Below are 115,343 nucleotides of genomic sequence, written 5' to 3'. Positions count from 1 at the left end.
AAACCAGACAATATACCGCCAATAAGAATCTGATTGACCATTTTAGCCAACTGTCCATTACCAACCGGTCCTAATAAAGACGTGGATTTTGCGTAGCAATCTAAAATAGATTGAGCCATCTCTAAATGAGATTGCTCGCCGCCCATCATCACGGTAAGTACCCCATTCACAGCACCAGCTTGCCCACCAGAAACGGGACCATCCATAAATAAAAAGCCTTTTTCTTGAGCGGCAGCACTCAGCTCTTTAGCCACTTCAGCAGACGCTGTCGTGTGGTCAATAAACAAAGTTCCCGGCTTTGCCATTTGAAAGGCACCATCTGTGCCTAAATACACAGCACGTAAATCATCATCGTTACCGACACAAGTAAGCACAATGTCTGCTTCTTTAGCCGCGAGCGCCGGTGTCGTTGCAAAACCGCCAGAATATTCTTCACACCAAGCTTGTGCTTTTGTCGTAGTACGATTGTAGACTGTGACATTATGACCTGCTTTGCTTACGTGTCCCGCCATTGGATAACCCATGGTTCCCAGACCGATAAAAGTAACCTTCATTTTTCTGCCTCCGTATTAGTTGTTATTTCAATACCTTTGATCATACCTTTTCATTGAAAAATTTCGAGGTACACAATTTTGATAAAACTAGCATACAGAGCAAAATACGCTGAATCGGAACGAATTTGACAAATATTGATGTATCTATAACCCAAAACGCCTTGTGGATAACTCTGTGAAAGGTTTTAAAAAGAACCCTTTATTTTTGCCTTCCGCTATTGACATAGATTCTCTGGGTTGATTTTTAAACGAATTTTTCAATTCGCCTAGAATTGCTCAAATAGCGCGATTACTGTCAAGTCTATTATCGCTCAATCTCACTACAATTTTTTCTTTAAAATCGACTTTATACTTTGAAAAAGGATCACATCAGAAAAATCGCTTATACTTTCATGTAATTATCCATATAAAACAATATCTTGGAAAAAACAAAATTCTACTTTTATACCATTATCCAATCACTCTGCGATTAATGAGTCTGTGCAAATCTGCAAAACTCTTTTTATATAAGCAAAGCGTCATCGCGCATTAAAAATGTTGGAATTTTCTTATCGCTGCATTAAAAAGGATGATGAGCTAATTTTTTTAGCTTGTTATCTGAACCCTGTCGCTACTGAGTCAATTGGGGATAAAATAATTTACAAGGTCTTTTTATCGTCATTCATGAAAAAAATAACGGTATGGATGCTAGGCCTATAAATGGGTTACAAGTGACGCCTTAAACAAGTATTACATTAGCCGACACAGGGAAAATATATTATTTAGAGGGTTGGAACGATTCGGAGAGGGGAATAGCATCATCGCTGGCTTGCGAAACGCGAATGAACACGCGGCAAGCCAGGCAGTACTTTATAACATTTAAACCACTGGAATTTCGCGATGAACGACCGGATGTATCGCAGCTCTTTCCCAATCGCCATATTCAATCACGTCGACGTCATGAAAAGGTTGGTTATAAACATAAATCCAACCCTTGCCGTAAGGAGATTGAACCTTCTTTCTGATAAACAAAGAACTATCTGGTGCATTTGGATCATACTCTTCAAGGCGATCCATTGCCTCTAATGTACTGTCCGTCACTTTGTACCATTCAACACGAACTCGCTGATTATCTTCATGGGTAAAAATAACGCCGGGGAAATTGCCAAAATTCCCCATTCGATAGCCCGTCAACCAGCCTTTTCCAATAGGTTGGCTATTAAGCAAGAGTTCGTGGTTATCAAAACCGGATCTGAGACTGCCGTAAACGGCTACTATATTTAAAGACATATTTCCTTTCATCCTGTCATACTTTTGCAGAGGATCCCCTTCCTTACTCCACATTTCAAGAGTCACACTTAACTCATAACGATAAATTAAACTTTCATGACAGATACCAAAGACAACCTTTAACTTTCTGATAATACAGTTACTTAAAGAAACAAAACTTTCGCCTTTAACACCCAATGCTCAGTGTGTTTTATATTTGTTTCTTCGCAAATAAACGTATCTTTTCTCATCACTTTGGCCCTAGAATCACGCCCTGTTTGGCCATTGATTATTCTTGAATGAACATCATCTCTTTTGACGCTCTCCGCACTTTACACCTACCGAATGTTCGCTACATAAAACCAGAATCCATGTACGAACACTTAGAAGAAATTAAACAAGCTGACTGGCTTCTTTTCCCACAATATTGGCAGCTAACGGCACTGATTCATGGATTAAAAAAGCGTATTTTTCCAAGCTTAGCGTCTTATATGATTGGTCATGACAAGATAGAAATGACTAGAACCTTTCGTACTATCGTACCTAACCAACACCCTTACACGATAATTACCGCCAATACCCCTTACGAAGCGGAGAATATTTGGGACACCATGTCATCACCTTTTGTGGCTAAAATCCCAAAAAGTAGCATGGGTAATGGTGTTTTTTTGATAGAGACAATTGGCCAATGGCGTGAATACTTAGCAAAAACGGATGTGCTATATGTACAAGAATATTTGCCTATAGATAGAGACATTCGGATCATTTGGGTGGGTAATAAGATCGTCAGTGGATACTGGCGCCTACAATCTGATAATGGCTTCCACAATAATGTCAGCCAAGGTGGCCAAGTAGAAGTTGCCTTGATCCCGAAAGAGGCACAAGAGCTGGTAACGTATATCGCTCAATCTTTAGATATAAACCACGCGGGGTTTGATATTGCTATGCTGGGAGCCGTGCCTTACGTTATTGAGATTAATCGTATCTTTGGTAATCAGGGCATTACCAGTATTCAATCAGATGTAAACACAGAATTATTAAACTACTTGAATGAGCAACATCTATTATCTACCGCTCATCAAATGGATCAACTTAGCGGTTTTTAACATAATAGTGACGGTAACTTTGTTGTCATAATTCTCTTTTATGCTTTGACCCACTCAGTGGTAGATGGCTAATCTGACAAATAAAGTCCGTCCAAAAACACATTATTTTTCTACTAACGTACCAAGAATTCAAAACTCGAGAGATGATGATTAACCCGTCATTTTTCTAGAACAAGAGTAAGCAACAAAAGCCAATCATCATTTTTGAGCGCTTGATGATTGGCTTTTCCTTATTAGCTAGCCTGATAATTGCCATCTCCTCCTCGCGAGCAGATGACTAGGGATAATTAATAATCTTCAAAATAGGAAGCTAAGCTGGCTACAACCAGCCTCGATGTTTGAAATACCAATAAGGTGCAAACGCCGACGCAACCATCAAACCCAAAGCACCTGGATAACCAAGGCTCCAATTCAATTCCGGCATGATATGAAAGTTCATCCCATAAATACTCGCAACGAGTGTTGGCGGCAAAAATACCACCGACGCGATTGAGAAAATCTTAATGATCTTATTCTGTTCAATATTGATAAAGCCCTGAGTGGAATCCATCAAGAAGTTAATTTTATCAAATAGGAAGGTCGTATGTGACATTAAGGTGTCCACATCGCGCATAATCTCACGTAAGGTTTCAGAATGATCATGCTTGCTGCTGAGATGCCGTAGTAAAAAAGAAATATCACGTTGGGTATCCATCAAACACAAGCGGATTTTCCCGTTACTGTCCTCTAAGCGCGCCAACTTCTCAATGACGGTGTCCAGTTCTGTTTCATTTACTTCCAATACCAGATGACTGACTTCTTCAAGCTGTCGATGAAAATCTTCCAAGCTATCTGCATGGTTTTCGACCTTATGCTCAAGCATGGTAACCAATAACTGAGCAGGTGAATCTGCCGCAATTTGACCGCCTCTTGCACGCATTCTTAATAAACGAAAGTCTGCTATTTCACCGTCTCGAACGGTCACTAGTCGATCTTTTTGTAAAATGCACGCCACAGTGGACGTTTTGTGCCTGCCTTCGCTCTGAGTTAAAAACAAAGAATGAACATGAATACCAACTTGGTCCACAAAACAGCGGGCAGATGCCTCAATTTCTTCTACATCATCAGACTCAGGCAAATCAGTGCGCAGTAATATACGTAACTGCTTACGTTCTTCTTCATCTGGCTCAATAACGTCAATCCAGTCGGCGTCTTTATGCATACTGGAAATAGAGCCATCGTCTTTGGGGATCTCTTTGATCAACCCATTATTAATTTTAAAAAATCTTAACATTCACGTACCTCTGTAAACCGATACCTAATGGGTCTCAATGCTATGAAAAAAAGCGATTACCCTGTTTCAGCGTACTATCTACTTATGACAAAACGTACTGTTTGCTTAAGACAAAACGTACTGTTTGCTTAAGACAAAACGTACTATTTTATGATGACAAAACGTACGATCTATCTACTTCAATTTTCTTGATAACAGCCCAAATCAAAGGCGTAAGTTAAATAAAGGGATCGATAATTGCTATCATAAATTTTAAGAATAATAAAAGCGAAGAATAAACTCGATTTGAACAACTTAGATGCATGCCGATCAGAAACGCTAAATAAAGTGTTAGCAGCACCCTCTTCTCAAAATAATTTGGCACACTTGGAAGAAGAAAAGCATCAGATTCCTATATCAGAAAGTAAGATTGTAACTGACTTATCATGACTCTAGTGTTAAAAAGAGGCCTATTTAAATAACAACGAAGAGGTTCTCATGCCCCAGTCTTCACAAAGCGGCATATTCTATGCTCTGACAGCGTTTACCTTATGGGCTATAGCGCCTGTGTATTTCAAATTTATGTCATTTATTCCGACAACAGAAATACTCGCCCATCGTGTTATTTGGTCCTGTCTGATCGTACTGATATTGATCTTAGCCATGCGAAAAGCAGACAAGCTAAAACAAGTATTCACCTCTAAAAAAACGCTGCTAGCCATGCTACTTTCAACCGTTTTAATTGGTATTAACTGGGGAACCTTTATCTGGGCGATTGGCAGCAACCAGCTGCTAAGTGCCAGTCTTGGCTACTACATTAATCCGTTAATTAGCATTCTGCTTGGCATGATTTTCTTTAAAGAGAAATTAGATCCAGTGCGTAAAGCCGCGGTGGTATTATGCTTTGCCGCCGTTGCCTTTGAAGTCATTAAGTTTGGTTCTTTACCTTGGGTTGCACTTGTCTTAGCGATTACCTTCGGTTTTTATGGCTTAGTACGCAAAAAAGTGGCAATCGACAGTTTTACTGGAATGGCCGTCGAGACATTATTAATGTTGCCCGTTGCGCTGGTTTACATGTTCACTGTTCATACTTCAACTTCCAACATGTTAGAGAATCCAAGCCTCACCAATTGGCTACTCTTCGCGGCAGGCCCCATCACAATGATACCTCTCATGTGCTTTGCGGCAGCGGCTAATCGGGTGAGTTTAGTAACGCTTGGCTTCTTCCAATACATCGGACCAAGTGGCATGTTTATTCTTGCTGTCTTTTTATACGATGAGCCTCTAAGCCCTGAAAAACTCACTACGTTCGCCTTAATTTGGAGCGCTCTTGCGTTGCTGATTTTTGACTCTATTCGTCAACTTCGCAATGCGAAAAGAAAACGCTCTGTAGAAGGTATTACGAAAACAGAAACAATTTAAACGCCGCCATACAAGATAGAATTCGGATCAACCATTTGAATTGAGCCGGATTCACTTTTTTCAGAAAGTGGTAGCCAATAAATGATCCAATTAATAACCCAGGCAACGCCATCATACTTATTTTTACGCTTGTAGCCGTCATTAAACCTAAGCCAATATAAAGTGGAAGTTTAAGTAAATTGATAATAAAAAACGCCCAAGCCCGAGTGCTTACGTATGACGCTTTATCGAGTTTTTGCTCTAATAAAAATAAGCTAAATAATGGACCTGCTGCATTGGCAGTCATACTTACTACCCCTCCTAAAAAGCCCATTGTATAAGCCGCCAACGGCTTTCTCATAAACGTAGTAGGTCGTAAATCTAGATATAAACCCAATAAAATCATTGCGACGACAATGACGCCTAAAAAATTAACGAATTGCCCAGCATCAATGCCAGACAGAAAATGGCCACCTATAAAAATACCAAGAAAAGCCAATGGTAAAAGACGCAGTAAGACAGACCAATTAATATGGTTCCTGTAGCTAAAAACCGCCATCAAATCCGTAATAATATACAATGGCATTAAAATACCTAAGGCTTCCGGCCCAGGGAATGCAACCATTACAATCGGCAAAATTAACAACCCCATTCCACCAACAGAAAATTTTGAGAATCCGGTAATCAAACCCGCAATTAACAAGATAACAAACGATGTGTCCAACGTTTTCTCCTTCAATAAAACATGACTTCATTTAATGTCTGCTATGATACGATTAAAAATGAAAGAAAAATAATATCGTTTTACTATTAAAATGATCAGGTATTTTTATCATGAAGTTAGATCAAATCAGAGCCTTTATCGCCGTTGTTGAAACTGGTAGTTTTCGCTCGGCGGCTGACGCCATACACAAAGCCCAACCGAGCATCAGTGCTGCGGTTAAAACATTAGAAGCTCAATATGACATTCAGCTGTTTGATCGCGACAGCTATCGACCGACACTCACAACCGAAGGAAAAGCTTTTTTCCTACAAAGTAAAAAGCTCATGTCTCAGGTGCAACAATTGGAGAATTTAGGCCATGACTTGGCACAGGGAATCGAAGCGCCATTACGACTCTGTTTAAGCCAATCCTGCTTCTCTGATCCGTTTATGGCTCGCATCAAAGCATTTCAAGCAAGCTACCCAGAGCTCTCTATGGACATCACCACAGATCACCTCTATGGCGTTCATGAGAATCTACTGAAAGACAAATCTGAAATAGCCATAGGACCACGATATGGCTTGGATGATAGGCATGCTTTTACTGAGTTATTACAACTTGAAATTATCACCGTAATAGCACCTGAACTGCTAGCAACACTAACCCATAAAGACAATCGTTTAAAACCATCCCAGCTTTACCCTATCGCTCAAGTTCTGGTAAATAATTCTGCATTGAATCAAAGCGAAAGTGGCCATCGTTATGTATTACCAACGGGGAAACGTTGGTATGTGAATGATTATTTTTCCAAGAAGTCGCTATTGATCCATGGTTTGGGCTGGGCAAGAATCCCTCGTTATATGGTAAAGGCCGAATTAGAATCAGGTTCATTGGTTATTATTGATGTTGAGAATTTCACTTCGCACAGCCAACTGCCTATTTTTATGATTAGGCTAAGGCATCAGACATTGAGCTATCAAGCGAATTTATTTTGGGAAGCTATGAATCGTTACTCATAGCAAATGCTCTCTTGGCGCGCCTGTGCTTAGGATTCCTGTTCTTAAAAAAGTTTTAGGATAAATGAGGGACCTTAGAAAGGTAGATTATTTATGTTCAACAGAGATGTATATTTTCGTTAAGCCTGGCGCAATATAATGCTCATAATCGGTTGTATAGGCTCGTTTATACACACAGTTTTGCTCATTAAAATAACGTCGAACTTGCTGCCACGCTCGTAACGTTGCTTGAGGAAGAGTACCCACAGCAGAAAACATTAAATAGTTGCCTTCTTTAAGCGCGACTTCATTGATCTCGTTGCTTACGTGAACGTCATTTTTTTCGAAGTCTTCGCTACTAATTCCAGCAATCATGTCGAAATGATCGTATTGCTCTGGATCATTATTAAAAAAGACGCCATAGAATTGATCTTCCTCTTGTAGTTGAGGAACAATAACTTGATGAAAGGATTGCCATAAGGAGTGAATTTTCCCCGTATTAGTCGCTTCAGTTTCACTTTTAGTGCGGACCTTAAACCCTTTTATGCTAAGAGATGGTCTTCGTTGGGGGGTCATAACTCTCTCCGTGCGCTTATCTTAAATAAACTGTATTTTATCTATATAGACGGCTTATACCTATACTGAGTCTAGTCATAATTAAGGAAATTTATTCTAGATATTCGTACACCTATTTTGTGAAATAACTCACGGTTATAGAGTGCCATTAATTAGATAATTTCTATTAAATAAATGGCACTTTATTCTTACATTATTGACAGTAAAAACCTCGTAATAGCAGAGATCTTCTAGCCTCGACGCCAAGAGTGGTACTTTTCCAACCAGTTTAATATACGTTTTGGAGCATGTGCTCGCTTCCATTCACCTGCCGCATATTTATTTGATTCAGCCCATGTTGGATAGGTGTGTATCGTGCCTAAAATCTTATTCAAACCAAGGCCGTGTTTCATGGCTAAAACAAACTCAGCCAACAACTCGCCAGAGTGTTCACCAACAATAGTGACACCCAAGATTTTATCTTTGCCTGGTACCGTTAATACTTTAACAAAGCCTTTGGTTGCACTCTCTGCAATCGCACGGTCTAGGTCATCAAGACCATAACGAACCATTTCATAAGCAATGCCCTGATCTTTCGCATCTTGCTCGCTTAAGCCAACACGAGCGACTTCAGGGTCCACAAATGTCGCCCATGGAATCACTCGATAATCTGCACGAAACTTCTTAAAGGTACCAAATAAGGCATTTACCGCCGCGAACCAAGCTTGGTGTGCTGCGACGTGAGTAAACTGATAAGGACCAGCAACATCACCTACCGCAAAGATATTCGGAAATAATGTTTCAAGGTAATCATTGGTTACGATAGTGCGGTTTGTTTCAACCCCTAAATTCTCTAAACCGTAGCCTTCAAGACGCGCCTGACGACCTACTGCACAAAGTAGCGCATCAAATTCAATCACGGTTTCGATGCCGTCTTTTTCGACGATTAAACGCTTAACATCACCTTCTTTTTCACAACGAATCGCATTGTGTGATGTCAGGATAGTGACGCCATCAGATCGCATACTCTCTTGCACAAGTGCAGACACTTCTTCATCTTCTCTCGCCATAATACGAGTCGCACGTTCAACCTGCGTCACGTTAGAACCTAGGCGCGCAAAACTTTGAGCCAATTCAGATCCGATCGGACCACCACCTAATACAACAAGACGTTTTGGTGGCTCATCAAACTTAGCAAACTCTTCCCACAAGTTATCGCTTGTGTAGTAGCCCACATCGTTCAAACCAGGTAAATCAGGAACAAATGGGCGAGCGCCCGTCGCTAATACAATACTGCGAGCTGTCAAACGCTGAGTGCCACCATCGTTTAGCTTAATTTCTACGGTCCAAGGATCAATTAGCTGAGCGTACCCTTGTACAACATCGACACCTAACTCTGTATAGCGCTCAACGCTGTCATGCGGCTCTATTTTACTAATAACATCATGAACTCGCGCCATGACCTTTTTGAATGAGAATGTTGGTTCGCTGCTGTCTAAACCGTAATGTTCCGCATGGCGCATTTGCTGCGCGACCTTTGCACTCTTGATCAAAGCTTTACTTGGAATACAGCCATAGTTAAGGCAATCGCCGCCCATTTTATTCGCTTCGATTAACGTAACTTTAGCTTTCACTGTCGCGGCAATGTAAGCACTTACTAAGCCACCAGCACCGCCACCAATAACAATCAGGTTGCGATCAAACGTTTTAGGTTTAGTGAACTTAGCGTAGACACGACGAGCTTTTACTACATTTACTATCTTTTTAGCGATCAAAGGAAACACCCCTAACAAAACAAACGACAACAGCAAAGACGGTGACAATATGCCTGATAAACTTTCTAACTGACCAAGTTGCGTGCCAGCGTTCACATATACCACGGTGCCGACCAACATACCGACTTGGCTTACCCAGTAAAAAGTCAGTGCTCGAAGCCCTGTTAAACCCATTAATAAGTTAATTAAGAAGAAGGGGAATACAGGTACAAGTCGAAGAGTGAATAGATAGAAAGCGCCTTCTTTTTCGACACCTTCGTTAAACGCTTTTAAACGACTGCCGAATTTCGTTTGTACCCAATCTCGTAATAAATAACGCGAGACTAAAAAGGCTAACGTTGCACCGATAGAACTAGCAAAGGAAACAATGACGGTTCCCCAAAACAAACCAAACAAGGTGCCAGCGGCCAATGTCATAATGACAGCGCCAGGTAAAGATAAGGCGGTAACAACGACATAAAGTAATAGAAAAGCACTGCCAACAAGCAGCGGGCTTTCTTCTCGCCATGTTTCAAATTGCGTTAAGCCAGACTTCAGCCCATCGAGCGTTAATAAGCGATCAAGGTCGTAATGGAAAAACCCCACCACCAATAATACGATAATGACCACTAACCCGATTTTTTTCATTGCCGAACTCCAATTTACGTTAAGTTGGTTTGCTTACTATTAAGCATTAATCTTTATGATTTTTACCTTCTCTACGCCATGAATAAATCAGCATAAAAGTAAGGTTACCCACGTTAGACGCGACAACCTCAATAACTATTACAACGAATGTGAGTTATTTTTAAAACGTTTCGCAATTAAACTTAAACTGCCACCGCAAAGACAAAACACCAAGACCAAAATAACCAGTCCTTGTGCTCCTAATAGGCTAATCATAGCGGCAAAACTAGGCGGCCCTATCGTCGAGCCTAAATTACCAAACTGCGCAACCAAACCATACGTTTGCGCTTGCTCATTAGGGTTTCGTGCCAGTGCTGGAATCATTGACATAGCGGACCCTGTAACCATACCGGCAGACAACACCATCACACCTGCAACAATGCAAAAAAGCACAGGCGTCACCAATAAGAAATTCAGAGCAATCGCGCTAATCGCTATCAGCGAATAAGCCATAATAGCTACGTTTTGAGGACGCATAGTGTATTGAGACAAAGTACCTGCAAGAAAAGTTCCTATAATACTCATCAGAGGTAAACACGTTCGGACAATCGATTTTAAATGGTCATCTTCAATCAAGCGTGGAACGTAAGTCAGCAAGGATACGAACATGCAGGTATAAAATAAAAATACGGCCGCTGGTAGCAAGCACCTTGGGTTACGATACACGAGAGACATCTGCTCCAAGATTTTCGTTTGCACACTGCCTTTTTCATTTTCATAAAGAGGGTTATTTCTCTCAAGACGAAAGAAGAGTACGCCCGCCACACCGCCGATTAATAGTCCATGAGAAAAGAACAAGCTCCCCGGCCCATAATGACGAAGGATCATGTCGCCGAACAAACCGCTAATAGCAAAAGCCACCCCAAAGAAAGTACCCCATAACCCCATCGTGATTGAACGATGTTGTGGCGCACTTAATCGAGCAATCATGGTTGGTGCGGCAACGACAACACCCAATTGAGAAAAGCCCTCAACGACTCGGCACACCATCATGAGCTCGAAACTTGGCATCAAGGATTCCAAAAAAGACATCACCGCCCCTAACGCCAGCGCGCCAATTAACGAACGACGATAGCCAACACGCCCAACGATTACCCCAGCTGAAACACCAAAAATAAGCCCCACGACACCGACGACAGAAATGGCAGCACCCGTTAATGTTGCGCCTTCTTGGTAATACGCCAATAACACATCATAAGAAATAGAAAACTTAGCAAATTGCATAGCCGCAGAAATCCCAGCGACCCAAAGTAGTATTACTTCTAGCCAAGCTGTTTTTGTTTCGTACGGAGAGGTGTGCCCTGTCATGTAACTTCCTTATCAATAAACATATCAATCGAGTCGGACCAAACATAAATACTGATTTTTTGGTCAAGTTGGACCGCTATTCTAAGGCAAAAACAAAGCGCATGATGCCCTATCAGTAAAAAAGCACTACTTTGATTTCGGGCTTGGTGGTCTTGTACCTGCCAAGGTCGGCATAACATCACGAATCAAGTTGAGAAATTTTCTTAATCGGGCCGGATAATAACTAGCGTAGGGGTATACGAGGTAAACAGGTAAAGGATCGGCATGCCATTCAGGCAATAAATGCACTAATTTACCGGAAGCAATATCGTCGTTAATCACCCACGATGACGTTACCCCTATCCCAATTCCAGATAAAATAGTATTTCTGAGGGCATATAAGCTGTCCGTAATGAATTTCGGTGCAAACTCTAGCTCATAGCTAGAGCTGCCTTTCTGATCTGTGCTTTTTAATACAATTTTATTTCGATAAAAAGTACTCAAGGAAACCCAAGGTAAGGTATTCAAATCTTCTACTTTTTTGATAGGTGAATGCTTACTTAATACACTAGGAGATGACACGACAATTCGCGGCACTTCGGCAATTAGAATGGCCACCATTGCTGAGTCTGTGATTTCCCCCACATGAACCGCACAGTCAATTCCATCATTGATAAAATCAGGCGAATGGTCATTTAACATCCATTCGACCGTAATTTGTGAATGATCGGTAAGATATTGCACTAATGGTACGATCAACTGGTCTTGACCAAAAGCGTGAGGCACTCGAACCTTTAACATACCTACCGGTTCATCATTGGCGTTTTTGAGATCTTCTTCTAGTGCATTCCAATTCTCTATTAGTTTTTTCGCATGCTGATAACAGCGTTCACCATCGTCTGTCAGCTTCATCGCATGGGTGGTACGCATGATTAATTTTGTCCCCAATCTCGTCTCTAAAGACTGTAATCGACGACTAATCGTAGGCTGCGTGGTTCCCAGTTGAGTGGCGGCGGCTGACAAGCTTCCACTCTCGACGATACGCACTAAAGTCTGCATCATTTCTATACGGTCGATGCCACCATTTTTTATATTGCTCATACGGCATACGTATATCAGTTTTACCTAGTATGTGGCTACCAAACTTTTTTTCAAAAGATAAGATATCGCCATTCTCAACATCCTTTATACGCCCAATCAACACGAGACTTTATGATGCCCACGCAAGAAGCTTTTGCCTCCTCAACGCCCAAAATGGCAACAGAACCATCCAGCAAACTTATCTTCAGCCTTTCCGCAGGGGCAGGATTAAGTGTGGCCGCCATCTACTATAACCAGCCGATGATCGACAACATTGGGCAAGACTTTCAATCCAGTGTCAGCGCCACCGGACTTATTCCGACACTGACTCAAATAGGCTACGCCTTAGGTATCTTGTTTCTGATTCCGCTTGGCGATCGATTTAATCGTCGCCATGTGATTTTAACAAAAGGTTTACTGCTCGCTCTCGCTTTAGTGATGTGCTCTTTTATGCCCACATTGAATGGCATGTTAGTCGCCAGTTTAGTCATTGGCGTTATGGCAACCATGGCTCAAGACATTGTGCCAACTGCCGCCATCTTAGCCCCTGATTCTCAGCGAGGTAAGGTCGTCGGTACGGTAATGACAGGGCTGTTGATAGGGATTTTATTATCTCGGGTGATTAGTGGTGTGGTGACGGAGTTTGTAGGATGGCGAGTCATGTACCAAGCCGCTGCCGTCAGTATTCTCGCCATTTCTATGATTATTTGGCGTATTTTACCGAATATGGACACCCACACTGATGTTGGTTACCTCTCGTTAATGCGCTCCCTGTTAACGCTATGGAAACGCCATCCAACCTTGCGTCGTGCAGCCACATCTCAGGGCTTATTATCGCTAGGGTTTAGCGCTTTTTGGTCTACCTTAGCTGTCATGCTGCATCAACAATATGGACTCGGTAGCGCCACCGCCGGTGCCTTTGGATTAGCGGGCGCCGCTGGTGCGTTAGCCGCACCCTTAGCAGGAAGAATTGCCGATAAACAAGGGCCTGCTCGAGTCACACAAATTGGATCAGCGTTAGTCGCTTTTTCTTTTGCCTTGATGTTTTTAATGCCCTATTTATCCGTCAATAACCAAATCCTGCTGATTATCATTTCCGCTATTGGCTTTGATTTTGGCGTACAAGCTGTGCTGGTTTCTCATCAAACATTAGTTTACGGCATAGATCCTACTGCTCGCGGGCGCCTCAATGCGATCTTCTTTACTGGCATGTTTATCGGTATGGCATCAGGCGCAGCTCTTGGTAGCCAAGCTCTGATGATTCTAGGATGGAGCGGTGTTGTTGCATTGGCAACAATCGCTGGAATCTTAAGTTTGATCGTACGGATGACGGATCGCTCTTCTTAACCATCGATGCTAAAAAAGAACCAGACTAACCTAACTTCTTTTTTGCACATTGGAAGTAATATTTTACAAACAACAGAGAGAGTGATAAAAAAGTTGGCTTGCTATATGCATACAACTCATTCAAATGCATGAATGACGCTGTGCTTTTCTTTGAACAAGCCAACTCAAGAAGTGTATTTATGAAACTATCAGCGACTTTTTTACTGATCACCTCCGCACTAACTTTCAGTGCGTTTGCCCAAGCAGATCGCCTTGAAGATATCCAAAAACAAGGTTATATCACTGTTGGAACGACGGGGGATTACACACCATTTTCTCACTACGATGGTAAAACATTTACCGGTTATGATATTGACGTTGCAAAATACTTTGCCAAAGAAATGGGCGTAAAAGTAAAGTTCGTTCAAACCACATGGAAAAACTTAATCCCTGGACTACAAAGCGATAAATACGACATTGCCATGGGCGGTATTACTCGTCGCACATCACGCCAAATGGCCGCCGATATTTCTCAAGGCTATATGACGTTTGGCAAATGCTTCTTAGTGGCAACGGGGAAAACCGCGGCGTTTGACACCTTGGCTGAAGTAAACCGTCCAGACGTTAAAGTCGGCGTCAATATTGGTGGAACCAATGAAAAATTTGCCGAGCAATACCTTCCTAACGCCACCTTAGTTCGCTTCGAAAATAACCTTGATGTACCAAAAGCCGTCGCTAGCGGCAAAGTTGATGTCATGATAACTGAGACGCCAGAAGCACTTTATTACCAAGTCACTGATAAAAAACTGGAAGCTTCTCGAGCCGAAAATCCATTCACGAAAAGTCAGTTCGGCTATTTGATTCCAGCGGGCGAGCAGCGTCTTCTAAATACAGTCAATTTCATGATGGATGAAATGAAGTTAAAAGGCATTGATACTCAAATAATGCACGAAAATCACCTCCAATAAGTGTTCTTTTCCATGATACTGTCTGATTTATAGTGACTATATATCAGACAGTATCACTCTTCGCTTCACATAAAAGTACTTTTATTAGTAGTATCCTTGCTCGGCTTTTCTTATTTGCATTCATCGATGTAAGGATACTATTTTGGACTACAGTCTTTTCACCGTTTCTCTCTTGATTGGTACCGGATTTATTGCGGGTATTATCAACACGCTCGCTGGTGGTGGGTCTAATTTAACCTTACCTGCCCTCATGGTCATGGGCATGCCTGCAGACATTGCCAACGCGACGAACCGAGTCGGCGTATTTTTACAAAACCTCACTGCCGTTGCTGGCTTTAGAAAAGCCAAAAAACTCGATAACGCAGACATCATGCCGGTCATGATTCCGTCTTTACTCGGCGGTGTAGTCGGCGCGTTTGCAGCCAGCTACGCTCCTGAAACTTGGCTAAAACCTCTGTTATTAAGCGCGATGATTGGTATGACTCTGATCATGATTGTGCGCCCTGCTTTAATCGCGCCTCCAGAAGGTACCGTGCCTTTTAAAGTCTCAGAAAAACCCAGCGCTTGGATCGCGTTATTCATTGCTGGCGTTTACGGTGGCTTTGTACAAGCTGGTGTTGGCTTTATTCTGATTGCCGCTTTAGCTGGCACTCTGCGCTATGACTTAGTCCGCACTAATGCCTTAAAGATGGTGTGTACCATTGGCTTTACTGCCTTAGCATTAGGGGTCTTTATTTGGAACGATCAAATCCTTTGGGTTCCTGGTTTAATACTCGCTTCTGGTACCATGTTAGGCTCGCATCTTGCCGTGAAATTTGCCATTAAAGCCAATCCAAAACATCTGAAATGGTTCCTTTTCGTAATGACGGTCTGCGGCAGCGCCGCCGCATTATTGACCGATTAGCAATCGGTCAGCCTAATAACACATCAAAAAATACCCACTTCAAAAGTGGGTATTTTTTTATCTCAGAAAGTTGATATCAGAACACTGGAGAGTAAAAGCAAACGACCTCATTCATGGCGTTATACGCCCAACATCCAAGAAAGCAGGAACATGGCGATCGCTACCACAGCCGACATAAGTATGCCGTATAACAAATTCGATCGAGCAAGCTGGAAATTATCGATGCCATACTTTCCTGCTACCGATAAATTAATCCCTGATAATGGACTAATCGCGGTTCCCACTCCCCAAGAGCAAAGACAAACAAAGGCCAACAAGGTGTTATCAACGCCATGGGCAGGCACCACCGAACTCATCAATGAAATGCCCACAATCGGGTGTAAGCCCAACAAAGCAATGACACAAATCCCTATAAAACAGGCGAACGCTTCAACAAAACCAAACGAATCGAACAAAGACCAATTTGCCCCTAACGCACCCGCTAACGCCAAGCTCACGGCTTTTGTTAACAAACCAGCCGATAAAAACAAAGACACTTCATTCGCCATATTTGGCAAACGAATATGAGCATGATCGGTCAACCGTTGTTTGGTATATCGAGCGCCACTTTTCATAACCAAGAGCAAGATAACAGACACTGGGCTCAGCAAGGTCACGATCGACAGTATGGGTAATTGGGGCATGATAAAATAATGGAAAACTAAAACAGATATCGCCAAGCTAATTGGAAAAATTAACGATTGGAAAGCCAAGGGGAAACCTGAAAACGACGCCAGTGTGCCTTTTCTATTAAATTCCCACAGAGAAATTAGGCACGAAAATATAGCGATAGGGACGCCTATCATCGCCAACCGATGAAACTCCGCATTCGGTGCAATCGACAAGGCCACCGCCATGGAGGCAAAAAAAGGCGACCAAAGCCCAGCACTGGTCAGCGCTCGAACTAAGATTGAATATTGAGACTCAGACAAAGAGCCGGTGTTTCTCTGCAGCTTGTCACCCACTAGAAACACCGATGACATATTAATAACGGCACCTAAGAGATGAACGCTCGACCAAGTGCTAACTACGCCTTTCGTACCAATAATCGGCGCCTTTTGCTTTACCCCATCAGGCAATAAACCCAACAAAGACACCGCCGACAACATGGCTACAATGCCTAAATTACCTTCTATTAAGGCAAAAAAGTTCAGCTTTACACCATTAACATAGGCAACCAGTAACGCCACAATAGCAACTCCAAGCAGCAGCCGGATTTGTTTTTTGTTGCGCGGGTTTAAACGCGGCCACGCCATGATAAAAACAGACCAATAACAAAGCGCAGAAAGCGCATAAGCCCAGTTTGCACCAGGAATAATGGACAATAGAAACAAGCCACAGCCGATCGCCACACCATAACCAGAAAGCCTGTGCAGTGAAAACGCGGAACCATCCTGGTCACGAAACATAAAATGCCTTAATGAAAACGAGTAGGGGAAAATGATGTTAGATTGATTAAAATACCACTCTTTTGACGATCAATATAATATAACTTATATGCCTATTTAAAATTCATCGTAAACAAACTCTTCGAAAATACTGAACCTTTTTTCATAATCTATATAAGGCCATAGTTAAGATCTTGCATGATTCACTAATACAGTACTTCAACACCCTGACTGTGTAATTTGCTAAGGAGCCACTGTGAGGGTTTGATGTCGGTAATTAAGCAGTGGTAATCGCACACTCGACGCCAAACACAACGTGATTCAAGATCAAATTTGGTGCTGTCTAATACCAGAATACGATACTGTGAATTGTCGACAAGCGCTTCTAATGCCATGATATCGTCGTCTGTAAAATCAAAAAGTTCACCATTTTTATTCATAGCAGCGACAGAAAATATACCAATATCAGCACGATAGCGTTGAAAGAAGCGTACAGCATCACCACCCACCACATCCTGATCTCGTTTACGTACTTGTCCGCCCGCAATGGTTAATTCGCAATCTGGATGTTCACAAAGATTTCGCGCGGCATGCAAATTAGTCGTCATCACTTGTAGACCTTTTAAGCTATCTAAATTAGCGGCCACTTCAGATACACTGGACCCGGTACCAAGAAACAGAGACTGATAATTAGTAATTTTACTCATGCAAAGATCGGCGATGCGCAACTTCCCTTCTAAATTTCGAATTTTGCGTTGATCAAAGCTTATATTTTCCCTATGAGGAAAAGGTATCGCCTCCCCATGATTGCGCAAAATCAGTCCCTTATCTGCCAACAAACGTATGTCTGACCGTACCGTTTGAACAGAAACAGAAAACGCATCAGCGACATCATTGAGTGACCTGCGCCCATTTTTGTTCACCCACTGAACAATTTCATATTGTCGTTTATTCATTCAATGCACCAAAAAAATAGTATTCCATAGGTTTTTCGATAAAACGAAAGCGTTTATTTATTAAACGAAAGTTTGGTGTCATTTTAATGTCAAAGAGTCGCGCTATTGTTTGTTCTCACCCAAACAACAGAGCGTTCCACAATGAATCTTAAAAAAAGTCTACTTGCTTTTGCCTCAGTTTCACTTGCCGTACCTCTAAGTGTACAAGCTGCTGAAACACTCACTTTGTATACCAGCCAACCCAATAAAGATGCTCAACTCACCGTAGATGCTTTTGAAGCACAGAATCCTGATATCGAAGTGAAATGGGTTCGTGATGGCACTACAAAATTAATGACCAAGCTGCGAGCAGAGTTAAGCAGTGGCGTGGTAAAACCTGATGTTTTGTTGATTGCTGATAGCGTGACCATGGAATCTATGGTGGCGAACAACTACTTATACGCCTACAAAAGCCCTTATCAAAAAGACTATAAGCCCGCTCTTTATAATAAAGACGGCTATTACTACGGCACTAAATTAATCACCACAGGCATCGTTCGAAATACTCGAGCGCTAGAGACCCCTACCGACTGGGAAGACTTAGCCAAGCCTAGTTATAAGAATCAAGTTGCTATGCCGAGCCCTCTATATTCTGGCGCCGCTCTGATTCATTTAGCCACTCTGACAGAAGATGCTCATCTTGGCTGGAACTATTACCAACAGTTACACGCAAATAAAGTAATGGCACAAGGCGGAAATGGTGGCGTACTCAAGGCGGTCGCTTCTGGCTCTAAGTCGTATGGCGTTATTGTTGATTTCCTCGTGATCAGAGAGTCCCGTAAAGGCTCTCCAATTGAGTTTATCTTTCCAAAAACGGGCGTCAGTATGGTGACTGAACCCGTTGCGATTATGAAAGAGTCTAAACACAAAGAAGCGGCAAAGCGTTTTGTGGATTTCCTTTTATCTAAGCAAGGACAACAACTGGTACTCGAACAAGGTTACTTGCCAGCACGCAGTGACATAGGTGTCCCAGCCGGTTTTCCAAGTCGTGAAAGCATCAAGCTAATGCCGTTTGATGCAGCAAAGACATTGCGTAATAACGCGGCCAATAAAGCCCGTTTTAGCGATATTTTTGAAGGATAACTGTGATGATAATTCGCGCTATGGATAGTCAGTTACGCTGGCTATCATTTCTCTTATTCTTGCTGATTGCCTTACTTAGCTTATTACCTAGTTTGCGTTTGTTAACCGAGGCTTTCGTGAATATGAGCTTCACTACATCATCCCCTTTATCTGAGGTGTTACGGAGTGAAAGAACATGGCGCGCGTTGCAACACAGCTTTTATACCTCAGGACTTGCGACGTTAATTGCCGTTGTTTTAGGGTCTGGATTCGCATTCGTAGTATCACTCACTAACATTCGCCGTCGCGCTTTATGGGTGTTCTGCTTTATGTTGCCCATGATGATTCCGCCACAGGTCACGGCGTTAAGTTGGTTGCAGCTATTTGGCCCTGCTAGTCCATTATTAAATACATTCGGATTGGCACCCGCGCTAGGCAGTTCAAACCCAATGTATTCGCCAGAAGGTATCGCTCTTTTGCTTGGTATTCAAAGTGCGCCTTTAGTGTTTCTTGCTTTGCGTACACAGCTCATTAATCTACCTCAAGATATGATCGAAGCCGCTCGCATGGCTCGCGCTTCTCATCTTCGTATCTGGATAGACATCATTGTACCTTTATGTCGTAGCGCGATGGTGGCGGGGGCTGCTCTTGCTTTTGTGTCCTCTTTAGGCAATTTTGGCATTCCAGCCATGCTCGGAATTCCAATTAATTACCTTGTTTTACCAACGCTCATTTACCAACAAATGGCAGGGTTTGGTGATGATGTTCTAAGTGAAATCGCGGGGCTTTCCATGATCATTGCCCTTCTTGTACTCGCCGGTATGCTGCTACAACAATGGCTACAACAACGCAGCCAATACGCATTGATCGGTCACACCACACAATCCATATCGTTTAATCTAAAAAAAGCCCGTGCGCCAGTAGAAATCGTATTGGGGGGCATTCTTTGCTTCATCTTAGTCATCCCATTATTAAGTTTAATTATTAGTTCTTTTGTACCTGCGCTAGGGATGCCTTTGAATGGTGAGACCTTTACCCTGAATGCCTACATTGAGATGTTAAGCAAGCAAGGCTCTACCGCTCGAGCATTTAGTAATAGTGTATTTTTGGCTTTGGCAGCCTCTCTGACACTCATGCTCGTTTGTTTACCTCTCGGTTATTTATTGATGCGCCTACCGATGCGACTAAGATCGGTTATTGCCAGTCTAATAGAAGTACCTTATGCCATTCCCGGCATCGTCTTAGCCATCGCGTTTATCTTACTGTTCGCTCGACCTTTGCCTTTTATTGAAGTGAGCTTATACGGCACCTTAACGATTATCTTTCTAGCGTATTTATCCTGCTTTTTAAGTGTGTGTTTAAAGCCAATCATGTCGGCTATGTCGCAGCTTGACTCCTCCCTTGAGGAAGCCGCACAACTGGCTGGCGCAAAACCACTACAACGCCTTTTTCATATTGTTCTACCGCTAACAGCGCCTGCGTTTTTTGCCGGCGGCTTGCTGGTGTTTTTAATATCTATCAATGAGTTAACCGTATCGGCTTTGCTATGGAGTGCAGGCAACGAAACACTTGGCGTACTTATTTTTAATTTGGATGAAGGCGGAGACAGTGTTTTAGCCTCCGCCATCTCCGTGTTGGTTGTCTTGCTCGTCGCGTCCTTGATGGCATTGCTTAGTTTACTAGCACCACGTTTACCTAAAGGAATTATCCCATGGCACGATTAACTCTAGACAATATTTGTAAGCAGTTTGATGGGCAGACCGTCATTGATCATTTAAGCATGAACATTGAACCCGGTGCTTTTGTCGCGTTACTAGGTCCGAGCGGCTGTGGCAAGTCGACTATTTTAAGAATGCTGGCAGGCTTCGAACCCGTCAGTGCAGGAGAAATTCGTCACGGTGAACGCCTTCTATCCAGTAAGAAACAGCATACACCGACTGAAGAACGTAACTTTGGCATGGTGTTCCAATCTTATGCTCTGTGGCCACATATGACCGTGGCCGATAATGTCGGCTACCCATTACGTATCCAAAAAATCATCGGGGAGGAAAAAACCAGACGAATTAAAGACGCCTTAGCCGTCGTGGAGCTTGAGGAGTACGCCGACCGATTGCCAGCACAACTCAGCGGTGGTCAACGCCAACGAGTTGCATTGGCCCGAAGCCTAGTCACCGAGCCAGATGTCGTGTTATTTGATGAGCCTCTCGCGAACTTAGACCGTCACCTAAGAGCGACGATGGAAGAAACCTTTCGCGCGTTTCATAAACGCACTAAGGCGACCATTGTATATGTCACTCACGATCAAGCAGAAGCCATGTCTCTCGCGGATCATATCGCCGTTTTGAACAAAGGTGAATTAGTCCAATGGGGAACACCACAAGACCTTTATGCCACCCCTAAGAATACGTGGCTGGCTAATTTCATTGGTCGTGGCTCAGTGCTTAATCTCGTGGCAACCGAGCCACAGCAATATATAAGAGGTCATCAATTACAAGAATTACTCCGCCAATCTTTACTCAAAGGCCAGTCTGAACAAACCCCATTATCACAGAAGACAACAAGTCCGGTGCTTGTTCGTCCACAAGACATTCACTTTATTAATAATCCTTTAGAAGAAGGGTTTTCCGTCAAAGTTCGCAACTGCATATTTCGTGGCGAGCGTTATGACATTGAGCTGATATTAGCCGATGGCCAACGCCTACAGGCCTACAGCGACGTACCAATGGACCAGGATAGCCAACATACAATTCACCTTGAGCAAGCTTGGTCTTTGGAGACAGACGCATGAAAATCAGTATCGATATATTAAGTGGTGCAGGACGAAAAACCTCAGCTGCAATCTTAGTGACGTATCAGTCCGATTTATTTTCTAAACCGATTCGCTTTCTACTGGATGCAGGGGGCGCATTAGAAGCGAATGAAGATAAAGGCTGGATACAACCGAAAGATCTAGACGCCATATTCATTTCTCATGACCATCAAGATCATATGGGCGGCCTGATAGACATAGACAGTGACGTACCTGTTTTCGCTACGTTAGCAGTGCAGAAACAACTTCCGACACACCTCAATCTGAAAACATTACCCGTCAGCGGAACAACCTCTGTATGCGGTATTAATATAACGACAGGCTCGGCGGGGCACTCTTTTGGAGGTGTATGGCTCCATCTCGACATCGGGGATGGCGTATTTTACAGCGGTGATTTTAGCCTTGAGTCAACACTGTACCCTTTTACCTTTCCACCAATGGCAAGTATTGCCTTACTAGACGCCTCCTATGGATTGTATGACGAGTCGCTCGATCAATGTAAAAACGAACTAGCCACATATTTGAACGATGACAAACACTTGCTTATGCCTGTTCCCCAGACCGGCCGCGCTCTAGAAATTGCCTGTTGGTTAACGTCATTAGGGTTTGAGGATTGGACTCTAGGTGATGATTGTATTTCACCTAAAGACGCATTATCTGGTCCAAAAGAAGGCATCTTCACCAATATGCGATCTGTCTTAGAAAGAATCAAAAAACAACCATTCAACCTCTCAGCCAAAGCCATATTATGTGGTGATCCAGACGGTATGGGAGGCGAAGCCAAAGCCTTATTAAAACAACCAGAACGTTACCTCCCTATTTATACTGGTCACTTACCAGAACACGCTCGACAAGCGGTCAGCAAAGGAGATGCGCATTTTATTCGCTGGAATGTACACCCTCGTAGGCGAGATTTAAAGCGCCTAATCGATCACTTAGAGTGCCACACCTGCGCGCCACTTTTTAATGATATTAAAGACCTAAAAGAATGGCAGCAGGCTCTGGGGCCAAGCATCACATCAAATTCTTATATTGAGCAAAATAATGACATTAATAAAAAAACCTTTTGTGTTCGCACGTCACGCGCAGAGCACGTATAACGCCGCCCACTTGATTGGTGGGTCTACCGACAGTCCATTAAGTAATGTAGGAATACAGCAAGCCCAAAATGCGGCCGAGAGGCTGGGATTAATAATATGGAGCGCCGTTTTTACCAGCACCCTTAAACGCACTCAACAAACAGCATTTTACGCAGTGCCAAAGCAAGAAGTCATCCCCCATGCACAATTAACAGAGCGTCATTGGGGAGATCTTGAAGGCTGCTCTATCGATCTGCAAACACCTTATGAGATAACTCCTCCTAATGGTGAATCTTGGCAGGTTTTTGAAGATCGGATAATTGGAGCCCTTAATGACATATTAGGTCAGTATGAAAAACCGTTAATCATCGCTCATTCTGGAGTATACCGTGTTTTAAACAAGGTCATTAATGGCACACCTTATTGCCCAAGAGTAGATAACCTAACACCTATTTTTTTCGAACCCAGTCAAAATGATAATGGCTGGAGTATCACACCAATAAAAGGAAAGTTTTTATGATGCCAAACGCTGTGATTGTTGATCTCGATGGCACCCTTGCAGAATTTGACCACACTCAAGTTGCCCACTGGGTATTAGGGGAAGTCAAACACTGGACCCCATTTTTTGACTACATGAAGGACGCACCAGTAGTCGAAAATATTTTACGCTTAGTGAATATACTAAAGCAGCAAGGTCAACATATTTTGATCTGCAGCGGTCGTCCAGAATCCCATAAGCAACACTCTATTGAATGGATGGAAAAACACAAGATTCCCTTTGATGGTGTGTATTTACGCCCAGATGATGCCGATTCAATGCCCGATGAGGACGTAAAAAAAGCGTTATTGGAGAAAATTCGTGAAGATGGATTCGAACCTTGGCTAGTACTAGATGACCGCGATGCCGTGGTTAAAGGCTGGCGTGACCTCGGACTAACCTGCTTACAATGCGCGCCGGGGGATTTCTAGCAAGAAAGCAAATGCGCATATACTCAATAATCTGTATTCAATCGCCTTGTCACAAAAATTGATGACAAGGCGACGTTACCTGAAGGCTATAAGTGTGCTGGAATGACTTTAAAAGCGAACAGTTGAGTGACTTCAGTTGCGTTGAAATTATTGTCCGAGATAAGGACAAGAGTCTGTTGGCCATCTGCTAATTTAGGGCCAAAGGTGATGCCTTCTAAGTTATCAAGTCGAGGTAAATTAGCCTGATTCAAGTTCAGCAATAAGCGTTTATGCATCGGTTTAAACTGACCGGCGACCAGTTTATTGCGCCCTTTCACATTCGTCGCGCCCTTCATGTCCGTTTGATAGATACGAATGTAATCATGATAATGACCCTTCTTATCCTGAATACCTGCGCGTTCTAATACCAATAAATGCTGATTATCCACCGCTAAAATTTCTGATACGCCATTATCTGCGTGTTTACCGGCACCTGGCGCGGCGGGCAATGAGTCGACCGGATAAACATACTCACCCAGTACGGTATTATTTTTGCCGTAACGAAGAACTCGTGAAAAAGCCCCCTTATTAAGTGAAGGTACTGGACCATCTTGTATTAAAGGCGCTTCCATCGCGACAAAATACGCCTTCTTATCTGGGGTATAACTGCTGCCTTCAAACGCTAAATTATCATAAAAGCCACGAGCTTTATTTTTAGGGTCGAACTTAAACGCCGCCGGTACTGGCAGTTCGTCTAAGTAATGACCATCCATATCTGCATCTCGAATAAAAGGACTAAAACCTAAAGAACGATCACCTTCGCTGGTATAACGGATTCCCTTAGTATCAGGATTAAAGCGTATGGACTCGAAATCTGGCACAACACCTTTATGATCACTAAGATAAGCGACCTTACTTGGGTAAAGGCTACCGTTCGGCTGTAAGAGCGGAATCATTTTTGTTAGCGTCATAGCGCCGACGTTATTGGCCGTGATGGTCATTTTTCCAAGATAAGCACGATCGGGACCTTTATCAGACCTGTCATCACTGATCATTAGCCATTGTTTATTTTTTGCATCGTAATCAATGCCAGATAATCCCCCAACAGTCACACCATCGACAGTGGCATCATTAGGAATGATGTACTCACCGATATAATCTAGCTTACTAATGGGATAATGCTCTTCCTTAGCGGCAGCAGAAGCTTCTATAGATACAACCAAACACCCAATAGCGAGCATTGAAAAATAAGATCTTCTCATTTTATTTCCTTCAAAATTTCAGATTATCAAGATGACTTGAAAAATAGGATAGGACTCGTCGAGGGTCAAGAATATTTACAAAGTCAACTAGTTAGGCTTGGCCTAATGAGTCGAGAAGCACTAAAAATACCTAACGTAATAGTGAATAGAGTTAGGCATTAAAAATACAAAAAAAAACCAAAAGACACCCAGTTTTTTATGAATTCATAATAGAATTTATCGCTCATGTTAATTGTGATAAATCTAATATTATGGAGAGTGCATATGAATTCTATGGCCTATTCTGAAGCTCAAGAAAACCTAGCTGAAGTAATGGAGAAAGTATGCGAAAGCCATACTCCAATAAATATTATTCGAGAGGATAAAAAGTCCACCGTTTTAATCTCTCTTGAAGACTATACCGCTCTGTATGAAATGGCTCGTTTGTTTGATAACTTTTCTAATTCGAAAGACATTCTTAGTGATATTGGAAAAAAATAAGCATAAACAACAAAGCCATTTAACTAATCAATCAGATTATGTTCTATCGCGTATTTCACTAGACCTGCTGACGAGTGAATATTCAGCTTACGTTTGATATTTTGGCGATGGGTTTCAACGGTGCGTACACTGATCTTCAAACGCTGCGCTATTTCTTTATTCGACCAGCCGCTGGCAACTTCTATCAATACCGAACTTTCTCTTGGCGAAAGCATTTCTTCTGCTGCGGTAGTCACCGCTAACTGTCCAAATAAAGCATCTGATGCCTTGGAGCTGAAGTAGGTACCACCTTGGTGAACAATGGTGATGGCTTGTACTAATTCCTCAGAAGGTACGTCTTTGAGAACATAGCCATTGGCACCAGATTGAATCAGCGACAAGATATATTCTTTGTCATTATGCATGCTTAGCATCAAAATCTTGATGTTTGCTTGCTCACTACGAAAGCGCTTGGTGGCATCAAGCCCATTAAGAACAGGCATAGAAACGTCCATCACTACCAAATCTGGCTGTAATAACTTCGCTTTTTCTAATGCTTCGAGACCATTGGCAGCGGTTCCAATAACATCAATATTAGCTTCCATTTCTAAACGCGCTTGTAGGCCATCCAGTACCAACATGTGATCATCAACCAGCAGTACTCTTATTCTTGATGGCTCAGTTGTCATCCCACTCTCTCTTATTGTTAGGTGCTAATCCATTATAGGCGGCTCTATTGATAAAATAGCACTGACTTTTGTGCCTTTTTCCTTTTGCGACTGAAAAACAAAATCACCTCCAATAAGCTCAATTCGCTCACGCATATTAATCAAGCCAATACCTGGTGACAAAGTTGATTGGTGAGAGCAACCTCGACCATCATCCAAACACTCGAAAATCACCCGTTGGTGAGATTGCCATACCTGTAGTATGACATTGCTTGCTTCAGAGTGCTTTTCAATATTAGTTAAGGCTTCTTGTGCAAAACGATAAAGTGCAATTTCAATCTCGTCGGGTAATTCAGCCATGACTTTAAAGCTATATCTTACCTTAATGGCGGTTCTTTCTTGAAATTGATCAATCAAACTTTTAAGCGCGGTATTTAAGCCTAGGTCATCAAGCACCGTCGGACGTAGATCATGAGACACTTGGCGAATATCATTGATCGTCTGGTTAATTAAGTCTTCCGCTTTAATCAGCTCAGCTTTGATAACCGCCTCATCATCACCTCGCTGTAGTTTATTACCAGCCAGCTCAATGCGAAATTTACAGGACACCAGCATTTGATTAATGCCATCATGCAACTCACGGGACAAACGACGCTTTTCAAGCACCTGTAGCCGCATGAAACGCTGCACCAAGGCTTTCAACTTTGAATCTGCCAATTTATGTTCGTGTAGATTAATTGCCAGCCCTAGTAGTATGACGAAGACTAGAGTGATACTCGCAACGACACTGACTAGAAAAAAGCTGCGTCGGATATTGGCGTTCATGGTGGCTTTGGCTTTGGCTAATTCTTGATAAACATCGTCTAAATACAGCCCTGTTCCTAACATCCAATGCCAACGATCGATCATCACGGCGTAACCGATTTTTTCTTCCTGATCCATTAATGGCGGTTTTTCCCAGATATAACGATGAAAACCTCCTCCCGTTTTCGCTTTTGCCATTAAGTGTTGGATCAAGTAATTGCCCAAGGTGTCTTTAAATAACCAAAGGTTTTGCCCAACCAATTCCGGCTGTGTGGGATGCACCAGACTGACGCCATTGCTGTCATAAATGAAGAAGTAGCCATCATCGCCATAACGCAAACCATTAATAATGGCTTTCACCTTTTTCTGAGCAGTAGCATTGTCCATTGTCGTGTCTTCTAAAATAGGACGAATCGCACTCATAGCAATCGCGATATGGCTTTTTAACGCCTCTTTTTTTGCATGGATTAGATTGAATTCATAGATGGAGAGTTCATCAGAAGCCAAATCTCGTGCTGACTGCTGATTCAAATAGATAATAATAACGGTCGATATAACCAGAGGAACAACCGCTAGCAGAATGATTTTACTTTTTAATCCCACACTAAGGCCTGTTTTATTATTCAATGTTTAGACGACCCCATCAATAAAAAAGCGGAGGCTCCATCTTCTGAAGGCCCCCGCTTTTTAGTGATTCAATCCTGTTGGCTTATTCCATTCCGTACCATTCAGGGAAGATCATAAGGCTTGCCAAAACTAAGACTTGGATCAGAATAAAAGGTATGACCCCTTTATAAATATCCGTTGTTTTGATCGAGCTTGGGGCGACCCCTTTTAAGTAGAATAAACTAAAACCAAAGGGAGGTGTTAAGAAAGATGTTTGCAAGTTCATCGCAATCAGAATCGCAAACCACACCATATTGATACCTAATGCTTCAGCAACTGGCGCTAGGATAGGCACAATAATAAAGGCAATCTCAACAAAATCGATAAAGAAGCCAAGGATCATAATGGCCACCATCGCCAAGATAATGAAGCCCCATTTCTCACCTGGTAGATTCAGCAATACCTCTTCGACGATCTGATCGCCACCGGTGTAGCTAAAGGCCATCGAGAACGCGGTAGCGCCCATCAAGATAGCAAACACCATAGCGGTTACTTTAACCGTTTCCATGCTGCTCGAATAAAGCATTTTCCAATTAAACTTACGGTATAACAAAGCCAAAACAATGGCACCAACACCGCCTAACGCAGAAGACTCCGTTGGCGTCGCAACACCCGTAAAGATAGAACCCAGTACGACTAATACCAAAGCAAGAGGTGGAATAATGGCTTTTAGTGCACTGATAATTTGCTGAGAACGTGTTTCGTCATCCAAATTCTCAGGCAACGCAGGCGCCATCTCAGGTTTTAAGTACGTAAGAATCAGGATATAAACAATATAACACCCAATCAATACCATGCCTGGCATGATCGCCGAATGGAATAAATCACCAACCGGAATACCGAGCACATCACCCAGAATGATCAAGATGATTGATGGCGGTATAATTTGCCCTAGCGTACCAGAGGCGCAAATCGTGCCACAGGCCAGTGACTTGCTATAATTGTATTTAAGCATTACTGGCAAGGAGATAAGACCCATTGCCACAACACTGGCGCCAACCACGCCTGTAGAAGCCGCTAATAAAGCCCCTACCAAGATAGTCGAAATGGCCAATCCACCACGCACTCGACCAAACAGCTTTGCCATAGCTTCTAATAACTGCTCTGCAAGCTGAGTTTTTTGTAACACAATCCCCATGAAAACAAACAAAGGCACCGCCATCATGGTGGTGTTTTCCATGTAGCTTTGAATCCTGAAAGGCATAAAAGCAAACATGTCAAAACCTTCAGCAAATACGCCGAAGATCAGTGCGATACCGCCAAAAGTAAAGGCGACAGGGAACCCTAGCATCAACATAGCTAAGGCAACGAAAAACATAATAATTCCAATCATAAGTAACCTATCTGTAATGAGCTGGAAGTGCGCTTAGTGTTGAATAGGAGGGTTCTTGAACCCATCTTCGCTAATACCACGAATGGCATTTATAGAGCGAATCATCATGCCCACACCACTGATGGCCATGGAGAAAAAAGCAAAAGGAATTACGGCTTTAATAATCCAACGATACGGTAAACCACCTGGGTCACCACTGCCTTCGCCTAAAGCAAACGCTTCTTGTGCATGGCCAATACCGTAATAACCGACCAGCAACGTGAACGGCAACATTAAAAAAGTACAACCGAACAAATCGATCCAAGCACGCTTTTTGATTGAAAGGTTTTCATAAATCAAATCAACGCGAACATGACCACCTTGTTGAATACCGTAGGGAATGCCTAATAAGAAAATCGCAGAGTACAAGTGCCATTCAAGCTCTTGCATACCAATAGAGACATCATTAAAAGCGTAGCGCAGCAAAACGTCATAAAAGACATTACACAATAACGCAATAAGCAAGACCGTTGAGATGCCGCCAAGCAAGTTAGAGAAACGGGCAATTCCTCTCTCTAGGTTGGTTAAAAACATGTAAAACTCCTAGAAAAGACGCACGATGGGGGAATCCATCGTGCGTCATCAGACGGGTTATTCAGAAATACTATCTAAACTTTCAAGGTAAGCTCGATCAGAAATATTCGTCCATACTCGTGCAGTTTTCATGTACGCTTTTTGTGAATCAAGAATTTCTTTAGTAAGAGGATCTTTCGCAGCCGCTTCAGCTAACAATTCTTCGTTGGCTTTGTTCATTGCTTTTAGTACTGGCGTTGGGAAAGTTTTCACTTGGATATTTGGGAAATCCGTTTTCATGGTTGCCCAGTTCACACCACTTTCATGGTAAGACTGAATGTACATGTCGTAAGCAGACAGTTTCATAGAAACACGAAGAATCTCACGAAGATCATCTGGTAAACGTTTCCAAGTACGCTCGTTTACTAAGTACTGCAACTCAGTTGCTGGCTCATGCCAACCCGTGTAGTAGTAAGGAGCAATTTTGTGGAAACCCATACGTAAATCAAGAGAAGGTCCAACCCACTCTAATGCGTCGATGGTATTACGCTCTAGCGCTGTGTAAAGCTCACCAGGTGGAATGTTCGTTGGTTTCGCACCCAATTTTGCCAGTACTTCACCCGCAAAACCTGGAATACGCATTTTCAGACCTTTAAGGTCATCCACTGTGTTGATTTCTTTTTTGAACCAACCACCCATTTGCATTCCAGTGTTACCGCCAGGGAAAGACAATAGGCCGAATGGCTTATACACCTTTTCCATTAGCTTCATACCATCACCTTCGTAAAACCAACCGTATTGCTCAGGCGCAGTCATACCGAATGGCATAGTAGTGAAATACAATGTGTTTGCCACTTTACCCTTCCAATAATAAGAAGCAGAGTGACCAATATCATATTGACCAGAACGAACCATATCAAAGATACCAAAAGGTGCTTTGTGCTTATTCGCAGAGTCGATGGTGATTTTTAGACGGCCGTTAGACATTTCGTCAGCCATACGGGCCATATTACGTGGCGCATCGCCGAAAATAGGGAAGTTTGTCGTCCACGTTTCTGCCATTTTAAGTTTATATACTTTATCAGCAGCAACGGAAGACATAGAGAAAGTCGTCATAGTTACTGCAGCCGCAGCAACCAGAGAGGTTATTTTTAAAGAGTTCATCTTTATATCCTGTTGTTTATTATTTTTAATACGGGATCACACAGACAGGATAATCACTCAGTACAGGTTTGTAAGCTATTCGTATGAATACGCAAAAAAATGTATTACTACGTAGATCCCGTACGTATTAATACTTAAATCATTCTTTTGCTTATCGATAGAAATCAAAAAAGCCGCGAATAAATCGCGGCTTTTGCATTCAGGTAACGCAATAATTTATCGTTGTTTGGCGCGACATGCCGCCGCGGTAAACAGCACATCGGTCGAGCTATTCAAGGCTGTTTCAGCAGAATCTTGCAATACGCCAATAATAAAACCAACAGCAACCACTTGCATAGCGACATCATTAGGGATGTTAAACAAGCTACATGCCAATGGGATAAGCAACAAGGAACCGCCTGCCACACCAGAGCTACCACAAGCCGACACGGCCGCGATAAAACTCAGAAGAATCGCCGTGGCAAAATCAACAGGAATGCCCAATGTATTCACAGCGGCAAGAGTTAATACGGTAATGGTAATTGCTGCGCCAGCCATATTAATCGTTGCGCCCAATGGAATAGACACGGAGTAAGTGTCTTCGTCTAATTCAAGGCGCTTACAAAGGTCCATGTTAACGGGAATATTGGCCGCTGAGCTACGCGTAAAAAAGGCCGTCACACCACTTTCTTTTAAACATTGAAAAACAAGAGGATAAGGATTTTGACGCGTACTTATGAAGACTAAAATTGGGTTAGTGACCAAAGCGATAAACAACATGGCTCCGATCAGTACTAACAATAAATGTGAATAGCCTAACAGAGCACTAAAACCGGTCGTTGCAATCGTATGAGCCACTAACCCAAAAATACCAAACGGTGCTAAACGAATCACAAAACCCACTACCATGGTGACGCTATCAGCAATATTTTGTAATAACTCTTTCGTGGCGACTGATGCATGACGCAAGCCAATACCAAAACAAACAGACCACGTTAAAATGCCTATGTAGTTCCCCTGTACAAGAGCATTAATCGGGTTATCGACCATATTGAAGAATAAAGTATGCAGCACCTCGCCAATGCCTTGAGGAGCAGATTGGGTAAAATCAACGGTGACTAAATCTAGTTGTGTAGGAAAAACGTAACTAAAAATAACCGCGGTAAAAGCCGCAATAAGCGTTCCGACGCCATACAACACTAAAACAGGGCGAATAAACGTTTGTTGATTTTGTTTGTGATTGGCTATCGACGCCATCACTAAAATAAACACTAAGACTGGCGCAATGGCTTTGAGTGCTTTTACAAAAAAACCACCAAGCAAACCTGCTGATTCTGCAGCACTCGGTAACGCATAAGCCAGAGCAATACCACATAACACACCAATAATAATTTGCAGCACTAAACTGCCACTCATATACCTCTGAAACAAGGACGGGGTCACCTTTGAAGCCATGGGAAGAAAGTCCATATAATTTTAAAGTGGAGCACCATAAATCATCAAGCCGAATAAATGAACCATTTGGGTGCGCTTTATTTTTAATTCTGCAATTCCCCCTAGATCCCGACAACAAACCCTGCCTCTTTCCGATTAAATCAAGCCTCTCGCTCTAATCTTGATCTAGATACAGGATATCCCCACTTGTTACACATCCGGCTCTTGCCAGAACAAACAAAAAAAAGCATATTGTTCTCAAACCATATATCGAAGGATTTCGAAATGTCGAACTTGTTAGAACAATTGAAATGGCGTTATGCCACAAAAAAAATGGACAACACAAAAGCTGTTCCTCAAGAAAAAGTAGAGCGTATTCTTGAGGCAATTCGCCTTACCGCGACTTCTAGTGGATTACAGCCTTACGAAGTTTTTGTTGTTACCAACGATGATATTCGTCAAAAAATCATGCCGCACGCTTGGAATCAAGCGCAAATCATCGATGGCTCTCATTTATTGGTATTCGCTGCATGGGATAACTATACGGTAGAACGCATTAACCACATGTTTGACCTAGTAAATGACGAACGTGGTTTTGTAAACCAAGGGTGGGAAGATTATCGTAAGATGATTCTTGATCTTTATCCACCACGTGATGCAGAAGTAAACTACCAGCATGCTGCTCGCCAAGCTTACATCGGCTTAGGAACCGCTTTGATTGCGGCTGCTGAAGAAAAAGTTGATAGCACACCAATGGAAGGCTTTGATCCAGAAAAAGTTGATGAAATTCTAGGCTTAAAAGAACGCGGACTGCGCTCTGTTATCCTCCTACCACTAGGTTACCGGGCTGAAGATGGTGATTGGTTGGTGGATTTGAAGAAAATCCGTCGTCCAAAAGAAGACTTCATCATTGAAGTAAAATAGTAACATCACGTCATTTGTCTTATCGGCGATTACGTTATAAAAAAAGCGCGTTACCCCTCTTGAAACTAAGAGAGAGGCAATGCGCTTTTTTTGTTTTTATTTATTTACTAAAAAACTAACAAACTTCTATCGCAAGGCTATCTAGCTCTAACCTAAGCGCTCGCCATATTTTTTTGTTCATTCAAAATCCGTTGCGTTAAACCTCGATAAACCACCGCGCCAAGCAAAGCCCCTAATAACCAAGCGTAACCAGACAACACGGACAACGCTTCGACCCAAACCGTTGAAACGGAAAAAACAGCGCCTACAACAAAAGCAATTAAAGCGGTATTGTTCCAACCCTTTTTATAAAAATAAGCACTTTTTTCGCTCTCATCGTACAAATCATTGAGGCTCAACTTCTGCTTACGCACAAAGTAATAATCCACCACCATAATGCCGTACAAAGGAGCTAGCGTTGCGCCTAAAGTATTCACAAATGCACCAATGCCCACTTGACTAATAAAACTCGTCCAGCAAGCGCCAATCACTAAAGCGAAAGCTGACGTAATAAAGCCCGCCTTTTTAAACGTCATGGTTTTTGGAGATAAATTAGCAATGCCATTCACTGCAGGAATAAAATTGGCTACCAAATTAATGCCGACCGTTGCGGCAAAAAAAGTAATCGCTGCGACTACGCTTAACAATGTACTGTCAGCACGCTCAACAATAGCCGTTGGATTTGTTAATTGATCTCCATACACAACAGCCGCTCCAGCGGTAATCAATAACGCTAAAGCTGAGAAAACCACCATATTCAATGGTAAGCCGACAAGATTACCAAGCTTCATTGACTTGTTGTCTTTAGCGTATCGCGAGAAATCGCTAAAGTTAATCATAACGGCGGCAAAGTACGAGACCATAGTCCCTACAATCGCAATAAAACCGTGTAGCTCTGAGCCAAATGTGGCCCCATCATGGCGAAAAATACCGTTCGCAGCACTCAATAATTTTCCATCGGATTTTTGCCACAATACAATGAGTAAACCGATCATCACGGCGTATACAAATGGACCCGCTAAATTCAAGAATTTGCCAACCCAACCCATACCGCGAGAAAAAATAATCATCTGTAGAAGCCAAACGACCAAGAAAGATAACCAACCAATACCCGTCATTCCAAAGTAGCTTTCACCGCCCGAGGCACCAGTTAATGTAACGATTAAAAGAGTCAACGCTGTCGAGGCAAAGTACGTTTGCACGCCAAACCAAAAGACCGCAACAATGGCTCGCAGCATGGCAGGTAACTTCCCACCTTGTGTTCCCATGCTAGCCCTTGCTAGTACAGGATAAGGAATTCCATAATCAACACCGGCCTTACCTGAAATATTCACCAAAAACATAACCAGCAAGCCAGCCACAATCAAACCAGCAAACGCCGTCCAGCCCGTGACTCCATAGGCAATAAACAAAGAAGCGACTAGGGTATAACCAAATAAGCTCTGGATGTCATTGGCCCAAATATTAAAAATCTCAAACCACTTCCATGTTTTCTCATGCGCTCCAACAGGGGCAAGAGAGTCATATTCTAACTCTGGTGGCTTATTCATTATTACTTCCCTCGACAAATTGAAATTATTGTTTCGAATTATGTCTTTATGAAAAGCATTTATCGTGCCATTTACTTATCTTCTCTATAAGCTGCGAAAATCGCTAACTATTATGATTTTTCGATAGCAAACGTTGCGGTCATTCACCTTAAGTTGATGGCAAATGCACTAATAGTTGGCAAAAAACGTGAGAGCGCATTATTTCGGACAAATAGAAGGAAAAAAAAGCGGACTCGTTATTCACGAGTCCGCTTTTTAAAACGTTGGCTGCAAGAAGATAATTAGTGCTTCGTCATACCTGGATTAGGAATAAAGTTAATCACTACTTCTTCGGCTTCTGGCGCGCTGCTGTGAGGCGTATTCACGCGCGTTGGAATTTCGGTTGGTTGCGCCTGAACTACCGTAGATTGCTCATCCGTGTAACCACACGAAATACACTCACGGTATTGCTTTTCAGCGTCATCATCACGCCATGCGCGTATCTTATCCATTTCACTACAGCGAGGGCAAACAGCCCCTGCGATAAAGCGTTTTACTGTCATAATATTGCCTATTGCCTCTTATAGAAAAGCAGCGAATCGCCACTTTTCTATTTCGTTATTCGCTGCGCTATGTGTGCCGTTATCGACAGCTAAGCGACGATGCCACTGTGTCTTAATAAAGCATCGGTACTTGGTTCACGACCACGAAATTCAGCAAATAATTCTGCTGCGGGACGCGAGCCACCATTGGCCAATATGGTATCACGGAAGCGTGCACCCGTGTCTTTATTGAAAATGCCATCTTCTTCAAATTTCGAGAAGGCATCCGCGGATAACACTTCTGCCCATTTGTAGCTGTAATAGCCGGCCGCATAGCCACCCGCAAAAATATGCGAGAAGCCATTCTGGAAACGGTTAAATTCTGGTGGCGTCGTGACAGCAACATCGCGACGAACCTCATCAATCACAGATTGAACAGAAAGGCCTTTTTTGTATTCCATGTGCAAACGGAAATCGAACAAAGAGAACTCCAACTGACGCATCATTTGCATACCAGATTGGAAGTTTTTCGCGGCCAACATTTTTTCTAGCAAAGCGTCAGGCAATGGCTCACCCGTTTCATAGTGACCCGCAATGTGCGCTAAAGCTTCCGGCTCGTAACACCAGTTTTCCATAAATTGACTTGGCAGCTCGACCGCATCCCACGCCACGCCATTAATACCAGACACAGAAGACACATCGACTTGCGTCAACATATGGTGCAAACCGTGACCAAATTCATGGAACAAGGTCGTCACTTCGTCGTGAGTTAATAGCGCAGGCTTGTCTCCAATCGGTGGCGTGAAATTACACACTAGATAGGCAATAGGAAGCTGTAAACGATTGTCGCTCAAACGGCGACGTGTTCGACATGAATCCATCCAAGCACCACCGCGCTTTGCTTCACGAGCATAAGGGTCTAAATAGAAGCGAGAAATGTCTGCCCCGTCTTTACTGATGGTGAATAGCTGTAAGTCTTTGTTGTAGCTATCGAATTCTTTTTCTTCACGAATATCCACACCAAACAACGTTTGTGCCACGTGAAACAATCCAGACAGCACCTTGTTCATTGGGAAATAAGGGCGAAGCTCTTCTTGGGAAATACTGTACTTATGCTGGCGTAATTTCTCTGCATAATACCCCATATCCCAAGCGTTCAATTCAGCCACGCCGTTTTCATCTTTAGCGAACGCGGTTAATTGAGCAAGATCTTGTTCTGCAGAACTTTTCGACTGCTTCGCAAGGGTTTGTAAAAAGTCGATTACTTGCTGACCGTTGTCTGCCATCTTGGTCGCTACCGACAACTCTGCGTAGTTTTCAAAGCCAAGAATGTGAGCCATTTCGTGGCGTAGCGCTAGAATTTCATCGATCAGAGGCGCGTTATTAAACTTGATATCACCACCTTGATCGGACGCTCGAGTCGCAAAGGCGCGATACATCTCTTCACGCAAAGCCGCGTTATCCGCGTAGCTCATTACTGGCATATAGGAAGGGAAATCCAGAGTAAACAACCAACCTTCTTTGTCTTTCGCTGCTGCCATTTGCTTAGCTTGTGCTAGCGCAGAGTCTGGTAAGCCGGCTAATTCACTTTCATCGGTAATTAGCTTGCTCCACGCTTGAGTTGCATCCAGTACATTCTCTCCGAATTGGCTGCCTAGTTCAGACAAACGCTGGCTAATCTCGCCATAGCGTTTTTTGGCGTCGCCTTCTAAACCAACGCCTGATAATTCAAAGTCACGAATAGTTTGTACCAAGGCTTCAGTTTGTGCGGCAGACAATGCGTTTGCGGCGTCACTTTCAGCCAAGGTTTTATAAGCTTGATAAAGCACCTTATTCTGACCTAGATCCGTGTAGTACTGGGTTAATTTTGGCAAACACGCATTGTAGGCTTCACGCAGCTCTGGGGTGTTTTTCACTGAGTTCAAATGACTGACCGGTGACCAGAAGTTAGCGAGATCGTCGTGCAGTTGGTCCAACGGCAACACCAAGCTTTCCCAAGTTGGATTCGTATTTTCACTCACACAGGCATCTATTGCCGCTTGAGTATTACTTAAGCGCTCTGTTAGCTCAGATTCAATGCTCGTAACATCAATTTTGGAAAAGATTGGTAAGCTGGTCGCATCCCATACGGACTGTGACATATCATGTTATCCTTCTATGCGAAAAACGCGCTAAGACCACCATGGTCTCTTGTGCATCGCGTTTCATAAAAATGGTTAAGGGCGCGCATTCGCGGCCTTATGTAAAGCAATCTATACCTAATAAGATATGTGGTATTTATGTTTTTTCAATGATGAAATCACTATCATGCCGATAGTTCATCTTTACTGCACACAGAACGTCCGATAAAAGAGAGACTTTACAGTGATTAAATCGTTTCGTGGTAAGACGCCACAACTAGGTGCGCGAGTTTGGGTTGACGACAGCGCTGTGATTATTGGTGACGTTGTCATTGGTGAAGACAGCTCCGTTTGGCCTTTGGTTGCCATACGTGGTGATATGCACCACATTCACATTGGGGCACGTACCAGCATTCAAGACAATTCTTGCTTACACATCACTCACGCCAGCGCCTATAAACCAGACGGCCATCCGCTAACTATTGGCGACGATGTTACTATTGGCCACATGGCCATGCTGCATGGTTGTCAGATTGGCAATAAGGTATTAGTTGGAATGAGTACCACAATCCTAGATGGCGCTATTATTGAAGATCGCGTTATTATCGGTGCGGGTTCGCTAGTACCGCCAGGTAAACGTCTTGAGTCTGGTTATTTGTACCTAGGATCTCCCGTCAAACAAGCTCGAGCATTGAGTGAAAAAGAGATTGAATACTTCCAGTATGCCGGTCTTAACTATGTAAAACTAAAAGACGAATACCTCAGTGAAGCAACTCAACTAAGTCAGAACAACAAAGAGAAAGAGACACAATGAAACGCAAAAGTAACTCTACGGCTGCTTGGATTTTTACCCTTATCGCTGTCGCAGGCATTCTCTGTGGGCTAAGCGAAACCTTTAGCAATTATTTCGAGGAACCACATCTGTCTGAACAAGAACAAGCCGCATTACAAATTAGCCTATTGCCAGAGCCGCGGGATTTACCAAATCTATTAAGTATCGCCGGAGTAAAAAAAGATAAATGGTATGGGCTTCTATTACAGCCAGCTATTTGTGATGCCATTTGCCAAGGCGAAGTATCTGCTTTTGAAGAGAGTGGCCAAGCGATCTTGCGACCTAGTAATAGGTTTTATAAAGAAACCTCCGCCATCGTTACCAAGGTGGGCTACAACGATAACCATGGCTTATTATTACTGATCAATAAACACCAACAACTGGCTGGTAGCATTTCACCCCCTTATACAAAAGAGAGTATAAACAAAGCATTCACGGCACTTAATAAATAGTAATTTTATATACTGAAAAAAAACTTTCTTCCGCCAGAACATTTGAGCTAATTCATAGTCTAAAAAACTAATATTCAATATAGCAGAGGCTTAAATGACAAACGCCAATCTTTCTTCGGAAGCAGGATACTCACATGCAGCGGGGATTTTTCTGAATGCCGAGTTTATGAATGATCTTCGGCTCCAGATGATAAAATTCGCCCGCGTACAGGTACGTGATGAACAACTTGCCGAAGATGCAGTTCAAGAAGCGATGCTCTCTGCATACCAAAATATTGAACGATTTTCACGTCAAGCAGCACTAAAAACATGGGTGTTCTCAATTTTAAAGAACAAACTAATCGATTTACTTCGTAAAGAGAAACGCCATACTGCGGCCAGTCAATTAGAAGACGGTCCAAATATAAATGGTGAAGAGTTGATTGAAAAACTGTTTAACGAGCACGGTCATTGGCAAAAAAATGAACGACCTCAGAAGTGGGACAACCCGGATCACGGCGTTGAAAACGCGCATTTCTGGCGAGTGTTTGATGCCTGCTTGAATGCTCTCCCAGAAAAATACAGCCGCTTTTTTATGATGCGCGAGTTCCTCGAAATGGACACCGCTGAAATTTGTCATAACGAAGAAGTTTCTGTCAGCAATCTAAACGTGACACTTTACCGTGCCCGCTTACGTTTGAGAGAATGCTTAGAAGACAGTTGGTACCAAAAGGAGAAATCATCATGATGAGCTGCCATCAAGCGACTCAACTTTTATCAGAAAAACTCGACCGTCCTCTCAATACAAAAGAAAAAGTCGCTTTAGGGGTCCATACAACTATCTGCCCTCCCTGCCGTCGTTTCTCACAACAAATGGAAGAATTACGTTCAATTTCAAAACGTTATACGCAAGATCCTGACGCCACATAACTTTTTTTTTAATTTTTCTCATTATATTGTGTAAGAAAAACCATTTCGTTCACGTCAAAGATAGGTAACACAAGTAAGGCGAACGGTTTTGCTTGTTACCCCTTTGATACACTATTAAAAAAATGAGGATACACCAATGAAAAATACAAAAGCATCTCTCGCTCTAGCTCTAGGTACTGCCGTTGCTATTTCTGCTGTGTCAGTACCGGCACAAGCCGCCAGCAAAGAAAAATGTTTCGGTGTTGCTCTAGCAGGTCAAAATGATTGTGCTGCAGGCCCAGGTACTTCTTGTGCAGGCACCTCTAAAACTGACTACCAAGCCAATGCTTGGAAAATCGTTCCTGCCGGTACTTGCATAGAAATGGATTCTAAAACATCCCCTACTGGCCACGGCCAATTGAAAGCTTTCTAAGTAAACGGACGCGCATTCTTATGTCTCGTTTCACTCCAAAAGTCGAAGGTGGGAAATTTCCTCCTTCGACCTTTTCATCCCTCTCTGGTATCAGTTTAAAACCTGCTTATTATCAAAGCATATTAAGCGACTTACCCGAGGTAGGATTTTTTGAAATTCATGCGGAGAATTACTTAAGTAAAGGAGGGCCTGCTCGCCATTATTTACATCAAATTCGTGAACATTACCCTCTCACCGTACATGGTGTTGGGTTGTCTATTGGCGGTGAAACAGCGCTTGATCTTGAACATTTAAAACGCGTTGCCACCTTGGTCGACGAGATTCAACCTGCTATTTTTTCAGAACATTTAGCATGGTCAACACACTACAGCCAGTTCTTAAATGATTTATTGCCTGTTCCTTATGATCGCCCAACATTAGATCGTGTATGTCGACATATTGAGCAAGTACAAGAGTGTCTACAACGACAAATTTTACTTGAAAACCCCTCAACCTATTTTTCCTTCACGCGCAGCAACATGAGCGAGACTGACTTCATCCGTGAGATTGCTAAACGCACAGGCTGTGGATTATTACTGGATATAAATAATGTGGAGGTATCTTGTTTTAATAACAGGACCAACCCTTATGACTATCTCAATGACTTCCCACTCGATGCGGTAGGACAAATGCATCTTGCCGGTCATACGGTAGACGGCAACACCATATTGCCATTGAAAATAGACAGCCATGATGAACCTGTATCTGATGATGTATGGACGCTTTATCAACATACATGTCGCCAACTTAATTCATTGAATCTTGCCAGTCCGACGTTAATTGAACGCGATGGTAATCTTCCCCTGCTGTCTGAATTACTAGCCGAAGCACGCTATGCCGATACCATTCGACAAAACGTACTAATGGAAAGTGAGAGTCGCTATGAACAACGAATTTAAAGCTGCACTGTTGACGGATGACACACGTTTTTATCGTGAAATCGACGCTCAAACGATGCAAGAAAAAGAAATTCGACTTAACGTATATCGTAACAACGTAGTCGTATCCTTGATCGATGCATTAGCCGACATATTTCCCGTGACTCAGGCCTTAGTTGGAGACGACTTCTTTCGTGCTATGGCTAAGCAGTACTTACTGGTTTCGCCTCCAGAATCCCCTATTATCAGCGAATATGGTCATTTTTTTTCAGATTTCATTCGCCAATTTGACCCAGCTAAAACGTTACCCTTTCTCGCTGACTTAGCAGCTCTAGAATACAATTTGCTGACTCTAACCAATGATGCAGAATACCGCACGCTAGATCACGAAGAGGTAGCAACGGCCTTTGCTCAGGCAGAAGATCCCTCTGAGCTGTATTTAAGTTTACCGCCAACAACACAATTACTAACGTCCCCTTTTGCCATTGGCTCACTTTATCAAGCCCATCGTAACGACGGTCGTTTACGCTTAAATCAGGTGGCAATTAATGAGTGTGAGTATTTGTTGATAGCCAAATCTCATTTAATCGCTCAACTGCATGTCATTAGCTATGAAGAAGCCCGTTTTTTCAAACAGTTGTTACAGAACAAAAGCCTAGAAGAAGCACTGCCTGACTCGAATGATTTCGACCTTGGGGCTACGTTAGCCAAATTAATAGAATGGAAATTAATTTCCTACATTGCTGTTCAGCCCATAAAAGCTGAGTAACAATAAAACCATGAGGGTAAAAAATGCTGTCTTTAATCTTATCTAAAAGTGATGCTTTGTTTCGTCGAATTCCTGAGTCGCTGGTACTTTTTATCGCGAGATTTGCGATTGCGGCAGTATTTTGGAAATCTGGACAAACTAAAATTGAGGGATTTGCACTGGATATTATAAGTGGGCATATTCAATTAGGATGGCCGCATTTAAAAGAATCCACCCTGTTTCTCTTTGAATACGAATACAACCTACCATTGCTTTCTCCTGCCATTGCCGCCTTATTAGCGGCGATAGCCGAGCATGTTCTGCCTATTCTGATTCTGACTGGTTTTTTCACTCGATTCGCCGCTCTAGGTCTGGCTGGTATGACTTTGGTCATCCAAATCTTTATCTACCCAGATGCTTACCCAACCCACGCCACATGGCTCGCTATTGCATTAGCGCTCATGTATCGCGGCGCAGGGGTTCTTTCTCTTGATCACTTAATATCTAAACGCTAAAAGCGTCTAGCTAGCAGGCAAAGTAAAGATAGATGTCGCTTCTTTAGTTTGCTCTGCTGCATCAAACAAATCATCGGTTAATTTACTCAAGCGAAGAGAGGTCTGACCGTTGTTCACCGTCACTTCGGCGATTAGCGTCGTATGATTCGCAATATCGTTCACCTCTCTTGCTTGCTGTTGAGCTAACTGAGAAAGTTCATCAAGACTTTTTAGTGATACTGCCGAGTCCGATTCTAGCTGGCTTAACGGAAGAACAACCTCTTCTATTTGCAAAACACCCAGGCGCATTTTCTCTTGCCCTTTGGTCATTTCATCAGAGATTTGAACAGATAAACCACCAATATCCGTTATAACTTTATCGATAGATTCAGTTACTTCTGCGGTACTCGTTGCTAGATTTCTTACTTCATCAGCGACCACAGCAAAACCGCGACCCGTTTCACCTGCTCGCGCCGCTTCGATAGAGGCATTCAGTGCTAACAAGTTAGTTTGCTCTGCCACATTACGAATACTGTTCACCAAGTTAGATACCGTTGAAGCACTTTCCTTAAGTTTGGCGACAGAATGAGAGGTTTCTTCAATATAGGTAGCAACGGAGGTAATATCTTTGGCTGCAGAAGTGATAACAGATTTACCATGTTGTGCTAAATGATAGGCTGCTTCCGCTTGGTTTCGAGACACGGTAACGTGCTCTGCCATGGTTGTAACACCCTCTGACAACTCTCCAACCGAACTATGGATATCATTCACCATTGTTTGCTGTTGATTAGATCCTTGCTGCACGTTTTCCATACTAGATCGTATGTTTTTGACCGCGCTGACAACCGTTTGGGCGCTGCGATCAATTTTATCTATTACCCCAACCAGGCTTGCACGCATGCTAATAACACTATCAACTAATTGACCAATTTCGCCTTTCTGCTTAATAGAAATGCTATGCGATAAGTCCCCTTTAGCCACACTGTCCAGCAAGCTAACTACTTGTCCCAATGGTTTAACAATACTTCGGGTGATCAACACAGACATCACAACACCAATGATCAAGGCTAAAATACCTTCACCAATCACAAACCAAATACCCGATTCAGATTCTGATAATATGCTCTGTTGTTTTGATTGAATAATAGCTTGCTGCCTTTCAGAAAACACAGCCGTTTCATTTAGAAATGTTTGTAAATCATCGCGTGTTGGACCCGCCATTAGCTTTCTAGCGTCATCTAATTCGCCAATTTCTAGAGCTTCTACCGTGTCTTGAAGTGCTTTTTGGTAAACCGCCCGCTGAGATTTAAGCTTCTCAACAATTTGCTTATCTTCTGGCAATTTGACGAGATTTTGCATTTTTGCAAGGCTCGTATCTAACATTCGGTTTCGTTCATCTATCTCTTTATAAATAGCGACTCGAGCATCTCTGTCTTCTAATACAAAGAGCATTAGAATGCGACTAGCAAGACTTTCTGCATTGACATTCAACTCGCCTGTCAATTCAACTAGCGCCGTATTCTCGCCCACGATATCTTTGATATTGCTCGACAATGACTGAAAACGTGTGGCTGAAAAACCAATCACCGACAGCATTAAAACAAACAAAATTAGATAACTTCCCCAAAGGCGTCCCCGAATGGTTGAAAAAACCTGCATATAACTCTCCACACCTTAAAATAGATAAAAACCAGTCAAAAAAACCTATAAACAAAGTAAATATTTCGATTGTTCTAAACATAGTATATGTCGTAACTAAGCAGGATTTCATTACAGATATCAACGAAAAGGAGAATAAAGTCATTCTAATGAATTATTAAGAATGACTTTATTTCAAAAAATAGAAGAAAAATGAAAGATTAGTATGAACTCAGGCAGACCGACGTTTAAAGGGTGAGCTGTAAGCAATTATGAAGAGCAGAGCGGCACAGACCACGACACTTGGGCCCGTTGGAGTATCCCAGCGATAAGAGGCCCACAAACCACCACAGACAGCCAGACAGCCAATAAAACTCGAAATAGTCGCCATTTGAATCGGCGTATTAGATAATTTACGCGCCGTGGCAGCAGGTATGATCATTAATGAGGTAATCAGCAAGACCCCTACAATCTTCATCGCGACCGCAATCACTAAAGCCACCAGCAACATAAGCAACAAGCGAATCGCTTCAACGGGATAGCCTTCCACTTTAGCAAGCTCTTCGTTGACCGTAACAGCCAATAGCGGCTTCCAAAAAGTAACTAATAGCGTTAAGACTAAAATACCACCGCCATAAATCCAATACAGATCGGTTTGACTGACGGCCAATAAATCACCAAACAAATAGGCCATCAAATCGATGCGCACATTATCAAGAAAGCTCACGGCCACTAACCCTAACGATAAGGATGAATGAGCTAAAATACCCAACAAGGTGTCTGTCGCAATAATTTGTTTTTTCTGTAGCGTCACTAAAATTGCAGCCAAGCCAACACATAAGACCACAATGGCAAGATTCAAATTAATATTGAATAGAAAGCCTAACGCCACACCTAATAAAGCGGAATGCGCTAATGTGTCGCCAAAATACGCCATACGGCGCCATACGACAAAAGCTCCCAGCGGGCCAGCAACCGCCGCTACGCCCAAGCCACCTAACAAGGCTCTAATTAAAAACTCTAACATGGTACCGTTTGCTCCAAAGCTATGCGGTTAAGACTTTTCTTGGTGAGAACAATGCGAATGAGCATCGTCATCATCAGATAAAATACTGCCTTGTTCATTGTGAACATGATCGTGTTGATGAGCATAAATAGCGATCGATTCATCTGCGCCAGGAATGCCAAATAATGCTTGATAAGCTGGGTGCCCAGTTACATGTTGAGGGCTACCTGAGCAGCACACGTGCTGATTAATACAAACCACAGTGTCGGTTTTTGCCATCACCAAATGTAAATCATGAGACACCATCAATACTCCGCAATGAAGCTCGTTACGAATACCTTCAATCAAATTATAAAGCTCGACTTGACCGTTTACGTCCACGCCTTGCACAGGCTCATCTAAGACCAATAAATTTGGATTGTTTAACAAGGCACGAGCTAACAACACTCGCTGAGTTTCACCACCAGATAACACTTGAACTTGGGCGTTAAGTAGATGAGCAATGCCGACTTTTTCTAACGTGGGAAGAATGTTTTTTTTATCCACATGACGTACCAGCGCCAAAAAATGCTTCACCGTTAGCGGCAGTGTCGGGTCAATATGCAGTTTTTGCGGCATATAACCAATACGCAGTCCTTTATCGCGAACCACTTTGCCTCGTGTCGGCTCTTGCAGCCCCAACAGGATACGAATAAGCGTACTTTTCCCGCTGCCATTAGGACCAATCAACGTAACGATTTCGCCGGCATCAATCGTCATGTCTATGTTGTCTAATAGCACACGACTGTCAAAATCAATGCCAATCTTATCGAACGAAACTAAACGCTGGCTCATACAGATGCCCCCGCCGTTTTACACACGGAACAAAGCCCAGTGAGTTCAATCGTTTCGGAACGCAGCTCAAAGTTTTGTTCAGCGGCTCTAGCAATTAAAGACGCGTGAATATCTTGGTAATCAAACTCCATAACGTTATGACACTCATCGCAAATCAAAAAGTAGCCTTTGTGCGCTTTATCCGCATGAGCGCAACCTAAAAAAGCATTCATCGATTCAACTTTATGAATCAAGCCTGCGGCCAATAAAAAATCCAACGCACGATAAACAGTTGGAGGTGCCGAGTTAAATCCTTCTTCGGCCAATTTTGCCAATAACTGATACGCACCCAATGGACGATGGCTTTCCCAAATTAACTCTAATGCCCGACGACGGACCTTAGTCAAACGCTGCCCTTGCTCGGCACAAAGCAGCTCAGCTGTTTCTAGCGCGGCATCAATACAATCATTATGATCGTGACCCGAATGTGGGTGATGTTCTTCACTCATTAGAAGACCCTTCCTGCATTACTGCTGTAACTCCACATCATAGAGATGCTGATAATGATCAATACAATAGCGGCAAAAAAACCAAAACCTCGGGACAATCTTTGTCGCCATATGCCTTGTTTGCCACCCATTAAAAAACTGCTGTCACGAACAATAACACTGACCGCAGCAAGAACTGCGACTGTTATCGCGGTTCCTAAAGACATCGCTAATGTGGCCAATATTCCCCAGTGAAAAATGTCAGCGCTCATCGAAAATAGCAACACCAACACGGCACCGCTACAAGGACGAATTCCCACGGCTAATACCATGGCAATGATACTACGACGATCGGCGGTTTGCTCTTCGACTGCGTGGTCGTGGTCGTGGTCGTGGTCGTGGTCGTGGTCGTGGTCGTGGTCGTGAGAATGATCATGACCACAACTAGATTGACCGCGCATCAACCGAGTGAACATCCATACCCCAATCAAACCGACTGCGGCAAAACTTGCCAGCTCAAAAAAACGACTAATCTGCATCGCTTGTCCTGCCAAGGAAAATATCTGCCCGACAATCACCATTAATAGTACTGCCATCAAACCTTGCGCCGCAGCACATAAAAAAGACAAGCTAATACCGCGGCGTAATGGGGCTTTACTCGCGAGCATGTAAGCCGAAATCACCGCCTTGCCATGACCCGGCCCGGCTGCATGAAAAATACCGTAAATGAAACTGGCTGATACCAAACTCCATAACACAGCAGGACTACCATCTTGGCTCAATTGTTGTACTGACTTAGCAAGCTGGCGGTGCCAACTCACTTGTTCAAATACAATCCAGTGAATAAACGAATCATAACCAAGAAAGTTTATTGCTGCGTAGGCAGGTGCGACGCAGAAAAGACAGGTAAAAAAGAAAAGAACGGCGTTTCTCGCCATGGTGCAACTCTCTTAAATTAAATATTGTTTGTTATGCTATAACAAAACAAAATCAAGAAGAAGCCCAAATAGAGAAACGCCTTTTTAGAAGCGTATTTAACAGGGGTTACTCACTGCTAAAAATGGTATCGACATAATCAGGGGTATAAATTATGTCACTTGTTTAGCCTACAACAGGTTTTAAAAAGCCCATTAAACCGCTCATAAATATTTGTGCCGCCATGGCCGCCAAAATAAGACCGGTTATTTTTGATAATACATTTAATCCTGTACGACCCAACATACGTTCAATCAAAGAAGCGGAATACAATAAGAACAATAGACACCCAAGTGCAAACAACAAACCGCACAGGCCAAGAATCATATCCCAACCATGAAGCTCAGCACCATAAACCAAAATAGTACCTATGGTAGCAGGACCAATAATAATAGGCACAGCCAATGGCACAACAGACACATCTTCTCGTTCTTCGCTAGGCATGCCTACTGCGTGATTTCTCGTACCATCTCTGACTAAACTCAACGCAGATAAAAACAGCAATACGCCTGAACCAATACGAAACGCATCTAAGGTGATGCCTAGGACAGAAAACAAACTACTGCCAAAGAAAAATAGCACAAAGGAAATCACCACAGACGCAATAATGGCTTTATTTGCCACTTGCCTTCTAACGGTAGACGTTTCACCTCGAGTCAGCGCTAAAAACATAGATAGCACAAAGAACGGGGCAAATAAGAAAAAGAATTTAATCCAAATCGAGATTAATAAGCTCATTTAGGGAAGTACCAGAAAAAGTAATCTGCGAATAAGCTGATTACCAGTTTATCTCAAGCCTTGCGAGGTCATCATTAAGGCCTACCTAATTTAGTACGCTTGTGGCGTCTTAAATATTCGTCTAGAAGTCGTCTCCGTAGACGCGATAATTCTAGCAAAATAACGCCAAAAAACGATGTTTAAATAAGCTAAAAAAAAGAAAACCGATATAAACGCAAAGCAGCTATATCGGCTATCATCAGCAACATCGAGCCATTAACGCTGGGTCAGAGCAAGCTTAACGCCAAAGCTCAGTAACAATACGCCCGTAACGCTATCTAATACTTGAGCTACTTTTGGTCGAGCCAGCCAAACTCGTGCTTTATGTACCATAACAGCCAGAAACGTCTGCCATGTCATCGCAATAATAAAGTGCAGCGACGCCATAAAAAGAGATTGTGCTAAGGCAGAATGATTTGGGTCAATAAACTGTGGCAAGAACGCCATGTAGAAAATAATCGGCTTGGGGTTCAATACATTTGACAAGATACCTTGGCGAAAACTGCTCCACGCGGTTAACGTTTTACTTGGTTTGGTGTCTTTAAAGGACATGCCCGTTGGCTTCATCGCACTGCGAATCGCTTGCACCCCCAAATACACCAAATACGCTGCACCCAGTAGTTTAAACGCCGTAAATAAGTTGGCTGAGCCTAATAAGATCACCGACAACCCAAGCGCTGATAGCGTCGCATGAGCAAACAGTCCCATGCAAATTCCTAAGCTGGTTAAGAAGCCCAAACGCCAACCACCCGCAGCGGCATTACGCATAACAAGAATCGTATCCACTCCCGGACTCATGGTCAGTACAGTAATAGCAGCCAAGAACGGCAACCAGTGAAAATGCTCTAGCATCTAGACTCTCCAGTTTAACGGCAATGTTAGCGGTAATAATCAGTAGGGATAAAACCCGTTAAGGCTGACAACTCAAATGGATCCAGGTTTCGATGCCTTGCTCTTTAGCATCGTAATCTGCTGGCGTACAACTTTCTGCCAAGGCGCCCGATAGACGCAACAAACCTTCTTCCAATGGCACCATAGCAAAGTAATACTCAGGATCACCAAATGCCATACTTAACGTCGTTTTTTCTAAATTAACCGTCTCCGCCAAGCGAACTTTAAGCGTCAACCATAGCATTTTGTTCTTCATACCAAAATCGGTAATGGTGACGGATTTGGGCTTTATTGCCTTACCTGCCACCTTTAGATGAACAAAGTAATCGTCTTTCTTGAGGTTTTGTAATCCCTCTAACAACTCGGTTCGTTCGTTACCGGTAAACTGCCCATCACCATTGTCGTCGTAAGCTTCAAGCAAGCTAACTGAGGTAAACAAATCCCAAGACCAAGTCGCGTTCAGGCTCTTTACGACGGGTGAGTCAACAACCGCTTGGTATTGAACATCCACCCAAATGTGCGGATGCGCCAACGCCGAGTTCGCGCCAAGTAGCGCAAACCATAAAACCCCAATCAAACGAAACACGTGATTACTCCATTAGCGCAGGTGCATAACGCACACGCGCTTCTAAAATACGCTGAAATTCTTTTGGATCATGCTGTTGTGCCAAACGCTCGGGGTCCCCTTTTGCGCCATGCCACGCTTCAAGGCGAGACAACCAAAAGCGCACCGCAGCCATACGTAACATATGTGGCCAAGCAAGAATTTCTTCAGCATTAGGGCGGCGCTCATGAATGTAGGTGTGTAGCAAGGCACGGTATTTTTCCATGTCCAACTCACCGGTATTAATATCAGAACACCAATCGTTCACCACAATCGCTAAGTCGTACATTACCCAAGAATAGCTGGCATTGTAAAAATCGATAATCGCCGATAGCTGATCACCTTCGAACAAGGTGTTGTTAAAAAACAAATCGCCATGAATCGTCGCTTTAGGAAGATCAGGATGCTGCGTGACAAACTCGTCAAAAGCCTCGATTTGTGACAATAAAAGCGTTGCCTGCTCTGGCTCTAATTCAGGGGCAAGCGCCTGACTGGTAGCTTTCCACCATGTTTCACCGCGATGACTTTCTCGTTTCTCTGGGAAATCTTCGCCGGCTATGTGCAATTGCGCCAAGGCAGACCCAATCAAACCGCAGCTTTCTACACTGGTGTTTTCTAGGCCATCACCGGGGAAACAATCCACAATAATGGCTGGGCGATCTTTTACCACGCGTAAACGCTCGCCATGAATGTCGATCAATGCCGCTGGCACATTAAAGCCTTTGTGCTTAAGGTGCGCTACCACGTCTAAAAAGTAAGGCACTTCGTCAAATTCGAACTCTTCAAATAAGGTAAGAACGTATTTGCCCGTGGTGGTGTTTAGAAAATAATTGGTGTTTTCGACACCACCAGAGATACCTTGGTACGAAACCAATTCACCTAAATAATAATCAGCCACTAGGGCCTTCATGTCAGAGTCCGAGAGGGAAGTGTAAACAGCCAAGTTTGCTACCTATTGATCGTCAAGGGGATAGAGCGATTAAGAAAACGCCTATGCTCCACAATAAGCAGCAAAAGGTCAATTCGAACAGACCGATATTGTTACTTTCTATTAGGATTTTATCGTATTCACAAATAATGGCGAAATACGCCATTTAAAAATGAATACCGAATTTAGACTGAAAAAATCCTCGTAAGTGCTTAGAATAGGCGCCAATAATCGCCGATTCATACAGAGGTTTCATTTTGGCTACCGATTCTAAGACACACACTTCACCGATGATTCTGGTAGACGGCTCGTCTTACCTTTACCGCGCATTCCACGCGATTCCACCGATGAGCACCAGCGACGGCCAACCAACCAACGCCACCCGCGGTGTGATCAGCATGATCCGCAGTCTTATCAAGAGCTACCCAGATTCTCCAATGGTCATCATCTTTGATGCCAAAGGAAAAACCTTCCGCGACGAGATTTACAGCGAATACAAGGCGCAGCGTCCGCCAATGCCGGATGACTTACGCCCACAAATCGAACCGATTCACCGCATGGTTGAAGCCATGGGCTTACCCTTGGTGATCATCGATGGCGTAGAAGCCGACGACGTCATCGGCACCATTGCCAAACAAGTGGGCGAAACCGGTCGCGAAGTGGTTGTTTCGACGGGTGATAAAGACATGGCTCAGTTAGTGACCGACAAGGTCACCTTGGTCAACACCATGAATGACACCGTGATGGACATTCAGGGCGTAAAAGACAAATTCGGCATCCCGCCAGAACTCATCATCGATTACCTCGCACTGATGGGCGACAAGGTCGATAACATTCCTGGCGTACCAGGCGTGGGCGAAAAAACCGCCCTCGCGCTACTGCAAGGCTTGGGTAGCATCAAAGAGATCTACACGCGTCTAGACGACATCGCTGCACTGGGTTTTCGTGGTTCGAAAACCTTGGCGAAAAAAATGGCCGACAACAAAGACATGGCCGAGCTGTCTTACACGCTAGCGACCATCAAATGTGATGTCGAACTGCCGTTTAATTCTCTCGAATTGCAAAACAAAGAAGCCGATAAAGACACGCTAAAAGAATGGTTTACCAAGTTGGAATTCAAACGCTGGGTGGCCGAACTTGACCAAGCGCCAAGCGTTGAAACCGCCAGTGACACGCTTAATACAGATGGCCAAGTAGCGGTACCCGTCGCTTCTACCCTTGAAGCAGACTACACCACGGTATTGGATAAAGAGACCTTCGCCGTTTGGCTGGAGAAAATCCAAAACGCGGAACTCACCGCCTTCGACACCGAAACCACTAGCCTAAATTACATGGCAGCAGAATTGGTCGGCGTGTCTTTCTCAGTAGAAGCAGGCGTTGCCGCGTACGTTCCCTTTGCCCACGATTACGAAGGCGCACCAGAGCAGCTTGATCGCGCTTGGGTATTAGAACAGCTGAAACCTTGGCTAGAAGACGACAGCCAAGCAAAAGTCGGCCAGCACCTTAAATACGACGCTAACGTCTTGAATAACTACGACATTGTATTGCGTGGTATTGCCTACGACACCATGCTGGAATCGTACGTGTACAACTCAGTGAGTTCACGTCACGACATGGATACCTTAGCGAAGAAATTCCTCGGACACACTTGTGTCAGTTTTGAAGAGCTTGCAGGTAAAGGCAAAAAGCAAAAGACCTTTAACGAAATTGATCTAGAACAAGCGGCTTTTTACGCGGCAGAAGACGCCGACATTACTTTGCGTCTTCACCAAGCCATTTGGCCTCAAGTCGAAAAAACACCAGAATTGGTGAGTATTTTTAAAGACATCGAATGTCCGTTGATTCCTGTCTTGGCAAAAATGGAACAAACCGGCGCTTTGATCGACCCAGAATTGCTACACCTACAAAGTGCTGAGATTGGCGCCAAGCTACAAGAATTAGAAATAAAAGCTCACGAAGAAGCCGGCGAGAGTTTTAACTTAAGCTCTCCGAAGCAGCTACAAGTTATCTTGTTCGAGAAGCAAGGTTTGCCCATCATCAAGAAAACACCAAAAGGCCAACCTTCTACTGCGGAACCTATCCTGCAAGAGCTGGCACAGAACTATGAACTGCCTCGTTTGATCATGGAACACCGAAGCTTGTCTAAGTTAAAATCGACTTATACCGACAAACTACCAGAAATGATCCAAAAAACAGGCCGCATTCATACCTCTTATCACCAAGCCATCACCGCGACCGGTCGTTTGTCGTCGACTGATCCGAACTTGCAAAATATCCCGATTCGTACGGCCGAAGGTCGTCGTATTCGCCAAGCCTTCATCGCACCAACAGGCTACAAACTACTCGCAGCCGATTACTCCCAAGTCGAATTGCGCATCATGGCGCATTTGTCACAAGACAAAGGCTTGCTCGACGCCTTTACCAAAGACGCCGATGTGCATAAAGCCACAGCAGCAGAAGTCTTCGAAGTCAGCCTAGACGAAGTGACCACAGAGCAACGCCGCCGTGCCAAAGCCATCAACTTCGGCTTGATCTACGGCATGTCTGCATTCGGTCTAGCGAAACAACTTGATATTAGCCGGCCTGAAGCCGCGAAATACATCAAACGCTATTTCGAACGCTACCCCGGCGTACAGCAATACATGGAAAACACCCGCGAAGGCGCGAAAGAAAAAGGCTTTGTGGAAACCATCTACGGTCGTCGTCTGTACTTGCCAGACATCAGAGCGAAAAACGCCATGATGCGCCAAGCCGCCGAACGCACCGCGATCAACGCCCCGATGCAAGGCTCTGCCGCCGACATCATCAAACGTGCCATGATCAAAATGCACGACTGGCTCGCCGACACAGACTTAGACGTGAAAATGATCCTGCAAGTACACGATGAACTCATCTTCGAAGTGGCCGAAAAAGACCTAGAAGCCGCCCAAGCGAAAATCACAGACATCATGGAAAACAGCAGCAAAATCGACGTACCATTATTAGTAGAAGCAGGGATTGGAGACAACTGGGACGAAGCGCATTAAGACGAAGCGCACTAAGACAAGTGCTACTCTAGTTTAGCGGACTAAAAAGGGGTCAGATCCCTTAAACGCCTGATAAAGTTGTAACTGACATTGGACTTATTTTTAAGGGATCTGACCCCTTTATTAAAATGCACGACTGGCTCGCCACAACAGAACTAGACGTGAAAATGATCCTGCAAGTACACGATGAACTCATCTTCGAAGTGGCCGAAAAAGACCTAGAAGCCGCCCAAGCTAAAATCACAGACATCATGGAAAACAGCAGCAAAATCGACGTGCCATTATTAGTAGAAGCAGGGATTGGGGACAACTGGGACGAAGCGCATTAGAACTTAATAGCGGACTAAAAAGGGGTCAGATCCCTTAAACGCCTGATAAAGTTGTAACTGACATTGGACTTATTTTTAAGGGATCTGACCCCTTTTTATAATTGCGGAGTAGATCTAAATGGATATTAACTTTCAAGAAATCAATCCAATTTTACAGTTCGTATTTTTCATATTAAGCCCACTTATTACCTTTTCCGCAGTCGCTATTGCCTACCACGCACTTTACAGACAAGCAAAACCTTCGATTGCTATCTACTACGAACCCAATCCAGATGTAGGTACAATCATTGATCTAGTTATTAAAAATAATGGAGGGTCAGCAGCTAGAGATCTAACTTTTTCTGTACCAATTCCAATAAAAAGATTTGGCATAGAAAAAGCAGATACAAATAAAAACGACAATTTCAATCACACTATTCGACATTTAACCGCTGGCCGTGAGTTAAGATACTGGGCTGGCCAATTTGCAGGCCTGAAAGAAGCAATACCGGTAGATTTAGAGGTCTCAGCTAAATATAGATTCAAATCGCCATTACGCAGGAGGCATGGTGAGGACATATCTATCTTAGATATACGCTATTTAGAAGGTGTTAATAGCTCAAATAGTGTTAGCACCGATATTTCAGATGCTTTAAAAGGAAGAAATAACACTATTTTTTCAAAAATACATAACTCCTTAAATAATATTACTAAAGAACTAGAAACACTTAACCAACCTGAGACTAAAAGGACTAAAAGGGGTCAGATCCCTTAAACGCCTGATAAAGTTGTAACTGACATTGGACTTATTTTAAAGGGATCTGACCCCTTTTTAATACTTTAGGCTAGAATAAGTATGATGGTTCTACATTCGTTGGTTTCTCTTCAAGGAGGAAAAGATGCCAAGAAAACCTCGGTTCTTTTTACCCGAAATTCCGGTGCATGTTGTTCAACGTGGCGCATCTCGTGACCCCGTATTCTTTGAGGATGAAGACTACAAGGCGTATGCTTTTTGGATGAAAGAAGCTGCCATCAAATACGATGTTGCTATTCATGCTTTTGTCTTGATGACCAATCACGTTCATATTCTTCTAACTGTTCAATATGGCGCTGCTGTTAGTCAGTTTATGCAACACATTGGCCGATGCTATGTACCTTTTATCAACCATAAATACGGACGCAGTGGTTCTATTTGGGAGGGACGATTTAAAAGTAGCTTAGTGCAATCGGACCGTTATTTCTTAGCCGTCATGCGCTACATTGAACTTAATCCCGTTAGAGCAAATATAGTAGGGCATCCCAGTTTATATCGGTGGTCTAGCTTCCTTCATAACTGCGGAACAAAACAGTTTTCGTTTATCACAACTCACCCAATTTATAACTCCCTAGGCATAAACAACCAAACGAGAGTTTGTAATTACCTGTCTATGTTTGAGCATCCAACTGACATTAAAGAATCTACCTCTATACGCAATGCGTGGCAGACAGGGACACCACTCGGTGATAACTACTTTAAAGGAAAAATAGAAGCGCAGTTGCAACAAAAAGTTGGGCAAGATCATCGAGGTCGTCCCCCTAAAAAGAAAAAAGGGATCTGACCCCTTTTACCCCTTTTACCCAGCAAAAGCAGACACCCAAGCATCTGGCGTTGGGCTTAGCCAGTAACCTAAACCACACACTAATACTAATAGCAGCGATGCCAGTGGCTCGCCCCAGTCGGTGAGTTTGAGTGCGGTGCCGAAGGAGCGTTTGATGCGCATGCCTGATAGTTCGATGCTGTATAGCTCGTCGAGTATCAGGTGTATGGTTGAGCCTATGAAGATAAAGGCTCCAATGCCCCATGCGGTTTTCGCGCTAAGGTCAAATACGTGAAAAGCAATGGGCACGGCGATAGCGGCAAACATGACGTTGGCCAGTAAGCTATGCAATGTTCCTCTATGTATGGTGAGTTGTTCAAATACCCATTGTATTGGGAGGCGCACAACGAGGTAGCCAGCAATGGCCCATGCGAGTACTTGCCAGTGAGGTAATTGGTGCACCCATACTGCGATGATCAAACCCGCAGCTAAGGCGCCAAACAGTCGAAAGACTAACCGAATAGCAATGGATTCATCGGCGTCGATATCGGGCAGCAGTCCTCCTAACGTTCCTGCTAAAGCATAAAAAATTGCTTCGTTCATATTAGCAAAACCCATAATAAAAGCACCGGCTGCCAATGGCGCACTGATTGCGGCAGCAACGGTAACATGGGTATTAAAATTGGCCATCTGGCGCTGTCCTTGTTTCGATGAAATAAGGTAGGGTCAGACTGAGCTGACAGTGGATTTTGGTGCGCGTATGCTACAGGAATCGGGGCATGAGGTCTGTGCATCAATCCGTAAAAGGTCCTACCCTTTCCAGTAAAGAGTAATAAGCGAGTTTCGAGGCTTCCTTACCTTCCTTAATTGAATAATCTTACTTTCTACGCTTGAAGGCAGAACAATCTGCGTTGATAGTCCATCGCATTTTAGAGGGAAACAGGTGGTTCAAGATGCTCATCCGTTTTCGCTGGGAAATGTTTTTTAAGCCATTGATTTTAAAGTATTTATTTTCAATCTAATTGAGATGTCTTTACAAATTTTAAAATTTATAGCTTACTAAAATTATTTTAATGTTGCTTTAACCATCTTTTTTAGCTGTAATCTCAACCTCTAGTAAAAGTAAGGTTTAAGGATTTCTAACATCAGAAATAGATTTAACTTTTTCATCCTTTACTAGACATTTATTATAGTAATTGGCATTAATAGGAGATTTCATGTCAGAGTTGCAACAGGATAGAACAACACTAAATACATTGAGTTCATTTGATGAAAAAGCAAAAACAAATGCACTGATTTCGTACGTTCTTATGGTTATTGGGATGTTTACCGGTATCTTTTGGTTAGCTGGTGCTATTTGGGCTATGGTAAAAATAGGTGATGCTCGAGGTTCAATTTTTGAAGACCACTACAGCAATATCATTAAAACATTCTGGTGGGGGCTTGGCCTCACTTTAATTAGTTTTATATTAATGTTTTTTTATATAGGTTATTTTATACTTATTGGCACTTTTATCTGGTCAATTATTAAAATAGTCAAAGGCTTAGCTAGGATAACATCTAATAAATCTTATAAATAAGTAATTTATAAATCTGCTAAGCCCCTGATTAAATATTTAATCAAACTAACGTAATCACACGTAGATTAAATTACTAATCATTCCACTATCACCAAACAAGATACTTTCTTCTTGTTTGGTGATTTTAAAAATCTATTTATTAATTTAAACCTATCAAGTAATTCAACTAAATAAAAACTAATATAGCCAACCCAAACTTTATTTCATTTTCACTCACCTTGAATATTTATAATCTAAATACATAAGATCGAATGTTAAATTTGGTTTACAACTGAATATCCTATACTCTTTCAAATCGTAGGGAATAAGCCCCCTTTTCACCTTTGAGGTAATGAATGGCAAAGCGTAAACGCGGTGTTTTCAGGAAAGTATGGTCGATCAGTTGGCGTGTTTTGATCGCCTTTGTTTTGATCTTGCTGGTTTTTCGATTCGTTCCGCCACCTACTACGGCGTTTATGTTGCAAAGTGATTATCCGGTGACTCAGGATTGGATCAATATCGATCAACTTCCACCGCAAGTACCATTGGCTGTGGTTGCCTCAGAAGATCAGCGTTTTCCTGATCATTTCGGTGTCGACTTTACGGCGATTACAAAAGCGTTGAGCCAATACGACGATGGCGAAGGTCTTCGTGGCGCCAGTACGATTACCCAGCAAACAGCAAAAAACCTGTTTCTTTGGCCGGGGCGAAGCTTTATTCGCAAAGGGTTAGAAGCTGGCTTGGCCATCAGTCTTGAGGCCGTTTGGGGGAAGAAACGTATCTTAGAAGTGTATTTGAACGTGGCGGAGTTTGGCAAAGGCATTTACGGAGTCGAAGCGGCGAGTCAGCATTATTTTGGCAAGTCAGCACGTCACCTGAGCGCCAATCAAGCCGCACGCTTAGCGGTATTACTGCCAAGCCCACGCAAACGCGATCCAAATCATTTAACGCCGAATCTTCTTGAAAGAGTCGCTTGGATAGAGCGACAAATGCAACAACTTGGTGCCGGTTATCTAACGCCAATTCTTGATTAAAGAGGCTTTTATACCTCTCGAATCAAGAGTAATTGTCGGCAGATTTTAATGGCTCGCGTGTTTAATCGCTTGTTGTAAGGTTTGTAAATCCACGGCCCCGCCAATTACCGTGGTATTGTCAATGGTCGCACCATTCACAGGCGTAATAATAAAGCCAGGCGTGCCTTGGAATCCGACTTGCTTTGATAACTGGTCATTGATGGTAATGGTTTTCTTATATGCGTCATTAGAGACTTTTTTCAAGGGCCCATTAAGTGCACTTTGAGCCACCTTTTGAATGTCTGCGTCCGTCAGCTTACCTTCGTTATGCCCTGTCCCAAAAATGCCATTGTGGTAATTAACATAGGCTTTAGCGCCTTTTTCTTGCCAAACTTCAAGGCCTGCAAACGCCGCTGTTGCTGACGTTTCCCAGCGAGATGCAAAGATAGGCCAATCACGGAAGATGAACTTCACATTAGGGTTCGCTTTCATCAATTGTTCAATTTCTGGGGCCATTTTGTTGCAGTAATAACATTGGTAATCAAAAAACTCCGTTACCGTAACCTTGGCATCTTTTGGCCCGACATGTGGAACGCCGTCCAATGTCATTAAGGCCGGATGTGCTTTGACTGCATTTTTACTCAACGACGCCTGAGCCTTTTGCTGCTCGGCTTGCTGCTTTTTCTGTAGCTCTTGACTCACCTGAATCAAAATCTCAGGGTGCTTTAGCAGGTAGTCAGTGGCAATTTTGCCAATCTGTTCTTGCTGAGTTGGTGAAAAACTTGCGTTATCACTAGCATATGCCCCAGTTGCCGTTGTCATTATCGCTGCGACTGATAACGCGACCAATGTTCGTTTTTTCATAACTACCACCCATCAAAATAATGTAAGTAAATCCTTATTTTTTTACAATATCTATGCCACTGCCGGAAATCAACGAGGAATCTAAATCTGCTAAAAAATCATTAAAGCTATCAACTTCTTTACATTAATTCTTTCTAAAACAAGAAATTAATCAGGCACAAAAAACCTTCTTCGTTGTTACTCTCTGTTTTTCTTTTGGCCGTTATCGATAACAAAAAACCAGAGTATTTTTTAAGACTGCTAACCTCTTTTAAATGCTAGAATGCGCCCTTATTTTATCCGTTGTTACGCTTAAAGGCAGGCTATGACCGTTCTTCTAATGACCCCTCCTATGACCCAGTTAAATACCCCGTATCCAGCGACGGCGTATCTCACTGGTTTTTTACGCTCTCGGGGCTATGAGGCGGTTCAGCGAGACCCTGCCATCGAGCTTTTTCTAGAGATGATGACCGCTCCAGCGCTGGATATTATTCGTCAGCATGTGGAAGAAAACTTCGAGTCGTTTGAAGACGATGAACTGCCCGATGTGATTTATACTTTCTTGTCAGAATTTGATCGCTATCGTCTTGGTGTTGAGCCTGCTATTCGTTTTTTACAAGGCAAAGACCCTAGTCTTGCACTGCGCATTATTTCTCGCCGCTTTTTGCCTGAAGGTCCGGCTTTCGACACCATCGAACAAATGGAAGCCGTCTCGGGCGATGTGTTAAAAGCCGCATTTGGTAACTTAGGTGTACAAGATAAAGCCAAATATTTGGCGACCTTGTTTATCAACGATTTGTCGGCAGTCATTACCCAAGGTGTTGATCCTTACTTCGAGGTAAGCCGCTACGGCGAGCGCCTTGCTGCGGCAAACCCAAGTTTCGACAACCTCTACGATACGCTTATGGGCGAGCCAAGCTTTAGTTCTGAAATTCTAGAACAGTTGGTCGAACAGTATTTGGAAGAAACCCAACCAAGCGTGGTGGCATTAACCGTGCCTTTCCCGGGCAATATGCTGGGGGCACTGCGTATTGCGCAAACCTGTAAAGCGATTAATCCAGATTTACCCATCGTAATGGGCGGCGGCTTCGTGAATACCGAGCTGCGCGCACTCAAAGATACTCGCGTCTTTGAGTTTGTGGATTTTATTTGCCTCGATGACGGTGAACGTCCTTTTATTACGCTATTAGAGTTCTTTGACGGGCAGCGAGAAATTGATGAGTTAGTACGCACTTACTTTCTCTCGGAAGACGGAAATGGCGAGCCTTATGTCCATTTGAACGACAATAAAGAACTGCACGACATTCCTCAAGCCGATGTAGGTACGCCGATCTACGATGGCTTGCCATTAGGCGAATACCTGTCGCTTTGTGAAATGCTTAACCCGATGCATCGTATTTGGAGCGATGGCCGCTGGAATAAGTTAACCATTGCCCACGGTTGCTACTGGCGCAAATGTAGCTTTTGCGATGTGAGTTTAGACTACATTGATCGCTACGATGCCGCAGGAGCTGATCTTCTGGTCGACCGCATTGAAGAGTTAATCGAAGAAACCGGACAAACTGGCTTTCACTTTGTCGATGAAGCCGCCCCACCAAAAGCCTTGTTCGCTCTCGCCAATCGCTTGATCGAGCGCGGCGTTGTGATCAGTTGGTGGGGTAATATTCGCTTCGAAAAAACCTTCACTCCAGAGCGCTGTCAGTTATTGGCGGATTCTGGCTGTATCGCTGTCAGTGGCGGTCTTGAAGTTGCATCAGACCGATTACTGAAGCTGATGAAAAAAGGCGTCAGCGTTGAGCAAGTCGCGCGCGTTACCAAGGCGTTCAGCGATGCTGATATTTTGGTGCACGCGTATTTAATGTATGGCTTCCCAACGCAAACCGAACAAGAAACCATTGATGCCTTAGAAATGGTTCGTCAAATGATGGCACAAGGCTGTTTTCAGTCCGCTTTCTGGCACAGATTCGCCGCAACAATACATAGCCCGATTGGAATCAACCCCGACGAGTACGGCATCACACTGGCCGAACGCCCTGACATTCTGTTCGCAGAAAACGACGTTGATTTTACCGACCCAACCGGCACTGAGCATGAAATGCTCGGCGAAGGCTTGCGAAAAGCTCTCTATAACTACATGCATGGCATCGGGTTTGATCAGCCAATGAACTTTTGGTTTGAGCGTCCTGTTGCACGTACGACGATGAAAAAAGATTTGGTTTCAAAAGCGGTTAACAGTGTCATTGCCAGCAGCTAGTCATATCGTTCAATAGAGAGGAGCTTCTGGCTCTCTCACATTTAACTTCTCTCCTTTTAATAAAATCGCACGGCAGGAACTTCTCCGTGCGTTTTGTTGACTAATAAAGATCTACTTTTCGCAACGCCTGAATAAATCAAACGGACTCTATTTATGACTATTAATGCGCGCCTTGTTATTGGCTTTGGCATCACCTTGGCACTGACGGTTATTTTGGCAGTGATTGCGGTTCACCGCGTGAACTTCATCGATACCACCATCACCCAGATGACGGACATTAACTCGGTGAAACAACGCTATGCCATTAACTTTCGCGGTAGTGTGCACGACCGTGCCATTGCCGTACGCGATGTGGTACTGGCCAGAAACGACACTGAGCTCGCGGCTGTTATGAAAGACATTACAAACCTTCATCTCTTTTACCAAGAATCCGAAAAAATGCTGGACCCTGCCAATATTCCAATGACGGCCCAAGAACAAAGCATATACAGCACGATTCAACGCATTGAAAAGCAAACCCTTCCGCTCATTGATCATATTATCAAAGCTAAACAAGCCAATGACCTAACAACTGCCAATGCGTTATTGCTCAACGAAGCTAAACCGTCTTTTGTTGAATGGCTAGCCGCTATTAATGCTTTTATTAACCTTGAAGAAATGGCAAATCAAGAAGCGACTATCGAAACCAGAATCGTCTCCAGTTCCTTCCAAAGTTGGATGATTGCTCTGACCAGCATCGCGATTATTATTGGCTTGAGTGTGGCGTATTTGATTGCGCGTCGCATTAAAGATGCCGTGGGCGGTGAACCCCAAGAAGCGGCGGATGTGATTTCTGAAATTTCAGAAGGTAACCTTACTGGCGTCATTTCTTCTTGTTGCCCAAACAGCATGATGTCGTCGGTACAAGTCATGCAGCAGCAGCTGATCACGATTGTAAACAGCATTATTTCTTCTTCAAGCGAGCTGTCTCAGCGCTCGGCAACCGTGGCGTCTGGCACTAAACAGTCTTTGGTGGCGGCGGATACCCAATTGGAATACACCAATTCGGCGGCGCATAAACTAATCGAAATGAACGACAGCATTCACTCTATTTCTGATCGTGTTCGTGAAACTGAGAGCAACTCGAATATTACCGCCGACCTGTCTTTAAAAGGACAAGCCGCGGTACAGAAAGTAGCGTTAGAAATTGAAAAAGTATCCGCTACGGTCAAAGCCACGGTCAACCAAGTCAATGTACTAGAAGAACGCACCCGCAGCATTGGTGATATTATTAACGTTATTCGTGGCATCTCAGAGCAAACCAATCTCCTCGCGTTAAATGCAGCCATTGAAGCGGCTCGCGCTGGTGAAACAGGCCGAGGCTTTGCCGTCGTCGCAGACGAAGTAAGAAACTTGGCTCAACGAACGGGTGATGCCACAGGTGATATTGAGAAGATGATTTTACAGGTGCAAGAAGAAACCAAAGCCTCCGTTGAAGCGATGGAAAGTACCGTGCCTCAAGTCCAAAATAGCTTAACACTCACCAATGAAGCCAATACATTACTAAACGACATTCAGCAACAATCTAAAAACTCATTAGCCAATGTATTAGAGGTAGTGGCAGCAACGTCGCAGCAAGTGGTGACCATCTCTGAGATTAATAGTCAGATCCAAGAAGTCGCCAATATGTCAAAAGAAACCAGCCAAGCGCTACAAGTTAACGCGGAAGAAACCGTGGCCTTACAACAACTTTCTGAGAAACTAAAAGACGATATCCATTACTTCAAAGTAAAATGACAGTCTGAATGAACCAACATTAAAGCCAGATGACAGCAATGTCATCTGGCTTTAATTATTCTACGAAGACACTAGCTGTACGATACTAAACTGAAAGAATCTTATCTTGTTGATAAACCAGCACTTGGTCCAACGGGATTGGTTTTGAGAAGTAGTAACCTTGTAGGTAGTCACAACCATAACCGAGCAATAGATCAGCTTGCTGTTGAGTTTCTACACCTTCAGCAATAACAGACACACCCAACGCATGCGCCATTGAAATAATGGCTTCACACAATGTCTGAGACGCAAGATCTTCCCCTAATTTTCGAACAAATTTTATATCGATTTTTAAATAATCAATGTCGTAATTCATAATATAGGCAAGAGAAGAATAGCCAGTTCCAAAGTCGTCTAAGGCTACTTGAATACCCTCTTCTCTAAAAGCCAGCAGCGCTTTGCGTGTACTTTCGTCTGAATTCATTAAAAGGTGTTCAGTGATTTCTACCACAAGACCGTTTAGCCCTTTTTTATCACCTTCGATCTCTTGCTTACACAGTAATTCGGCTAATAGAAGGCCTTCTTCACTTTGTTGTTTTGATAGTTGTATCGGTGACACATTGACGCTGATTTGTACCTCTTCGCCATACACTTCACGAATCGGTGCCAAAGCACGTTTCGCCTCCTGAACAACCCAGTGCCCTATATCGACAATTTGCCCTGACTTTTCGGCCGCTTGAATAAATTGATCAGGTGGTATCATTCCTTTTTCAGGATGCTGCCAACGGATAAGTGCCTCAAATTTTATAACGGCGCCATATTTGTTAATAATCGGCTGAAACAGTAAATAGAATTCTTGGTTAAGTATCGCTTTTCGCAGATCTTGGATAAGTTCCATTTTTTTGACAAGGGCATCTTTTAGATCCCAGCTAAATCGTCGAGCAGTATCCCGCCCATTCTGTTTCGCGGAGTACATCGCTTGGTCAGCAGCCCCCATGAGCTCCCTCATATTGTCGCCGTCGTCTGGGTACAGCGCCACACCGATGCTTGCCGTAAGGGTAATGTCCCCCTGAGATATGGTATAGGGTTCTTTAAGCGCTTCTCTAATATCTTCACACAGCACTAATACTCGACTCTCATTACAGTCCTCATCTCTGAGTAAAATGATAAATTCATCACCACCTAAACGGCTGATTAATTGAGCGGATGGCACATGCTTACTCAAACGCGATGCAACCACTTTTAGAACACAATCTCCCGCTTCGTGACCGCGAGTATCATTCACTTCTTTAAAGTTATCTAAATCCAGTAATATGATGCCAATTTTTTGATCATGAGGATTAGACATTAGCGTTTCTGACAAAATTTGATTAAACGCATCGCGGTTTGAAATACCAGTCAAACTATCCGTTTGCGCTTGACGTACTATTTTTTTCTCTGCTTGCTCCTTACGATCAGCCATATCAAGAAAACTGTCTTGTAAATCATCCATTTCCTTTACCCCGGTCGGTAAAGCAGCGTATATATGCTTATTTTGCCCTAACCGTGTGGCCAAATAAGAAAGCTTATAAAGAGGCTTAGAAATGGTATTAAGGAAAAAAAGCCTTAAGAATATCAGCATCAAAATAACCAATATGGAAAAGATACTCACAATAAAAGTATAGCGTTTATCAATCATGGATAACGGTTCATCCACAGCAATTCCAGTCATAAACGTCAGTAAAACTTGTCCATCCCAGCCTTTTACTTGATGCTGAACAAAAACACGGCGGATACCATCATTACCCCGAACGACTGCATTAAAACTCTTTGGAGCATCAAACACGGTATTTCTAGGGTAGCTGGCAATTGAGTTGCCATGATTATCTAAAATATAAGCGATACTATTTTTGGGTAATTGGTTGCTATTCAGCAATACACTCCACCAGTCGAGTGAAATGACAGCCACAGCTGCCCCAACAATATTTTTTGGGTTTGTGAGACTGTGAACAGGATAAGCAAAGTTAACCGTCAATATACCAAGAGTTCGGTCACGATGTACGCCGCTCGACGTAAAGCGGTCTTGCGTTATAGCGTTATGGATATAAGCGCGGTCGCTCAAATCAAGAGGTGAAGCAAGCGGAGTACCATTACAGGTTAATATTCCTGCTTTATTAGGAATTCCAATGTTTACATATCGCTCATATAACGGGGCAATCCCACTAATAAAGCGTTGGCATGTTTCGGAATCTGGTTTTTTAACTTGAGGAAGAGCGGCTAAAAGCGCTAAAAAACGCTCTGTTGATGTCATCAAACGCTTATGATTTTCTACCGCCTGGTTAGACACTATTCGGGCGCTTTTGAGAAGCTCATTTTCAACCATAGTTCGACTGTAGTCGAAGCTCAGATAAATGAAAAAGTAGAAAGGAATAATGATAAGTATAGAGAGGAAATATAATCGCCCCTTAAGTGTCTTCAGCATTGTAATCTCTATGTTTAATGATGCGTATTTGGCACTTCGTTACGAAAGAATAGTAAAGATCCAGTTATTTTATGACTCATTCCCCATTAATAGTTAACAGCTAAACAAACCCTTAGCGCCATCTCCCGTGCGATATATGCAACCAACATTCCTTGTTTACCTCAGTTAAAATTAGCACATATAGGTAAAATGGGTGCATTTGTTTTTGTAATAAATCGACAGTTCTTGCATAACCATTGGTTAGCCTAGCCTGACATTAGTTATTCTTCGACACTTATATCCCCTAACCATTTTACAAAGCACATCTAAAAATTACCTAGACATAGATCAATGAATTAATTGTTTGGTCGTTTTTTTTAAAAACACATTTCTTTACTGTTCTTTGATAAATTTGTGAATTTTCAAAAAAAAATCAAAATTCTAACTGCTTTTGTGCACATTATTTCTATAAACAAACATTTCCCCATCGCCGGTTTTTCATACTCATTTTATTTTTTCTGTCAGCTATTTATTTTTTTCATACACGTTTTTGATATGAAATCTTTTTACAATCAATGGTTTATTTTTTAATTGATTGTCATTCTTTTTTTACAGAATCAACTTTCTATCTGCTTTTGCCCCAAAACCAAATAATACGATATTGATGATTATCAAGCCTTTGAAAAGTGACCCTAACTTGACGGAGTTAATGCTATTCCTGCTAAATCGAGAAACGAAATTGAACTTTTCATAAACATTAAGAACACTGCTTTAAAAATTATAAGCATAAATTCAGCAGCCATACGCAAGGGGATTATCATGTCTGATGGCGTACTAAAGAAAAAATTGGGGTTAGTGGATTTAACTCTATTAGGTGTTGGGTCGATGATCGGCTCTGGTTGGTTATATGCCGCATTAACCACTTCTGGCTATGCCGGCTCTTTGTCTGGCTATGCTTGGGCATTGGGTGCGGTTATGGTGCTCTTAATTGGCTTAGTGTTTGCCGAGCTCGGTGCCAGTATTCCAAGAGCCGGGGGATTTGTTCGTTACCCAAACTTTACTCACGGCAACTTGGTCGGTTTTGTTATCGGTTTCAGTGCGCTATTAGCTTACACCAGTACGGCAGGTGTAGAAGTGGAAGCGGTTCGCCAATACGCTATGTATTGGTGGCCTGCACTGGGTCAAGCGTCAACCGGTAACCCAACCACTCTTGGCTTTGTCATGCAGATTTTACTGCTCGTATTCTTTTTTGCTCTGAACTACTGGAGCGTCAATGTTTTTGGTCGTATTAATACCATTGTAACGGCGATTAAATTTATTGTTCCTATCATCGCTATTGTGACCTTTTTCACCTTTTATAAAGGTGCAAATATGGACATCCCTGCAACACACCCTGGCGGTATTCATGGTGTATTCTCCTCCTTAACGGGTGCCGGTATCGTGTTTGCTTATTTAGGCTTTCGCCAAGCCGTGGATTTTGCAGGTGAAGCGAAGAATCCTCAGCGAAATGTTCCTATCGCTATCATTTTAGCCATGGCAATTAGCTTTGTAGTTTATATCTTACTGCAATTTTCTTTCATGGGTGCAATACCAACAGACCTATTGAATGCAAACGGCTGGCATGGAATGGAAACAATATTCCGTTCACCTTACGCTGATTTAGCTCGTTCATTAGGCTTAGTTTGGCTGATAAATTTAATCTTGGTAGACGCAGTTATTTCTCCTGCGGGTACTGGGAATATTTATCTAGCCGGTGCAAGTCGTGTCATCTTCGCTTGGGCAAAGAATGGCTACTTGTTCAAAGTGTTCGGTAAAGTAGATCCTAAGTCTGGTGTGCCTCGTGGTGCCCTATGGCTATCACTTATTTTAGCCATTGCTTGGACTCTGCCTTCTGAATTTCAGGTTTGGGGTGGATTAATTGCTGCGGTGACTTCTGCAAACGTTTTAACTTATATGCCAGGTCCAATCAGTGCCGCGGCCTTTCGTGCACGTCGTCCTGACTTGAAGCGTCCATTTTTATTGCCAGCCTTTGTCATAATCAGTCCATTGGCCTTTATTGCCAGTACGTTATTGATTTACTGGAGTGGCTGGAGTGTTGATGAGTTATTACTGCCGTTGTTAATCATTGCTTGGGTGGGATATGCCATCTTTGGTAAAAAAGACAGCGATCAAGGCGACATTAAACGCGCTATTTGGTTACTCGTTTACTATATTGCCTTGTTAATATTGTCATATTTTGGCACCTACGGTGGCAAAGGCTATATTAGCTCACCATTAGACAGCGTCTTGCTCACAGCCGTTGCTTTAATTACCTATTATTGGGGCGTATCGGCTTGTTACGACAAACCCCTTATTCCTGATGAAGCAGATGAACATCAAGTAGAATACATTGATGTTCCAGCGGCAAAAACCGCGTAATGGGCTGTTAACTGCCTGCTTAAACTAATGCGTTAAGAGAATTTGTTTTTCATAGATCTTATCAATATTGCTAACCGAAAATGGATAAGTAATCTTGATAAGACTTGGAAACAAAGGCAGATAACAACCCCTAATCACTCAAACTCCACCAAGCAGACTCGGGGAGAAAGCGACTTTTATGACGAGTGCTGTGCTGCCATTTTTTGCAATGCTTTCATTTCATCATGGCACTCTTTCATACTGACTTTGATACGGCGAAGTGCGATTTCGCAATCCTGAGCTTGGTGCCTTTCAAGTGCGAGATCGAGCTCTTCTAAGGCCTTATCTTCCACTTCCTCAAGTTGATCAATATAAGTGAAGGCGGTGGAATCACCAGAAACCTTAGACAACAATTTGGTATAAACCTGACGCGCTTTTACGAGACTACTACTCTCATTTTCTAATTCACCTTGTTCTTCGACTGCAAATTTCTGCAGGTCGGCCACCGCTTCTTTTTTGGCAACAATCATTCGATTAAAAAAGGCTTGATAAGTGCTGTTATCCAATTTGGATTTTGCCTCTTGGTAGAATTCAATACCGCCATTCATCACTTTTATAATGTCTGAAACATGTTTAATTTGATCGGTTTGGTTTTGCATGTATTCCTCCTAATTAGCCTTTCATTTATCTTGCTTTCGTATGAAATAGTTGGCGATGGCCGTCTTAAAAACAACCGTGTTTTTAGAAATGCACATAGGCTGCATGCTTCCTACAGAAAGTAGAGACACCTTTACAAGGTTTACTGTTTTTAACGCGCTAGAGAGAATCAAAAGAGATAATTTAAACTACTTAATCGACAATCCTTGATCTGACGCAGAGGCCCAATGCTCCACCTGTGCCACTATGAAAAAAGACATATATTGCTGATAACAGCGTTTTAGACAGGAGATGGGATGATGAGTCATAAACCAATTTCGAAATTTGATATTTCTACAACGGCGCCGGAAGGGTTCGAGCATGAACCTGATGCGACGAGTGGTTTTTGGCATCATAGCTCACTTAATTCTCTTCCGCCTGCCGATTTTATTGCCCCTTATTCTCGCCATAAAACCTTACCAACACCCGGAGTAAAATACCGTCATGCATGGATTATTGGCGGTGGTATTGGTGGTCTTGCCGCCGCCTTTTATCTCATTCGTGATGGCCATATGCCTGCTCAAAACATTACTATTCTAGAAGAAATGGATGTGGCAGGCGGCTCAATGGATGGTTCTGGTAATCCAGAAGATGGCTATATCATTCGTGGTGGCCGCGAAATGAATTGGAATTACGACTCCCTCTGGGATATGTTTCAAGATGTTCCCGCCGCAGAGTTGCCAGAAGGCTATTCTGTTCTTGATGAATATCGCCTTATTAATGACAACGACCCCAACTATTCTAAGGCGCGTTTAATACGCAATCGCGGAGAGGTTCTAGAGTCGAGTAATTTTGGCCTAAGCAAACCCCAGCAATGGGAACTGATTCGTCTGATGCTAAAGCGTAAAGAGGATTTAGATGACATTAGTATCGAGACGTATTTCAGTAAAGGCTTTTTAGAAAGCAACTTTTGGTTTCTGTTTCGAACTATGTTTGCTTTTAAAAACTGTCATAGCTTGTTAGAAACCAAATTGTATTTGCATCGTTTACTCGACTCGATTGACGGTTTTGCAGACTTATCTTCGTTGGTTTTCCCTAAATACAATCAATACGACACCTTCATCAAACCATTAACGGAGATGTTGCGCGAAAAAGGCGTCAATTTTCACTTTAATACTCGCGTTCAAGACCTTGATATCACCTTTTCTGGCGACAAGAAAACCGTCACCGCCATTCGTGCAATGGTGATGCATGAAAATACAGAAACAGCGAAGCTCATTAATGTCGGATTAGGCGATTTAGTCTTCACATTGACAGGTTCAATGACAGAACAAACGGCTTATGCCGATATGGATAGCGTACCCAAACTCACTTGCGATCAACATAATCCGGGAGAAAAAAGTGGCTGGACGCTGTGGAGGAATCTCGCGAAGAAATCGCCTGTTTTTGGTAAACCAGAAAAGTTTTATGGCGATGTAGAAAAATCCATGTGGGAATCTGCCACACTCACCTGTAAGCCATCGCCTCTTGTGGATAAGCTTACGGCCTTGTCCGTTAATGATCCGCACTCAGGACGAACTGTCACGGGTGGTATTATTACTATTACCGATTCTAATTGGTTGCTCAGCGTCACTTGTAATCGTCAGCCTCATTTTCCAGATCAACCTGACGACACATTAGTGATTTGGGTTTATGGCTTATTGATGGACACATTAGGCAATCATGTGCACAAAACGATGGCGCAATGTACTGGCAAAGAAATTCTCACTGAACTGTGTTATCACCTTGGCATTGAAGGTCAGCTAGATGAGGTTGTTGCCAATACGAAAATCCGTCTTGCTCTAATGCCTTACATCACATCACAGTTTATGACCCGTGCTGCGGGTGACCGGCCTCATGTGGTTCCTGATGGCTGTACTAATTTAGGCTTGATTGGGCAATTTGTTGAAACTCGTAACGATATTATTTTCACCATGGAGTCTTCCATCCGTACGGCTCGCATTGGTGTCTATAAATTACTGAATATTCCTAAACAAGTACCTGATATCAGCCCAACACAATACGATATCCGAAACCTAATTAAAGGCGCTCGAGCACTCAACAGCGGTAAGCCTTTTACTGGCGAACGCCTATTACACCGCCTGCTTGATAAAACGTATTTTGCCCATATTCTGCCACCACTGCCTGAACCAGAAGAAGCTAAGCAGTCGCATTTCGAGGCTGAGATGCATGAGTTATTTGGGAAAGGAAGTCCCTTGATGAATAAATTCAATGGTTGGATCACGGCACTGAGAGACAGTTTTTCGAACGTAGAATAAATAGAATCAACTTTTAAGGCATAAAAAAGCGCCGGACTGACGTGATCCCTATTAGGACTTCACCTCAGTACGACGCTTTTTCATTTAATCTGTGTTAATAGATTACGCGTTAGCTTTTTCTAAATGCACATCTATATTGTTGCCTGCATCTGGATCATTGTAGACACTCTCATTGAGCTGTCCTTCGCTTTTCGCAACAACGACAGAAACAACGGCGTCACCAGAGATATTGACCGCAGTACGGATCATGTCCAACAAGCGATCTACGCCAAGTATCAAGCCAATACCCTCAATAGGTAAGCCAACTTGTGTGAACACCATAGACAACATAATAAGGCCCACACCAGGAACACCGGCGGTGCCAATAGAAGCCAGAACGGACATTAAGATAACCGTTAAATAGCCCATCATACCAAGATCTACATTGTAGATATTCGCAATAAATACAGTGGCAACACCCTGCATGATCGCAGTGCCGTCCATATTTATGGTTGCGCCAAAGGGTACAGTAAACGAAGCCACTGAATTTTTCACACCCAGACGCTCAGTTACCGTACGTAACGTCACAGGAATAGTCGCATTTGAGCTTGAAGTACTGAACGCAAAGACTTGTGTACTACGCATCTTCTTGATGAAGGTAAAAGGGCTTAAGCCTGACATGACTTTCAGTACGATCTGTAACGTTACAAACAAATGGAACAATAGAACGCCGATCAATACCAACACATAGCCAAGCAGCTGCTCTAGTAGATCCAACCCTAGATTAGCAATGGCTTTTGCGATAAGACAAAATACAGCGTAAGGCGCAACAGCCATAATCACGGTGACCATTTTCATCATGATTTCATTAAGAGCTTCAACAAAACTACTGACTGATTCGGCTTTTTTACCAACCATTAATAAGCTGATACCAAACACAATCGAGAAGAAAATAACCGGCAGCATTTCACCTTTAGCCATAGCGCTAATTGGGTTTGAAGGCACAATATTAATGATGACGGATGACAGAGATGGCGCTTCTTTTCCAGAGAAGTTGGCGTTAGAAACTGCGTTCATCCCTTCGCCAATACCTAAGCCTGATGCTATAAATAGAGCCGTAGCAATCGCGATCGCTGTGGTTATTAAATATAAAATGAATGCTTTGGAGCCAATACGCCCAAGCAATCTAATATCACCAATGCCACATACACCAGACACCAATGAGAAAAACACTAAAGGAACAACCAACATTTTCAGTGCATTTACAAACATGCTACCGACAATGTGAAACACTCCATTGGTTAGATAACTGTTTACCCATGTACCAGAAACGTTAGACCCTGTTAAATTAATAATCAGTCCAACGATGATACCAAGCGCCATTCCCAACAATACTTTAACGGTTATATTCATAGCTCTCTCTCTGATTCTTATTAGTTGTATTAATTAGCGATGCCAAAATTCACAATACCAAGCGTCACTAAGGCAAATTTCACGATGCTAAATAGATGTGGAGGAAAATAAAAGTTGGGCATCATACATGGCATTACTGTGGATCAAAACCTCTTTTTTGACGATGTGAAAAAAAGAGGGCTGGTATTTAGCCATCACACCCACCAAATCAACCAAAATTATAAGTTGCTAATAAAAGGTATCTATTTAAGAAATGATTTAAATGTTCGATATAGTTGTGGTGTCAGTGCCTAATTTGTCAAACAGAGCCCATCAAGGCTTAGGAGATTTTGCATAAGCATTTATACTAAACACAACACTACCATTTACGTTTTCATTGGAGAGAATATGAAGCTCACAAACATGAGTGTGCGTCGCCAGCTTATGATTCTGATTGTCGGCTCTATCATTGGTTTGGTCGCTTTGGTCGGAGTGGGCTTGCTACAAACTAATAACGTTTATACCTCTTCCAATCACGTCAATGTTAAAACAGTGCCTTCTATTGAAGTCATGTTGAAAATAAGCAAAGCAATCAGCGAAGTACGCCGCTTATCATATGTACATGTGCTAGAAAAAGACAAAGACCAGAAGCTAAAAGTAGACGCTCAACTGAAAGTTCAAGTCGCTAATGTATATAAAGGATTTGAAAGTTATAAATCATTAGTAACTAGTGAAAAGGATCAAGCTTTACTCGACAATGAAATCGCGGCTTTTGAGGTTTATAACGAAAAAAGAGAGAAAGCCATTTCTTTATCCCGAAAGGGCATTCAAGCCGCAGCTACCAAGGTGCTGCTGTATACCACAGCGGAAGCCGAGCAGCTTACCCAAGCGCTCAATGAACACATCGCTTTTAACGAAGAAATTGGTAAAACGGGCGCTAAAAATGCGGTAACGGCTATTTGGCAGTCCGTTATCATCCAGATCAGTATTGCCTTGGCCGTTATCGCTGTGGTGTTTAGTATCGGGATGATGATCTTGAAAAACATCATGAAATCTCTGGGGGGAGAACCTAAAGACGTCGCTGAAATTGCGAATCAGATAGCCCAAGGTAATACGGGTATTGCCATTCAGCTCCATGAAAAAGACGATGGTAGTAGTCTCAAAGCGAGCATGAAAAAAATGGTCGATATTATCCAAGATATTGTCCAAGACCTTTCTGAAAAAATGGCGGCATTAGCCGAAGGCGACCTGCGAGTTAGAATTACAAAAGAATATATTGGCAATTTTTCCACCATTAAGAACAGCACAAATGGAATGATCGATCAGTTAAAAGACATTATTGTTGAAACCCAAAGTGCGATGGATCAAATGGCAGCAGCAAGCTCTCAAGTGAGTGTCACCGCTCAGGATCTTTCCAGTAGTGCGGCCTTAATGACAGAGAACCTTGAAAACACCACAGCCGCTATTGATAAAATCTCGACCAGTATCAACCAAAACTCCGAGAATGCTGCTACGACCAACGACATTGCGCTCAATGCCAGTAATAAAGCGGTGCAAGGCGGTGAAGCGGTTGACCAGACAGTTGCTATTATGCAAAAAATTGCTGATAAGATTGGCATTATTGAAGACATTGCAGAACAGACAAATCTGCTTGCACTGAATGCTGCCATTGAAGCGGCTCGAGCAGGAGAGCATGGTCGAGGTTTTGCGGTCGTTGCCAGTGAGGTCAGAAACCTCGCAGAAAAAAGCCAACAAGCCGCTCAAGAAATTAGCGATATTACCGTGAATAGCGTCAAAATCAGTGTGCAAGCCGGTCTTTTACTAAAAGAAGTGGTTCCGCAAATTCTACAGACCTCTGAGCTGATTCAAGCGATAGCCAGTGTCGGTATTGAGCAAAACACTCGAGTAGAGCAAATTCATCAAGCAATGCAGCAGTTAGATAACATTACCCGTCAAAATACCAATGGTAGTGAAGAGCTAGCAAGCACAAGTGAGCAGATGACGGTTCAAGCCGAACAGCTGAAACGTATGATGGGCTTCTTTAAAATTTACCAGTAAGCAGAACTGTCTTCGAGACAGTTACGACTAATTTAAAATAAAAAATATTAGGAATATCACTATGAGTCAATTACACACAGGGTCTTGTCTATGCGGTACGGCAAAGTTCGAACTTAAAGGTGAATTCAAAAAGTTTTTTCTATGCCACTGTAGCCGTTGCCGTAAAAGCTCTGGCACTGCGCATTGCTCTAATCTTTTCGCACCTGGTGCTGAGTTAACGTGGCTAAGTGGCGAAGACAAACTCAGTTTTTATAAGCTTGAAGATACCAACTTTGCCCGTACCTTTTGCTCTGTTTGTGGCTCTAACGTTCCAACAGACGCAAAAGCCCGTGGCATAGTCATTGTACCTGCAGGATGCTTAGATACAGATGTAGACCTTTCTCCACAAGCTCATCTATTTACCGGCAGCAAAGGTAACTGGGACGAAGGTTTTGAAAACGTTCCTGCGTTTGAAGGGATGCCAAGCTAGACATCATTTTTCAACATAGAGCACAACGATAGAATGAAAAGCCAAGGCAGTTTGCCTTGGCTTTTCATGCATCACGTTCGATACAAAAACAACACGCCCATTATCAGGCACTCATAATTAAGCACTCATAAGCGGATAATCTGTATAGCCTTTGCCGTCTGGCGTATAGAAGGTTGCTTGGTCTGGTGCATTAAAATCAGCACCTGCTTTTACACGCTCTACAAAGTCAGGATTGGCAAGAATACCAGTGCCAAACGCAACACTATCCGCTTGTTTATCAGCGATCACTTGGCTTGCTTCTTCTGGGCTATAACCCATATTTACCATTAAATGCCCTTTATACACTTCACGTACGGCAGGAACGACATCGGCTTTTTGAATTCCAAAAAAGTCCGCTCGCATTAGATGCAAATACGCCAGATTATAACCATTCAATAATTCAGCAAGATAGCGAACGAGACCAACAGGATCACTGTCTTTCATGCTGTTGAAGCTATTTAATGGCGATAAACGTAAGCCCACTCGCCCACTGCCCATTACCTCAGTGACCGCGTCTAGAACCTCGGTTAAAAAACGCGCACGATTTTCAAAAGAGCCACCGTATTCATCGGTACGTTGGTTGGCACTGTCGCGTAAGAATTGGTCGATCAAATAACCATTAGCACCATGAATTTCAACCCCATCAAATCCTGCTTCTTTTGCATTAAGCGCTGCTTGTCGAAAATCATTCACGATGGTTTTGATTTCGCTCACAGTTAACGCATGAGGCACGGTATAAGGTTTTTTGCCTTCAGGTGTATGGGTTTCATCATCGATGGAAATAGCGCTTGGTGCCACCGCTTCTTTGCCACCATTCAATAAAGGGTGCGCCGCACGCCCAGCATGCCAAATTTGGATAAACACACGTCCGTCGGCTTTATGAACGGCATTGGTTGTTAGCTTCCAGCCTTCGATCTGCTCTTGAGAATAAATACCCGGATCATTACCAAAAGACGAGGTGTTTGCCGATACCATGGTGCATTCAGTGATTAATAAGCCCGTGCTGGCGCGTTGTGAATAATATTCTGCCATCAATGCATTTGGCTGGTGCCCAATGGCACGAGTACGCGTCAATGGCGCCATTACAATTCTATTGGGTAAGGTTAAATCACCCAATGTCACAGAACTCAATAGCGCATTTTTAGCCGTTGTCATGATTCACTCCAATAAGGTTTCAGTATTAATACAAAAGATAATCCATAGGTGCGTCTGTTTATGAAGAATTCAATCACTTGCGTTTTTATTGCTAGGTTGTTGACGAAAAGACGCACGTCTCCAACATTTTAGAATGAGTAGCACATTATTTCCTTGACTTAGACGAGCCTCATCTTTAATTTTATAGCACAAATATAACACGTGTAACATTTTAATATGAAAAGCAGAATGGTTTATCAAACCGAGCAAACTCGGGACAAAATTATTCGCGTTTCTGAAGGCCTTTTCATCGAGAACGGCTTTGCAGATACGCAAATGAAAGACATTGCGTCCGCTATAGGCATGAGCCGAAATACGCTCTACCGCTATTATCAAGATAAATACGACTTGGGATTTTCTATTCTAGTCGTGGTTCTGAAGCGTAAACTTGCAATTTATGATCGGATTATCGATGAGATAGAGGCACAGAAATACCCCAGTATTCGAGACGGTATTAAGGTGCTAATGAACGCCTATGCCGACATTCAATATCAAGACGACGATCGCTTTATCGCTGAATTTGATGGTTATTATGCCGGCTCTCGCATCCCTGTAGAATTTCGGGACTCGCTTTCTCTCATCCTGCCGGGCAACGTTAATCGGCTTACTGACCTTATTGTATTAGGCCAAAAGGAAGGCAGCATCCGATCTGATATTTCTCCGCACCTGCTTTCTATTACGCTGTCCAACGCCGTTCCCACTTTTTTTCGTCGAATGTTACTCCGTCAAGATGCTCTATTAGAAGCCGAAGACGACGCGATTCCGCAACTCACACCGACCCTGATCCAGCTATTAGTGGATGGAATTAAACCGGTAAATTAATCATTGATAAAGGATGAAAATAATGACAAAAAACATTCAAACAATGCTTCAGACTCTTACATTAGAAGAAAAGGCCATGCTGTGTATTGGCAAAGACGTCTGGCATTTGCATGGTATTGAACATCTAGATATGCCCTCTATTATGATGACGGATGGCCCTCATGGCTTACGAAAACAAGTGGGTGAAGGTGATCATGTCGGCCTTAATGACGCCGTACCAGCGACCTGTTTCCCGACAGGCCCAGGTTTAGCGGCATCCTGGAACACAACATTCATAGAAAAAATGGGGGTAGCGTTAGGCAAGGAATGTCGTGCACAAGGCGTGTCTGTTTTGCTCGGCCCAGGCGCCAACATTAAGCGCAACCCACTGGGTGGTCGTAACTTTGAGTACTTTTCAGAAGACCCATTACTTGCTGGCGATATTGCGGCAGCTTGGATCAAAGGTGTACAGAGCCAAGGCGTTGGCGCCAGCTTAAAACATTATGCGGTCAATAATCACGAGCACTGTCGTATGACGGTGGACGTCATCATCGACCAAAGAACACTGCGCGAAATCTACTTACCAGCCTTCGAAAAAGCGGTAACAACCACCCAACCTTGGACAGTTATGTGTTCTTACAACAAGGTAAACGGTACGTTTGCAGCTGAAAATAAAATACTTTTGGACGATATTCTCGTCAAAGACTGGGGATTTAAAGGCATTGTTGTCACGGACTGGGGTGCAAATAATAATAGAGTAGAGGGCATTAAACACGGTCAACACCTAGAGATGCCTGGTTCTGGCGATTTGAATACTAAGAAGATCATCGCTGCCATCGAGAATGGTCAACTGACCACGCAAGAATTAGATAAATCCGTCGCCCGTATATTAGAACTCATTCTAAAAGCCAAGACATCGTTGAATGAAGAGAAAGTCGCAGTAGATTTAAATGCTCACCATAAGCTTGCCGCTAGCATTGCCCAAGAATCCTGTGTTCTGCTTAAAAATGAGAATTTTCTGCCTATTTCCATCGATAAAAAAATTGCTGTGATCGGTGAGCTTGCGAATAACACCCGTTACCAAGGTGCTGGTAGCTCGAAAATTAATCCTTTTACAGTTGAACAGCCTTTAGACGAGATCAAAAAGATTTTTGGTAGAGACAATGTCAGTTATACCGCGGGCTATCATATTAATGATATGGAAGATGCCGCAGAGCAAAAGCGCGCGATGACATTAGCAGAACAAGCTGATGTGGTTTTTTTGTTCGTAGGATTAACGCCAAAATATGAATCTGAAGGCTTCGACCGCCAACACTTAGACTTGCCCCAAGTACAACTCGATTTAATCAACGCCTTAGAGAACCAACTCAGCAAAACCGTTGTTGTTTTACAAAACGGCGCCCCTATTACGCTGCCTTTTGTCGACGAAGTACCTGCGATTTTAGAAGCTTACTTAGGTGGTCAGGCAGGGGCTTCAGCCATTGCAAAAATACTGTCTGGTGAGGTAAACCCAAGCGGAAAACTAGCAGAAACGTTTCCGCTGGCGCTTGAAGACGTTCCAAGTCAACCGTATTTCCCCGGAACAACCAAACAGGTGCAATATCGCGAATCCATTTGGGTTGGATACCGTTACTTTGATACCACTAAAACAAAGGTATTATTTCCATTCGGACATGGCTTGTCTTACACCACGTTCGACTATTCAAATGTTCGCCTCAGTGGAGATACCCTTCAGGGCCAATCCGCTCAACTCGATCGCCATAATTTGATTAAAGTGAGCGTCACTATTACGAACACAGGCGACCGCGCAGGAGCTGAAGTCGTACAGTGTTATGTTGGCCAAGCAACACCATCACAACCTCGTCCAAAAAAAGAACTTAAAGCATTCAAGAAGGTTTTTCTAGCTGCGGGCGAAAGCCAAGTCATTGAACTTGAATTAGATTATAGAGCTTTCGCGTACTGGAATAGCAAACAATCCGCCTGGTTAGCGGAAAGTAACGATTACACGATTTCTCTTGGTTCTTCCGTGGAAGATATCCGTGACGCTGTCATCGTAACGCTTAAAACCGACACTCCATTGGCACCGGCCAATACAGCATTAAAGACGTATTTCGAGCCAGCAAAACGCGACTTCCACGACGAAGCATTTATTGCCTTGTTGGGGCACAGTATTCCACAAGAAATACCTCTAACGCCTTATCATCTGAACTCAACCATTGGAGAAATCGCCAACACGTCATTAGGTAAACCGCTGTTTGATTCAATGTTAGCTATATTTAATACCATGATGGGCGCTGGAGCCAATGACTCTGCTGCAGAAGCCAGTAGATTGATGGCGCAAGCTCTCGTCGTTGATATGCCACTGCGAAACCTGCCAGTCTTCAATCCACAATATTACACAGAAGCACAAATAGTACAGATAATTAACGCATTGAATAAGCTTGAAAATAAGCAAAAAGACAAACAATAAAACGAAGAAAAGCCGTAGAATCTGCGAGCCGATTTTACTGCTTTTCCTAAATAAAATAGAAAAGAGTTATCCATTTAAAAACAGTCTTGAACCCGTCGAAAGACGGGAGCAGGATATTAGTTTTCCACACTTAAAAAGAATATAGGTCTATTTAATGAAGTGTCCACACTGTAAAGAAAAACTAATATTCTCATCCCTTAGAAAAAGCCTACGTACCCCACAGACGTGCCAAAGCTGTAAAGAAGGTTATGCACTAACCATCAGCATTGGGCGGATGTTTTTGTTACTTTTACCGGTCGCTTTTAGCTTGTTTATGATCCGGCCTATTAGTCTCTATTGGGGAATTGACCCAACCTTTTTCTCAGCCTTAATTATTATTTTATATGGAGTCTCTTGTTTAACCATCGTTAAAAGAGCGGTTAAGTAACCAATGTTTAGGCCGCTTTCAGAAACTTGCGCTTGGTCTTAGTCTTAGTCTTAGCCGACATATTCTCAATTCGCCGTTGCTGGGCAATGGTGTGCGCGGCATCATAAATACGTTGTAGTTCATCCAAGCTGACGTCAACAAATACATCCTGTTGCTGCAACACCTGGTGTAAATCTTCCGCATTAAAATGCTCAACCGCAGATACCTCTTGTTGAGCAGGATTCGCTGCTGACTTTCTGTTTAACCAAAAAAGTGGGTAACGACGCCAATGAAAGAGATTATTAATGACCATGGCTAAAGCCAAGATAATCAAAATATTGACGAGGAACACAATGACCGACTCAGAGACATTAATCTGCTTTAGGTTAACCACAAAATAAAACGCCGTGGCGCCGCCGGGTGGGTGTAGACAACCCAAATAATGCATCAATATCACAGTGGCTCCAACGGCAAGAGCCGCTGTCGTCATGCTGGAATCCAACACACTCGCAAAACCCACGCCAACAGCAATAGACAGAGCCTGCCCAGCCAATACCGGCCAAGGTTGCGATAAGGCACCATGGGGTAACGTAAACACCAAGAAAGCAGAAGCGGCTGTCGAAGCAAAAAATAAAATATGTACTTCTGTGGATAAACTCCACTTTGTTACCAAAGCAACCACAGCAATCGCTAAGCAAGTTGTGACACCAGAGACAATACGCTCCAAATGTGAGGTGCGGTTGGTTTCCACCCCTATAAACTGACAAAGGGTCTTAAAAAACGACATCACCATAGGAAAAAACTCACACAGAAATAACAAAAGAGAGGATTGGGTAGTCAATACACCAAAATAACGAGCGCATAGGATACGGAAGCTTTTAGAATCAGTATAATCAATATTAAGTAATCATAAATTCAAAAAAATTGAAGTAAACAAGTCAGTATGGACATAGAGCTAGCCAAAACCTTCTTAGAAATCATGCAGTCAGGCACTTTTGCTAACGCAGCCAAGCGACTGAACATCACGCAAACGACGGTTACCGCAAGGATTCACTCGCTCGAATCGAGCATGAATTGCCAACTATTTATCCGTAATCGAAGTGGCGCTCGGTTAACTCCAGAAGGCGAGCGTTTCGTGAAATACGCCAAGGAGATTATTGCCTCATGGCGTGCAGCACAAGAAATTTACCGAGTTCCTCAAGCCGATAATAAAACGACATTATCACTAGGGGCTGACAACAGCTTGTGGAATCCTATTATGGTGGATTGGCTGGTTCAGTTGGCCGATTTAGAGCATTTACATCTGCACAGTCAAATCGACACTACTGATACGCTTTATCGTGCTATTCGAAACTTCCAATTGGATGCAGCACTAGTGCACAGTGCTCGCTATTATCCAGATTTAAACATCGAACAAGTTGCGGAAGAGAAGCTCATTCATGTGGCTTGTTCACACACGCCCAAGCCAAATATATTCATCGACTGGGGGGAAGAATTTGCCCAGCAATTTGATCGCTGTTTGCCATTTAACCGCCAAAACGCCATGCAATTTTCTCTCGGGCCCATGGCTCTAAAAGTCATGTTAAAACAAGGCGGCAACGGCTATTTTCGTACACGAGTGGTCGAACCATACCTGCAACAGGGGCGCCTAAAGCGAATGCCCGACGCCCCTGAATTTAGTTATCCTATTTATCTGGTTTCTCATCGAGGGCATTTACCCCGTGAGTTTGAACAAGCAAAACAGCGCTTAAAAAACGTATTAAAAAATACCGACCAATGGCCGGTATAAATGGCGCCGTAAGCCTAAAGGAAATAGGTGACGGCGTTAACTTACCGCCTCGGGCTCAACAGACATTTTCATGCCCCTAGTTTCTCTACCAAAGTACACTAATACACAGATCAAAACTGCGACAGTCCCGGCGACTATTGCCATTGCCAAACCGTAATTACCACCATGAGCAGACGCTATATTAGTCTGTACTTCCGCATTCACTGAGGCCAATAAGTTACCTGTTTGATAAACAAAGCTTGGCAAAATAGCGCGTGCATTAGCAGGAACTAATTCATTTAAATACGTAGGCACGACACCCCACGCTCCTTGCACCATGAATTGCATGAGAAAAGCACCGATACCGATCGCAATCGAGCCACTGGCAAACGCCCATAATGGGATGATAGGCAACGCTAAGAAAGCAGCCATCATGATCGCTTTCTTACGACCTATTTTTTCTGACAAGGTACCGAAAACCACACCGCCTAGCATGGCTGCGATGTTGTAACAGATGGCAATAATACTCACAGTATGAGTGTCAAAGTGATGCTGAACTTTCAAGAAAGTGGGGTATAAATCTTGTGTGCCATGGCTGAAAAAGTTAAAACAGGTCATCAACAACACCATAAACACGCACACTTTCCAGTTTTCTCGAATAGTTGGCCATATCGCCATTTTCTCTTTACGAGCTTGTGCTGCCAACCACACTGGGGATTCAGGCACTTTGAAATAAATAAAAGGTAAAAGCAAAATGGGCAAAGCACCGATCAAAAACATACCGCGCCAACCGGCCCACGCATAACATAAACCAAAGACAATCGAAGCAAGTAAATAACCGGCAGGATAGCCCGCTTGGAAAACACCTGACATAAAGCCGCGAGAGCGATCAGGAATACTTTCCATGACCAAGGCAGATGCAACCCCCCAAATTCCTCCCATGGCAATACCATATAAAACACGAAACGCCATAAAAGCCGTTAACGATGGCGACCACGCAGTAAGAATCTCAAAAATAGAAAATAACACTATGTTTGTCATAAGAATCGGACGACGCCCATACTTTTCAGCTAATCGCCCAAAGATCAGGGCACCTATCGGCCTGACGGCAAGCGTTAGCATAATCGCCATGGAAACGGTGGCAATCGTCGTCTTAAAATTAGCGGCTAGATCACTAAGTACAAAAACGAGAATAAAAAAATCAAACGCGTCCAACGTCCAGCTCGCAAAACTAGCAAAAGCCACATTGCGCTGGGTCGAGGTCAAAGAGAACATAATGACTTCCTTACAAGGTACAGCCGAGTAGGCAGAGGGAATTAGAGAAGACAAAACACGAGGCAACAATGCTTTCAGATACACTGTTTTATTAATGCTAGATCAGAACATTAGAAGGGGATCTATCAGCCGCGGTATATTTGTCTTTATTTTTTCTACGCTGAAAACACGTTATATTCCGAGGTTGGATAGTTTGTAAATCGATAGATACATATAGTCTAATTGTTTCCCCAGATAATATCGTCTCGTAAAGATTGCTTCTTCCATCCAATAAAATGAACATAATCCTTACAATTGTGGCGGCACATAAGCGTTATTTTCTATTGTTGGTCTCACGAGTTAAAAAAAACTCACAATTCACATAAAACAAAGTCGCCTTTTTATCCAAAATGCTACACTAGCGACTTTCGTATCCCGTATACCATTAAGCGAGCAAGTTCATGAGTTTTGCGTCATTAGGCCTTCATAAAACACTGATTAACACGGTTACCGAACGTGGTTACAGTAATCCCACACCTATTCAGAACGCGGCCATTCCCGCAATACTGGCGCAAAGAGATGTCATGGCTGGCGCACAAACAGGGACCGGTAAAACAGCGGCGTTTGCTCTGCCTTTGTTGCATCGTTTATTAGCACAAAATGATATAGACCAAACCAGCGAAGCGGGTCTGAATAACCAAAAGTATAAAAAAATTAGTGTCTTGGTGCTCACACCAACACGAGAATTGGCACAGCAGGTATACAACAGCTTTACCATGTACAGTAAAGATTCATCGGTACAATCTGTTGTTGTTTATGGCGGTGCCAGCATCAACACTCAAATTAGCGCCTTAAATAAAGGCTGTGATGTTTTGATTGCAACGCCTGGCCGTTTACTAGAATTACTGACCAAAAACCTAATAAAACTGCATGAATTGAAAACATTGGTGTTAGATGAGGCCGATCGAATGCTCGACATGGGCTTCATTGTCGATATCCAGCGAATCCTAACGAAGGTACCTAGCGGTCGCCAAACTTTGTTTTTCTCTGCCACCTTTAGTAATGAGATTCTTGCGCTCAGTAAAACCTTATTGAAAAACCCCAAATTAATCGAAGTAGATCAACGCAACGCAACGGCGAGTAAAGTCGAGCAAGTGGTCTACCAAGTAGATAACAATCAAAAAAGTGCGCTGTTGTCATTCTTGATCGGCTCGAAGAACTGGAAACAAGTACTAGTCTTCACTCGTACTAAGCAAGGTGCGGATGAACTCGCTAAAGAAATGCAGAAGGATGGCATTGCCACTCAAGCCATTCATGGTGATAAGTCACAAGGCGCACGCGATCGTGTTCTCGCAGATTTTAAAGCAGGTAAAGTAAGAGCATTGATCGCTACAGACATTGCTGCCAGAGGCTTGGATATCCAGAACTTACAATATGTTGTTAACCATGAGCTGCCTTACAATGCAGAAGATTACATCCACCGCATTGGTCGAACTGGTCGAGCTGGCTCAACAGGTCTAGCGGTCTCTTTAGTATCCGAAAAAGAAAACTACCTCTTAGCCGATATAGGAAAGCTGGTTGAAGAAAACTTTAACCCTAGATGGTTCCCAGGCTTCGAACCGGACTTAAATGCGCCATCTGAAACAAAGAAGAAACGCGAGCCCTCTAAGAAAGCACTTCGTGCGCACGCTCTTGGCGTTGACCGTAAGAAAAACAAAAAGCCACAACGTCGTCGCTAATACACCAAGAGAGGCATCGCTGATTCCTCTCTTCTATCTCTTGATTGACGGTTTTCTTTATGGTTTCGGCTGAGAGGCAAGCTCCATTTTGTCATAACCTCGCAGGCGATAATTTACTAAAGAAAACAACCAGCACACCGACATAATACCAATCACTATAAAGCCTGCATTACCAAGGTTATCACTAATCTCGGCAACACCGTGCCAAAATTCGCCGGTCAGATGTAGCTGTCCGCCGATCAAACCCAATGCCTCGAAGCCGCCGATAAAAAAGGCAACAATTACGGATGTCGCCGTGATAGTTATATTGTAATACAGCTTACGCATTGGTTTCTCAAACGCCCAACCATAGGCTTTCACCATCAACAAATTATCTAATGAATCCACAAGTGCCATCGCAACGGCAAACAAAGCAGGGAAAACCATAATCGACCAAGCTGACATACCATTTGAAGACCCTGCAGCAGAAATACCCAACAGACCAACTTCTGTCGCGGTGTCGAACCCTAAACCAAATAAAAAGCCGACAAAATACATTTGCCAACTGTGATTGATTAAAACAAATAATCGACCATATAGGCGACTCATCAGACCACCCGATATCACATGATCTGTGCGTTCATGTTGAGGCTCTCCTCGTTTTAGCGCATTAAAGCGTTGCCAAACCTCATTCAAAATATACAAATTCACTAAGCCTAGCGCCAATAAAAACAAAGCGGATATGCTAGTGCTAATGATGCCACCAACATTCTGCCACCATCCGCTCTGCGTCGACAGATGACTAACAGCTAGTGCAATGGCTAGCGAGGCGAGAACAACAATCGTTGAGTGGCCTAATGAGAAAAATGCGCCCACTGCAAGTGGCTTTTGCTTTTGTTGCATGAGTTTACGAGTCACATTATCAATGGCTGCTATATGATCTGCATCCACTGCATGACGCAGCCCATAAGTCCAAGCTAATAACGCTGTCCCGATCAAAGACACATTGTCATGAAAGGTATAAAATGCCCATCCCCACGCAACGATGTTTGAGAGTACTAACGCCGACATCATAAAGAAGGCACGTCGTCGAGTTGAGTGTCGCAGAAATAGCATGAATGATCCCTTTTTAATTAATGATTAAAGGTTAGAGACGGCTTAAACGCTGAGCTGCTTCAATGAGAGTGCCTTCCTCTTTAGCAAAACAAAGACGAATCAATCGTTGACCTTTAGGCGCTTGCTGATAAAAAACACTCACCGGAATCGCCGCCACACCCACTTCATCTACTAACCATTCACAAAATTCCACGTCATCAAGATCGCTAATATCACGGTAATCTAACAACTGAAAATACGTGCCATCACAAGGCAATAAAGTAAAACGACTGTCTGCCAACGCATTTCTTAGAACATCTCGTTTTTTCTGATAGAACGCAGCCAATTCGGCGCTGCTCTCTGGCGCCTGCTCTAAGTGTTCAGCCAAGGCTTGTTGCAAAGGCGTCGCCGTACAGAAAGTCACATACTGATGAACTTTACGCAGCTCTACCATTAACTCTATTGGTGCCACCACATACCCTACTTTCCACCCAGTTAAATGAAAACTTTTACCAAACGAAGACACCACTAAGCTACGCTCACTTAACTTAGCGTGTTTGTGAACACTTACTGCGCTTTCACCAAAATGAATAAATTCATAGACTTCATCAGACAATACATAAATATCTCGGCTTTTAATCGCTTGCCACAGAAGCTCTAAATCGCCGGTAGTCCAACAGCTACCTGTTGGGTTATGCGGTGTATTAATCAGTACTAAGCGTGTTTTGTCTGTCAGCAGAGACGCAAACACTTGCCAATCAGGACGAAAATCTGGTGCTGTGAGTGTTACTCGTCGGCAAACCCCACCTGCTAATATAATCGCGGACTCATACAAGTCATAAGCAGGGTCAAATAGAATGACTTCATCACCCTGATGAACTAACGCAGTAATGGCATCAAAGATCGCTTCAGAAGCTCCACTGGTCACCGTTATTTCACCCACTGGACTCACGCCGCGCCCATAGTGTCGAGCAATCAACTCAGCAATCGCGTCCCGTAAAGCAGGCAATCCCGCCATGGGTGAATATTGATTATTGCCATTTAACAGAGCTTCAGATGCTCTAGTTAATAGTCTTTCATCTGGCCTAAAGTCAGGAAACCCTTGAGACAAATTAATAGCCCCCTTCTCGGCCGCCAAAGCTGACATTTTAGTAAAAATAGTGGTTCCCACATCGGGTAATTTGGAAGCGATAGTCACGTGATATTGGCCTTAAAACAGAATAAGATGTCTAGAATAATCCAGCTAGTTAAAAGACTTACAGACAAAAGATCAATAGATTCTCTTTCACTTATCAATGAGGATTCTGCATCCAGCCGTCATTCCCTTTTATTCCTCTTGAAAAAGGGCAGATGTTAGCCAAAACATCAATTATCGGAGATAATTTAATCGTTTCCCTATGATTTACGATATAGTGATAAATTGAGACGTCGATGAGAGCGGAATATCAAAAGTGAATGGCGTAATGGCTAAATAAGGTCAATTTTCTTCGCATTAAATCACTTTTTCCATAGTGTAAACCAAGCCTAGCTTGGCCAAAATAAGGAATATATTTTTGTTTTTTGTTTCTGTTAGTGACATCTATCATCTAATGCCTGTATAAGGAGCAGCATGAAAATCCCTAAGAGAATTCAACCGCTTCTTGAAGACGGTTTGGTCGATGAAGTACTTCGACAATTAATGAGCGGTAAAGAAGCCACCGTATATGTGGTTCGCTGTGGTTCGGATATTCGCTGTGCCAAAGTCTATAAAGAAGCCAGCAAACGCAGCTTTAAACAAGCTGTCCAATACCGTGAAGGCCGTAAAGTAAAAAACAGTCGCCGCGCTCGCGCCATGGAGAAAGGCTCCAAATTTGGTCGAGAAGAACAAGAAAATCTATGGCATAACGCCGAAGTCGATGCATTGTACAAACTAGCAAATGCTGGAGTACGCGTGCCAAAACCGTATGGTTGCTTTGATGGTGTCTTGCTTATGGAACTCATCACTGATGACGATGGCGATGTTGCACCACGCTTAAATGACGTATCCATGTCTGCTGAGCAAGCACGCGAAGACTTTGATGTCATCATCAGGGATATCGTACGCATGTTATGTGCTGGTTTGGTGCATGGAGATTTATCAGAATTTAACGTTCTAGTGGATTCCAATGGCCCAGTGATTATCGACTTACCACAAGCCGTTGACGCCGTTGCTAATAACCATGCGGAATGGATGTTAGAGCGTGATGTGAACAATATGCGTGATTATTACGGCATGTTCGCTCCTGAGATTCTAGAAACAAAATATGCGAAAGAAATTTGGTCTATTTATGAGTCGGGCAAACTAACACCAGACACAGAATTAACAGGCCTGTTTGATGAGCCAACCGAAGAGGCGGATGTAGACGCTGTGTTGCTAGAAATACAAGAAGCATTAGCAGAAGAAGAAGATCGCCTAGCAAGAATGAACGCAGACGACGAAGAGAACTAAGAAAATACACTGATACCAATATATTTATTGGTGTCAGTGCACCCCTCTAGACGCTAATTTAGATTCATTCTGTAAAATTCGATCCGAATCTAGTGAAGCAATAGATATCTCTGATTGAGGAGGTATCTCACCATTCAATTGCAACGCCTGATACCTCAACGCACATACCCGTAAAAAGGATGTGAAATTCGTTAGGTCATGCCCCGCCTTAATAGACTCTTGATATAACCGTGTTATTAACTGGGTCACACTTAGCCCATCTCTAGCACCAATTTCAGTTAATAATCGCCAATAGGCATTTTCTAGACGCACGCTTGTTACCATTCCGTCCATTCGAAGGGAGTGCGTGGTTGATGACCAAAGGTCAGCATCGGCATTAATAAAGAGTTTACACATAGATCTACCTCTTCGCTGATTAAGCAAAAAGTGTAGCGATAGAAGTAAGAAAGGGCAACAACGCAAGAAAGGACGATGAACTAGTCAAGAATTGCACCCTCAATAAGAAAGAAGATAAGAAAGCCGTTGCTACTGCTTTCTTATCTTTACGAGGTTATAGCAAGGCGATAAATTGCGCTAACCAAGCTGGATGAGCAGGCCATGCTGGTGCAGAAACCAAATTGCCACTCGTGACAGCTTGATCCACTGGAATGTCCGCATATTCGCCACCAGCTTGCTCAACTTCAGGACGACAAGCAGGGTAAGCGGAGCATTTCTTGCCTTTAAGTACACCTGCCGCTGAAAGTATTTGCGCACCATGACAAACCGTTGCGACAGGTTTGTTGGTGGTAAAGAAATGGCGAACCATCTCTAATACTGCAGGATTAAGTCGTAAATATTCAGGAGCACGACCACCAGGGATAACCAATGCGTCGTAGTCTTCAACATTAATTTTGTCGAAATCTGCGTTCAGCGCAAAATTATGGCCCGGTTTTTCCGTGTAAGTTTGATCGCCTTCAAAATCATGAATCGCGGTTTTGACGGTGTCACCACTCACTTTATCAGGGCAAACGGCATGAACAACATGACCAACCGCCATCAAGGTTTGAAATGGCACCATGGTTTCATAATCTTCGGTAAAATCGCCTGTAATCATTAGAATTTTTTTACTTGTCATCACTTGCTCCTGATTATTATTTTTGAACAGAGACCTGATAGTAACAACACCTAAAAGCAATCTGGTATTAAGTCATTACTACAAACATCTTAGCATCAGTATCCTGAATGAATACCGCGCATCAAACAATAAGACGCCTCGCTCGTGGCATGAGGCACCAAAGAAAACCAACAATACATAGCAAGATTAGCCTCTGTGGAAGTCGAACATGTTGTCCAACGAGTTCGCGTAGCGGTCAGGCGTTTGTTTTCCTAAAAAGCCAAGATTCCAGTTATTTTCAATAAATCGCAATACGGAGCTTTGATCAAGCTGTTGATGGTCTACTACATTATGTTTGGCCCATTTCGACACAATCAGGAATGGTAATCGTGGACCATAACCTGTTCCCGCCATATCCTTTGTCGCTTTGGGCGGCGTGACATGATCGTACCAGCCATCAGAATTATTCCATACCAACATAACCGCAGTACTTGGCCACACTGTACTTTGCTTTATCCGCGAAATCAGCTGTGTCAAAAAAGCTTGTTCATCTAAAGGCGAGGAGCTTCCAACATGGCCATTTTGCGAAGCTTTAGGGATCACATAACTCACCGCCGGCAAGTTATTGTTCTTTAAAGCGAGCCACATTTGACTCAAATCATATTGATGGTTGGCTTGATCCTGATACCCGATATTCGCCTCGGACTCTGGTGCCAGATGATGTGGATTAGCCGTTGTCTTAAAATATTGGAAAGGGTCATTATAAGAAAAGTAATCTTTTATTATTGAACCTTGTAGGCTCAATGAGCGGTCGACCAAAATTGCTTTGCCTTCTTTGGTTCGAGAACTAGGCATAAATCCGCCGATAAAAGCTCCCCAAGTAACCTGTTTTTGATTCAATAAATCGCCAATATTATTACCTGTCAGATGCACCTTATAATGATCTGAGCTTGCATCATCATAGAGCGGCTCGTTGTTACCTAGAAGGTAATCGTGGTAATTAACACCTGGTGACATTCGCGGCAAGACACCATGAGTAGTCCCTGCGATTTCGTTCAATAATCCCGACACAGTGGAAGAGTAGTCCGTGGCAAAAAAATGATCTGCCATGACATATTCCTGCGCATAATGCCAAAGCGCATGAAGTGTATTTCCGTCGTAATACCCCATAACAGACTGTGGAAAACAACCATCATCATTGATGCTATTGATTGGACCGCTGCTGTCCAACCAGATAAACATATTGTTTTCCCCATGGTTATACGAGGCTTTTTGGGCCAATGGACCATAGCCTAAATCGCACGTTGGCTCTGCGGGTGCAAGACGATACGGATTGGTTAAATTCGGATTTTGGGTCAGCACTGCCTTACTATATCCGGTCACTTGGGGCGTATTGTTAAGCGCATGAAAAGCCGCCTCGCCAGGCTTGTTTTCTGCTATTGGATAACGTCCAAAATAACGGTCAAAACTTTCGTTCTGTAACATCACTACGACAACGTGCTTGATCGGTGTGAGGGTCGGTCTAGATAACTCGTAATGCACCGAGGCACAGGGTGCATTTACACACAAAAGCGCTATCGAAAGGGCAATAAGAGATTTAATAACCACCATTTTTTCCTGTTCCAAAGAAGTCAAATTGATAATGGCGAATAAAAGGCTTCCACCATGGAAAGACCCCCGGCCCTGCATTTTTTATCAAAAATAAAGCGTTTTTTGATGGTGGCTCATAATAATTTGTCAGTAAATAATGCCCTGGCCCATCTAGTGTTATGTTCCGACCGTAATGAGTCCCGCCTTGAGCGACCATTGGAAGATAATCGGCTTCATAATGCCAATCGCTGCCTGCTTTCAAGAGTGCAAAATGGATTTTTAAACCAGGCATCCAAGACGTAGCGGGGAAACCTTGAGGATTTCCCGGCAGAGCATGTACATCCGTTTCCAAATGGATGTCTGCGTGAGTTTGTGCTCCCACCATTTTTGGCGACATCATGATACCTTGAATATAACTTGCCCCTACTTTCATACCATTGATACCTACATCAGGACCAAACACCACATCCAATGCCCACACCTTTGCGCTAAGCAAAACCAAAAAAAGATACATAGCTGAATGCATCATGACGAAACCCCTTTATGAATCTGACCCTTCGCATCCAAGGTAAAAGTATAAGTCAGTACAAACGGCTTCCACCAAGGAGCAACGCCCGTGGCTTTATCTATGTGTCGGAAAAAACCATTTTCTATGGGAGGTTGGTACTGAATACGCCACCGATATTGCCCTGCGCCATCTAGCATCATCACTTGGCCATATTCAGGTCCCGTTTGAGTTAAACGCATTGGTGAAATTATAGTTTTCTGCCAGATACCATCTAGTTTTTGTAACGTATAAGACACCTTACAAAACGAAATGAAATCATTCGTCACATAACCATTAGGATTATAGGCATTGGCTTTGGGACGGCTCCACAACACCAAATTTTCACCTTCCAGGCGTATACCACTGGAAAGATTCATACCATCTTTATCGATTGACCCCAACAGCGTATTCCCTTCACGCTCTTGCGCCTGAACCTGATGGCTCATCGTTATAAAACTCAGGGCTAAGAAAAATACAATAGAACGCATAATCCGTTCCTTTAATGAAACAGTAAAGATGGAAAAATACTCCATAAAGTGGCGACACTGAGTAGAATACAGCCAATGAAAAACAACAAACTGGTGACAATTTGTGCGCCTAAAGGCAAACTTTGTTTCTGCAGCCAACGCCATCCACTCACTAAATTAAACAGCAAAGCTATAGCCAATAAACCTACTTCTAAGACAATAACACCGCTGCCCAGTAAGGTTTTCAAGGACGCAAACAAGGTGCTGCCAAGACCTAATACAATGCACAACATCGCCATAGGTGCGAACTGATAACCAAAAATCGACATGCGCATCAATAGAGAATCTGAACGCTTCCTAAATAATCCACTCGCCAGCCATGAGCATATCAACAGAGGAAGTGCCAAGAGCAACGCACACCCAATCATAAAACCGCTAATCGAAATAAAATCGAGCCATAGATAATGTTGATTTAACGCAGAATTTTGATTCATTAACCAAGCAGGACCTGATTGAAATAAGCCATACCATTGACGAGACATAGCAAAATGTCCCAACGCTTGGCGAAACGAGACGTATAACGGAGTACTGCTCCACACAAAGCCAGCCACGGCCAGTCCCGGTGCAAGCCAGATGAACCATAATTCAGAAAAACAGGGAGCATGACGCTCAATATTAATTATCTCGCTGCCCAGCAAGCGCAGCTGTACCTTCAATCCCCCCCGTGAATCAGGATTTACGCAACGCGCACACTTAATACAATGACGCGATGTTTTCTTACTGCCAAGGTCAATACTAGTGGGGCATAAACCATTGTCACGATAACCTTCTGCTACAGCTTCAATGCGTTGATGATACTCATCCTTCTCCACCATACGGCGTTGTTTAGAGACCAAATTCGTCACACCCAATCGAGAGAAAACACCGAGAATGGAACCAATAGGACATAGATGACGACACCACACCCGACGACCTTGCTTATGCTCACTACCAAACAGCAAGCCACAACCAATGGCCAGCGCAAACATCACCGAAAACAACACTAAAGCAGTGTGTAAGTCGTCGCGAACATCGAGCGTTTGTGCCCATACAGTAATCAAGATAAAACTCATTGCGGCGGTCATCGGATGCTTAACAAAACGAGGCACAGGAATATGTGCTCCGAGATGACTGAACCATTCACTCATAGCACCCAATGGACACAATATTCCACACCATAAACGCCCGACAAATAACACAGACAATAAAGTACCCGGATACCATATGGCCCACAGCATCCATTCGCTGAACAGTTGGCTATTATTCCAAGGTGTTTGCCATTGATACTTGGGCACCGAATAGAACAAAGGCAGCACTAGCAATATACACAAGCACATAAGCATAAATACTTGCCAATAAAGACGACTACGACCGAGTCGTACCAAGCCTCCATCTAGCCATTTTTCTACTCGTGCCGGTTGAGATGAAAACATCATGACCCTCATAAAATCGTCCAAATTTTTTTAAGTAAAGGACAAGTAATGCTGTATATGCGCTTATAAATAGGAGCTACTATCGAAAAAATGAAGCGAGTCACAGACTCGCTTCAAATAGCATGACAACCCCTGCAGTTAAAAATCACCCATGCTTTATAATGTTATGACGCTACGACACCAGTTTCTGGATCTAGGATAAGCACATGAGCTTTATTATCTTTACTAAAGTTCAGCATGCCATTCAAAGCACCGGCATGAGCATCCATCGAATTTCCGGCGCGGCCTAGTTTCCAATTGTCCTCAATGAAACGCATTACCGAGCTTTGATCTGTCACTGAGTGATCAATAAAGTTTGTTTTTGCGTAAGGAGACACCACCAACAAAGGCAAGCGAGGGCCGTATCCGTGACGTCCAGTTTGCTCAGCAAAATGGTTTTTAGGTGGCATAACGTGATCGTAGTAACCATCAGAATCATCATAAGCAATGACAATCATGGTATCTTTCCAGGTCGGCAGTTTTTCCAATCGATTAATGGTATTAACTAAGAAACGTTGCTCATCAAGAGGGTTGGAATATCCTGCATGTCCATCTTCAATGCCTTTCGCTTTCAAGAAAGTCACCGCTGGAAGATGGCCAGAATCAGCCGCTCTCCAGAAAGTTTTTAAGCTGTATTGATGGTTGGCTTGATCATCGTCACCTACTTTCGCAATGCTAGATGGCGGGTAATGATGTGGGTTAGAAGTAGATTGGAAATATTGAAATGGTTCGTGATGAGGGATGTAATCACCTTTCACACCACCAAATTGGTTAGTGCTTTTCATGCCACATGTCGCAAAGCCATTTTTATAGCTGGTTGGATCAAAACCACCCTCAAACCAGCCCCAAGTAACGTGTTTTTTATTCAATAAATCGCCAACATTATGGCCACTGAGCACAATCCGTTTTTTCGGGTCTGTCGCATTCAAATCATGCTCATATTTTTTTGCCATGCTTGCATCTGAGTAGGAGCAATCATCTAATCGAGGATTATTATCGCCCACCAAATTACCGCCTTCGACTCCTGGTGTATGCTCTTGCATCACAGGGCCTGTGCGACCCACTACTAGATTTAATGCACCTGGAGTAGATGGACCAAAAATAGTGCCGTAAGAGTTATCACTCATAGCAAAGTTTTGTGCGTAATTCCAAAGCGCTGTCACGGTATTACCATCGTAATAACCCATTACCTGACGCTGACCTTCAGCAGAATGTTTATTGCCTGCTTTGGCAAAAAACTGATTCATCAAACCGCCGTTATAAGCATCTTGCTCAGCGTCGTATCCATGGTCTTGATCAAAAGGCTCTTGGTTTCGCACCATACGAAATGGATTGAGTTCATTGGGGTTATGTTTAAGAAGTTGTTCCGTCAATCCGTTCATCGCAGGTGTATTCGCTTTAGCATGAAAAGCGGGCTCACCTTTTGGATTTGTTGCGTTTGGATAGGTGCCAAAATAATGATCGAATGACACATTTTCTTGAAAAATCACTACCACATGCTTAATCGGCGTAGCCGTGTACTCTGATGCATTGGCTGCATGAACAGCAGTAGAAATACATAAAGGCAAAGCAAGTGCTGTGCACGTCCCTAATAAAGATGGTTTTGATAAGCGCATGGAAACTTCCCTGTAGACTCAGATTGAAAAGCACATAGTCAGTAGGAATACTGAATGTGATTCAGACTAGAGGGGGTTAATGACAGAATTGTGTCCGTTTTTTTACGAACAAGAAGATTTCAAATCTCTTACGTTTTATTAAGAGAAAAATGACTGTAGGTCTTTTTTTGTGCTCTATGTAAATGATTATCTTATAATTTTTGAGAATTGTTTTCCTGAATATCAGCAACTTTCAGTTACTAGACATTTCAATAGCTCAATAGTTTCCGTGAAAAACAACAACGCTTTAAATCGTTAATAATTTTTTCATCTATGTCACTAAAACTGACGCCTCACTGTTTTTGTACAAGAAGCATACAAGACGCCCTTTCTTAAACAGTCGGTTAATGTATAATCACGCGCCGTGTTTGGCCAAATGGGTCAGGCTGGTCGTGTTGATATTTTAATTTGGGTTCCCTCACCCCAAACAGCATTCAAGTCAAAATCAAAAAAAAGGCACCACAATGAATAATTTTACTCCTGAGCAGCGACGTAAGGCGCTAATCTATCTTGCAGCATTCCATCTGTTGGTTATCGCTTCAAGCAATTACCTAGTACAAATCCCTTTTACGGTATTGGGTTTTCACACCACATGGGGGGCATTCACTTTTCCCTTTATTTTTCTAGCGACAGATCTCACGGTTCGAATTTTAGGTGCACGGCTAGCCCGTCGCATTATTTTTCTAGTCATGATGCCATCACTGATTGTGTCTTATGCGCTATCCGTTATCTTTGCTCAGGGCCAATTTCAAGGCTACGAAGATCTAACCTCGATAAACTGGTTTGTCATGCGTATTGCCATCGCAAGTTTAGTCGCCTACTTATTTGGTCAGATCTTAGATGTGCAAGTTTTTAACCGTCTTCGTCAAATGAAGCAATGGTGGATCGCACCCGCAGCGTCAACACTGCTAGGAAATGGTTTAGACACGTTAGTTTTCTTTAGTATTGCTTTCTATCAAAGCCCAGATCTATTTATGGCGCAGCATTGGAAAGAGATTGCACTAGCAGATTACAGCTTCAAGCTGTTTATTAGCATTGGATTATTTATTCCAATGTACGGTGTTTTGTTAACCTATTTAGTGAAAAAAATCACTGCCGTGAAGCCTGATTTCCGATTAGTCGGCGTCAAAGTTTAGTCACCCATGAGAAAGGAGCGGCGAAGCTCCTTTCTCAGAGATTAAAGCCAATATAGCAACTTCCGCTCTTTTTGATAATTTACCAAAGATCCCCAAACCAATCTCGATGGCAAAGATAAAGTCGCAGGTCGAACTCTAGCTGATGGTAATCTGGCTCCATGTAACAACATAATTTATAGAAAGCCTTGTCATGTTCTTTCTCTCGTAAATGCGCCAGCTCATGTACAACGATCATCTTTAATAGTGGTTCAGGAATACGACGAAACAAAGAAGATATTCGAATCTCATTTTTAGCTTTGAGTTTATTTCCCTGCACTCGCGACACGAAGGTATGCAGCCCTAATGCATTATTGATTACATGAATTTTATCGTCGTAAACAACTTTACTAATAGGAGCGGAACTGCGCATAAATTGATTTTTCAATGCCATTGCATAATCATACAGCGGACGAGTACCGTTAATATTGTGAGCGTCCGGGTATCGTTTTAATAAAAAATCAGCCGTTTTTCCTGCCTCAAGCAAACCTTGCGCCTGCTGTTGAAGCTGTGCACTGTAGGCATTGAGATAACGTAAATTCGGTGCCTCTTGGTTACTCTGACTCATAATACTTTTCCTACAAAGCGAGACCGGATAAAGACCTCATTTTACCCGACTTTGGATTCAAACACCGACAAGAAATAAATACATTAAAAACATAACGACTGAGTCATGGCATCAGCATGTCAATTTCTTATCTGTATAAACACACGAATATGGAAATAATCTAAGAAAAAGTAAGTTTCTCAAAACGGCTCTAAGTCCACTCAAATTTTTATGTTAAATTTCAACGCACAGGCGATGTTTTGATAATTAACAAAATGTAGAACACATTATCTTGCCTTAATGACAGCGGCTTTATTAGCCGCTTTTTCAATAGAAAGGGTTTTCATGATTTTAAAGTACAGCTTACCTATATTGGTTATGTTCGCTGCACAAATGGCTTTTGCTGCTACTGCTGACAAAAAAACAATAGTATCTATCGACAAAAAAGGAGTGTCAGGCTCTTTCGAATTAGGAATACAAAGAACCTCAGGTACCAGTGATACTAACAATATCAACGGCGCAATACACATCGATCAAAATTTAGAAAATTGGCGTAATCATTATTCCTTTGAGTCTATCTATTCAGACTCTGACGATGTAACGACAGCAGAAATTTATCGAGGGTCACTACAAAGTGACTATAAGTTTAACGATAAAGAATTTTGGTACCTCCGCGGCCAAGCAGAGAGAGACCTTTTTTCTGGTTATAAATACAAAAGTAGTGTTTCAACTGGTTATGGTAACCGAGTTTGGCAGGAGGAAGATGGCTCTTTCCTAGAGGCCTCAGCGGGTATTGGTTATCGAAGAAACCAAATTGAAACAGGCACTGAGGAAGGCAGCCTTGATCGTGGTGTTATCACTCGCCTAGCGGTGAAATTAACCAAGAAACTGTCACCCACATCGGCTTTTCGACAATCTCTAACTACGCAGATAAATATCGAGAATTTAGAAACAGTGACCGAATCTATTAGCTCCTTACAAGCCAATATTGCGAATAACTTTGCAATGAAACTTTCGTATCGAATCCAGTATTCATCAAAAGTACCGACCGATACTGAAAAGACAGACACTGAGACCGCCGTTACCTTGCTGTATTCTTTCTAACAAGACAATCCCATCAATATAGATTATGTAACGAGCGATTACAGCGTCTAAACATCATGAAGCAAAGGTGTAACCTTTTGTAATCAAATAAATATTATTTCTAGGCATGTTATTTTCTCGAATAACTTGCTGCTCACAGGGAGCCGCCACACAACAGACACGCAAGGAAAAGACCTTTCCTTGTCCTGTGTGACAGTAGTGAATAAAGAAAGCAGTTATTTACTTTTGACTGTTTATTAACATGGAGACAACAATGAAAGCCAAATACCACCTCCCTCTTCTCGCCATTCTGGCAACACAGATGGCCTATGCCGATACAAATCCACAGAATAAGACGCAAAAACCTTGGCAGGGATCTGCAGAATTAGGGATGATTTTGACAACGGGGAACAGCCAAACAACCAATATCAACAGTAAGCTTAATATCGTTCAGCAATTAAAAAAGTGGCGTAATACTTATACCTTCTCTTCGATTTATGCCGACTCTGATGACACTAAAACAGAAGAGCAATATCGCGGAACAGTCCAAGGTGATTATATATTTAACGACCACCAATTTTGGTATGTTCGTGGTGCTTATGACAAGAACTTATTCTCAGGTTATGAATATCAAAGTTCAACCTCTACCGGTTATGGTAATCGCTTTTGGCAAGAAGATGACGGTTCCTATTTAGAGGCATCTGTAGGTCTAGGTTATCGAAATAACATAATTGATGAAAATAATACAACGGATGATTCAGAACGCACGCCCATCACACGTTTTAGCGCGACTTATGAGAAAAATCTCTCTAAAACCTCTCTATTTAGACAAGAGCTAAACACTGAGATAGGCACAGAGCACGGCAGTTCAATCACTGAATCTGTCTCATCGCTACAAGCTAATATCGTCGACAATCTTGCTATGAAAGTTTCATACCGGATCAAGTACTCTTCAGAGGTGCCTGCAGACACAGAGAATACCGATACAGAAACAACGGTATCCATGCTCTATTCTTTTTAGGCTAATTCCCGAGGCTCTTGGTGAAAGAGAAGAAGGTTTGACTACAGGTCGCCTTCTTCTATTAGCGCGCGTAATTCATCTTGAAGCTTTTCAATGTGCTCAACCAAAATATGTTGTTTTTGATCAGGGATTTGTGAAATATCTTGGAGTGATATCTGCTTTAGATCTATAAGCAATTGCGAAAAATGTTCCATGCTGCGCCTCTCCTTGAAAACAGAATCCACTACGCTACCTGATTTTTATTTTAGCTTCCGCCAACCACGGTTTAAAGTTTGTGTAAAAGTGGCTTTTCTGACAATAAAAAACCATCATTAATCCTGCTAATATCTTTTAATTACCAAGCAAATAAACGCTAATTTTTCAGTCTATGTCAGACAATCTACAACATCTCATCACAATTGATTTTTATGAAAAATCGAGTGAAAAAATCCTGTAATGATTTCCTACATTTCTAGACACTTTAATACATTTCTATCCCCTATTTACAGGGGGATCTGTGGTAAAATGGCTTGATCTGTCAAACCATTGTCATGAATACGAAATAGAAGGCAATGTGCTTATTTTCGCACCAACCTGAGTGACTTTTACTATGGTCAAAACAGGTTTATTGTATGACACAGAACGAAACAACAAACATGCAAAACGAACATTGGAAAATGTTTATCTAAGGAGAAAGGAAATGTCTTTAACATTGACTAAACGTACAATTTTTGGTGGCATCATCGCCGCTTCATCAATCTCTACTTTGGCACTTGCAGCCCCTACTGAAGGCTTCACCATTTCGCCAAGTATTGGTTACTACAATTTTGATAACGATCGTAAAACGGATAACGATACCGCTTATTCTTTAGGCCTAGGTTATCAGTTCAACAGCCCATGGGCCGTTGAATTTAATTACCTTAATGCAGACAGCAAAAAAAGCGGTCAGAAAGTAGGTGTTAATGAATATCGTCTAGATGGCTTATACAGCCTACCTGAATTCAAAAACACAAACCTTACTCCTTATCTAGCAGCGGGTGTTGGTACTGCAGACTTCAGTAAAGCATCTGACAGCAATAACGCATTTGTGAATGCTGGTGGTGGTGTGAAATACGCAATCAATGATGCATTGGCTCTTCGTGCTGATTTTCGTCTAGTAAAAGACGTAGAAGATAATCACCTAGACAACATCACAACCGTTGGCGTGCAGTACACTTTTGGTACTTCTCATAAGTCAGCAGCAAGCGATAACTCAGATTCTGATGCCTACGCTCAACCACAAGAAACCGCTGAGCCAGTTGCAGCAGTTACAGAGCAACAACCTGTAGAAGATAAAGCACCAATGGTCGAGCAAGCACAACCTGTGGAACCAACGCCAGCGCCTAAACCTGCGCCTGCTGTTGTAGCTCCAGTCCATGCGGTGAACCTAGTTGTTCCATTTGCAACAAACTCAGCAGAAGTTCAACAGAAGTTCTACCCTGAAATTGCTAAATTGGCGGCTTACTTAGAAGCAGAACCTAAAGCAACCGTTATGATCGAAGGCTATACCGATAACAAAGGTGCCGCTAGCTACAACAAAAAACTATCTGAAAAACGTGCCAAAGCAATTTCAAACGTACTGGTAACGACGTTTAACATATCTAAAGATCGTGTTTCTTCAATTGGTTATGGTGAAGAAAAACCACTAATGGCTAACGATACTGCAGAGCACAGAAAAGCAAACCGCCGTGTTGTTGCTGTCGTTTCAAAAAACGAAGCATAATCTCAATAATACTTTAGAACGACGTATTATTAGACACAGTAGTTTATAAGAATACGCCAGATGATCATCATCTGGCGTATTTTTTTATCTGGGTACTAGCAGTACCAAATCAGAGAGCACCATCGACTGGCTTAACCCACTCTCAGCGTAATGACATGATATTCAAGAAGTGAAAATGGTCTGTAAAAACCCCCTTTTTTCCTCCTATATTTCCATTCGAAAACCTCTATTAAAAACACATTGATCCTAATTTTTAGTCTAATAAGTCAGTGTCATGTCACGATTACGAAATAGTCATAAAAACCTGAGTTTTAGCTTATTTTTCAAGGGCTTTTAAGTATCTAAAAAACGCGTATTGTTGATCTTAGAGAAACGAAATGATTCATTCATTAGGAGATATAACATGTCTATTTCATTGAAGAAACGCACTCTTTTTAGCGGCGTGATATTAGCTACTTCTCTTTCCACTATGGCTTATGCTCAACAACCAAAAGAAGGCTTCACTGTCACACCAAGCCTTGGTTACATTCACACTGATTCAGACCGTAATCTTTCTAATGATGCCACTTATGCAGTCAGCGTGGGTTACCAAACCAAAACGCCATGGGCTGCAGAATTAACCTACTTACATTCAGATTTGAAACACCGAGGCAGTAGTGTTGATCTAGACCAATACCGAGTCGATGGTATTTATAACCTACCAGAATTTACCAATGCGAAATTTTCGCCTTATGTCGCAGCAGGTATTGGTAATACTTACTACACCAAAAACTCATCAGCGAATGGTAATAATACGTTTGTGAATGCGGGTGGCGGGGTGAAATACGCAATCAATCAAGATGTTTCACTGCGTGCAGATTTTCGTTTAACAAAAGACTTAACCAATACTAAATTCGACAATATTACCTCTGTTGGTGTGCAATATAGTTTCGGTAAACCGGCTTCTCTATAAAGTAAAACCGAACCTCTAAATTAAAACCGTACTGACAAAAATGCCCAATGAATGTCACTTCAATTGGGCATTTTTATAGGTACGCTATATAACTCACATGTGGCCAACGACAGATTAAGTGTTTAAGGCATTAAATAACGGCTCACACCCTCAGCAGCGCGGTAACCAGTCGCAAAACACGCGGTTAACAAATAGCCTCCTGTTGGCGCTTCCCAATCGAGCATTTCACCCGCACAGAAAACACTGGGCATATTTTTTAACATTAAATAGTCATCAACGCTGTCTTCACAAACACCACCAGCACTAGAAATGGCTTCGCTAATAGGTTTGGCTTTATACAATCGTACCGGAATAGCTTTTAAGCAACGAGCTAGCCCCTCAGGGGTCTGCCACGACGTTTTTGTATGGGATTCATAAAGCAAGGCAGACTTAATACCACTAATGCCAACCGTGCGTTTTAAGTATTTACTGAAAGACTCTTTAGGCTTGGTTTTTTGAAGCTTCATTATCAACTGCTCTTCGCTAAATGCAGGCAGCAAATCTACCAACAAATTCGCCTCACCAGACACGTTTATCGCGTCTCGTAGGTATTTGGAAAAAGCGTACACAAGGCTGCCCTCTAACCCATCTTTAGTGACAATGCACTCGCCTTTGCGAGTCACGGATTGGCCTTCTAGTGTGGTAAAAGTAAACGCCATGTCTTTAAGTGGGTTACCTGCAAACTTGTTCTGTAAGTGCTCACTCCATTCGCTGTAAAAGCCGCAATTAGCACTCTCTAACGGAGCGACTATCACGCCTTTGTCGCTCAAAATACGATGCCAAGCCCCATCAGAACCTAGTTTTGGCCAGCTTGCTCCACCCATCGCCAAAACAATGGCATCGGCAAACCCAGTGACATTGTCGCCATCATGTTCAAAGGTTGCGCTCTTTGGTTGCAGCGCTGTCATTTTATGACGCATATGAAACTGCACACCTCCCTCACGAAGGCGCTTAAGCCAATGTCGGAGTAATGGCGCGGCTTTCATATCGCTCGGAAATACGCGGCCAGAAGTGCCAATGAAAGTCTCAATACCAAGGTCGTGAATCCACTGACACAGGGCATCAGCGTCAAAGCCACTGATCGAAGTATCCAGCCACTGAGCTTTGTCGTAATAACGCTGAATAAAATCAACATAAGGTTCAGAGTGGGTAATGTTCATACCGCCTACACCAGCGAGTAGAAATTTTCGGCAAGCGCTTGGCTTAGCATCATAAACATCGACCTTAAATCCCGCAGCACAAAGACGTTCTGCAGCCATCAATCCCGCAGGACCAGCACCAATAACCATGACAGACTTCTGTTGTTGCACCGGGATCACCTTAAACCAAAAGAGCGCATGATAAAGAAAAATGGTCACTGCACCAATGTTTCATCGAAAATTCTCTTCAGACTTAACGCACCACGAGTAAGCATACCATCGTTATGCTCTGCGCCATTGCGGAACAGCATCAGGATAAGTAACAACATATTGCCTCAAAAAATCAGACTAACTCTTGGAAAAATCCACTGATTTTCAAAGCATTAGATTTTTTTACACATACAAACAAAAGAACAGGCTCATTTTTTGCAGATTGAAACAAACGTTGCAAACAAAGTTTTACTTACCGCTTCAAGAGGAACACTGCATGAAAAAACTGACTCGCTTATCTTTTATTGCCATCGCCGTTGCAATTAGCGGAAGCGCTTTCGCTGCCGATAAGGTAACTTTTCAACTTGATTGGCTGCCTGGAGGGGATAAAGCCCCAGTCTATGTGGGAATCCAGCAAGGTTTTTTTAAAGCAGTAGGGATCGATGTAAAAATCGCCAGCGGACGAGGCTCAACGGATGCCGTCACCAAGATTGCAACGGGGCAATCCGATGTGGGCAGTTCTGACATTGGTGCACTAATGGCGGCGAGAGCCCAAGACAAAGTCCCTGTTAGTGCCGTACTTTCGTACTTTACCGAAGCACCTCACGCTTTTTATGTGCTAGACAGCAGTGGCATTAACAGCATCAAAGATTTAAAAGGCAAAAAAATTGCCACCTCACCATTCACTTCTTCGAACGCCTTTTTACCTTTGGTGCTAAAAGAAAATGGCGTGCCAATAGACTCGATTAAATTAACCAAGGTCGATCCCGGCGCACTAGGCCCAATGCTAATGATAGGAAATACCCAAGCCATTATCGCTTGGGTCACTAACACCGCCTTATTTGAACAACAAGCGGCTCAAGCAGGCAAAAAAATCAAAGTATTGCCTTGGTCCGAAGGCGGCTTATCACTTTATAGCTCTGCTTTGCTAGCATCGGATAAATTTCTAGAAAAACGACCAGACGTCGCAAAACGCTTTATTAAAGCCTACGCACAATCGGTTAAATTCACTTTTGATCATCCAGACAAAGCAGGTCTAGATCTCCATAAAATGGTACCAGAAGTTGACGCGAAAATTGCGGCGGCACAAATAGCCAGTATTCATAACCTCGTTTATAACAAAATAACCCAGGAAGATGGATTTGGCGCACTCACACCAAAACGCATTGCCGCGACTTGGAAATACGTAGCCGAAGCCAATAACCTTAGCCCCGACTCGCTCGACCCTGAATCCATTGTTAACAGACACTTCATCCCAAAAAATAAATAATCCCACTACAGATAGTGAGCTGCTCTAAAAGCAGCTCACTAAAGAGAAGCTGATATATGAGCGAATCAACAGAGAAAAGCAGTCAAAATGCGTACGTTAGCATGAAAGACGTTGGCCATCGTTATGATCCAAACCCAGATGCTCCAATGGCCGTTCAAGACATCAATTTAGACATTCATCGTCATGAATTTGTGGCAGTTGTAGGACCTTCAGGCTGTGGTAAATCGACCCTCTTACGCATGGTAGCTGGGCTGCTTATCCCAAGCCACGGCGAAGTCTCCGTCTTTAATCGCCCCGTTACTGAACCTCGTGATGACGTAGGAATCGTTTTTCAAAAGCCAAATTTATTGCCTTGGCTCACCGTGAAAAAGAACGTGCTCTTTCCGTTGAAACATAAATATGGCCGAGTCAGTCCAGAAGATATAAAGCGCGCCGACGAGCTGTTAGCAATGACAGGATTAAGCGCCTTTGCCGAAAAGATGCCAGACGAGTTATCTGGTGGTATGCAACAGCGCGTTGGCATCGTTCGCGCGTTGTTATTAAACCCAGACATACTGCTAATGGACGAACCCTTCTCCGCACTCGACGCACTCACAAGAGAGCAAATTGGTTTCGACCTATTGGATATCTGGCGTGACCATCCAAAAACCGTCTTATTCATTACCCACTCGATCAGTGAAGCTGTGTTACTAGCGGACCGTATTTTGGTTATGAGTAAACGACCTGGCAGTGTTCTAGATTTAATTGACGTTGGCCTACCAAGGCCCCGTTCACCTGAAACCATTAACTCTGCACGCTTTTCCGAACTAACGAACATCATTCGAGGGCATATTTATGAGCCAAACGTCCACGCCTAAAAACGCTTGTCTACAATGGTTTGGTAAGCAAGGTTACCGCTTTGCACCCGCCATATTTTTCATTAGCTTGATTATTGTTTGGGAGCTCGGATGTACATTAGGCCACGTTCCCCAATACATTCTGCCATCACCTTCGTCGATTGTTCATGCCTTTTTTAACGTTGAATTCTCTCGTTGGATGACCCACTTGTGGGCCACATTACGCGTCGCTTTAATGGGTTTTGGCCTCTCAATTCTGATCAGTTTACCGCTTTCTATTGCGATGATTCGTTCAGAATTATTAAACCGCACGCTCTACCCTATGTTGATTGTGATCCAATCTACGCCAGTGGTGGCAGTTGCTCCCTTAATCATTGTCCTGATGGGAACAGGTGATCCATCTCGAGTGTTGATTACTTGTCTGATCACTTTTTTTCCTATGGTTGTATCCACCACAACCGGCATGCTGGAAACACCGCCAGAACTTATTGAGTTAAGTAAATCCTTACGTGCACCGCGTTATCGTGAAACGTGGCAAATTCGAATTCCTTATGCGATTCCTCATATATTCAGTGGCTTACGCATTTCTATCACTCTCGCCATTATTGGTGCTGTGGTAGCGGAGTTTGTCGCTGCTGAGCAAGGCTTAGGTTACTTTATCCAGTTTTCCACTTCGTTCTTTAAAATCCCTCAGGCATTTGCAGGCTTAATCTTTTTATCTGCCATCAGCTTGTTGCTGTTTAAATCTGTCCAATGGATTCAGATGTGGTTGTTTCCTTGGAGTTTGCCAAAGAAAAAATAGCATTGCTAAAAGTAGAATGTATTTAGAAGCCTTTTTAAACACACACGATCAGTAATAAAACATCGTTATCTAAAAGGACTCACTTATGGGCTTATCTGCTCAAGACGAACAGCATCTACGTCATAGTTTCAAATTAGCCGATGATGCCAAGCAACAAGGCATTCACCCTTTCTCTGCTGTATTAGTGGATGAAAGCGGTGAGGTTCTCATGGAACAAGTGAACGGTTACTTGCCAGACTTGGATATGACAGGGCACGCCGAACGACTCATTATGACTCGTGCCAGCAAGGCTTATCGCCCAGAGTTCCTCAACAAATGCAGCTTATTTATATCTGCCGAACCTTGCGCCATGTGCGCGGGGGCTATCTATTGGTCAGGCGTTGGGCGCGTTGTGTATGGATTAAGCGAAGAGCGCCTAAAAGGCATCACTGGCAATCATCCAGAAAATCCTACCTTAGCCCTGCCGTGCCGCACTGTCTTCGAATCAGGACAACGTCAAACAGAAGTGATCGGTCCGGTATTAGAAGACGATGCCGCCGCATTGCATAATGGCGTTTGGTAACAACGCTCAATTCTCTTCATTTTTGCCCGCGAAAGCGGGTTTTTTATTATTTATGCTTCACTGAATCAATAGATAGGCATATCTTAATAACGCTTAAGTACCAAAAAGCTTATATTTGGTACAAGCGCTTCAACCTACTTTTCTCAATGAGAACAACCACGGTTTACGTGTTCCAATAACCCAACCAATCATTGCTAGGAGAAGGGCTATCTATGAAATGTCAGTCAATTCTACTGTCCATTTTAATGCTCACCGTACTGAGTGCCTGCCAATCTGATAGTGGCTCTCGTGCTATGGGAACAGTTGAACGTGACCGCATCCGCTTATCTGCGACAGCCTCAGAGCAAATTACATTCGTAAACGTCCATGACGGCCAGACTGTCCAAAAAGGCGAATTATTACTGCAATTAGACACCCGCAGTGCCAATGCATTAGTCAGCCAGCGCAAAGCCGAACTCGTTCAAGCCAAAGCCGCTCTGAGTGAACTCATCGCCGGCACCCGACCAGAACAACTCAGTGCAGCACTGGCAGCCTTGGAGGCTTCTCAGGCAGACAGCAAAGAAGCAGAACTTAAATATCAACGTAGTGCCAAGCTATATAAAAGCAACGTCATAGGCACCGCCGATTTAGACGCAGCCAAAGCCAAACGAGACAGTTCGCATGCGAAAGCCAAGCAAGCTTATGATCAATGGCTAGAACTTAAAAATGGTGCGAGAAAAGAAGACATTGAACAAGCAAGCGCCAGAGTAAAAGCAGCGCAGGCAGCATTAGTCTGGCAGGAACAAGCCCGCAAAGACCTAGCGATCAAAGCACCTATCAATGGCATCATCGACACCATTCCTTGGCATGTCGGAGATCGAGTCTCATCTGGCACTCAACTCGTTAGCCTGATATCTTCAAGTCAGCCTTACGCTCGCGTCTACTTACCTGCCACCGCACGCACAAAAATCCACATTGGCGATACTGTTTCTGTGTTCGCAGATGGCATTAAGACACCGTTTCAAGGACGTGTGCGCAATATTCGTTCACAACCTGCCTACACACCTTTCTATGCGCTAAATGAACGCGATAGAGCTCGCCTGATGTATTTAACCGACATAGACCTTGAACATGCCGACCAGCTACCAACAGGGCTAGCGGTTGAGGTTCATTTGCCATGAACACCGACTCAACGAAAGAGCAACAGGTCGTTGAATACGCCATAGAGGCACAAGGGCTTACCAAACGTTTTGGCAACAACATTGCGGTCAATCAGTTCGACTTACGCATCCCTAAAGGCAGTATTTATGGTTTTTTAGGCCCTAATGGTTGTGGCAAATCCACCTGCATGCGTTTATTGACTGGACTGTTAGAGCCGACCGAAGGACAAATACGGATTTTAGGAGAAAATCTCGCTGGCCATGAAGAATCGCTTAAGCAGCGCATGGGCTACATGACCCAGAAATTCTCCTTGTACGAGAAATTAACCGTGCGAGAAAATCTCGATTTTGTGGGCGCGGTGTATGGTCTTTCTAGAGCTCGTAGAAAAATCCGCATCGAAGAGTTACTCACGCTATACGATTTAGAGCATCAAACCAAACAGTTCGCGGGCTCCATGAGTGGCGGTCAACGGCAGCGCCTAGCTTTAGCCTGTGCAACGCTGCACTCTCCAGAGCTATTATTTCTCGATGAACCAACCTCTGCAGTAGACCCTGAAAATCGCCGTGAATTCTGGGAAAGATTATTCGACCTTTGCTCGGTAGGCACCACCATTTTAGTCTCCACCCATTATATGGACGAAGCTGAACGTTGCCACGCCTTAGCCATCATGGAACAAGGCTATAAACGGGCAGATGGCTCACCGAAAACGCTAATGGAAACCATGCCGGCCACCGTTGTTGAAGTAAGTGGTGACGAATTACGTCAGCTAAAACAAAACCTTATACAGCACAGTGAGATCATGTCTGCGGCTCAAATTGGTGCTCATTTACGTGTTTTGGTCAAACAGGAGGTACAAGACCCATTAGGCTTTATCAAACAATTAAGCGCTGGAAGAAACGCCGTACTGGCACGCCCTAGTCTAGAAGACGTGTTTGTTGCCTGTACTGGAGGTCGTCATGTGGGCTAGGGTTTGGGCTATTTTCATCAAAGAGTTAAAAGAGCTATCCCGCGATAGAATGACCTTTGCCATGATCATCATGATTCCACTTACTCAGCTCATGCTATTCGGCTACGCCATTAATACCGATGCTCGACATATCCCCGTCGGCCTTGTCGATTTAAGCCAAACATCAGAAAGTCGAGCCGTAGAACAAGCCATTGTGGCCACCCAATCGGTCGATTTTGTATCACGTTACGCTTCTATCAAAGAGGCTGAAGTGGCGATCACTAAAGGCGATATTAGTGCTGTGCTTTATTTACCTGCAGACATGACTCGCCGCTTATTCAGCCACCCTTTATACGACCATCAGCAGCCTTATTCGGCGCTAACTCGCCCTATTGGACAATGGATAGTCGATGGTTCCGACACCGTCATCGCAGCAAGTATTCGCGCCTTGCGCAACCTGCCATTAGACGAAATAAATGGTCTAGCGACAGCACGGACAGCCCCCAGCTTTGAGGTTGTTCAATACTATAATCCCGAACAACGCACGGTGGTAAATACTCTCCCAGGCCTGCTCGCGGTGATTCTTACCATGACAATGATTTTGTTTACTTCTGCGGCGATTGTGAGGGAGCAAGAACAAGGCAATATGGAATTTTTGATTACTACGCCGGTGCGTCCGATAGAACTGATGATTGGGAAAATTGCGCCTTATGTCATCGTTGGACTCGTACAAGTGACTATTATCTTAAGCATGGGTCATTGGATTTTCGCAGTGCCAATAAAAGGGGGATTGTTGTCGCTGTTTTTTGCATCGTTATTATTTATTTTTGCCAGCTTAGCCCTTGGTCTCGTCATTTCAACAATCGCGAAAACACAACTCCAAGCAATGCAAATGACCATCTTCATTTTGCTACCCTCTATATTGTTATCAGGGTTCATGTTTCCTTACGATGCAATGCCTGTCGCTGCTCAATGGATCGCCGAAGCCCTGCCAGCAACGCACTTTATGCGTATGATTCGAGCCATCGTATTGAGAGATGCAAATATACTTTTATTGGGTAAAGACGCACTGTGGTTGGGGCTATTTACCATGGCTGGCTTAGCCATCGCGTCCTTGCGATTTAATAAAAAATTAGAATAGTCGATGATTAAACAACACGTCAGCACTTAGGCTTTAGGTGGCTCATTACCAGACTGTATCCCCGCTGTTAATGCTAAGCGCATGGCTTCTTCCACGCCGATGTCCAGCACGGTTAAACGGTCTCGAGAAATGTACAAGGTAATACCACCAATCTGATAACTCAGTGGCACATAAACGCCGACGAGATTTTGATCGCCAAAGAGTTTTTCGCCAGTTTTTTCACCCGTGATAAAACCGATAACCTGAGCGCCATTCCACTCTAGCGATACCACACTTTTCATTTCTTTCTTTTCGGACAAATTAAAGACCATCATCATGTCTTTAAACGCCCCATAAATGGACTTTACTAACGGAATACGCTCGAAAATATTTTGGCTTAACTTGACCAAATAACGAATACCATAGAGATTGACTAGCAGACCAATCAGCACCAAAGCGCCCAATGAGGCCAGTAAACCCAGCCCAGGAAAATATAACGAATCGGGAATAATCCAAGTGATAACAGGTTTGGCGATTTTTTCACCCGTCGCCAATAACCAATAAATCAAATAGACAGTAAGGCCGATCGGTAACACCGCGACCAAACCCTTTAATAATAAGGTAATCAGTTTATTCATTTTTCCATCGTCTCTTAAGTTTGCAACAGCATAACGCAAGCTTTATGCCATACCAATGCTTCATCCGCCACAGCGCCTGAGATTGACACAAAGATTGCCGATCATTGAGAGAGCTTATACTCTATCTCTCTGCAATTACCTATTCCTTCTGTTTATCCCTTATGTGCCCGTGCTTTACCAAAGCCGCCCCTGTGCCATATGATAGTTTCAAGATAACAATGAGTTAACGGCATCCTACCCACCAAGGATTCAATAATGAAATTAAATTGCGATATGGGCGAAGCGTTTGGTACCTGGAAAATGGGGCTAGATGCGCAAATTATGCCCTATGTAGACCAAGCCAATGTTGCCTGTGGTTTTCACGCCTCAGATCCTCTTACGATGGCCAACACTGTCGCCTTGGCGAAGCAGCATAATGTCAGTATTGGTGCGCATCCGGGGTATCCTGATCTAGTCGGTTTCGGGCGTCGCAATATGGACATTGCTCCCGCGGAATTAAAAGCCATTATTCAATATCAAATTGGCGCCCTTAAAGGCGTTTGTGGAAGTCAAAATACACAAATTGACTACGTTAAACCACACGGCGCCATGTACAACCAAATGATGGCAGACAACGCGATATTAGAAACCGTGATGCAAGCCGTTAGTGAGCTGGATGCCACGCTCCCCTTGATGGTTGGAGCGGTACCTGAAGCACCAGCAATCAAAAAGCTCGCTAAAAAATACGGACTAACGGTTTGGTTTGAAGCCTTTGCCGATCGTCTTTATACCGACGAAGGCCGTCTTACTCCACGCAAAGAGCCAAATGCCGTCCACGCGAGTTACGCCTTGATCGAGAAGCAAGTCGAGCAATTATGCGAATCCGGCACAGTCACTTCTGGCTCAGGTAAAACCCTTGCCATTCACGCGGACACCATCTGTGTACATGGCGATGGCGACCATGCCGTAGAAGCCGTAACCAAGCTGCGACAAATTGTTGATACCTTTAATCAACAAGAAAACAGGTAGAACAGACCATGACGCAAAGCCACGTTTCTCTTGAACAAGTCAGTGATCAAGCGTGTTTAATTCGCTTTGGTGATGACATTAACGAGCAAACTGCTGATCAAATTTTGTGGGTGACGCAACAGCTCAGATCATTACCAAGCGTACAAGACTTAGTGCCATCCTATACGACACTATTGGTGACGTTCGATCCTGATCGCACTCAAGGATCCGCGTTACATAATGACATAAACCGTATTATTTCTAGCCTATCATTGGACAGTTCACCCCGTCACCAAGACCGCCATACCGTGGTGATTCCTGTGTACTACGGCCACGAAGTTGGTCCTGATTTGGACGACGTAGCCAAGCATTGCGGGCTCACTCCCGACGAAGTGATCCAACGACACAGCGAACAAACCTATCGCGCTTATGCAACAGGCTTTGCGCCCGGTTTTTCTTTCCTTGGGAACACCTCCGCTGAGCTGCATATTCCTCGCAAAAGTACCCCAAGGCACAAGGTGCCAAAAGGCAGCGTCGCGATTGCAGAAAACCAAACCGCCGTGTATCCCAATGTCACTCCCGGTGGTTGGCAGATACTTGGGCGCACACCAACAGAGCTGATCGACTGGCAAAGTGACAACATAGGTCTGATTGCCACGGGTGATCAAGTACGCTTTAAAGCGATTTCAAAAGAAGAGTTCTTAGCACTGGGAGGTGTCCTCGATGGCTTTTAAGGTTCTCAAAGCAGGCATGTTGGCACTTATTCAAGACCTAGGTCGTTATGGGTATTTGTCTACGGGCATCACCACTGGCGGCCCAATGGACGAAATGGCTTTTCGCTGGGCGAATGCACTCTTGGAAAACTCACCCAATGCAGCGCAAATCGAAATCACCTTTGGTGGCTTGGCTCTTGAAGCGCAAGCGGATGCCAGCATTGCCATTACTGGGGCGGATTTAGCCGCCACACTGAATGATAAGCCCCTGCTTCCATGGCAGACTTACGCGGTGAAAAAAGGGGACTTACTGAGCTTTCAGCAACCGGTTTGGGGATTACGCGCCTACTTAGCGGTTAAAGGCGGTTTTCTCTGCGAGCCAACACTCGGTAGCGTCGCCACCGTCATACGAGAGCAACTTGGGGGGTTAAAAGGCAACGGTCACAAGCTCGAAAAAGAAGACATCATCCCCTACCAAGAAGATCAAACGTTCAAGCAAATGCGAGTGCCCAGAGCCGCGATCCCAAATTACGGTCAAAGTGAAATCCCTGTTATTTTGAGCTACCAGTCTTCATCGTTCTCCGAAGCGGATAAAGAAACCTTCTTCAGCCAAGAGTACACAGTGTCCAATCACTGCGATCGCATGGGCTACCGGATGGAAGGCGCGGCCATTGGCAACGACATTAAAGGCATCACCTCTGAAGGCATTGCTTACGGGGCTATTCAGGTGCCTCAAGATGGCCAACCTATTGTTTTGCTAAGAGATAGGCAAACCATTGGCGGCTACCCAAAAATAGGCTGTATCACCGCTTATGGGGGCGGCGTCCTGTCACAACAAAAACCTGGCGACAAAATTCGCTTCGTACTGACGTCTATTGAACAAGCCGAACAACAGCGTCAACTGCACATGAATCAGATTAGCCAATTGGGCTAACACACAAGCCAACCATCACTTAACTCAATAAGTGATGGTTGGCCTTCTCTATTCTTCTTAACGACTCTCTTTTCTCCTCTTTTTCCTACTTTATTGCCTTCGACATCATCGCAAACTTTATTCATTTATTGGCCAATAGCTTTTATTTATCACGATTTAATAAAATTACAATTTTTATAATTCATAAATATCTTTTAATATAGCTCCTGTTGGTAACGCACTTACTCTAAATCACTTAGGAGATACACAATGATCAATACACAAATCAAACCATTCAACGCCTCTGCTTTTAAATCTGGCGAGTTCGTAGAAATTTCTGAAAAAGACGTACTAGGCAAATGGGCTGTTTTCTTTTTCTACCCAGCTGACTTCACATTCGTTTGCCCTACAGAACTAGGCGATGTTGCTGATCATTACGCTGAACTTCAATCTCGCGGCGTAGAAGTATTCTCTGTCTCTACAGACACTCACTTCACACACAAAGCATGGCACGACAGCTCTGAAACAATCGGCAAAATCAACTACTACATGGTAGGCGATCAGTCTGGCAAAATTACCAACAACTTCGGCGTAATGCGCGAAGGTCAAGGCCTTGCAGACCGTGCGACTTTCTTGATCGATCCAGAAGGTACTATCCAAGCAATGGAAATCACTGCTGAAGGCATCGGCCGTGACGCTGAAGATCTTCTTCGCAAAGTGAAAGCAGCACAATACGTTGCCGCTCACCCAGGTGAAGTTTGCCCAGCTAAATGGAAAGAAGGCGAAGCTACTCTTGCTCCTTCTCTAGACCTAGTTGGCAAAATCTAAGACTTTCTAGTCAGACCCTAAAAGGGGTCAGATCCCTTAAATATATTAAGGGATCAACATCAGATTCGCCTTAAAGGGATCTGACCCCTTTTATTCTTTTATATACATTATTTTCGGAATGCGTATTTCAAGTCGTTTATTGGCTTGGTATGGATTTTTGCACCCGAAATTTACAGTAATCCCTCAGTCTTAACGGGTTAAACATTATGTTAGAAGCAAACATCAAACAACAGCTAGGCACATACCTACAAAATATCGTTAATCCGATTGAAATTACTGTGTCTACAAATGGAACTGAAAAAGCAGAAGAATTACTTGGCTTAGCACGTGAAATCACGGCGCTTAAAAGCGACAAAATTACCTTGACGGTAGACGAAAACCCAACAGGTCGTGCGCCACAAATGGCGATTGCACCTCAAGGGCAAGCACCGCGAGTGCGTTTTGCAGGCATCCCAATGGGCCACGAATTTACCTCATTGGTATTGGCTCTATTGCAAGCGGGTGGCCATCCATCAAAAGCCGCGCCAGCCACTTTAGAGCAAATTAAGTCTCTAGACACAGAATTGAACTTTGAGGTGTATATCTCCCTCTCTTGCCACAACTGTCCAGACGTTGTGCAAGCCGTTAACTTAATGGCGGTTCTAAACCCAAAAATTACTGCGACCATGATCGATGGTGCCTTGTTCCAAGACGAAGTCGAAAAGCGTGAAATCATGGCCGTACCATCCGTTTACCTAAACGGTGAATTATTCGAACAAGGTCGTATGACATTGGACGAAATTCTAAACAAAGTAGATACCGGTGCCGCGAAGAAACAAGCCGCCAGCCTATCTGAAAAAGACCCATACGACGTTCTTGTTATCGGTGGTGGTCCAGCAGGCGCAGCCGCAGCAATCTACGCCGCTCGTAAAGGCATTCGTACTGGTGTTGTTGCAGAGCGTTTTGGTGGCCAAGTCGCTGACACCATGGCGATTGAAAACTTTATCTCTGTCAAAGCAACAGACGGCCCTAAACTGGTTGCCGGTCTTGAACAACACGTTCTGGATTACGACGTTGACCTGATGAAAACGCAAAAAGCGGTTCGTCTAGAGAAAAAAGAATTCGTTGAAATCGAACTCGAAAATGGCGCCTTACTGAAAAGTAAAACCGTTATCTTGGCAACCGGCGCACGCTGGAGAGAAATGAACGTACCGGGCGAACAAGAATACCGTGGCAAAGGCGTCGCCTACTGCCCACACTGTGACGGACCCTTGTTCAAAGGTAAGAAAACAGCCGTTATCGGTGGTGGTAACTCAGGTATTGAAGCCGCAATTGACCTTGCTGGTTTGGTAGAACACGTTACCGTTCTAGAGTTTGGCGACACCCTTCGTGCAGACGATGTGTTAGTCAAAAAAGCCAACTCTTTGCCAAACGTGACCATCATCAAAAATGCCATGACAACCGAAGTCCTAGGCGACGGACAACGTGTAATCGGCCTGAAATACACAGACCGCACAACCGACGAGTCTCATCTTGTAGAAGTCGCTGGGATCTTTGTTCAAATCGGCCTAGTACCAAACAGTGAGTTCCTAAAAGACACTCTAGAACTGAGCAACCATGGCGAAATCGTGATCGACAACCGCGGACAAACCTCTATTCCAGGTGTGTTTGCAGCCGGTGACGTAACAACAACACCGTACAAGCAAATCATCATCTCTATGGGTGGCGGCGCGACAGCAGCACTGGGTGCTTTTGATTACTTGATCCGTAACTAATCAAATCTCTGCTCATAAAAAGCCGATCTTGTGAAAGCAAGATCGGCTTTTTTGTTTGCCCGCTAAGTGGTGGCGTCTTGGATGCGCCCCATTAAAAGCCTTGTTGTAAGCGTTAAATATACCCACTCTAATATACCCACTCTCCATTTTCTTCAACCAACACATTATTCTTGCCTTGAATCACTTGAAGCAAACCAGATTGATGGACTAAATAACGATAACTGCCATTTTTAAATAGGTAGCCACGAAACCTACAAGGAGTCACGCCATCAGCACATAGAGTGTGCCAAGTTTTACCTTGTAACGTTATACTGTTGCCCGATTTTTTAGAG

At 43.2% G+C, this 115,343-nt stretch carries 107 protein-coding genes (2 of these 107 running past the window's edge); 56 read left to right on the top strand and 51 right to left on the bottom strand.

Going from position 1 to position 115,343, the window contains the following annotated elements; translation table 11 throughout:
- A protein-coding gene (locus E0D70_RS03180; protein ID WP_133010824.1) for an NAD(P)-dependent oxidoreductase crosses the window boundary here: on the bottom strand, positions 1–554 show its 5' portion. Its footprint begins 316 nt before the window's first position; 554 of the gene's 870 nt are visible here — the first part of the coding sequence; the start codon lies at positions 552–554; its stop codon lies off the left edge, out of view.
- An 858-nt stretch (positions 555–1,412) separates the two neighbouring features.
- Complete coding sequence (locus E0D70_RS03175) at positions 1,413–1,823, bottom strand: gamma-glutamylcyclotransferase family protein (RefSeq protein ID WP_240536960.1); 411 nt, start codon at positions 1,821–1,823, stop codon at positions 1,413–1,415.
- Between the two features lie 278 nt (positions 1,824–2,101).
- Here E0D70_RS03175 and E0D70_RS03170 point away from each other — a divergent pair, with 278 nt between their 5' ends.
- Complete coding sequence (locus E0D70_RS03170) at positions 2,102–2,908, top strand: ATP-grasp domain-containing protein (protein WP_133010822.1); 807 nt, start codon at positions 2,102–2,104, stop codon at positions 2,906–2,908.
- A 319-nt stretch (positions 2,909–3,227) separates the two neighbouring features.
- On the opposite strand, the gene corA is transcribed toward E0D70_RS03170, so the two are convergent.
- Positions 3,228–4,181 carry a magnesium/cobalt transporter CorA gene (corA, locus tag E0D70_RS03165; protein ID WP_133010821.1) on the bottom strand — a complete coding sequence of 318 codons (954 nt, stop codon included), beginning with the start codon at positions 4,179–4,181 and terminating at the stop codon, positions 3,228–3,230.
- 477 nt (positions 4,182–4,658) lie between these two features.
- Between corA and rarD the strand changes: the two genes are divergently transcribed.
- Positions 4,659–5,582, top strand: coding sequence for an EamA family transporter RarD (gene rarD / locus E0D70_RS03160; RefSeq protein ID WP_133010820.1), 924 nt, complete (start codon positions 4,659–4,661; stop codon positions 5,580–5,582).
- Here the strand turns inward: rarD and E0D70_RS03155 are convergent.
- Positions 5,560–6,285, bottom strand: coding sequence for a sulfite exporter TauE/SafE family protein (locus E0D70_RS03155; protein ID WP_133010819.1), 726 nt, complete (start codon positions 6,283–6,285; stop codon positions 5,560–5,562). The two genes, rarD and E0D70_RS03155, sit on opposite strands and share 23 nt — an antisense overlap.
- A gap of 110 nt (positions 6,286–6,395) precedes the next feature.
- Here E0D70_RS03155 and E0D70_RS03150 point away from each other — a divergent pair, with 110 nt between their 5' ends.
- A complete protein-coding gene (locus E0D70_RS03150; protein ID WP_133010818.1) occupies positions 6,396–7,283 on the top strand; it encodes a LysR family transcriptional regulator in 888 nt (295 codons plus the stop codon).
- Between the two features lie 84 nt (positions 7,284–7,367).
- Here the strand turns inward: E0D70_RS03150 and E0D70_RS03145 are convergent, their stop codons facing one another.
- The 4 genes from E0D70_RS03145 to E0D70_RS03130 form a co-directional block, all read right to left on the bottom strand.
- Positions 7,368–7,835, bottom strand: a complete 468-nt coding sequence (locus E0D70_RS03145) for a GyrI-like domain-containing protein (RefSeq protein WP_133010817.1) — start codon at positions 7,833–7,835, stop codon at positions 7,368–7,370.
- Positions 7,836–8,065: 230 nt separating this feature from the next.
- Positions 8,066–10,216 carry an FAD-dependent oxidoreductase gene (locus E0D70_RS03140; protein ID WP_133010816.1) on the bottom strand — a complete coding sequence of 717 codons (2,151 nt, stop codon included), beginning with the start codon at positions 10,214–10,216 and terminating at the stop codon, positions 8,066–8,068.
- Between the two features lie 138 nt (positions 10,217–10,354).
- On the bottom strand, positions 10,355–11,563 hold the full coding sequence (locus E0D70_RS03135; RefSeq protein ID WP_133010815.1) for an MFS transporter: 1,209 nt from the start codon (positions 11,561–11,563) through the stop codon (positions 10,355–10,357).
- Positions 11,564–11,689: 126 nt separating this feature from the next.
- Positions 11,690–12,643, bottom strand: coding sequence for a LysR family transcriptional regulator (locus tag E0D70_RS03130; RefSeq protein ID WP_133010814.1), 954 nt, complete (start codon positions 12,641–12,643; stop codon positions 11,690–11,692).
- 111 nt (positions 12,644–12,754) lie between these two features.
- On the opposite strand from E0D70_RS03130, the gene E0D70_RS03125 reads away from it, so the two are divergent.
- The 3 genes from E0D70_RS03125 (at position 12,755) to E0D70_RS03115 (ending at position 15,820) form a co-directional block, all read left to right on the top strand.
- Positions 12,755–13,969: an MFS transporter gene (locus E0D70_RS03125; protein ID WP_240536958.1), complete on the top strand. Its 1,215-nt coding sequence runs from the start codon at positions 12,755–12,757 to the stop codon at positions 13,967–13,969.
- A gap of 179 nt (positions 13,970–14,148) precedes the next feature.
- Positions 14,149–14,916, top strand: coding sequence for a transporter substrate-binding domain-containing protein (locus E0D70_RS03120; RefSeq protein ID WP_133010813.1), 768 nt, complete (start codon positions 14,149–14,151; stop codon positions 14,914–14,916).
- Between the two features lie 142 nt (positions 14,917–15,058).
- The gene (locus E0D70_RS03115; protein WP_133010812.1) at positions 15,059–15,820 is read left to right on the top strand and encodes a sulfite exporter TauE/SafE family protein; all 762 of its coding nucleotides are present in this window, start codon (positions 15,059–15,061) and stop codon (positions 15,818–15,820) included.
- Between the two features lie 119 nt (positions 15,821–15,939).
- On the opposite strand, the gene E0D70_RS03110 is transcribed toward E0D70_RS03115, so the two are convergent.
- Positions 15,940–17,268 (bottom strand): hypothetical protein, encoded by a 1,329-nt coding sequence (locus E0D70_RS03110; RefSeq protein WP_133010811.1) that lies wholly within the window; start codon positions 17,266–17,268, stop codon positions 15,940–15,942.
- 185 nt (positions 17,269–17,453) lie between these two features.
- On the bottom strand, positions 17,454–18,203 hold the full coding sequence (locus E0D70_RS03105) for a DeoR/GlpR family DNA-binding transcription regulator (RefSeq protein WP_133010810.1): 750 nt from the start codon (positions 18,201–18,203) through the stop codon (positions 17,454–17,456).
- A 141-nt stretch (positions 18,204–18,344) separates the two neighbouring features.
- Here E0D70_RS03105 and E0D70_RS03100 point away from each other — a divergent pair, with 141 nt between their 5' ends.
- From E0D70_RS03100 to E0D70_RS03075, 6 genes are read left to right on the top strand one after another with little or no spacing between them, the layout of a single operon-like run.
- On the top strand, positions 18,345–19,325 hold the full coding sequence (locus E0D70_RS03100) for an ABC transporter substrate-binding protein (RefSeq protein WP_133010809.1): 981 nt from the start codon (positions 18,345–18,347) through the stop codon (positions 19,323–19,325).
- A gap of 5 nt (positions 19,326–19,330) precedes the next feature.
- The gene (locus tag E0D70_RS03095) at positions 19,331–21,028 is read left to right on the top strand and encodes an ABC transporter permease (RefSeq protein WP_240536969.1); all 1,698 of its coding nucleotides are present in this window, start codon (positions 19,331–19,333) and stop codon (positions 21,026–21,028) included.
- Positions 21,016–22,092: an ABC transporter ATP-binding protein gene (locus tag E0D70_RS03090; protein ID WP_133010808.1), complete on the top strand. Its 1,077-nt coding sequence runs from the start codon at positions 21,016–21,018 to the stop codon at positions 22,090–22,092. The genes E0D70_RS03095 and E0D70_RS03090 overlap by 13 nt, the downstream gene beginning before the upstream one ends.
- Complete coding sequence (locus E0D70_RS03085; RefSeq protein WP_133010807.1) at positions 22,089–23,213, top strand: MBL fold metallo-hydrolase; 1,125 nt, start codon at positions 22,089–22,091, stop codon at positions 23,211–23,213. Before E0D70_RS03090 ends, E0D70_RS03085 begins: the two co-directional genes overlap by 4 nt.
- On the top strand, positions 23,158–23,712 hold the full coding sequence (locus E0D70_RS03080; RefSeq protein ID WP_133010806.1) for a histidine phosphatase family protein: 555 nt from the start codon (positions 23,158–23,160) through the stop codon (positions 23,710–23,712). Before E0D70_RS03085 ends, E0D70_RS03080 begins: the two co-directional genes overlap by 56 nt.
- Entirely contained in the window at positions 23,709–24,161 is a 453-nt protein-coding gene (locus tag E0D70_RS03075; RefSeq protein WP_133010805.1) for a phosphatase domain-containing protein, read from the top strand. Before E0D70_RS03080 ends, E0D70_RS03075 begins: the two co-directional genes overlap by 4 nt.
- Before the next feature lie 86 nt (positions 24,162–24,247).
- On the opposite strand, the gene E0D70_RS03070 is transcribed toward E0D70_RS03075, so the two are convergent.
- Positions 24,248–25,402 carry an esterase-like activity of phytase family protein gene (locus tag E0D70_RS03070; RefSeq protein WP_133010804.1) on the bottom strand — a complete coding sequence of 385 codons (1,155 nt, stop codon included), beginning with the start codon at positions 25,400–25,402 and terminating at the stop codon, positions 24,248–24,250.
- A 264-nt stretch (positions 25,403–25,666) separates the two neighbouring features.
- Between E0D70_RS03070 and E0D70_RS03065 the strand changes: the two genes are divergently transcribed.
- The gene (locus tag E0D70_RS03065; protein ID WP_165942860.1) at positions 25,667–25,882 is read left to right on the top strand and encodes a type II toxin-antitoxin system Phd/YefM family antitoxin; all 216 of its coding nucleotides are present in this window, start codon (positions 25,667–25,669) and stop codon (positions 25,880–25,882) included.
- Positions 25,883–25,905: 23 nt separating this feature from the next.
- On the opposite strand, the gene E0D70_RS03060 is transcribed toward E0D70_RS03065, so the two are convergent.
- From E0D70_RS03060 to sstT, 6 genes are all read right to left on the bottom strand, one after another.
- Entirely contained in the window at positions 25,906–26,550 is a 645-nt protein-coding gene (locus E0D70_RS03060; RefSeq protein WP_133010802.1) for a response regulator transcription factor, read from the bottom strand.
- A 24-nt stretch (positions 26,551–26,574) separates the two neighbouring features.
- Positions 26,575–27,960 carry a cache domain-containing protein gene (locus E0D70_RS03055; RefSeq protein ID WP_240536956.1) on the bottom strand — a complete coding sequence of 462 codons (1,386 nt, stop codon included), beginning with the start codon at positions 27,958–27,960 and terminating at the stop codon, positions 26,575–26,577.
- A gap of 82 nt (positions 27,961–28,042) precedes the next feature.
- Entirely contained in the window at positions 28,043–29,332 is a 1,290-nt protein-coding gene (locus tag E0D70_RS03050) for a TRAP transporter large permease (protein WP_133010801.1), read from the bottom strand.
- Positions 29,333–29,365: 33 nt separating this feature from the next.
- Positions 29,366–29,905 carry a TRAP transporter small permease subunit gene (locus E0D70_RS03045; RefSeq protein WP_133010800.1) on the bottom strand — a complete coding sequence of 180 codons (540 nt, stop codon included), beginning with the start codon at positions 29,903–29,905 and terminating at the stop codon, positions 29,366–29,368.
- Between the two features lie 57 nt (positions 29,906–29,962).
- Positions 29,963–31,048 (bottom strand): TRAP transporter substrate-binding protein, encoded by a 1,086-nt coding sequence (locus tag E0D70_RS03040; RefSeq protein WP_133010799.1) that lies wholly within the window; start codon positions 31,046–31,048, stop codon positions 29,963–29,965.
- Positions 31,049–31,264: 216 nt separating this feature from the next.
- Positions 31,265–32,482, bottom strand: a complete 1,218-nt coding sequence (gene sstT, locus E0D70_RS03035; RefSeq protein WP_133010798.1) for a serine/threonine transporter SstT — start codon at positions 32,480–32,482, stop codon at positions 31,265–31,267.
- Between the two features lie 264 nt (positions 32,483–32,746).
- Here sstT and E0D70_RS03030 point away from each other — a divergent pair, with 264 nt between their 5' ends.
- On the top strand, positions 32,747–33,385 hold the full coding sequence (locus E0D70_RS03030; RefSeq protein WP_133010797.1) for an NAD(P)H-dependent oxidoreductase: 639 nt from the start codon (positions 32,747–32,749) through the stop codon (positions 33,383–33,385).
- 152 nt (positions 33,386–33,537) lie between these two features.
- On the opposite strand, the gene E0D70_RS03025 is transcribed toward E0D70_RS03030, so the two are convergent.
- The 3 genes from E0D70_RS03025 to prlC form a co-directional block, all read right to left on the bottom strand.
- Positions 33,538–34,974 carry an NCS1 family nucleobase:cation symporter-1 gene (locus tag E0D70_RS03025; protein ID WP_133010796.1) on the bottom strand — a complete coding sequence of 479 codons (1,437 nt, stop codon included), beginning with the start codon at positions 34,972–34,974 and terminating at the stop codon, positions 33,538–33,540.
- 281 nt (positions 34,975–35,255) lie between these two features.
- Positions 35,256–35,516, bottom strand: a complete 261-nt coding sequence (locus E0D70_RS03020) for a YheV family putative zinc ribbon protein (protein WP_133010795.1) — start codon at positions 35,514–35,516, stop codon at positions 35,256–35,258.
- Positions 35,517–35,605: 89 nt separating this feature from the next.
- Positions 35,606–37,636, bottom strand: coding sequence for an oligopeptidase A (gene prlC, locus E0D70_RS03015; RefSeq protein WP_133010794.1), 2,031 nt, complete (start codon positions 37,634–37,636; stop codon positions 35,606–35,608).
- A 226-nt stretch (positions 37,637–37,862) separates the two neighbouring features.
- On the opposite strand from prlC, the gene E0D70_RS03010 reads away from it, so the two are divergent.
- The 8 genes from E0D70_RS03010 to E0D70_RS02975 all read left to right on the top strand — a co-directional run bounded on the left by E0D70_RS03010 (position 37,863) and on the right by E0D70_RS02975 (position 42,400).
- Positions 37,863–38,429 (top strand): gamma carbonic anhydrase family protein, encoded by a 567-nt coding sequence (locus E0D70_RS03010; protein WP_133010945.1) that lies wholly within the window; start codon positions 37,863–37,865, stop codon positions 38,427–38,429.
- On the top strand, positions 38,426–38,899 hold the full coding sequence (locus tag E0D70_RS03005) for a hypothetical protein (protein ID WP_133010793.1): 474 nt from the start codon (positions 38,426–38,428) through the stop codon (positions 38,897–38,899). The genes E0D70_RS03010 and E0D70_RS03005 overlap by 4 nt, the downstream gene beginning before the upstream one ends.
- 94 nt (positions 38,900–38,993) lie before the next feature.
- A complete protein-coding gene (locus tag E0D70_RS03000; RefSeq protein WP_133010792.1) occupies positions 38,994–39,626 on the top strand; it encodes an RNA polymerase factor sigma-70 in 633 nt (210 codons plus the stop codon).
- A complete protein-coding gene (locus tag E0D70_RS02995; RefSeq protein WP_133010791.1) occupies positions 39,623–39,808 on the top strand; it encodes a zf-HC2 domain-containing protein in 186 nt (61 codons plus the stop codon). The genes E0D70_RS03000 and E0D70_RS02995 overlap by 4 nt, the downstream gene beginning before the upstream one ends.
- Before the next feature lie 136 nt (positions 39,809–39,944).
- Entirely contained in the window at positions 39,945–40,220 is a 276-nt protein-coding gene (locus E0D70_RS02990) for a BufA1 family periplasmic bufferin-type metallophore (RefSeq protein ID WP_133010790.1), read from the top strand.
- 20 nt (positions 40,221–40,240) lie between these two features.
- Complete coding sequence (gene bufB / locus E0D70_RS02985; protein WP_133010789.1) at positions 40,241–41,158, top strand: MNIO family bufferin maturase; 918 nt, start codon at positions 40,241–40,243, stop codon at positions 41,156–41,158.
- Positions 41,142–41,906: an HvfC/BufC N-terminal domain-containing protein gene (locus E0D70_RS02980; RefSeq protein ID WP_133010788.1), complete on the top strand. Its 765-nt coding sequence runs from the start codon at positions 41,142–41,144 to the stop codon at positions 41,904–41,906. The genes bufB and E0D70_RS02980 overlap by 17 nt, the downstream gene beginning before the upstream one ends.
- Before the next feature lie 23 nt (positions 41,907–41,929).
- The gene (locus tag E0D70_RS02975) at positions 41,930–42,400 is read left to right on the top strand and encodes a DoxX family protein (protein WP_207923190.1); all 471 of its coding nucleotides are present in this window, start codon (positions 41,930–41,932) and stop codon (positions 42,398–42,400) included.
- A 6-nt stretch (positions 42,401–42,406) separates the two neighbouring features.
- On the opposite strand, the gene E0D70_RS02970 is transcribed toward E0D70_RS02975, so the two are convergent.
- From E0D70_RS02970 to E0D70_RS02930, 9 genes are all read right to left on the bottom strand, one after another.
- Entirely contained in the window at positions 42,407–44,038 is a 1,632-nt protein-coding gene (locus E0D70_RS02970) for a methyl-accepting chemotaxis protein (protein ID WP_133010787.1), read from the bottom strand.
- Between the two features lie 211 nt (positions 44,039–44,249).
- On the bottom strand, positions 44,250–45,044 hold the full coding sequence (gene znuB, locus E0D70_RS02965; RefSeq protein ID WP_133010786.1) for a zinc ABC transporter permease subunit ZnuB: 795 nt from the start codon (positions 45,042–45,044) through the stop codon (positions 44,250–44,252).
- A gap of 27 nt (positions 45,045–45,071) precedes the next feature.
- Entirely contained in the window at positions 45,072–45,857 is a 786-nt protein-coding gene (znuC, locus tag E0D70_RS02960) for a zinc ABC transporter ATP-binding protein ZnuC (protein ID WP_133010785.1), read from the bottom strand.
- On the bottom strand, positions 45,854–46,345 hold the full coding sequence (locus E0D70_RS02955; protein ID WP_133010784.1) for a Fur family transcriptional regulator: 492 nt from the start codon (positions 46,343–46,345) through the stop codon (positions 45,854–45,856). The genes znuC and E0D70_RS02955 overlap by 4 nt, the downstream gene beginning before the upstream one ends.
- Positions 46,345–47,262: a nickel/cobalt transporter gene (locus tag E0D70_RS02950; protein ID WP_133010783.1), complete on the bottom strand. Its 918-nt coding sequence runs from the start codon at positions 47,260–47,262 to the stop codon at positions 46,345–46,347. The genes E0D70_RS02955 and E0D70_RS02950 overlap by 1 nt, the downstream gene beginning before the upstream one ends.
- A gap of 163 nt (positions 47,263–47,425) precedes the next feature.
- Positions 47,426–48,037 carry a MarC family protein gene (locus E0D70_RS02945; protein ID WP_133010782.1) on the bottom strand — a complete coding sequence of 204 codons (612 nt, stop codon included), beginning with the start codon at positions 48,035–48,037 and terminating at the stop codon, positions 47,426–47,428.
- Positions 48,038–48,292: 255 nt separating this feature from the next.
- Entirely contained in the window at positions 48,293–48,928 is a 636-nt protein-coding gene (locus E0D70_RS02940; RefSeq protein ID WP_133010781.1) for a LysE family translocator, read from the bottom strand.
- 58 nt (positions 48,929–48,986) lie between these two features.
- Positions 48,987–49,553, bottom strand: coding sequence for a DUF1007 family protein (locus E0D70_RS02935; RefSeq protein ID WP_133010780.1), 567 nt, complete (start codon positions 49,551–49,553; stop codon positions 48,987–48,989).
- Positions 49,554–49,557: 4 nt separating this feature from the next.
- Positions 49,558–50,514 carry a homoserine kinase gene (locus E0D70_RS02930; RefSeq protein ID WP_133010779.1) on the bottom strand — a complete coding sequence of 319 codons (957 nt, stop codon included), beginning with the start codon at positions 50,512–50,514 and terminating at the stop codon, positions 49,558–49,560.
- 275 nt (positions 50,515–50,789) lie between these two features.
- On the opposite strand from E0D70_RS02930, the gene polA reads away from it, so the two are divergent.
- The 4 genes from polA (at position 50,790) to E0D70_RS02910 (ending at position 55,431) form a co-directional block, all read left to right on the top strand.
- Positions 50,790–53,525 (top strand): DNA polymerase I, encoded by a 2,736-nt coding sequence (polA, locus tag E0D70_RS02925; protein ID WP_133010943.1) that lies wholly within the window; start codon positions 50,790–50,792, stop codon positions 53,523–53,525.
- A 128-nt stretch (positions 53,526–53,653) separates the two neighbouring features.
- Positions 53,654–53,854 (top strand): DNA polymerase, encoded by a 201-nt coding sequence (locus E0D70_RS02920; RefSeq protein ID WP_133010778.1) that lies wholly within the window; start codon positions 53,654–53,656, stop codon positions 53,852–53,854.
- Between the two features lie 118 nt (positions 53,855–53,972).
- A complete protein-coding gene (locus tag E0D70_RS02915) occupies positions 53,973–54,608 on the top strand; it encodes a hypothetical protein (protein ID WP_133010777.1) in 636 nt (211 codons plus the stop codon).
- A 124-nt stretch (positions 54,609–54,732) separates the two neighbouring features.
- Positions 54,733–55,431: a transposase gene (locus tag E0D70_RS02910; RefSeq protein WP_207923188.1), complete on the top strand. Its 699-nt coding sequence runs from the start codon at positions 54,733–54,735 to the stop codon at positions 55,429–55,431.
- 15 nt (positions 55,432–55,446) lie between these two features.
- Here E0D70_RS02910 and E0D70_RS02905 read toward each other — a convergent pair whose 3' ends face one another.
- A complete protein-coding gene (locus E0D70_RS02905; protein ID WP_133010776.1) occupies positions 55,447–56,100 on the bottom strand; it encodes a metal-dependent hydrolase in 654 nt (217 codons plus the stop codon).
- Between the two features lie 527 nt (positions 56,101–56,627).
- Here E0D70_RS02905 and E0D70_RS02900 point away from each other — a divergent pair.
- Together E0D70_RS02900 and mtgA are read left to right on the top strand one after the other, a co-directional pair.
- A complete protein-coding gene (locus E0D70_RS02900) occupies positions 56,628–56,990 on the top strand; it encodes a DUF4870 family protein (protein ID WP_133010775.1) in 363 nt (120 codons plus the stop codon).
- Between the two features lie 335 nt (positions 56,991–57,325).
- Entirely contained in the window at positions 57,326–58,003 is a 678-nt protein-coding gene (mtgA, locus tag E0D70_RS02895; protein ID WP_133010774.1) for a monofunctional biosynthetic peptidoglycan transglycosylase, read from the top strand.
- A gap of 45 nt (positions 58,004–58,048) precedes the next feature.
- Here the strand turns inward: mtgA and E0D70_RS02890 are convergent, their stop codons facing one another.
- The gene (locus E0D70_RS02890) at positions 58,049–58,846 is read right to left on the bottom strand and encodes a DsbA family protein (protein ID WP_133010773.1); all 798 of its coding nucleotides are present in this window, start codon (positions 58,844–58,846) and stop codon (positions 58,049–58,051) included.
- Between the two features lie 304 nt (positions 58,847–59,150).
- Between E0D70_RS02890 and E0D70_RS02885 the strand changes: the two genes are divergently transcribed.
- Entirely contained in the window at positions 59,151–61,079 is a 1,929-nt protein-coding gene (locus tag E0D70_RS02885) for a B12-binding domain-containing radical SAM protein (protein ID WP_133010772.1), read from the top strand.
- 153 nt (positions 61,080–61,232) lie between these two features.
- Positions 61,233–62,855: a methyl-accepting chemotaxis protein gene (locus tag E0D70_RS02880; RefSeq protein ID WP_133010771.1), complete on the top strand. Its 1,623-nt coding sequence runs from the start codon at positions 61,233–61,235 to the stop codon at positions 62,853–62,855.
- 85 nt (positions 62,856–62,940) lie between these two features.
- On the opposite strand, the gene E0D70_RS02875 is transcribed toward E0D70_RS02880, so the two are convergent.
- Positions 62,941–65,160, bottom strand: coding sequence for a bifunctional diguanylate cyclase/phosphodiesterase (locus tag E0D70_RS02875; RefSeq protein WP_165942859.1), 2,220 nt, complete (start codon positions 65,158–65,160; stop codon positions 62,941–62,943).
- Between the two features lie 933 nt (positions 65,161–66,093).
- On the opposite strand from E0D70_RS02875, the gene E0D70_RS02870 reads away from it, so the two are divergent.
- Positions 66,094–67,692, top strand: coding sequence for an APC family permease (locus tag E0D70_RS02870; RefSeq protein WP_133010769.1), 1,599 nt, complete (start codon positions 66,094–66,096; stop codon positions 67,690–67,692).
- Positions 67,693–67,868: 176 nt separating this feature from the next.
- Here E0D70_RS02870 and E0D70_RS02865 read toward each other — a convergent pair whose 3' ends face one another.
- Complete coding sequence (locus E0D70_RS02865) at positions 67,869–68,330, bottom strand: PA2169 family four-helix-bundle protein (protein ID WP_133010768.1); 462 nt, start codon at positions 68,328–68,330, stop codon at positions 67,869–67,871.
- A 294-nt stretch (positions 68,331–68,624) separates the two neighbouring features.
- Between E0D70_RS02865 and E0D70_RS02860 the strand changes: the two genes are divergently transcribed.
- Positions 68,625–70,625 (top strand): oleate hydratase, encoded by a 2,001-nt coding sequence (locus E0D70_RS02860; protein ID WP_240536948.1) that lies wholly within the window; start codon positions 68,625–68,627, stop codon positions 70,623–70,625.
- 102 nt (positions 70,626–70,727) lie between these two features.
- Here the strand turns inward: E0D70_RS02860 and E0D70_RS02855 are convergent, their stop codons facing one another.
- Positions 70,728–72,017, bottom strand: a complete 1,290-nt coding sequence (locus E0D70_RS02855; protein ID WP_133010767.1) for a dicarboxylate/amino acid:cation symporter — start codon at positions 72,015–72,017, stop codon at positions 70,728–70,730.
- 387 nt (positions 72,018–72,404) lie between these two features.
- Between E0D70_RS02855 and E0D70_RS02850 the strand changes: the two genes are divergently transcribed.
- Together E0D70_RS02850 and E0D70_RS02845 are read left to right on the top strand one after the other, a co-directional pair.
- A complete protein-coding gene (locus E0D70_RS02850; RefSeq protein ID WP_133010766.1) occupies positions 72,405–74,054 on the top strand; it encodes a methyl-accepting chemotaxis protein in 1,650 nt (549 codons plus the stop codon).
- A 61-nt stretch (positions 74,055–74,115) separates the two neighbouring features.
- On the top strand, positions 74,116–74,523 hold the full coding sequence (locus E0D70_RS02845; RefSeq protein ID WP_133010765.1) for a GFA family protein: 408 nt from the start codon (positions 74,116–74,118) through the stop codon (positions 74,521–74,523).
- Between the two features lie 117 nt (positions 74,524–74,640).
- Here the strand turns inward: E0D70_RS02845 and E0D70_RS02840 are convergent, their stop codons facing one another.
- Positions 74,641–75,717: an alkene reductase gene (locus E0D70_RS02840; RefSeq protein ID WP_133010764.1), complete on the bottom strand. Its 1,077-nt coding sequence runs from the start codon at positions 75,715–75,717 to the stop codon at positions 74,641–74,643.
- A 216-nt stretch (positions 75,718–75,933) separates the two neighbouring features.
- Here E0D70_RS02840 and E0D70_RS02835 point away from each other — a divergent pair, with 216 nt between their 5' ends.
- Both E0D70_RS02835 and E0D70_RS02830 read left to right on the top strand, forming a co-directional pair.
- Positions 75,934–76,578, top strand: a complete 645-nt coding sequence (locus E0D70_RS02835) for a TetR/AcrR family transcriptional regulator (RefSeq protein ID WP_133010763.1) — start codon at positions 75,934–75,936, stop codon at positions 76,576–76,578.
- 22 nt (positions 76,579–76,600) lie between these two features.
- A complete protein-coding gene (locus E0D70_RS02830; RefSeq protein ID WP_133010762.1) occupies positions 76,601–79,027 on the top strand; it encodes a glycoside hydrolase family 3 C-terminal domain-containing protein in 2,427 nt (808 codons plus the stop codon).
- Positions 79,028–79,461: 434 nt separating this feature from the next.
- On the opposite strand, the gene E0D70_RS02825 is transcribed toward E0D70_RS02830, so the two are convergent.
- Entirely contained in the window at positions 79,462–80,184 is a 723-nt protein-coding gene (locus E0D70_RS02825; protein WP_165942858.1) for an HPP family protein, read from the bottom strand.
- Positions 80,185–80,376: 192 nt separating this feature from the next.
- Here E0D70_RS02825 and E0D70_RS02820 point away from each other — a divergent pair, with 192 nt between their 5' ends.
- Positions 80,377–81,222, top strand: coding sequence for a LysR family transcriptional regulator (locus tag E0D70_RS02820; RefSeq protein WP_133010760.1), 846 nt, complete (start codon positions 80,377–80,379; stop codon positions 81,220–81,222).
- Between the two features lie 36 nt (positions 81,223–81,258).
- Here the strand turns inward: E0D70_RS02820 and E0D70_RS02815 are convergent, their stop codons facing one another.
- The gene (locus E0D70_RS02815; RefSeq protein WP_133010759.1) at positions 81,259–82,476 is read right to left on the bottom strand and encodes an MFS transporter; all 1,218 of its coding nucleotides are present in this window, start codon (positions 82,474–82,476) and stop codon (positions 81,259–81,261) included.
- Positions 82,477–82,916: 440 nt separating this feature from the next.
- Between E0D70_RS02815 and E0D70_RS02810 the strand changes: the two genes are divergently transcribed.
- A complete protein-coding gene (locus E0D70_RS02810) occupies positions 82,917–84,194 on the top strand; it encodes a DEAD/DEAH box helicase (protein WP_133010758.1) in 1,278 nt (425 codons plus the stop codon).
- 57 nt (positions 84,195–84,251) lie between these two features.
- On the opposite strand, the gene E0D70_RS02805 is transcribed toward E0D70_RS02810, so the two are convergent.
- Together E0D70_RS02805 and E0D70_RS02800 are read right to left on the bottom strand one after the other, a co-directional pair.
- Entirely contained in the window at positions 84,252–85,289 is a 1,038-nt protein-coding gene (locus tag E0D70_RS02805) for a HoxN/HupN/NixA family nickel/cobalt transporter (protein ID WP_133010757.1), read from the bottom strand.
- Positions 85,290–85,320: 31 nt separating this feature from the next.
- Positions 85,321–86,466: a methionine aminotransferase gene (locus E0D70_RS02800; protein WP_133010756.1), complete on the bottom strand. Its 1,146-nt coding sequence runs from the start codon at positions 86,464–86,466 to the stop codon at positions 85,321–85,323.
- Positions 86,467–86,877: 411 nt separating this feature from the next.
- Here E0D70_RS02800 and E0D70_RS02795 point away from each other — a divergent pair, with 411 nt between their 5' ends.
- The gene (locus E0D70_RS02795) at positions 86,878–87,735 is read left to right on the top strand and encodes a PA4780 family RIO1-like protein kinase (RefSeq protein ID WP_133010755.1); all 858 of its coding nucleotides are present in this window, start codon (positions 86,878–86,880) and stop codon (positions 87,733–87,735) included.
- A 33-nt stretch (positions 87,736–87,768) separates the two neighbouring features.
- On the opposite strand, the gene E0D70_RS02790 is transcribed toward E0D70_RS02795, so the two are convergent.
- From E0D70_RS02790 to E0D70_RS02760, 7 genes are all read right to left on the bottom strand, one after another.
- A complete protein-coding gene (locus E0D70_RS02790) occupies positions 87,769–88,131 on the bottom strand; it encodes a ribbon-helix-helix domain-containing protein (protein WP_133010754.1) in 363 nt (120 codons plus the stop codon).
- 154 nt (positions 88,132–88,285) lie between these two features.
- Positions 88,286–88,849 carry a DJ-1/PfpI family protein gene (locus tag E0D70_RS02785; protein WP_133010753.1) on the bottom strand — a complete coding sequence of 188 codons (564 nt, stop codon included), beginning with the start codon at positions 88,847–88,849 and terminating at the stop codon, positions 88,286–88,288.
- A gap of 186 nt (positions 88,850–89,035) precedes the next feature.
- Entirely contained in the window at positions 89,036–90,439 is a 1,404-nt protein-coding gene (locus tag E0D70_RS02780) for an alkaline phosphatase family protein (protein ID WP_165942857.1), read from the bottom strand.
- The gene (locus E0D70_RS02775; RefSeq protein ID WP_133010751.1) at positions 90,426–90,947 is read right to left on the bottom strand and encodes an iron transporter; all 522 of its coding nucleotides are present in this window, start codon (positions 90,945–90,947) and stop codon (positions 90,426–90,428) included. Before E0D70_RS02775 ends, E0D70_RS02780 begins: the two co-directional genes overlap by 14 nt.
- On the bottom strand, positions 90,944–91,453 hold the full coding sequence (locus E0D70_RS02770) for an iron transporter (protein WP_165942856.1): 510 nt from the start codon (positions 91,451–91,453) through the stop codon (positions 90,944–90,946). The genes E0D70_RS02775 and E0D70_RS02770 overlap by 4 nt, the downstream gene beginning before the upstream one ends.
- 11 nt (positions 91,454–91,464) lie before the next feature.
- Entirely contained in the window at positions 91,465–92,907 is a 1,443-nt protein-coding gene (locus E0D70_RS02765) for a 4Fe-4S binding protein (protein WP_165942855.1), read from the bottom strand.
- Positions 92,908–93,068: 161 nt separating this feature from the next.
- Complete coding sequence (locus E0D70_RS02760) at positions 93,069–94,559, bottom strand: phospholipase C (protein WP_133010748.1); 1,491 nt, start codon at positions 94,557–94,559, stop codon at positions 93,069–93,071.
- A 503-nt stretch (positions 94,560–95,062) separates the two neighbouring features.
- Between E0D70_RS02760 and E0D70_RS02755 the strand changes: the two genes are divergently transcribed.
- Positions 95,063–95,734 (top strand): 7-cyano-7-deazaguanine/7-aminomethyl-7-deazaguanine transporter, encoded by a 672-nt coding sequence (locus tag E0D70_RS02755; protein WP_133010747.1) that lies wholly within the window; start codon positions 95,063–95,065, stop codon positions 95,732–95,734.
- 79 nt (positions 95,735–95,813) lie between these two features.
- On the opposite strand, the gene E0D70_RS02750 is transcribed toward E0D70_RS02755, so the two are convergent.
- Positions 95,814–96,338, bottom strand: a complete 525-nt coding sequence (locus tag E0D70_RS02750; RefSeq protein ID WP_133010746.1) for a YgjP-like metallopeptidase domain-containing protein — start codon at positions 96,336–96,338, stop codon at positions 95,814–95,816.
- Positions 96,339–96,662: 324 nt separating this feature from the next.
- Between E0D70_RS02750 and E0D70_RS02745 the strand changes: the two genes are divergently transcribed.
- Entirely contained in the window at positions 96,663–97,421 is a 759-nt protein-coding gene (locus E0D70_RS02745; RefSeq protein ID WP_207923187.1) for a DUF481 domain-containing protein, read from the top strand.
- A gap of 253 nt (positions 97,422–97,674) precedes the next feature.
- Positions 97,675–98,421 carry a DUF481 domain-containing protein gene (locus E0D70_RS02740; protein WP_133010745.1) on the top strand — a complete coding sequence of 249 codons (747 nt, stop codon included), beginning with the start codon at positions 97,675–97,677 and terminating at the stop codon, positions 98,419–98,421.
- A gap of 41 nt (positions 98,422–98,462) precedes the next feature.
- On the opposite strand, the gene E0D70_RS17475 is transcribed toward E0D70_RS02740, so the two are convergent.
- Positions 98,463–98,615 carry a hypothetical protein gene (locus E0D70_RS17475; RefSeq protein WP_165942854.1) on the bottom strand — a complete coding sequence of 51 codons (153 nt, stop codon included), beginning with the start codon at positions 98,613–98,615 and terminating at the stop codon, positions 98,463–98,465.
- A gap of 485 nt (positions 98,616–99,100) precedes the next feature.
- Here E0D70_RS17475 and E0D70_RS02735 point away from each other — a divergent pair, with 485 nt between their 5' ends.
- A complete protein-coding gene (locus E0D70_RS02735; protein WP_133010744.1) occupies positions 99,101–100,162 on the top strand; it encodes an OmpA family protein in 1,062 nt (353 codons plus the stop codon).
- Between the two features lie 403 nt (positions 100,163–100,565).
- Positions 100,566–101,114 carry a porin family protein gene (locus tag E0D70_RS02730; protein WP_133010743.1) on the top strand — a complete coding sequence of 183 codons (549 nt, stop codon included), beginning with the start codon at positions 100,566–100,568 and terminating at the stop codon, positions 101,112–101,114.
- 122 nt (positions 101,115–101,236) lie between these two features.
- Here the strand turns inward: E0D70_RS02730 and E0D70_RS02725 are convergent, their stop codons facing one another.
- The gene (locus tag E0D70_RS02725) at positions 101,237–102,463 is read right to left on the bottom strand and encodes a TIGR03862 family flavoprotein (protein WP_240536946.1); all 1,227 of its coding nucleotides are present in this window, start codon (positions 102,461–102,463) and stop codon (positions 101,237–101,239) included.
- 316 nt (positions 102,464–102,779) lie between these two features.
- Between E0D70_RS02725 and E0D70_RS02720 the strand changes: the two genes are divergently transcribed.
- From E0D70_RS02720 to E0D70_RS02690, 7 genes are all read left to right on the top strand, one after another.
- Positions 102,780–103,772, top strand: a complete 993-nt coding sequence (locus E0D70_RS02720; RefSeq protein ID WP_133010742.1) for an ABC transporter substrate-binding protein — start codon at positions 102,780–102,782, stop codon at positions 103,770–103,772.
- A 56-nt stretch (positions 103,773–103,828) separates the two neighbouring features.
- The gene (locus E0D70_RS02715) at positions 103,829–104,629 is read left to right on the top strand and encodes an ABC transporter ATP-binding protein (RefSeq protein ID WP_133010741.1); all 801 of its coding nucleotides are present in this window, start codon (positions 103,829–103,831) and stop codon (positions 104,627–104,629) included.
- The gene (locus E0D70_RS02710) at positions 104,607–105,410 is read left to right on the top strand and encodes an ABC transporter permease (protein WP_133010740.1); all 804 of its coding nucleotides are present in this window, start codon (positions 104,607–104,609) and stop codon (positions 105,408–105,410) included. The genes E0D70_RS02715 and E0D70_RS02710 overlap by 23 nt, the downstream gene beginning before the upstream one ends.
- Before the next feature lie 85 nt (positions 105,411–105,495).
- Positions 105,496–105,972: a nucleoside deaminase gene (locus E0D70_RS02705; RefSeq protein ID WP_133010739.1), complete on the top strand. Its 477-nt coding sequence runs from the start codon at positions 105,496–105,498 to the stop codon at positions 105,970–105,972.
- 212 nt (positions 105,973–106,184) lie between these two features.
- Complete coding sequence (locus E0D70_RS02700) at positions 106,185–107,132, top strand: HlyD family secretion protein (RefSeq protein ID WP_133010738.1); 948 nt, start codon at positions 106,185–106,187, stop codon at positions 107,130–107,132.
- Positions 107,129–108,079: an ABC transporter ATP-binding protein gene (locus E0D70_RS02695; protein ID WP_133010737.1), complete on the top strand. Its 951-nt coding sequence runs from the start codon at positions 107,129–107,131 to the stop codon at positions 108,077–108,079. The genes E0D70_RS02700 and E0D70_RS02695 overlap by 4 nt, the downstream gene beginning before the upstream one ends.
- The gene (locus E0D70_RS02690) at positions 108,069–109,199 is read left to right on the top strand and encodes an ABC transporter permease (protein WP_133010736.1); all 1,131 of its coding nucleotides are present in this window, start codon (positions 108,069–108,071) and stop codon (positions 109,197–109,199) included. The genes E0D70_RS02695 and E0D70_RS02690 overlap by 11 nt, the downstream gene beginning before the upstream one ends.
- Before the next feature lie 26 nt (positions 109,200–109,225).
- Here E0D70_RS02690 and E0D70_RS02685 read toward each other — a convergent pair whose 3' ends face one another.
- Positions 109,226–109,816 (bottom strand): DUF502 domain-containing protein, encoded by a 591-nt coding sequence (locus tag E0D70_RS02685; RefSeq protein WP_133010735.1) that lies wholly within the window; start codon positions 109,814–109,816, stop codon positions 109,226–109,228.
- Between the two features lie 255 nt (positions 109,817–110,071).
- Here E0D70_RS02685 and E0D70_RS02680 point away from each other — a divergent pair, with 255 nt between their 5' ends.
- The 5 genes from E0D70_RS02680 to ahpF all read left to right on the top strand — a co-directional run bounded on the left by E0D70_RS02680 (position 110,072) and on the right by ahpF (position 115,011).
- Positions 110,072–110,824 carry a 5-oxoprolinase subunit PxpA gene (locus E0D70_RS02680; protein ID WP_133010734.1) on the top strand — a complete coding sequence of 251 codons (753 nt, stop codon included), beginning with the start codon at positions 110,072–110,074 and terminating at the stop codon, positions 110,822–110,824.
- Between the two features lie 8 nt (positions 110,825–110,832).
- A complete protein-coding gene (pxpB, locus tag E0D70_RS02675; RefSeq protein WP_133010733.1) occupies positions 110,833–111,537 on the top strand; it encodes a 5-oxoprolinase subunit PxpB in 705 nt (234 codons plus the stop codon).
- A complete protein-coding gene (locus E0D70_RS02670) occupies positions 111,527–112,450 on the top strand; it encodes a 5-oxoprolinase subunit C family protein (protein WP_133010732.1) in 924 nt (307 codons plus the stop codon). Before pxpB ends, E0D70_RS02670 begins: the two co-directional genes overlap by 11 nt.
- 249 nt (positions 112,451–112,699) lie before the next feature.
- Positions 112,700–113,257, top strand: coding sequence for an alkyl hydroperoxide reductase subunit C (gene ahpC, locus E0D70_RS02665; protein ID WP_133010731.1), 558 nt, complete (start codon positions 112,700–112,702; stop codon positions 113,255–113,257).
- 206 nt (positions 113,258–113,463) lie between these two features.
- Positions 113,464–115,011, top strand: coding sequence for an alkyl hydroperoxide reductase subunit F (ahpF, locus tag E0D70_RS02660; RefSeq protein WP_133010730.1), 1,548 nt, complete (start codon positions 113,464–113,466; stop codon positions 115,009–115,011).
- 127 nt (positions 115,012–115,138) lie between these two features.
- Here the strand turns inward: ahpF and E0D70_RS02655 are convergent, their stop codons facing one another.
- On the bottom strand, positions 115,139–115,343 hold the 3' portion of the coding sequence (locus E0D70_RS02655) for a hypothetical protein (RefSeq protein WP_133010729.1). 146 nt of this gene lie beyond the right edge of the window; only the last 205 of its 351 coding nucleotides appear in the window; the start codon falls outside the window, past its right edge; the stop codon is at positions 115,139–115,141.

Origin of the sequence: Marinomonas flavescens, assembly GCF_004352835.1 — a bacterium.
In the GTDB taxonomy this organism is placed as follows: Bacteria; Pseudomonadota; Gammaproteobacteria; order Pseudomonadales; family Marinomonadaceae; genus Marinomonas; species Marinomonas flavescens.
Note: the sequence above shows the minus strand (reverse complement) of the source record. Positions and strands in the feature narration are given on the sequence as shown.

Bases quoted from the DNA above. Each gene is read 5' to 3' on its own strand.
- E0D70_RS03175 (WP_240536960.1), bottom strand. From the start codon at position 1,823: ATGTCTTTAAATATAGTAGCCGTTTACGGCAGTCTCAGATCCGGTTTT.
- E0D70_RS03170 (WP_133010822.1), top strand. From the start codon at position 2,102: ATGAACATCATCTCTTTTGACGCTCTCCGCACTTTACACCTACCGAAT.
- corA (WP_133010821.1), bottom strand. From the start codon at position 4,181: ATGTTAAGATTTTTTAAAATTAATAATGGGTTGATCAAAGAGATCCCC.
- rarD (WP_133010820.1), top strand. From the start codon at position 4,659: ATGCCCCAGTCTTCACAAAGCGGCATATTCTATGCTCTGACAGCGTTT.
- E0D70_RS03150 (WP_133010818.1), top strand. From the start codon at position 6,396: ATGAAGTTAGATCAAATCAGAGCCTTTATCGCCGTTGTTGAAACTGGT.
- E0D70_RS03145 (WP_133010817.1), bottom strand. From the start codon at position 7,835: ATGACCCCCCAACGAAGACCATCTCTTAGCATAAAAGGGTTTAAGGTC.
- E0D70_RS03140 (WP_133010816.1), bottom strand. From the start codon at position 10,216: ATGAAAAAAATCGGGTTAGTGGTCATTATCGTATTATTGGTGGTGGGG.
- E0D70_RS03135 (WP_133010815.1), bottom strand. From the start codon at position 11,563: ATGACAGGGCACACCTCTCCGTACGAAACAAAAACAGCTTGGCTAGAA.
- E0D70_RS03130 (WP_133010814.1), bottom strand. From the start codon at position 12,643: ATGAGCAATATAAAAAATGGTGGCATCGACCGTATAGAAATGATGCAG.
- E0D70_RS03125 (WP_240536958.1), top strand. From the start codon at position 12,755: ATGATGCCCACGCAAGAAGCTTTTGCCTCCTCAACGCCCAAAATGGCA.
- E0D70_RS03120 (WP_133010813.1), top strand. From the start codon at position 14,149: ATGAAACTATCAGCGACTTTTTTACTGATCACCTCCGCACTAACTTTC.
- E0D70_RS03110 (WP_133010811.1), bottom strand. From the start codon at position 17,268: ATGTTTCGTGACCAGGATGGTTCCGCGTTTTCACTGCACAGGCTTTCT.
- E0D70_RS03105 (WP_133010810.1), bottom strand. From the start codon at position 18,203: ATGAATAAACGACAATATGAAATTGTTCAGTGGGTGAACAAAAATGGG.
- E0D70_RS03100 (WP_133010809.1), top strand. From the start codon at position 18,345: ATGAATCTTAAAAAAAGTCTACTTGCTTTTGCCTCAGTTTCACTTGCC.
- E0D70_RS03095 (WP_240536969.1), top strand. From the start codon at position 19,331: ATGATAATTCGCGCTATGGATAGTCAGTTACGCTGGCTATCATTTCTC.
- E0D70_RS03090 (WP_133010808.1), top strand. From the start codon at position 21,016: ATGGCACGATTAACTCTAGACAATATTTGTAAGCAGTTTGATGGGCAG.
- E0D70_RS03085 (WP_133010807.1), top strand. From the start codon at position 22,089: ATGAAAATCAGTATCGATATATTAAGTGGTGCAGGACGAAAAACCTCA.
- E0D70_RS03080 (WP_133010806.1), top strand. From the start codon at position 23,158: ATGACATTAATAAAAAAACCTTTTGTGTTCGCACGTCACGCGCAGAGC.
- E0D70_RS03075 (WP_133010805.1), top strand. From the start codon at position 23,709: ATGATGCCAAACGCTGTGATTGTTGATCTCGATGGCACCCTTGCAGAA.
- E0D70_RS03070 (WP_133010804.1), bottom strand. From the start codon at position 25,402: ATGAGAAGATCTTATTTTTCAATGCTCGCTATTGGGTGTTTGGTTGTA.
- E0D70_RS03065 (WP_165942860.1), top strand. From the start codon at position 25,667: ATGAATTCTATGGCCTATTCTGAAGCTCAAGAAAACCTAGCTGAAGTA.
- E0D70_RS03060 (WP_133010802.1), bottom strand. From the start codon at position 26,550: ATGACAACTGAGCCATCAAGAATAAGAGTACTGCTGGTTGATGATCAC.
- E0D70_RS03050 (WP_133010801.1), bottom strand. From the start codon at position 29,332: ATGATTGGAATTATTATGTTTTTCGTTGCCTTAGCTATGTTGATGCTA.
- E0D70_RS03045 (WP_133010800.1), bottom strand. From the start codon at position 29,905: ATGTTTTTAACCAACCTAGAGAGAGGAATTGCCCGTTTCTCTAACTTG.
- E0D70_RS03040 (WP_133010799.1), bottom strand. From the start codon at position 31,048: ATGAACTCTTTAAAAATAACCTCTCTGGTTGCTGCGGCTGCAGTAACT.
- sstT (WP_133010798.1), bottom strand. From the start codon at position 32,482: ATGGCTTCAAAGGTGACCCCGTCCTTGTTTCAGAGGTATATGAGTGGC.
- E0D70_RS03030 (WP_133010797.1), top strand. From the start codon at position 32,747: ATGTCGAACTTGTTAGAACAATTGAAATGGCGTTATGCCACAAAAAAA.
- E0D70_RS03025 (WP_133010796.1), bottom strand. From the start codon at position 34,974: ATGAATAAGCCACCAGAGTTAGAATATGACTCTCTTGCCCCTGTTGGA.
- E0D70_RS03020 (WP_133010795.1), bottom strand. From the start codon at position 35,516: ATGACAGTAAAACGCTTTATCGCAGGGGCTGTTTGCCCTCGCTGTAGT.
- prlC (WP_133010794.1), bottom strand. From the start codon at position 37,636: ATGTCACAGTCCGTATGGGATGCGACCAGCTTACCAATCTTTTCCAAA.
- E0D70_RS03005 (WP_133010793.1), top strand. From the start codon at position 38,426: ATGAAACGCAAAAGTAACTCTACGGCTGCTTGGATTTTTACCCTTATC.
- E0D70_RS03000 (WP_133010792.1), top strand. From the start codon at position 38,994: ATGACAAACGCCAATCTTTCTTCGGAAGCAGGATACTCACATGCAGCG.
- E0D70_RS02995 (WP_133010791.1), top strand. From the start codon at position 39,623: ATGATGAGCTGCCATCAAGCGACTCAACTTTTATCAGAAAAACTCGAC.
- E0D70_RS02990 (WP_133010790.1), top strand. From the start codon at position 39,945: ATGAAAAATACAAAAGCATCTCTCGCTCTAGCTCTAGGTACTGCCGTT.
- bufB (WP_133010789.1), top strand. From the start codon at position 40,241: ATGTCTCGTTTCACTCCAAAAGTCGAAGGTGGGAAATTTCCTCCTTCG.
- E0D70_RS02980 (WP_133010788.1), top strand. From the start codon at position 41,142: ATGAACAACGAATTTAAAGCTGCACTGTTGACGGATGACACACGTTTT.
- E0D70_RS02975 (WP_207923190.1), top strand. From the start codon at position 41,930: ATGCTGTCTTTAATCTTATCTAAAAGTGATGCTTTGTTTCGTCGAATT.
- E0D70_RS02970 (WP_133010787.1), bottom strand. From the start codon at position 44,038: ATGCAGGTTTTTTCAACCATTCGGGGACGCCTTTGGGGAAGTTATCTA.
- znuB (WP_133010786.1), bottom strand. From the start codon at position 45,044: ATGTTAGAGTTTTTAATTAGAGCCTTGTTAGGTGGCTTGGGCGTAGCG.
- znuC (WP_133010785.1), bottom strand. From the start codon at position 45,857: ATGAGCCAGCGTTTAGTTTCGTTCGATAAGATTGGCATTGATTTTGAC.
- E0D70_RS02955 (WP_133010784.1), bottom strand. From the start codon at position 46,345: ATGAGTGAAGAACATCACCCACATTCGGGTCACGATCATAATGATTGT.
- E0D70_RS02950 (WP_133010783.1), bottom strand. From the start codon at position 47,262: ATGGCGAGAAACGCCGTTCTTTTCTTTTTTACCTGTCTTTTCTGCGTC.
- E0D70_RS02945 (WP_133010782.1), bottom strand. From the start codon at position 48,037: ATGAGCTTATTAATCTCGATTTGGATTAAATTCTTTTTCTTATTTGCC.
- E0D70_RS02940 (WP_133010781.1), bottom strand. From the start codon at position 48,928: ATGCTAGAGCATTTTCACTGGTTGCCGTTCTTGGCTGCTATTACTGTA.
- polA (WP_133010943.1), top strand. From the start codon at position 50,790: ATGATTCTGGTAGACGGCTCGTCTTACCTTTACCGCGCATTCCACGCG.
- E0D70_RS02920 (WP_133010778.1), top strand. From the start codon at position 53,654: ATGCACGACTGGCTCGCCACAACAGAACTAGACGTGAAAATGATCCTG.
- E0D70_RS02915 (WP_133010777.1), top strand. From the start codon at position 53,973: ATGGATATTAACTTTCAAGAAATCAATCCAATTTTACAGTTCGTATTT.
- E0D70_RS02910 (WP_207923188.1), top strand. From the start codon at position 54,733: ATGCCAAGAAAACCTCGGTTCTTTTTACCCGAAATTCCGGTGCATGTT.
- E0D70_RS02905 (WP_133010776.1), bottom strand. From the start codon at position 56,100: ATGGCCAATTTTAATACCCATGTTACCGTTGCTGCCGCAATCAGTGCG.
- E0D70_RS02900 (WP_133010775.1), top strand. From the start codon at position 56,628: ATGTCAGAGTTGCAACAGGATAGAACAACACTAAATACATTGAGTTCA.
- mtgA (WP_133010774.1), top strand. From the start codon at position 57,326: ATGGCAAAGCGTAAACGCGGTGTTTTCAGGAAAGTATGGTCGATCAGT.
- E0D70_RS02890 (WP_133010773.1), bottom strand. From the start codon at position 58,846: ATGAAAAAACGAACATTGGTCGCGTTATCAGTCGCAGCGATAATGACA.
- E0D70_RS02885 (WP_133010772.1), top strand. From the start codon at position 59,151: ATGACCGTTCTTCTAATGACCCCTCCTATGACCCAGTTAAATACCCCG.
- E0D70_RS02880 (WP_133010771.1), top strand. From the start codon at position 61,233: ATGACTATTAATGCGCGCCTTGTTATTGGCTTTGGCATCACCTTGGCA.
- E0D70_RS02870 (WP_133010769.1), top strand. From the start codon at position 66,094: ATGTCTGATGGCGTACTAAAGAAAAAATTGGGGTTAGTGGATTTAACT.
- E0D70_RS02865 (WP_133010768.1), bottom strand. From the start codon at position 68,330: ATGCAAAACCAAACCGATCAAATTAAACATGTTTCAGACATTATAAAA.
- E0D70_RS02860 (WP_240536948.1), top strand. From the start codon at position 68,625: ATGATGAGTCATAAACCAATTTCGAAATTTGATATTTCTACAACGGCG.
- E0D70_RS02855 (WP_133010767.1), bottom strand. From the start codon at position 72,017: ATGAATATAACCGTTAAAGTATTGTTGGGAATGGCGCTTGGTATCATC.
- E0D70_RS02850 (WP_133010766.1), top strand. From the start codon at position 72,405: ATGAAGCTCACAAACATGAGTGTGCGTCGCCAGCTTATGATTCTGATT.
- E0D70_RS02845 (WP_133010765.1), top strand. From the start codon at position 74,116: ATGAGTCAATTACACACAGGGTCTTGTCTATGCGGTACGGCAAAGTTC.
- E0D70_RS02840 (WP_133010764.1), bottom strand. From the start codon at position 75,717: ATGACAACGGCTAAAAATGCGCTATTGAGTTCTGTGACATTGGGTGAT.
- E0D70_RS02835 (WP_133010763.1), top strand. From the start codon at position 75,934: ATGAAAAGCAGAATGGTTTATCAAACCGAGCAAACTCGGGACAAAATT.
- E0D70_RS02830 (WP_133010762.1), top strand. From the start codon at position 76,601: ATGACAAAAAACATTCAAACAATGCTTCAGACTCTTACATTAGAAGAA.
- E0D70_RS02820 (WP_133010760.1), top strand. From the start codon at position 80,377: ATGGACATAGAGCTAGCCAAAACCTTCTTAGAAATCATGCAGTCAGGC.
- E0D70_RS02815 (WP_133010759.1), bottom strand. From the start codon at position 82,476: ATGTTCTCTTTGACCTCGACCCAGCGCAATGTGGCTTTTGCTAGTTTT.
- E0D70_RS02810 (WP_133010758.1), top strand. From the start codon at position 82,917: ATGAGTTTTGCGTCATTAGGCCTTCATAAAACACTGATTAACACGGTT.
- E0D70_RS02805 (WP_133010757.1), bottom strand. From the start codon at position 85,289: ATGCTATTTCTGCGACACTCAACTCGACGACGTGCCTTCTTTATGATG.
- E0D70_RS02795 (WP_133010755.1), top strand. From the start codon at position 86,878: ATGAAAATCCCTAAGAGAATTCAACCGCTTCTTGAAGACGGTTTGGTC.
- E0D70_RS02790 (WP_133010754.1), bottom strand. From the start codon at position 88,131: ATGTGTAAACTCTTTATTAATGCCGATGCTGACCTTTGGTCATCAACC.
- E0D70_RS02785 (WP_133010753.1), bottom strand. From the start codon at position 88,849: ATGACAAGTAAAAAAATTCTAATGATTACAGGCGATTTTACCGAAGAT.
- E0D70_RS02780 (WP_165942857.1), bottom strand. From the start codon at position 90,439: ATGGTGGTTATTAAATCTCTTATTGCCCTTTCGATAGCGCTTTTGTGT.
- E0D70_RS02775 (WP_133010751.1), bottom strand. From the start codon at position 90,947: ATGATGCATTCAGCTATGTATCTTTTTTTGGTTTTGCTTAGCGCAAAG.
- E0D70_RS02770 (WP_165942856.1), bottom strand. From the start codon at position 91,453: ATGCGTTCTATTGTATTTTTCTTAGCCCTGAGTTTTATAACGATGAGC.
- E0D70_RS02765 (WP_165942855.1), bottom strand. From the start codon at position 92,907: ATGATGTTTTCATCTCAACCGGCACGAGTAGAAAAATGGCTAGATGGA.
- E0D70_RS02760 (WP_133010748.1), bottom strand. From the start codon at position 94,559: ATGCGCTTATCAAAACCATCTTTATTAGGGACGTGCACAGCACTTGCT.
- E0D70_RS02755 (WP_133010747.1), top strand. From the start codon at position 95,063: ATGAATAATTTTACTCCTGAGCAGCGACGTAAGGCGCTAATCTATCTT.
- E0D70_RS02750 (WP_133010746.1), bottom strand. From the start codon at position 96,338: ATGAGTCAGAGTAACCAAGAGGCACCGAATTTACGTTATCTCAATGCC.
- E0D70_RS02745 (WP_207923187.1), top strand. From the start codon at position 96,663: ATGATTTTAAAGTACAGCTTACCTATATTGGTTATGTTCGCTGCACAA.
- E0D70_RS02740 (WP_133010745.1), top strand. From the start codon at position 97,675: ATGAAAGCCAAATACCACCTCCCTCTTCTCGCCATTCTGGCAACACAG.
- E0D70_RS17475 (WP_165942854.1), bottom strand. From the start codon at position 98,615: ATGGAACATTTTTCGCAATTGCTTATAGATCTAAAGCAGATATCACTC.
- E0D70_RS02735 (WP_133010744.1), top strand. From the start codon at position 99,101: ATGTCTTTAACATTGACTAAACGTACAATTTTTGGTGGCATCATCGCC.
- E0D70_RS02730 (WP_133010743.1), top strand. From the start codon at position 100,566: ATGTCTATTTCATTGAAGAAACGCACTCTTTTTAGCGGCGTGATATTA.
- E0D70_RS02720 (WP_133010742.1), top strand. From the start codon at position 102,780: ATGAAAAAACTGACTCGCTTATCTTTTATTGCCATCGCCGTTGCAATT.
- E0D70_RS02715 (WP_133010741.1), top strand. From the start codon at position 103,829: ATGAGCGAATCAACAGAGAAAAGCAGTCAAAATGCGTACGTTAGCATG.
- E0D70_RS02710 (WP_133010740.1), top strand. From the start codon at position 104,607: ATGAGCCAAACGTCCACGCCTAAAAACGCTTGTCTACAATGGTTTGGT.
- E0D70_RS02705 (WP_133010739.1), top strand. From the start codon at position 105,496: ATGGGCTTATCTGCTCAAGACGAACAGCATCTACGTCATAGTTTCAAA.
- E0D70_RS02700 (WP_133010738.1), top strand. From the start codon at position 106,185: ATGAAATGTCAGTCAATTCTACTGTCCATTTTAATGCTCACCGTACTG.
- E0D70_RS02695 (WP_133010737.1), top strand. From the start codon at position 107,129: ATGAACACCGACTCAACGAAAGAGCAACAGGTCGTTGAATACGCCATA.
- E0D70_RS02690 (WP_133010736.1), top strand. From the start codon at position 108,069: ATGTGGGCTAGGGTTTGGGCTATTTTCATCAAAGAGTTAAAAGAGCTA.
- E0D70_RS02685 (WP_133010735.1), bottom strand. From the start codon at position 109,816: ATGAATAAACTGATTACCTTATTATTAAAGGGTTTGGTCGCGGTGTTA.
- E0D70_RS02680 (WP_133010734.1), top strand. From the start codon at position 110,072: ATGAAATTAAATTGCGATATGGGCGAAGCGTTTGGTACCTGGAAAATG.
- pxpB (WP_133010733.1), top strand. From the start codon at position 110,833: ATGACGCAAAGCCACGTTTCTCTTGAACAAGTCAGTGATCAAGCGTGT.
- E0D70_RS02670 (WP_133010732.1), top strand. From the start codon at position 111,527: ATGGCTTTTAAGGTTCTCAAAGCAGGCATGTTGGCACTTATTCAAGAC.
- ahpC (WP_133010731.1), top strand. From the start codon at position 112,700: ATGATCAATACACAAATCAAACCATTCAACGCCTCTGCTTTTAAATCT.
- ahpF (WP_133010730.1), top strand. From the start codon at position 113,464: ATGTTAGAAGCAAACATCAAACAACAGCTAGGCACATACCTACAAAAT.